104 protein-coding genes and 3 pseudogenes (1 of these 107 running past the window's edge) are annotated in these 115,343 nt (G+C 40.0%); 48 read left to right on the top strand and 59 right to left on the bottom strand.

All coding sequences use genetic code 11. The features are described 5' to 3' along the window. On the bottom strand, positions 1-208 hold a 208-nt coding region (locus PSH48_RS02420; protein WP_273610822.1), incomplete at its 3' end, for a transposase. A 51-nt stretch (positions 209-259) separates the two neighbouring features. Here PSH48_RS02420 and PSH48_RS02425 point away from each other — a divergent pair. The 3 genes and pseudogenes from PSH48_RS02425 to PSH48_RS02435 form a co-directional block, all read left to right on the top strand. Further along, a pseudogene (locus tag PSH48_RS02425) lies at positions 260-694 on the top strand (transposase); the annotation flags it as partial. Between the two features lie 464 nt (positions 695-1,158). Then, positions 1,159-1,470 carry a hypothetical protein gene (locus PSH48_RS02430; protein ID WP_273608303.1) on the top strand — a complete coding sequence of 104 codons (312 nt, stop codon included), beginning with the start codon at positions 1,159-1,161 and terminating at the stop codon, positions 1,468-1,470. Between the two features lie 95 nt (positions 1,471-1,565). After that, a complete protein-coding gene (locus PSH48_RS02435) occupies positions 1,566-1,931 on the top strand; it encodes a hypothetical protein (RefSeq protein WP_273608302.1) in 366 nt (121 codons plus the stop codon). 166 nt (positions 1,932-2,097) lie between these two features. On the opposite strand, the gene PSH48_RS02440 is transcribed toward PSH48_RS02435, so the two are convergent. Next, the gene (locus PSH48_RS02440; protein ID WP_273608301.1) at positions 2,098-3,129 is read right to left on the bottom strand and encodes a methionine synthase; all 1,032 of its coding nucleotides are present in this window, start codon (positions 3,127-3,129) and stop codon (positions 2,098-2,100) included. A 29-nt stretch (positions 3,130-3,158) separates the two neighbouring features. After that, the gene (locus PSH48_RS02445) at positions 3,159-4,133 is read right to left on the bottom strand and encodes a DUF1852 domain-containing protein (protein ID WP_273608300.1); all 975 of its coding nucleotides are present in this window, start codon (positions 4,131-4,133) and stop codon (positions 3,159-3,161) included. 555 nt (positions 4,134-4,688) lie between these two features. Here PSH48_RS02445 and PSH48_RS02450 point away from each other — a divergent pair. The 4 genes from PSH48_RS02450 to PSH48_RS02465 all read left to right on the top strand — a co-directional run bounded on the left by PSH48_RS02450 (position 4,689) and on the right by PSH48_RS02465 (position 7,465). Then, positions 4,689-5,702, top strand: coding sequence for a DUF5924 family protein (locus PSH48_RS02450; protein WP_273608299.1), 1,014 nt, complete (start codon positions 4,689-4,691; stop codon positions 5,700-5,702). Between the two features lie 71 nt (positions 5,703-5,773). Beyond that, complete coding sequence (locus tag PSH48_RS02455; RefSeq protein WP_273610823.1) at positions 5,774-6,010, top strand: hypothetical protein; 237 nt, start codon at positions 5,774-5,776, stop codon at positions 6,008-6,010. Positions 6,011-6,027: 17 nt separating this feature from the next. Next, positions 6,028-6,483, top strand: coding sequence for a hypothetical protein (locus tag PSH48_RS02460; protein ID WP_273610824.1), 456 nt, complete (start codon positions 6,028-6,030; stop codon positions 6,481-6,483). A gap of 76 nt (positions 6,484-6,559) precedes the next feature. Beyond that, the gene (locus PSH48_RS02465) at positions 6,560-7,465 is read left to right on the top strand and encodes a cation diffusion facilitator family transporter (RefSeq protein WP_029772275.1); all 906 of its coding nucleotides are present in this window, start codon (positions 6,560-6,562) and stop codon (positions 7,463-7,465) included. A 13-nt stretch (positions 7,466-7,478) separates the two neighbouring features. On the opposite strand, the gene PSH48_RS02470 is transcribed toward PSH48_RS02465, so the two are convergent. Further along, on the bottom strand, positions 7,479-8,678 hold the full coding sequence (locus PSH48_RS02470; protein WP_024032231.1) for an Nramp family divalent metal transporter: 1,200 nt from the start codon (positions 8,676-8,678) through the stop codon (positions 7,479-7,481). 429 nt (positions 8,679-9,107) lie between these two features. Here PSH48_RS02470 and PSH48_RS02475 point away from each other — a divergent pair, with 429 nt between their 5' ends. Together PSH48_RS02475 and PSH48_RS02480 are read left to right on the top strand one after the other, a co-directional pair. Further along, positions 9,108-9,908 (top strand): hypothetical protein, encoded by an 801-nt coding sequence (locus PSH48_RS02475; RefSeq protein ID WP_273610825.1) that lies wholly within the window; start codon positions 9,108-9,110, stop codon positions 9,906-9,908. A 162-nt stretch (positions 9,909-10,070) separates the two neighbouring features. Then, positions 10,071-10,730, top strand: coding sequence for an NADPH-dependent FMN reductase (locus tag PSH48_RS02480; protein ID WP_054982492.1), 660 nt, complete (start codon positions 10,071-10,073; stop codon positions 10,728-10,730). Positions 10,731-10,790: 60 nt separating this feature from the next. Here the strand turns inward: PSH48_RS02480 and PSH48_RS02485 are convergent, their stop codons facing one another. Beyond that, positions 10,791-12,806, bottom strand: coding sequence for a TonB-dependent receptor (locus PSH48_RS02485; protein WP_273610826.1), 2,016 nt, complete (start codon positions 12,804-12,806; stop codon positions 10,791-10,793). Between the two features lie 235 nt (positions 12,807-13,041). Here PSH48_RS02485 and PSH48_RS02490 point away from each other — a divergent pair, with 235 nt between their 5' ends. Next, positions 13,042-14,859 carry a protein kinase domain-containing protein gene (locus tag PSH48_RS02490; RefSeq protein WP_273610827.1) on the top strand — a complete coding sequence of 606 codons (1,818 nt, stop codon included), beginning with the start codon at positions 13,042-13,044 and terminating at the stop codon, positions 14,857-14,859. Between the two features lie 55 nt (positions 14,860-14,914). Here the strand turns inward: PSH48_RS02490 and PSH48_RS02495 are convergent, their stop codons facing one another. After that, positions 14,915-15,439, bottom strand: a complete 525-nt coding sequence (locus PSH48_RS02495) for a hypothetical protein (RefSeq protein WP_273610828.1) — start codon at positions 15,437-15,439, stop codon at positions 14,915-14,917. 23 nt (positions 15,440-15,462) lie between these two features. Further along, positions 15,463-16,455 (bottom strand): YHYH protein, encoded by a 993-nt coding sequence (locus tag PSH48_RS02500; protein WP_273610987.1) that lies wholly within the window; start codon positions 16,453-16,455, stop codon positions 15,463-15,465. 167 nt (positions 16,456-16,622) lie between these two features. Here PSH48_RS02500 and PSH48_RS02505 point away from each other — a divergent pair, with 167 nt between their 5' ends. Then, positions 16,623-17,054: a DUF3859 domain-containing protein gene (locus PSH48_RS02505; RefSeq protein ID WP_273610829.1), complete on the top strand. Its 432-nt coding sequence runs from the start codon at positions 16,623-16,625 to the stop codon at positions 17,052-17,054. 255 nt (positions 17,055-17,309) lie between these two features. Here the strand turns inward: PSH48_RS02505 and PSH48_RS02510 are convergent, their stop codons facing one another. The 3 genes from PSH48_RS02510 to acuR all read right to left on the bottom strand — a co-directional run bounded on the left by PSH48_RS02510 (position 17,310) and on the right by acuR (position 19,472). Further along, positions 17,310-17,726: a VF530 family DNA-binding protein gene (locus tag PSH48_RS02510; RefSeq protein WP_004586518.1), complete on the bottom strand. Its 417-nt coding sequence runs from the start codon at positions 17,724-17,726 to the stop codon at positions 17,310-17,312. A gap of 73 nt (positions 17,727-17,799) precedes the next feature. Next, positions 17,800-18,789, bottom strand: a complete 990-nt coding sequence (acuI, locus tag PSH48_RS02515) for an acrylyl-CoA reductase (NADPH) (RefSeq protein ID WP_273610830.1) — start codon at positions 18,787-18,789, stop codon at positions 17,800-17,802. Between the two features lie 50 nt (positions 18,790-18,839). Further along, positions 18,840-19,472, bottom strand: a complete 633-nt coding sequence (gene acuR / locus PSH48_RS02520) for an acrylate utilization transcriptional regulator AcuR (protein WP_273587245.1) — start codon at positions 19,470-19,472, stop codon at positions 18,840-18,842. 608 nt (positions 19,473-20,080) lie between these two features. Between acuR and rmf the strand changes: the two genes are divergently transcribed. Next, a complete protein-coding gene (gene rmf / locus PSH48_RS02525; protein ID WP_004586522.1) occupies positions 20,081-20,251 on the top strand; it encodes a ribosome modulation factor in 171 nt (56 codons plus the stop codon). 70 nt (positions 20,252-20,321) lie between these two features. Here rmf and fabA read toward each other — a convergent pair whose 3' ends face one another. Continuing rightward, positions 20,322-20,837 carry a bifunctional 3-hydroxydecanoyl-ACP dehydratase/trans-2-decenoyl-ACP isomerase gene (gene fabA / locus PSH48_RS02530; protein WP_004586523.1) on the bottom strand — a complete coding sequence of 172 codons (516 nt, stop codon included), beginning with the start codon at positions 20,835-20,837 and terminating at the stop codon, positions 20,322-20,324. A 204-nt stretch (positions 20,838-21,041) separates the two neighbouring features. Here fabA and PSH48_RS02535 point away from each other — a divergent pair, with 204 nt between their 5' ends. From PSH48_RS02535 to PSH48_RS02545, 3 genes are read left to right on the top strand one after another with little or no spacing between them, the layout of a single operon-like run. Further along, the gene (locus PSH48_RS02535) at positions 21,042-21,899 is read left to right on the top strand and encodes a 6-carboxytetrahydropterin synthase (RefSeq protein ID WP_273610831.1); all 858 of its coding nucleotides are present in this window, start codon (positions 21,042-21,044) and stop codon (positions 21,897-21,899) included. Then, entirely contained in the window at positions 21,892-22,710 is an 819-nt protein-coding gene (locus tag PSH48_RS02540) for a M23 family metallopeptidase (RefSeq protein WP_273610832.1), read from the top strand. Before PSH48_RS02535 ends, PSH48_RS02540 begins: the two co-directional genes overlap by 8 nt. A 5-nt stretch (positions 22,711-22,715) precedes the next feature. Next, entirely contained in the window at positions 22,716-23,150 is a 435-nt protein-coding gene (locus PSH48_RS02545; protein WP_024033640.1) for an acyl-CoA thioesterase, read from the top strand. A 208-nt stretch (positions 23,151-23,358) separates the two neighbouring features. Here the strand turns inward: PSH48_RS02545 and PSH48_RS02550 are convergent, their stop codons facing one another. The 5 genes from PSH48_RS02550 to PSH48_RS02570 are packed head-to-tail and all read right to left on the bottom strand — an operon-like array spanning position 23,359 to position 28,942. Beyond that, a complete protein-coding gene (locus PSH48_RS02550; RefSeq protein WP_273610833.1) occupies positions 23,359-24,681 on the bottom strand; it encodes a Na+/H+ antiporter family protein in 1,323 nt (440 codons plus the stop codon). Between the two features lie 8 nt (positions 24,682-24,689). Further along, the gene (locus PSH48_RS02555; RefSeq protein ID WP_273610834.1) at positions 24,690-26,651 is read right to left on the bottom strand and encodes a transglutaminase family protein; all 1,962 of its coding nucleotides are present in this window, start codon (positions 26,649-26,651) and stop codon (positions 24,690-24,692) included. Next, a complete protein-coding gene (locus PSH48_RS02560; protein ID WP_443197864.1) occupies positions 26,644-27,657 on the bottom strand; it encodes a DUF58 domain-containing protein in 1,014 nt (337 codons plus the stop codon). The genes PSH48_RS02555 and PSH48_RS02560 overlap by 8 nt, the downstream gene beginning before the upstream one ends. Then, positions 27,641-28,546, bottom strand: coding sequence for an AAA family ATPase (locus PSH48_RS02565; protein WP_248530883.1), 906 nt, complete (start codon positions 28,544-28,546; stop codon positions 27,641-27,643). Before PSH48_RS02565 ends, PSH48_RS02560 begins: the two co-directional genes overlap by 17 nt. Positions 28,547-28,558: 12 nt before the next feature. Next, positions 28,559-28,942 (bottom strand): response regulator, encoded by a 384-nt coding sequence (locus PSH48_RS02570; protein WP_029772290.1) that lies wholly within the window; start codon positions 28,940-28,942, stop codon positions 28,559-28,561. Positions 28,943-29,408: 466 nt separating this feature from the next. Between PSH48_RS02570 and PSH48_RS02575 the strand changes: the two genes are divergently transcribed. The 6 genes from PSH48_RS02575 to PSH48_RS02600 all read left to right on the top strand — a co-directional run bounded on the left by PSH48_RS02575 (position 29,409) and on the right by PSH48_RS02600 (position 36,147). Beyond that, complete coding sequence (locus PSH48_RS02575) at positions 29,409-30,731, top strand: hypothetical protein (RefSeq protein WP_029772291.1); 1,323 nt, start codon at positions 29,409-29,411, stop codon at positions 30,729-30,731. Positions 30,732-30,870: 139 nt separating this feature from the next. Beyond that, complete coding sequence (locus PSH48_RS02580) at positions 30,871-32,175, top strand: ABC transporter substrate-binding protein (RefSeq protein WP_029772292.1); 1,305 nt, start codon at positions 30,871-30,873, stop codon at positions 32,173-32,175. A 118-nt stretch (positions 32,176-32,293) separates the two neighbouring features. Continuing rightward, entirely contained in the window at positions 32,294-33,166 is an 873-nt protein-coding gene (locus PSH48_RS02585) for a carbohydrate ABC transporter permease (protein ID WP_273610836.1), read from the top strand. 2 nt (positions 33,167-33,168) lie between these two features. Beyond that, complete coding sequence (locus PSH48_RS02590; protein ID WP_004586533.1) at positions 33,169-33,999, top strand: carbohydrate ABC transporter permease; 831 nt, start codon at positions 33,169-33,171, stop codon at positions 33,997-33,999. Between the two features lie 10 nt (positions 34,000-34,009). Beyond that, positions 34,010-35,023: an ABC transporter ATP-binding protein gene (locus tag PSH48_RS02595; RefSeq protein WP_273610837.1), complete on the top strand. Its 1,014-nt coding sequence runs from the start codon at positions 34,010-34,012 to the stop codon at positions 35,021-35,023. A gap of 164 nt (positions 35,024-35,187) precedes the next feature. Beyond that, positions 35,188-36,147, top strand: a complete 960-nt coding sequence (locus PSH48_RS02600; protein WP_064385369.1) for a sugar-binding transcriptional regulator — start codon at positions 35,188-35,190, stop codon at positions 36,145-36,147. Positions 36,148-37,047: 900 nt separating this feature from the next. Here the strand turns inward: PSH48_RS02600 and PSH48_RS02605 are convergent. The 14 genes from PSH48_RS02605 to PSH48_RS02670 all read right to left on the bottom strand — a co-directional run bounded on the left by PSH48_RS02605 (position 37,048) and on the right by PSH48_RS02670 (position 52,499). Then, positions 37,048-37,824, bottom strand: coding sequence for a DNA/RNA non-specific endonuclease (locus tag PSH48_RS02605; RefSeq protein ID WP_128581553.1), 777 nt, complete (start codon positions 37,822-37,824; stop codon positions 37,048-37,050). Positions 37,825-38,292: 468 nt separating this feature from the next. Then, a complete protein-coding gene (locus tag PSH48_RS02610) occupies positions 38,293-39,117 on the bottom strand; it encodes an alpha/beta fold hydrolase (RefSeq protein WP_273606741.1) in 825 nt (274 codons plus the stop codon). A gap of 337 nt (positions 39,118-39,454) precedes the next feature. After that, positions 39,455-42,286, bottom strand: a complete 2,832-nt coding sequence (locus PSH48_RS02615) for a response regulator (protein WP_273610838.1) — start codon at positions 42,284-42,286, stop codon at positions 39,455-39,457. Further along, a complete protein-coding gene (locus PSH48_RS02620; protein ID WP_273610839.1) occupies positions 42,283-43,446 on the bottom strand; it encodes a hypothetical protein in 1,164 nt (387 codons plus the stop codon). Before PSH48_RS02620 ends, PSH48_RS02615 begins: the two co-directional genes overlap by 4 nt. A gap of 9 nt (positions 43,447-43,455) precedes the next feature. Beyond that, a complete protein-coding gene (locus PSH48_RS02625; RefSeq protein ID WP_273610840.1) occupies positions 43,456-44,271 on the bottom strand; it encodes a type II secretion system F family protein in 816 nt (271 codons plus the stop codon). Then, positions 44,268-45,143, bottom strand: coding sequence for a type II secretion system F family protein (locus tag PSH48_RS02630; RefSeq protein ID WP_273610841.1), 876 nt, complete (start codon positions 45,141-45,143; stop codon positions 44,268-44,270). Before PSH48_RS02630 ends, PSH48_RS02625 begins: the two co-directional genes overlap by 4 nt. Next, positions 45,136-46,434: a CpaF family protein gene (locus PSH48_RS02635; protein WP_273610842.1), complete on the bottom strand. Its 1,299-nt coding sequence runs from the start codon at positions 46,432-46,434 to the stop codon at positions 45,136-45,138. The genes PSH48_RS02630 and PSH48_RS02635 overlap by 8 nt, the downstream gene beginning before the upstream one ends. 6 nt (positions 46,435-46,440) lie before the next feature. Beyond that, positions 46,441-47,208: a hypothetical protein gene (locus PSH48_RS02640; RefSeq protein ID WP_273587258.1), complete on the bottom strand. Its 768-nt coding sequence runs from the start codon at positions 47,206-47,208 to the stop codon at positions 46,441-46,443. A gap of 64 nt (positions 47,209-47,272) precedes the next feature. After that, positions 47,273-47,662, bottom strand: coding sequence for a hypothetical protein (locus tag PSH48_RS02645; protein ID WP_024033620.1), 390 nt, complete (start codon positions 47,660-47,662; stop codon positions 47,273-47,275). A 396-nt stretch (positions 47,663-48,058) separates the two neighbouring features. Then, on the bottom strand, positions 48,059-48,736 hold the full coding sequence (locus PSH48_RS02650) for a tetratricopeptide repeat protein (RefSeq protein ID WP_273610843.1): 678 nt from the start codon (positions 48,734-48,736) through the stop codon (positions 48,059-48,061). Beyond that, positions 48,733-50,652, bottom strand: a complete 1,920-nt coding sequence (locus tag PSH48_RS02655) for a pilus assembly protein N-terminal domain-containing protein (RefSeq protein WP_273610844.1) — start codon at positions 50,650-50,652, stop codon at positions 48,733-48,735. The genes PSH48_RS02650 and PSH48_RS02655 overlap by 4 nt, the downstream gene beginning before the upstream one ends. A gap of 183 nt (positions 50,653-50,835) precedes the next feature. Next, a complete protein-coding gene (locus PSH48_RS02660; protein ID WP_055014789.1) occupies positions 50,836-51,408 on the bottom strand; it encodes a tRNA-(ms[2]io[6]A)-hydroxylase in 573 nt (190 codons plus the stop codon). Positions 51,409-51,483: 75 nt separating this feature from the next. After that, a complete protein-coding gene (locus tag PSH48_RS02665) occupies positions 51,484-52,113 on the bottom strand; it encodes a sulfotransferase (protein WP_273610845.1) in 630 nt (209 codons plus the stop codon). Between the two features lie 11 nt (positions 52,114-52,124). After that, positions 52,125-52,499, bottom strand: a complete 375-nt coding sequence (locus PSH48_RS02670) for an MAPEG family protein (RefSeq protein WP_248530871.1) — start codon at positions 52,497-52,499, stop codon at positions 52,125-52,127. Between the two features lie 118 nt (positions 52,500-52,617). On the opposite strand from PSH48_RS02670, the gene PSH48_RS02675 reads away from it, so the two are divergent. Then, the gene (locus PSH48_RS02675) at positions 52,618-53,961 is read left to right on the top strand and encodes a DUF2254 domain-containing protein (RefSeq protein ID WP_273610846.1); all 1,344 of its coding nucleotides are present in this window, start codon (positions 52,618-52,620) and stop codon (positions 53,959-53,961) included. 4 nt (positions 53,962-53,965) lie between these two features. Here PSH48_RS02675 and PSH48_RS02680 read toward each other — a convergent pair whose 3' ends face one another. The 3 genes from PSH48_RS02680 to ggt all read right to left on the bottom strand — a co-directional run bounded on the left by PSH48_RS02680 (position 53,966) and on the right by ggt (position 58,462). After that, positions 53,966-54,694 carry an SIMPL domain-containing protein gene (locus PSH48_RS02680; RefSeq protein WP_004586601.1) on the bottom strand — a complete coding sequence of 243 codons (729 nt, stop codon included), beginning with the start codon at positions 54,692-54,694 and terminating at the stop codon, positions 53,966-53,968. A gap of 152 nt (positions 54,695-54,846) precedes the next feature. Continuing rightward, positions 54,847-56,541, bottom strand: coding sequence for an NAD-dependent malic enzyme (locus PSH48_RS02685; protein WP_004586602.1), 1,695 nt, complete (start codon positions 56,539-56,541; stop codon positions 54,847-54,849). Between the two features lie 142 nt (positions 56,542-56,683). Next, entirely contained in the window at positions 56,684-58,462 is a 1,779-nt protein-coding gene (gene ggt / locus PSH48_RS02690) for a gamma-glutamyltransferase (protein ID WP_004586603.1), read from the bottom strand. Between the two features lie 97 nt (positions 58,463-58,559). On the opposite strand from ggt, the gene rrtA reads away from it, so the two are divergent. Beyond that, positions 58,560-59,144, top strand: coding sequence for a rhombosortase (gene rrtA, locus PSH48_RS02695; protein WP_273610847.1), 585 nt, complete (start codon positions 58,560-58,562; stop codon positions 59,142-59,144). Positions 59,145-59,222: 78 nt separating this feature from the next. Here the strand turns inward: rrtA and PSH48_RS02700 are convergent, their stop codons facing one another. From PSH48_RS02700 to PSH48_RS02720, 5 genes are all read right to left on the bottom strand, one after another. Then, positions 59,223-61,727, bottom strand: a complete 2,505-nt coding sequence (locus PSH48_RS02700) for a S9 family peptidase (RefSeq protein ID WP_273610848.1) — start codon at positions 61,725-61,727, stop codon at positions 59,223-59,225. Positions 61,728-61,831: 104 nt separating this feature from the next. Continuing rightward, a complete protein-coding gene (locus PSH48_RS02705; protein ID WP_273610849.1) occupies positions 61,832-62,995 on the bottom strand; it encodes an endonuclease/exonuclease/phosphatase family protein in 1,164 nt (387 codons plus the stop codon). A gap of 114 nt (positions 62,996-63,109) precedes the next feature. Then, on the bottom strand, positions 63,110-64,261 hold the full coding sequence (locus PSH48_RS02710) for a 5-(carboxyamino)imidazole ribonucleotide synthase (RefSeq protein ID WP_273610850.1): 1,152 nt from the start codon (positions 64,259-64,261) through the stop codon (positions 63,110-63,112). A 2-nt stretch (positions 64,262-64,263) separates the two neighbouring features. After that, the gene (gene purE / locus PSH48_RS02715; protein ID WP_024033606.1) at positions 64,264-64,746 is read right to left on the bottom strand and encodes a 5-(carboxyamino)imidazole ribonucleotide mutase; all 483 of its coding nucleotides are present in this window, start codon (positions 64,744-64,746) and stop codon (positions 64,264-64,266) included. A 150-nt stretch (positions 64,747-64,896) separates the two neighbouring features. Continuing rightward, a complete protein-coding gene (locus PSH48_RS02720) occupies positions 64,897-66,486 on the bottom strand; it encodes an ABC-F family ATPase (protein ID WP_083901794.1) in 1,590 nt (529 codons plus the stop codon). Between the two features lie 636 nt (positions 66,487-67,122). On the opposite strand from PSH48_RS02720, the pseudogene PSH48_RS02725 reads away from it, so the two are divergent. Continuing rightward, a pseudogene (locus PSH48_RS02725) lies at positions 67,123-68,334 on the top strand (porin). A gap of 204 nt (positions 68,335-68,538) precedes the next feature. Further along, the gene (locus PSH48_RS02730) at positions 68,539-69,675 is read left to right on the top strand and encodes an MFS transporter (RefSeq protein ID WP_273610851.1); all 1,137 of its coding nucleotides are present in this window, start codon (positions 68,539-68,541) and stop codon (positions 69,673-69,675) included. Between the two features lie 497 nt (positions 69,676-70,172). On the opposite strand, the gene PSH48_RS02735 is transcribed toward PSH48_RS02730, so the two are convergent. The 3 genes from PSH48_RS02735 to PSH48_RS02745 form a co-directional block, all read right to left on the bottom strand. After that, the gene (locus tag PSH48_RS02735) at positions 70,173-71,057 is read right to left on the bottom strand and encodes an alpha/beta hydrolase (RefSeq protein WP_273610852.1); all 885 of its coding nucleotides are present in this window, start codon (positions 71,055-71,057) and stop codon (positions 70,173-70,175) included. Between the two features lie 30 nt (positions 71,058-71,087). Then, positions 71,088-71,699: a MarC family protein gene (locus PSH48_RS02740; protein WP_096041735.1), complete on the bottom strand. Its 612-nt coding sequence runs from the start codon at positions 71,697-71,699 to the stop codon at positions 71,088-71,090. Positions 71,700-71,871: 172 nt separating this feature from the next. Then, positions 71,872-72,354, bottom strand: coding sequence for a GNAT family N-acetyltransferase (locus PSH48_RS02745; protein WP_055253606.1), 483 nt, complete (start codon positions 72,352-72,354; stop codon positions 71,872-71,874). Positions 72,355-72,453: 99 nt separating this feature from the next. On the opposite strand from PSH48_RS02745, the gene PSH48_RS02750 reads away from it, so the two are divergent. Beyond that, positions 72,454-72,657 carry a hypothetical protein gene (locus PSH48_RS02750; protein WP_273610853.1) on the top strand — a complete coding sequence of 68 codons (204 nt, stop codon included), beginning with the start codon at positions 72,454-72,456 and terminating at the stop codon, positions 72,655-72,657. A gap of 63 nt (positions 72,658-72,720) precedes the next feature. On the opposite strand, the gene PSH48_RS02755 is transcribed toward PSH48_RS02750, so the two are convergent. After that, positions 72,721-72,915 (bottom strand): CPXCG motif-containing cysteine-rich protein, encoded by a 195-nt coding sequence (locus PSH48_RS02755; RefSeq protein WP_004586615.1) that lies wholly within the window; start codon positions 72,913-72,915, stop codon positions 72,721-72,723. A 236-nt stretch (positions 72,916-73,151) separates the two neighbouring features. On the opposite strand from PSH48_RS02755, the gene msrA reads away from it, so the two are divergent. From msrA to PSH48_RS02770, 3 genes are all read left to right on the top strand, one after another. After that, positions 73,152-73,751: a peptide-methionine (S)-S-oxide reductase MsrA gene (msrA, locus tag PSH48_RS02760; RefSeq protein ID WP_138576380.1), complete on the top strand. Its 600-nt coding sequence runs from the start codon at positions 73,152-73,154 to the stop codon at positions 73,749-73,751. Between the two features lie 257 nt (positions 73,752-74,008). Then, the gene (locus PSH48_RS02765; protein WP_096041732.1) at positions 74,009-74,923 is read left to right on the top strand and encodes a 2OG-Fe(II) oxygenase family protein; all 915 of its coding nucleotides are present in this window, start codon (positions 74,009-74,011) and stop codon (positions 74,921-74,923) included. Positions 74,924-75,060: 137 nt separating this feature from the next. After that, positions 75,061-75,810 (top strand): substrate-binding periplasmic protein, encoded by a 750-nt coding sequence (locus tag PSH48_RS02770; RefSeq protein ID WP_273610854.1) that lies wholly within the window; start codon positions 75,061-75,063, stop codon positions 75,808-75,810. A 53-nt stretch (positions 75,811-75,863) separates the two neighbouring features. On the opposite strand, the gene PSH48_RS02775 is transcribed toward PSH48_RS02770, so the two are convergent. The 4 genes from PSH48_RS02775 to PSH48_RS02790 form a co-directional block, all read right to left on the bottom strand. Next, positions 75,864-77,972, bottom strand: coding sequence for a TonB-dependent siderophore receptor (locus tag PSH48_RS02775; protein ID WP_273610855.1), 2,109 nt, complete (start codon positions 77,970-77,972; stop codon positions 75,864-75,866). Positions 77,973-78,062: 90 nt separating this feature from the next. Continuing rightward, positions 78,063-79,325: a DUF3526 domain-containing protein gene (locus PSH48_RS02780; protein ID WP_273610856.1), complete on the bottom strand. Its 1,263-nt coding sequence runs from the start codon at positions 79,323-79,325 to the stop codon at positions 78,063-78,065. Beyond that, complete coding sequence (locus PSH48_RS02785) at positions 79,322-80,770, bottom strand: ABC transporter permease (RefSeq protein WP_273610857.1); 1,449 nt, start codon at positions 80,768-80,770, stop codon at positions 79,322-79,324. The genes PSH48_RS02780 and PSH48_RS02785 overlap by 4 nt, the downstream gene beginning before the upstream one ends. Next, positions 80,770-81,585 (bottom strand): ABC transporter ATP-binding protein, encoded by an 816-nt coding sequence (locus PSH48_RS02790; protein ID WP_273610858.1) that lies wholly within the window; start codon positions 81,583-81,585, stop codon positions 80,770-80,772. Before PSH48_RS02790 ends, PSH48_RS02785 begins: the two co-directional genes overlap by 1 nt. Positions 81,586-81,888: 303 nt before the next feature. Here PSH48_RS02790 and PSH48_RS02795 point away from each other — a divergent pair, with 303 nt between their 5' ends. Next, positions 81,889-82,590 (top strand): metal-dependent hydrolase, encoded by a 702-nt coding sequence (locus tag PSH48_RS02795; protein ID WP_024033592.1) that lies wholly within the window; start codon positions 81,889-81,891, stop codon positions 82,588-82,590. A 380-nt stretch (positions 82,591-82,970) separates the two neighbouring features. Next, on the top strand, positions 82,971-83,573 hold the full coding sequence (locus PSH48_RS02800) for a thiamine biosynthesis protein ThiC (protein ID WP_273610859.1): 603 nt from the start codon (positions 82,971-82,973) through the stop codon (positions 83,571-83,573). A gap of 210 nt (positions 83,574-83,783) precedes the next feature. Here PSH48_RS02800 and PSH48_RS02805 read toward each other — a convergent pair whose 3' ends face one another. Beyond that, positions 83,784-84,740 (bottom strand): 5'-nucleotidase, encoded by a 957-nt coding sequence (locus PSH48_RS02805; protein WP_273610860.1) that lies wholly within the window; start codon positions 84,738-84,740, stop codon positions 83,784-83,786. A 356-nt stretch (positions 84,741-85,096) separates the two neighbouring features. After that, on the bottom strand, positions 85,097-85,669 hold the full coding sequence (locus tag PSH48_RS02810) for an excalibur calcium-binding domain-containing protein (RefSeq protein ID WP_443197867.1): 573 nt from the start codon (positions 85,667-85,669) through the stop codon (positions 85,097-85,099). A 467-nt stretch (positions 85,670-86,136) separates the two neighbouring features. Here PSH48_RS02810 and PSH48_RS02815 point away from each other — a divergent pair, with 467 nt between their 5' ends. Next, on the top strand, positions 86,137-86,385 hold the full coding sequence (locus tag PSH48_RS02815; protein ID WP_443197865.1) for a trimeric intracellular cation channel family protein: 249 nt from the start codon (positions 86,137-86,139) through the stop codon (positions 86,383-86,385). A gap of 211 nt (positions 86,386-86,596) precedes the next feature. Then, a pseudogene (locus PSH48_RS02825) lies at positions 86,597-87,019 on the top strand (trimeric intracellular cation channel family protein); the annotation flags it as partial. Positions 87,020-87,089: 70 nt separating this feature from the next. Here PSH48_RS02825 and PSH48_RS02830 read toward each other — a convergent pair. Continuing rightward, on the bottom strand, positions 87,090-87,599 hold the full coding sequence (locus PSH48_RS02830; protein WP_273610863.1) for a DUF421 domain-containing protein: 510 nt from the start codon (positions 87,597-87,599) through the stop codon (positions 87,090-87,092). Positions 87,600-87,784: 185 nt separating this feature from the next. On the opposite strand from PSH48_RS02830, the gene gloA reads away from it, so the two are divergent. Then, a complete protein-coding gene (gloA, locus tag PSH48_RS02835; RefSeq protein ID WP_273610864.1) occupies positions 87,785-88,312 on the top strand; it encodes a lactoylglutathione lyase in 528 nt (175 codons plus the stop codon). 84 nt (positions 88,313-88,396) lie between these two features. On the opposite strand, the gene htpX is transcribed toward gloA, so the two are convergent. From htpX to bioB, 6 genes are all read right to left on the bottom strand, one after another. Beyond that, on the bottom strand, positions 88,397-89,260 hold the full coding sequence (gene htpX, locus PSH48_RS02840; protein WP_029773622.1) for a protease HtpX: 864 nt from the start codon (positions 89,258-89,260) through the stop codon (positions 88,397-88,399). A 229-nt stretch (positions 89,261-89,489) separates the two neighbouring features. Then, positions 89,490-91,061 (bottom strand): FAD-dependent oxidoreductase, encoded by a 1,572-nt coding sequence (locus PSH48_RS02845; protein ID WP_273610865.1) that lies wholly within the window; start codon positions 91,059-91,061, stop codon positions 89,490-89,492. Between the two features lie 145 nt (positions 91,062-91,206). Beyond that, positions 91,207-91,890 carry a dethiobiotin synthase gene (gene bioD / locus PSH48_RS02850; RefSeq protein WP_273610866.1) on the bottom strand — a complete coding sequence of 228 codons (684 nt, stop codon included), beginning with the start codon at positions 91,888-91,890 and terminating at the stop codon, positions 91,207-91,209. Positions 91,891-91,919: 29 nt separating this feature from the next. After that, positions 91,920-92,816 (bottom strand): methyltransferase domain-containing protein, encoded by an 897-nt coding sequence (locus PSH48_RS02855; RefSeq protein ID WP_273610867.1) that lies wholly within the window; start codon positions 92,814-92,816, stop codon positions 91,920-91,922. Next, positions 92,813-93,970 (bottom strand): aminotransferase class I/II-fold pyridoxal phosphate-dependent enzyme, encoded by a 1,158-nt coding sequence (locus PSH48_RS02860; RefSeq protein ID WP_273610868.1) that lies wholly within the window; start codon positions 93,968-93,970, stop codon positions 92,813-92,815. The genes PSH48_RS02855 and PSH48_RS02860 overlap by 4 nt, the downstream gene beginning before the upstream one ends. A gap of 11 nt (positions 93,971-93,981) precedes the next feature. Further along, the gene (gene bioB / locus PSH48_RS02865; protein ID WP_004586639.1) at positions 93,982-95,022 is read right to left on the bottom strand and encodes a biotin synthase BioB; all 1,041 of its coding nucleotides are present in this window, start codon (positions 95,020-95,022) and stop codon (positions 93,982-93,984) included. A gap of 92 nt (positions 95,023-95,114) precedes the next feature. On the opposite strand from bioB, the gene bioA reads away from it, so the two are divergent. The 6 genes from bioA (at position 95,115) to PSH48_RS02895 (ending at position 101,618) form a co-directional block, all read left to right on the top strand. Beyond that, positions 95,115-96,416: an adenosylmethionine--8-amino-7-oxononanoate transaminase gene (gene bioA / locus PSH48_RS02870; protein ID WP_273610869.1), complete on the top strand. Its 1,302-nt coding sequence runs from the start codon at positions 95,115-95,117 to the stop codon at positions 96,414-96,416. 163 nt (positions 96,417-96,579) lie between these two features. After that, positions 96,580-97,392, top strand: coding sequence for a hypothetical protein (locus PSH48_RS02875; RefSeq protein ID WP_273610870.1), 813 nt, complete (start codon positions 96,580-96,582; stop codon positions 97,390-97,392). Continuing rightward, on the top strand, positions 97,393-98,433 hold the full coding sequence (locus PSH48_RS02880; RefSeq protein ID WP_004586642.1) for an extracellular solute-binding protein: 1,041 nt from the start codon (positions 97,393-97,395) through the stop codon (positions 98,431-98,433). After that, positions 98,434-99,933 carry an ABC transporter permease gene (locus tag PSH48_RS02885; protein ID WP_273610871.1) on the top strand — a complete coding sequence of 500 codons (1,500 nt, stop codon included), beginning with the start codon at positions 98,434-98,436 and terminating at the stop codon, positions 99,931-99,933. Between the two features lie 14 nt (positions 99,934-99,947). Beyond that, positions 99,948-100,961: an ABC transporter ATP-binding protein gene (locus PSH48_RS02890; protein WP_273610872.1), complete on the top strand. Its 1,014-nt coding sequence runs from the start codon at positions 99,948-99,950 to the stop codon at positions 100,959-100,961. A gap of 18 nt (positions 100,962-100,979) precedes the next feature. Next, a complete protein-coding gene (locus PSH48_RS02895) occupies positions 100,980-101,618 on the top strand; it encodes a Vat family streptogramin A O-acetyltransferase (RefSeq protein ID WP_273610873.1) in 639 nt (212 codons plus the stop codon). An 18-nt stretch (positions 101,619-101,636) separates the two neighbouring features. Here PSH48_RS02895 and PSH48_RS02900 read toward each other — a convergent pair whose 3' ends face one another. Beyond that, positions 101,637-102,071, bottom strand: a complete 435-nt coding sequence (locus tag PSH48_RS02900) for an ATP-binding protein (RefSeq protein WP_004586647.1) — start codon at positions 102,069-102,071, stop codon at positions 101,637-101,639. 447 nt (positions 102,072-102,518) lie between these two features. On the opposite strand from PSH48_RS02900, the gene asnS reads away from it, so the two are divergent. Then, entirely contained in the window at positions 102,519-103,916 is a 1,398-nt protein-coding gene (gene asnS, locus PSH48_RS02905; protein ID WP_024033570.1) for an asparagine--tRNA ligase, read from the top strand. A gap of 152 nt (positions 103,917-104,068) precedes the next feature. Beyond that, positions 104,069-105,001 carry a PstS family phosphate ABC transporter substrate-binding protein gene (locus tag PSH48_RS02910; RefSeq protein WP_273609215.1) on the top strand — a complete coding sequence of 311 codons (933 nt, stop codon included), beginning with the start codon at positions 104,069-104,071 and terminating at the stop codon, positions 104,999-105,001. A 50-nt stretch (positions 105,002-105,051) separates the two neighbouring features. On the opposite strand, the gene PSH48_RS02915 is transcribed toward PSH48_RS02910, so the two are convergent. Further along, a complete protein-coding gene (locus tag PSH48_RS02915; protein ID WP_273610874.1) occupies positions 105,052-105,978 on the bottom strand; it encodes an electron transfer flavoprotein subunit alpha/FixB family protein in 927 nt (308 codons plus the stop codon). Further along, a complete protein-coding gene (locus tag PSH48_RS02920; RefSeq protein WP_054982548.1) occupies positions 105,979-106,728 on the bottom strand; it encodes an electron transfer flavoprotein subunit beta/FixA family protein in 750 nt (249 codons plus the stop codon). It lies immediately after the preceding gene. Positions 106,729-106,934: 206 nt separating this feature from the next. Between PSH48_RS02920 and PSH48_RS02925 the strand changes: the two genes are divergently transcribed. From PSH48_RS02925 to PSH48_RS02950, 6 genes are all read left to right on the top strand, one after another. Next, positions 106,935-108,581, top strand: a complete 1,647-nt coding sequence (locus tag PSH48_RS02925; protein WP_273610875.1) for an electron transfer flavoprotein-ubiquinone oxidoreductase — start codon at positions 106,935-106,937, stop codon at positions 108,579-108,581. A 133-nt stretch (positions 108,582-108,714) separates the two neighbouring features. Then, positions 108,715-109,179, top strand: a complete 465-nt coding sequence (locus PSH48_RS02930) for an acyl-CoA thioesterase (RefSeq protein WP_004586653.1) — start codon at positions 108,715-108,717, stop codon at positions 109,177-109,179. A gap of 240 nt (positions 109,180-109,419) precedes the next feature. Beyond that, complete coding sequence (locus PSH48_RS02935) at positions 109,420-109,989, top strand: outer membrane beta-barrel protein (protein WP_004586654.1); 570 nt, start codon at positions 109,420-109,422, stop codon at positions 109,987-109,989. 292 nt (positions 109,990-110,281) lie between these two features. Beyond that, positions 110,282-110,986 carry a tRNA (N6-threonylcarbamoyladenosine(37)-N6)-methyltransferase TrmO gene (tsaA, locus tag PSH48_RS02940; protein WP_029773613.1) on the top strand — a complete coding sequence of 235 codons (705 nt, stop codon included), beginning with the start codon at positions 110,282-110,284 and terminating at the stop codon, positions 110,984-110,986. A 90-nt stretch (positions 110,987-111,076) separates the two neighbouring features. Then, on the top strand, positions 111,077-112,801 hold the full coding sequence (locus PSH48_RS02945; protein WP_004586656.1) for a proline--tRNA ligase: 1,725 nt from the start codon (positions 111,077-111,079) through the stop codon (positions 112,799-112,801). A 229-nt stretch (positions 112,802-113,030) separates the two neighbouring features. Next, entirely contained in the window at positions 113,031-113,870 is an 840-nt protein-coding gene (locus PSH48_RS02950) for a UDP-2,3-diacylglucosamine diphosphatase (protein WP_029773612.1), read from the top strand. A gap of 17 nt (positions 113,871-113,887) precedes the next feature. Here the strand turns inward: PSH48_RS02950 and PSH48_RS02955 are convergent, their stop codons facing one another. Beyond that, positions 113,888-115,343, bottom strand: partial view of an ATP-binding protein gene (locus PSH48_RS02955; RefSeq protein WP_273610876.1) — the final stretch only. Its footprint extends 1,601 nt past the window's final position; 1,456 of the gene's 3,057 nt are visible here — the last part of the coding sequence; its start codon lies off the right edge, out of view; the stop codon is at positions 113,888-113,890.

A 115,343-nucleotide genomic window follows, 5' to 3' on the forward strand; every position in this document is an offset into this window, starting at 1 on the left:
CTTCAGTTGATTGCGTATTAGAAGAGGGTTTAGACGGTTGAGCTTGAGATTTCTTGACCCATGCTCTAAGTGTTTCTGGGGTACATCCCAGTTTATCTGAAATCGATACTAGCGCAGCCCAAAGAGAGGGGTATTCATGCTGTTGTGTGGTAACAAGCCTAATTGCACGTTCACGAAATTCTGATGTATAGCGATTTGATTTTTTCATAGTTCCAGTTTCTCAAGTTATTGAGTCTCTGGCAAACACGGGGCGATTCATATGGCCTATGTCGATTTAAATCCCATTAGAGCTAAAATGGCTAACAAACCAGAAGGATCAGACCATACCAGTGTACAAAATCGCTTAACATGCGCGGCAGAAGGTAAACAACCTAAGCAGTTACTACGTTTTGCAGGTATGCCACGTCAGATTATGCCTAAAGGGCTGCCGTTTGAGCTTAAATCGTACCTTGAACTCGTTGAGCTAACAGGGCGAATAATGCGAGAGGATAAGCTTGGGCATATAAATAATATGACCATTCCTTTGTTAGAAAGGCTTAATATATCGCCAGAAAACTGGTTAAAACTTACCACACAATTTACGCGCGTATTTCATGGTGCAGTAGGGAGGCCCACTTCACAAGCAAGTTACTGTGAAAATTTAAAGCGCAAACGGCGTTCAAATATTAGCAATTGCGAAAAGCTACTCGCATAAATTAAAAATTACTCAGTAAAAATTAAAACTGCAATCTTGCAGTTACTTTCATGCGTGTAATTCAGGTTTGAGAATGCCACTGACTTATTTATTGGATGAAATAAAAGTGACCAAGTAATAAAAAATTAATTCGGCACCCGAGGAGAATGTTTAGTAACATAGTTCAGTTAGCTGATTTGTAGTGGGTGTCAGATTTAATAATTAGTGGGTGTCAGATTTAATATCATCTATTATTTTTTGGGGAGATTACCCCCTTTTACCCTAAATAAAAGCCACTCAAACACTCGTAATCCCTTCAAAACGCCAATTAAAACAATATCAAACACTTCAATCTTCTGCGTAAAAACACAGTAATCAATTGAACCAAAATAGGAACTCAGCTATGGTTTGTTAATCAATAAAAACAAATTTAATAACGAGTTAATCTACAGGCTCATCATATGCCTAAAAAGGAGTTTTAAACAATGAAGCTTTTTCTAATACCATTATCAATAGTTGTTCTTTGTTCTTGCGCTACAAAATCAATTCCAGAAGCTACAAAAACGGAAATGGATAGTGATATAAAAAGATATCTAAATTATAGGAATCAGAAAGCTTATGCAGTTGCCGTGGAAATAGACGGCGCATGGGTAAGTGGCTATGGGTATGGATATCCGAATCAAGAACTCGCCAACAAAAGAGCTTTACTAGAGTGCGAAGTACAAAAACAGTCTCGTAAAATTAGTGCAGACTGTTTTGTTCTTTATGAAGATGGACGTAGAAAAAACGGCATATAACAAAACGCTAAACACGTTCACTGGGACAGTAACGCAGCGGCTCTTCGCAATTATGCAGCTACGTCACTGCTCGTTAGCTTTACAAGGAAAATTTGGTGTTTGATAGGATAAAAATAGCGATGTCAAAGGGGGTTTGGCACGCTTTGGCGTTAATCTTAGTCATGCTGTTAGCTGGGCCAGAAATAGTGGTAAGTATTGAACTTATTGCCATGGTAGAAGTGCTTGGGGCTTCAACCTTTGTATTGATGTATCTCTCAGGTATCAAGCTGTTTTTCTCAAAGGTGTGGGATAAATATAAAAATTTTGAAAAGCATTCAGTTTTCTTTTTTCCAACTTTTCCTGTTTTAAAAAAAATGCCATCACTGATAGTTCATTCTATTCCTGAGCGGACTGTGGTTATTGGAGTTCTTACGTTTATTACTGTTGCAATGATAATATTTTACATACAAATTTTAATTTAATTTAGTAAAGCTAATTAGCACCCTGAATCAACTTTGCTAAACATACGCTTGAGCTTGCAAGCCACTTAGTAGCTATTCGTATTAGTAGCTATTCGTATTAGCGCACTTAATCTTAAAAAAAGTGCGCAGGTTTTATTAATTACATAGCTAGTTTTTAAAGCAAGCTTTACTGCGTTAATAGCTCTTTTCTTACTATTTCCGCGCCTTTACTCAATGCATTAAGCTTAGCGTTCGCAACTTCGCGCGAAAGCGGGGCCATGCCGCAGTTGGTACAGGGGTAGAGTTTGTCGGCATCTACAAACTGTAGGACTTTGCGTAAAGTAGCGGCTACTTCTTCAGGTGTTTCTATTTCATTGGAGGCAACATCAATAGCGCCTACCATTACTTTTTTACCTCTGATCAGTTCAAGTAAGTCCATAGGTACGTGTGAGTTGTGACACTCAAGTGAGATAATATCAATATTTGATTGCTGTAATTTAGGAAAAGCTTCTTCGTACTGGCGCCATTCATTGCCAAGTGTTTTTTTCCAATCGGTGTTAGCTTTAATGCCGTAGCCATAACAAATATGCACAGCAGTTTCGCATTTTAACCCTTCAATTGCGCGCTCTAAACAGGCAATGCCCCAATCGTTTACTTCATCAAAAAATACATTAAACGCGGGCTCATCAAATTGGATAATATCTACGCCTGCGTCTTCTAGTTCTTTGGCCTCTTGGTTGAGTATTTTGGCAAATTCCCAGGCTAGTTTTTCGCGGCTTTTGTAGTGGTCGTCATAAAGTGTATCTATCATGGTCATTGGGCCGGGTAGTGCCCACTTTATAGGTTGGTTAGTTTGCGAGCGCAAAAACTTAGCGTCTTCTACAAATACAGGTTTTTGGCGGCTAACAGGGCCCACTACGCTTGGAACACTCGCATCGTAACGGTCGCGTATTTTTACGGTTTTTCGTTTTTCAAAATCAACACCGTTTAGGTGCTCTATAAATGTAGTTACAAAATGTTGGCGTGTTTGCTCGCCATCGCTCACTATGTCAATACCAGCGAGTTGTTGTGAGTGAAGTGCAATGCGCAGGGCGTCTTTTTTGCCTTCAATAAGTTCGTTGTTTTGAAGCTTCCACGGCGACCAAAGGGTTTCTGGCTCTGCAAGCCATAAGGGCTTTGGTAAACTGCCTGCTGTAGATGTAGGTAATAATGTTTTCATAATAAGAGTGACTCTTTATTAAAATAAGGTTAGACGTTTGCTGATGTAAATTGCTCAAGCACTGATTTATACGGTTTTATAAAATGCTCTTCAGCAAACTTGCCTTGTTCTGCGGCTAATTTACTGCGCTCATCTCTGTCGTAAATAATTTGTGTGAGTGAGTGGTCAGCATTTTTTAAATTAGGCTTAAAGGCGTTACCCGCTTTGGCATTGGCGTTATAAATTTCTGGGCGATAAATTTTTTGAAAGGTTTCCATTGTGCTAATGGTGCTTATTAGCTCAAGGTTGGTGTAATCGTTTAGTAAGTCACCAAAGAAAAACAAGGCAAAAGGTGCGGTACTATTTGCAGGCATAAAGTAACGCACCTGTAGGCCCATTTTTTTAAAGTATTGCTCTGTTAACGAAGATTCGTTTGGTTGGTATTCAATACCTAAAATAGGGTGCTGGTTGGCAGTGCGATGATAGGTTTTGTTATCTGACACACTGAGGCATATAACCGGTGGCTTTTTAAAGTGTTGCTTATAGGTGTTTGAGCTTACAAACGATTGAAATAACTTACCATGCAGCTCACCAAAATTATCGGGAATACTAAATTGTGGTTTATTTTTATTATGTTGCTGCAGTAACACGCTAAAGTCGTAGTCGCGAACGTACGATGAAAAGTTATTACCAACAATACCTTCTATGCGCTTGTTTGTTTTGGTATCAATAATATTCGTTTTTAATATTTCTATAGAAGGAAAGCTTTGGCTGTTTTCATCTAAACCAATATCTACAGAAATAATCTCAAGCTCTACACTGTAGCGCTCAGCGGTTGGGTTATCCCAATTAGCAAGAGTGTTAAAGCGGTTGTTGATCATATTTAGCGCTTTTCTTAAGTTTTGTTGGCGGTGTTCGCCTCGTGCTAAGTTTGCAAAATTAGTGGTAATACGGGTGTTTTCAGCGGGTTGGTAGTTTTCATCAAGGCGCTGACTTTTAATATTAAATGTAATGTTTTTTCTCATGGTGACTCTATCCATATTGTATATTTAAAACCTGAGCCTTTAGCGTGCTCAAAGGGTGGTTTTGTAATAAACAGGCTTAATGCTTATAAGCGCTGGCCGATGGATAATTTATACGTTGGTTGGTGCTTTAATAAAAACGGTTTAATTTCACATAAAACATGAGTTTGATTCATTTATATAAATTAAATGTGTTACTGAGAGAACATAAACCTGTATTTAGGCATGTAAAAAAATAGTGCAGCGTATAATTCGTAGGTGTTTAGACGTCTAGATGTGTTTGTTGTGGTAAATTCACGTTAAGCATTAATAAAATTCAGGCACGGCTGTAACCCTTATTTTAATTAACGCTTAAAGTTACAGTTTTAAAAATTACTGTAGTTTTACGGCGAGTTATAGGCACTTATTAATTAAAAAAGCGGTTAAAAGGGAGTGGTTTTTAATGCAACAACTAAAATAATACCTGCAGGCATCTATGTGTTGTTCATCTAGGCTTAGTTACACTGATTTAACTAACTTGATAATAATAAAGTACATTATGTACGGACACTAAAATAAATGAACAAACTAAAAAATCTCATTACTCAATTTATAGTGGCAATGCAAAAGCGACCAGGGCTATTGGCTGTATTGGCGTTTTGCTCAGGTGTTGCAAGCTATGTAATGGTCGATAGAAAAGAGTCGTTCTCGCAGGTTATTGCCATTGTTTTACTGGTGAGCTGGTTTTGGTTGATCATCGACAATTGGCTACGCGATAAAGTACAAGAGCGCTTTGGGGTCGCCGTATCTCCTAATGTAATGCGCTTTGCACTGCAAATGGTGCAACAAGAAAGCCTATTTTTTGCGTTACCGTTTTTTTTAGCGGTTACCCAGTGGGATCACCCACAAGCACTCTTTACATCGCTGATTATTATATGTGCCTTTATATCGGTAATAGATCCATTTTACTATAAAAAGTTAGCTAAAAACCGCACACTGTTTACAGTATTTCATAACTTTGCATTATTTGTGGTTTTGCTTGTTACGCTACCTATTTTATTAAACCTAACTACGAGCCAAAGTTTAGCAATTGCGCTTGTAACCTCAGTGCTTATTACTTTACCTAGCTTAACAAACTTAATGCCTGATGCGCGCTGGTGGCGTTTTCCTATTTTAGTTTTAATTTTATGCGTAATAAGCGCCGGGGTTTGGCAGCTTCGCAGCTTTGTACCGCCAGCAGCCCTGCGTTTAACCGATATTACCTTGGCACATAAAGTAGATGTTGAGCATAAAAAACCGCTAGGTAGCATTGATACTCTTGATTTATATACACTTCATTATGAAGGGTTATACACATGGACCGCAGTAAAAGCGCCAAGAGGTCTAAACGAAAAAATATTTCATGTATGGATACACAATAAAAAAGAGGTCGACAGAATTACGCTCAATATTAATGGCGGGCGAAAACAAGGCTACAGAGCATGGACTCATAAAGTAAATTTTCCGCATGATGCTAAAGGTAAGTGGCAAGTAAAAGTGATAACTGAGTCGGGACAATTAATAGGACTTACGAAATTTATTGTTACACCTTAACACTATAAATACGCTGATAATCAACTATAGATTTGATACGCTGTTTTTACATTACTTAATGGATGAGTGTTATGAGCATTGCTTTAGATATTGTTATGTGGCTAATGATAGAAACCATTTTAGGGTTTATTTTGTACTCTACCGGCTGTGCAATTTTAAACGTATTCACCTTTGGTACGTTTAAAGCTGACATTAAAGATTACATGAGCTTTAAGGCAAATAAAGCTAAAAACGTTTACCTAATATGTTTGCTTGGCTTTAGCTTTTACGCAGCGTTAATTGGTTTTGTTGCTTACCTAAGCCAATAACTTAGGTTTATAAGTATATGAAGTTTAATAAGCTATTGGTTATAGCAGGGGTTTTAAGTTTTATAGCGTCACTTTTACATATTGCCTGTATTTTTGGCGGCCCTGATTGGTATCGCTTTTTTGGTGCTGGCGAACACATGGCGCAGTTGGCTGAGCAGGGAAGTACGTATCCTACCTTTGTTACTTTAATTATATCAGCCATACTGGCTATATGGGGCATGTATGCGCTCTCTGGCGCGGGCGTTATTTTAAAGCTGCCTTTATTAAAAACGGCTTTAGTATTAATAACAGGCGTTTATATACTAAGGGGGATAGCAGGATTAATAGCTCCTTTTGTAACAACCAGTCAGTTAATTCATTACAACTCCATTGTATTTTGGATTGTAAGCTCAATTGTATGCAGTATTTATGGGCTGTTTTATTTATTAGGTACGCTTAAACTTTTCCGAACACATACCTCATTAACTGTATAAATTAAACACAGCGAGCGCTAAAAATAGATTTTTCACAGCTCAGGTTAATCAAGTTATTTACTATGTAAGGAGCAACATGAGTCACGATCATAGCCATCATATTAGTCACTATAATCGCGCGTTTGCTATAGGCGTTTTACTCAATCTTATATTTGTCGTGATAGAAGCAGGGTACGGTTTTTTTGCCAACTCCCTCGCGCTTTTAGCCGACGCAGGGCATAACCTAAGCGACGTGGTTAGTTTATTACTTGCGTGGGGGGCAAATGTTTTGGCAAGTAAAGCAGCTACCGACAAGCGCACCTTTGGCTATAAAAAATCAACGGTGTTAGCGTCTTTAATGAGCTCTGTTTTACTTATGGCTGCCCTTGCTAGCATAGCTTGGCATGCCATAGAACGTTTTGAAAATCCTCAGCCGGTTACAGGCATGACGGTTATAGTGGTTTCGCTTATAGGTGTGGTAATTAACACATTAACTGCGTTGTTGTTTGTGCAAGGGCAAAAGCACGATTTAAATATTAGAGGTGCTTTTTTACATATGGCGGCCGATGCAGCGGTGTCTTTAGGTGTGGTAATTGCCGGCATTGTTATTTTATTTAAAAACTGGCAATGGGTAGACCCTGTTGTAAGTTTGAGTATTGTCGTGATTGTGTTTATTGGCACATGGGGATTATTTAAAGACTCGCTTAATTACGCCACAGACGCCGTACCCAAAAATATTAGTATAGAAAAACTAAAGCAGTATTTTTTAAGCATTGAGCATGTAACAGGTGTGCATGGGTTACATGTGTGGCCACTAAGTACCACAGAGTCTGCGCTTATTGTTCACTTAGTAACTGACAACAACGCATTAAATAACGACTTTTTAATTGAAGTACAGCACCATTTACATGACCACTTTGACATTGAACACGCCACCATTCAAGTTGAAAGCAGCCAAGGCAGCGCAGGTTGTATGTTTAACCATGGGCATGCTCATGGTTAAACGTTAATTGGTTTTAAAAAATTAACCCAGATAGCTTGTAACAACTTAACGAAAAAATGAGTAGTAGCACGGGTAATATAACCACATTTAAAAGTGTTGAGTTGGTGTATTTTCCCATGACTGATTTTTGATTCACTAACCACACCAAGTACGCGGTAATGATGGGCAGTAGTAATCCATTTGCAGCTTGTGCAAATATAATTACTGCAACAGGGTCAAGCCCCAGTGAGGCCACAAATGCACCAAAAGCTAAAATAGTAATGGCGACTGTTTTAAAACGGGTGTTACTCATTTCGCTTGACCAACCAAGCATTCCACATACCGCATACGCGCCTGCTAATGGGGCGGTTATTGCGCTGGTTAATCCTGCGGCAAATAAGCCAATAGCAAAAAAGTAATGCGCTGCTTCGCCAAGTAATGGCTCAAGTTGCACGGCCATATTTGCTGCACTAATTTTACCGGCATCGGTGCCATAAAAGGCAACAGACGCGGTTGATAAAATGGCAAGGGTGATTACCCCACCGAGCGTAATTGATAAACCTGTATCTAAGTTAGTTTGTTTAATAACAGTGTCTTTATCACTTTTAGAATGATCTTGCGCTGCCAAAACACCAGAGTGCAAAAATAAGTTATACGGTACAATGGTTGTGCCAATGAGGGCTAATACCGTTGTAATTGAACCACTTGGCATTGTAGGTATAAACCCAGCGAGTACTTTAGCCATTGGTGGCGCAGCCATAATTAGGGTAGATATAAATACCAGGCTCATAAGGATCACCAGCAGTATCAATGCATTTTCTACCACTTTGTGCTTACCACTGTATAAAAGAATAGCGCTACATACGGCAATTAACGGCGTCCATATTTGTGCACTTACCCCTGGGAAAATACCAACCAACCCCATACTTGCACCACTGAGGTTTCCGGCTTCATATGCAGCGCTACCTACACCAATAGCACTTATTACTAAAAAACTAGCAAGCGCTTTAAGATAAGGGGTTTTAATGTGTGCACGTAACGCTTGTGCTAAATCTTGCCCTGTTGCTACTCCTAATCGAGCAGCCATAGACTGCAACAAAATAGTGGCAATAACCGAAAAAAGTAATGTCCAAATTAATGCAAACCCAAAGTTTGCACCGGCAACACTTGCCGTTGTGATTGTTCCGGGGCCAATAAATGCGGCTGTTACAAGTAATCCTGGGCCAAATCGCATACTGTTACCTTAATATTTGCTTTTAAATTTAGAACAACGTTTTATTACGTTGAACCTAGATTGCTGCCACTTTACGTGCCATGCAGCGAGAGCCCCACCTTGGCTAATTAACCTTACACTCTGGGTAATTATTTTAATATGATTATCAAAAAGCCGCGTAGGATACCAACTTATATATAGATTTAAAGAGCCAAACGCTTACCTGCTTGTTAATTGAACAATATGCGCGAGTTATATTTATAAATCAGCCATGTGCGTTGTTGGTTTCTCATTTTTATCCTACCTTATAGATTGTAAAATGAGCAAGTTACTTAGTTTTTTAATGATGTGAGCCATTTTTTAAATAAATTGTTTAAAAAGGCATCTTTTTATTGCTGAGCTTCGTTAAATAGCACTATTATGCGCAACTTTTTGGTTTTGGACCTTTTAATGAAAACTAATTTAAAAATCTCTCACTTAATCTGCATTATTTCGCTGGCTTTAGGTACGAGTAAAAGCGCTGCGAATGAATCGCTACAAGAGCTTGAGGTAGGTGTAGGCGGGAATATAAAAAGCGTTGCACACCCTGACCACGCAAATGAAAAATTAAATATTCATATTCATCCTTTATGGGAAAGCCATTATGTGACAGAAGGGCGCGATAACTTGCCTGGTAGCGCCTTAGCGTCTATTGCGGGCGAAATAAATTACAATGACTTTACGTTTATTCCCTGGTTAGCAACAGGCACTGATAATGACTACGATGAGCTAAATTTAAATGCGATTTATTCGACTGAGCTTGCAGAGCACCTAACTTTGTATGCAGGTTACAACCATATAAAAGCACGCGAGGAAGGAGTAAATTCCCATGATAATGAGCTTAGCCTCGATATAAGCTATGCATATGATTGGGATATACATGCAATGGCGAGTATTTACCACTCGTTATCGCTCAGTGGTTCTTTTATAGAGCTGGCAATTACAAAAGAGTATGCATTTAGTGATTTAATGCGATTGGAGCTGCAAACTGCGGCGGGTTTTAATAGTGGTTATGTAAGCGATGGCCACAATGGCCTTAATAACGTAAAACTTGCTGCTAATTTATCTTATCAACTATTAAATAATGTCATGCTATCTGGCTATGCCAGTTACAGCGTTGCAATAAACAAAGATGCTGCACACTATAGCGATGATGAACATTTACGCTCCTTATTTTGGGCAGGGTTTGGTGTTAGTTATCAATTTAATTGAGGGTAGGCTAGGCGTTAGCATTAAAGCGTAAGTGATGGGTGCCACCCTTATTAATTTTTGTTTAGAGTGCTAAAAATTGTGCAAACAAATAAAAGTCTTGCATTTTTAATATGTTTTAGGTTTAAGGTATAGTGGGTACAACACTCAATTAAGGAGGCTTTTATGAAATTTTTAGTTTTTTTAGGCACCGTTAGAGATAGCACACCCCCTAAGCCAGCACGATTAGGAGAGCGAGTAGCTGAGTCATGCCTCAAATGTTTAAACCAGCGCTACAGCGAGCACGAGTTTGAGCTTATAGACGCGCTCGACTTTCCTTCAGAGGATGTATTTAAACCTCATTTTGCCTATGCAAAAAGCCAAGCTCCAGCACATTTAACAGCCTTAGCAGATAAAATTACCCAAGCAGATGGCTATATAATGGTAAGCCCAGAGTACAATCATAGTATGAGCCCGGCATTAGCTGATTTGCTAAACCATTTTGGCAGCTCGTTGTTCTCGTACAAGCCAAGCGCTATTGTCACCTATTCGGCAGGGCAATGGGGAGGATTACGTGCGGCAATTAGTTTACGTACCTTTTTATCTGAACTTGGGTGTTTACCTGTCTCTGCAATGGTTCATGTACCAAAGGCGCAAGAGGTGCTAAATAGCGATGGTTCAATGCAAGAGGGTGAAGAAGAAAAATCGTGGTTTAATTATTATTCGCGTACTTTTAGCCAACTGATGTGGTGGGCACAGGCGAGCAGCCAACATAGTAAAAACGTAGATCCCCACGCTATGTTAAAAAGTTTTAAAACAGCGCCATCTCAGCGAAATGCACCTTAAAAAATGTATTAAGGTGCGCTTTTATATGTATGCTGTTTTTATATACAGTGTTTTTCTCGGTTAAAACAATAAGCTAATTGATAAGCGGGCTGTGCGAGGCTCAATAGGATGAAAGTGGTTATCTTCTACACCTTGTGCAGGCTCGCCCGGTAAGCGCGAAGCGTAGTAGTATTCTATATCGTGATCGGTACTATCAAATAAATTCAGTAGTTCAAAATCGACTTTCCAGTGAGTTTGTTTATAGCTAATAGCACTATTAACTACCGTTAATGGTTCAGATCGAATATCACCAGAGTCAGAAAGCGTACGTTTACCTATGTGGCGAACTCTAAATGATGATTGCCACATTTGACTTATATGCCAATTTAAACCTGCACTTGCAACAACAGGTACTGCGCCTTCTATATAGTTCTTGTCAGAGTTTATATTTAATCTTGAACGAGTAAACGAGGCTTCCATGTCTAGGCTAAAGCGTTCATTAATCCAGTAATACGCGCTTAGCTCTAGACCATAACGTTTTGATGCATCACTGGGCTCTGTATTACCCGCATCACCTACAAATAAAAGCTCTGAGTCGAGTGTAAGCCACCATAAAGCGGCGGATAAATTAACGTTTTGATCATCGGCAAAACGCAGGCCGAGTTCAGCACCTTCACTTTTTACCAGTAAATCTACTTTTTCGGCATTATGTTGGCTAACAGGGTCAATATTAATGGTAGTGCCGCGGGCATCGTTTGAATGAAACGACTGCCCCCAGTTTGCATAAGCGACTAACAAATCAGTAAGTTTATAATTTAAACTGCCTTTAAAGCTTACTAAGTCATCGTTTGCTTTGCCCGAATTTACCTGTGTGATACTGCTTACATCGGTATCAAAATAGTCGTACCGCACGCCTGCTGTTGCCTCTAATTTAGGTGTGAAAAGTATTTTTGTTTGCCAATAACTCGAATAGCTTGTTTGTTTTATGGCATCTTGTCTTATTGTATTGAGTCTCTCTCGCGCTTTAGTGTTATAAAGTCCTACCTTGTCTATATCGTCATGGCGAACCTCAAGCCCAGCAGTGTGCTGCATATTTAAACCAGCAGTAAGGGAGTCAAATTGATAACTTAGCTCACCACCATAAATAGTGCGGCTATCTTGTTGGTTAAACTGATCGCCATTTATAGGGTCGTTTAAAAAATAGCTAAAGTTAGAAAACAGTGTTAAATCGTAATTTATGGCATAAATACTGGTTTTTATATGCTTGCCTTGCCAAACACTTGATAGGCTATAGCGACTCGAACTCCCCCCAAGGGTGGTATCAAGCGACCCTAAGGGTGACGTTATATTTTGTGACACTGCGCGCTGTGGAATTTGATCGGCTGATTGCCATGTGTTGTCGTAGGCCATTGCTGTAATAGATAAATCTCCATTTAAAGCTTTGCCAACATAACGAAGTAGGGCATTTTTTTTATTTACGTTTTCGTTTATATCATCCCATGGGCCATCGTAGCCTTGCCACTCAGCTGCTGCTATTAACTTGGCATTAGATACATCAACTGCACTAAGCACTACTGCACGTTTATAGTTATCTTCACCAATGCTTATCTCTATTTGCTTGTGCTTTAAGTTATTAGCTAAATTAAATTGCGCACTACCAGCACTTGAAAAGTCCCCTTGTGTAGCGCTGTATGATCCTTTTTGGTAATTTATAGTTGAAATAGCTTCTGGAATAATAAAATTAAGATCGGTATAACCTTGCCCGTGTCCATGGCTTCGCATATTTATGGGCATGCCCTCAATGCTGGTGGCAAAGTCGGTGCCATGATCTAAATTAAAGCCTCTAATAAAGTATTGATTAGCCTTACCCGAGCCACTGTGTTGTGTAACCGCCATGCCTGGAATAAGCTCTAACATTTCGGCGCTTCTGAGCATGGGACGCTGCTGTATTTCTCCTTGACCAATAATACCGCTTGAGGCACTGATAGACTCGCCAATTAAACCATCTCTATGTCCATAAACAGTAAGGGTCTCTATATTAGCGAAGCTGCTAATGCTATATAACGTGCTCAGTGTAAGTAAGGCTAATCTATTCATCGCTAAAATCCCTATGTATTTACTATCTAAAATAAGCAGATAATTTAAATACGGCTTAGCTAATCGATTGGATGCAACATTTGTTAGCAAGGTGTAATACTGCATGTTTAGCACTAAGCTAGTTAGCTTTTTAGGTATGAGTAAAAACTAACTGGTGAGTATTGTAATCTGGCTATATAACACTAATAATCATGTGGCTAACTCACTATTTAACCTATAAAACAAAGAGCCTGTATTGAAAGCCAAAGAAATTCGCAATTTTTATATTAACGAAGAGCAATCTGTTTATTTGCTGTCACATAGAGATGCCAAAAAACACCGTCAATGGCTTAATATTTGTATTAAACAACTGAGTGCGCTTGGGTATAAAAATGTAGAGATGATTGGCTCTGGTGCGTTTGGCTTTGTGTTTGCTGGCAATGACGAAAATGCCTTACCTTGGGTGTTTAAGTTCTCGCGTATTACGCTTGCCCAAAGCGTACGCGACCGCCTAGAAGACGAAGCGTATATGCTCTCGCAAATTAATAACCCGCTAGTGCCCACCTTTTATGCTTTTGAGCGTATAAAAAAGCAAGGTATTTTAATGATGGCCCGTGCCATTGGAGAAGACCTTGAAAAAGTATCGCTAAAAAAAGGGCGTTTTAGTGCCGCCCATATTATGCAATTAGCGGTGCGGCTGCGTAATGTATTAATAGATTTGCGTAATCATAAAAATGGTTTAACCCCTCAACCTATAGTCCACGGCGATATTAAACCTTCTAACTTAGTATGGGATGAGCAAAGCGATGCGCTGTCTTTAGTTGATTGGGGAAGCTCTGTTTACGCACAGGTTGATAGTAAGGGTGAGCCTATAGCCAGTAATTTTATGGATTTAATGTCGGGAGATTTAAGCACTACTAATGCCAGAATGGGCGATGTGTATTTTATAGGTGATGCGCAAATGTCGGGTGAGCAGTCATCGCCACGCTTTGATGAACAAGGTGTGGCTTCTACCTTATATGCACTTGCCTCCGCTCAGTCGTGTCGTTTTGGCGCGCAAGCCATTCCTGCAAGCTCACTTGGCTTACCCAAAGAGCTTGCAAATGTAATTGATGGCATGCTGTCTAAAAATAAAACCATACGCGATGGCGCAGGCGATTACTTTATGCGTAACATTACTAAAATGGCTAAGGCGTATTTACCTGAGCTTAAAAAAGCGGAGCCTCGTCCTGCTATTCCGTATTGGTTTGGCAAAGGCGATAAGCCCGACACCGTAGTATATAGCTCGCGCAAACAGTTTTTACGACAAGCCGATCATAATCAGCAATTGCTTGATGTAAACGATGCTCAATTAGATCGCTACTACAAAGAGTTTTTGTTTGATACCGGCGATACCGAAAAAGCCTTTTTGGCTTCAATTAGCCGCCTAGCTAAATACCCGGTAGTGGGTGGATTGAGCTTTCATTGGAAAGATGAATCGTTGTTTGTTGAGTCATCGCTTATTATGCATGATGAAAGTTTAAAAACAGCCTTTACCGATGCCATTAATAATACGGTGATGCTTGCTCAAGCGATAAGTCAAAAAGGTTTATTTAAGTGTTGCTTATTTGATGCGCGTAAAACCATTCAGTTAGAGCGAGATGGCACCGGGGCGTTTAAGTTTGATAACCTCCCTGAGCTTGATTATGAAGTTGTTAGCATGAAGGCAAACGAAATTGCACGTCCACATTCTTACTTTGAAGACGGTAAAGACCCAGATGAGCAGCTGCAACTTCCTAAAAAAGTGATTAGATGCGTGTTTGAGCTAAACCAAATTCATCATACTGGCTGTATTATATTTGAAGCTCTGCCAGATAGAATGAAAATACACCATTACTATCGCTTACTCGATGAAAGCAAAGAAGTAGAGTTTAAACGGTTACTTAATAAATTAATGCAGTATGCAGTTAACATTACTGATGTAGGGGTAGCAGGATTTATGAAGCTTCCTTATAAAAACACTCGCGAATTTTCGCTTTGCGAAAAACAACCAGAGAATTTCTTTCCTAAAAATCCAAAATTATTAGCGCAGTAAAAATAAAAAAGGGCAGCTTAATATTAAGTCTGCCCTTGGCTACTTAATTGTTAGTTTAAAACACTGTGCTAAAAGGCGTACGCGGTGTTAAGGCAAACTGATGAGTCATTTTTTGCTGTTTGTTAGTGGCGGTAATGTGGTACTTATTTAAATCAGAGTTTTGACTAAATAACCTAACGTTTAATTTTAGCTGTGCGCTTATATCGGGCACTGTATATCGGCCCGTAATCGTTATGTACTCAATGTTATTAGTATCAGTATGCGACACTTCAGGGTTTAGTAATAAGCCCTCTAAAGAAAACTTATAATGATGATCGTTTAAATAAACCCCTCGCATTATGGTTTTGCTGATTTGCTCTTTATGGGCGTTAAATTCATCCATAGATACTTTTTTATTTAAATCATCATCAAGGTTATTAAATGCAGAAATAGGCAGCGAGAGCACAATAAAGGCATGGTTATCTATCACGTTTAATGTTCCGTGTTGAGCCACCATTAAATGTGCATAAACAACCGGTGCTATAACAATGTTGGCCACTAAAATAAGTGCAACCAGTGCTTTTTTATGTATTTTCTTCATACTCACTCTGCCTATAAGTAAATTTATAGTTCGCCTTTAACACAGCGTTGAAAAAACGGATAAGTATCGGTTGCATAGTAATGGTATATGCCTTGTGGGAATTCAGGGGTCACACCAAAGCGCCCGTTACACTCATCTAAATCGCCAGAGCCAGCTACATACTCCCAATCTTGTGCAAAAGTTCCCAGTGGATAAATATCGGTAGAAGGGCGGTTATCGCTTACAGTACTAATATGTTGGTAGCTACCTGTCATCACTTTAAGTGACGAACTTGCATCATCCGCGGTGCTATAGCCATAGCGCGCATAAATAGGAAACCCATCAGCCGCCCATGCAATTAGAGTCATTGTTGAGCTGTTGCAGCCTCTAAGGGAGATAAACCCCTCAGGCATGCCATGATAATGATATGTGCCATCGGGCTGTACGTGTGCGTTGTTATCGTCAGTACCAAAACTAAAGGTATCTTGGCTTAGTGCTTCAATACTCCAGTTGCCACTGTTATCGGCAAGCGAGCAATTATCGCCAGAGTCATCACAACTGCCGCCGGTACCGGCATCAATTTTAACGCCATTTAGTACTATGCCTAACACGCCTCGAGGGCCGCCCATTAAGGTTGCGGTATCGCTTTGTATAGGCGTTAACGTAAAGCTCTCACTCACTGTTTGCTCAGAAATGGTGTTTGGATTATCGGGGTTAGGAAACGTGCCCACATCATGATCGGGAATGCCATTAGCGACTACATCGCGTGTTGTACCTGTGCATGCCCAATCAGCAGAGCTGGTGGTTTGCACTGATGTTGAGTCGTTGTATTCATTGTAACTGTATTCACATAGCACTTGCTCGGTTGAGCTGGTGCCACTTATTGCTGTTGTACTTTCACTGCTTGAACTTGTACTTTCATCAGTGGCGGTTGTTAGGTTTTGCTCATCACTGCCACATGCAACAAGAGAAGAAATTGCTGCGCTTAATAACGAAATTTTTAATAGTTTAACTTTATTACATAGAGTGTGATTCATCATACACTGCCAATTAAGTACTAATTGACGCTATTTTTGATCTTAAATGTGCAAGCAATGTGCAAAAATAAATCAACATTGAGTATGTTTGTTAATCAGGTGATTTTACTTAAGCTGCATGTATTATAAAATCAGTGCATTAACAGCCTAAAGTAAAGAATGGTGTAATGGCAAAATCAAAACCTGAGGTGTCGATTCAAAGTTGTGGGATTTATTCTACTTGGGATAGCAAAAGTAAAGCATTGCCACAAATTGAGCAGTTTACTACCAATGTAATTGCCAAGCTTGATGTTGAATTTGGTTTAATAATTAATGTTAAAAAAGCAAAAGGCGAAAAACTTCACTTTTGCATCTATCACCCCGATATACCAGACAGTAATGGCGAAATAATGCCGCCCTTTGAAGGCGTTGAATACATTAAAGAGAACGACTGGCAGTTTTATTTAGGTGATACGCTGTGGGAGCCTATTGAAAATAAATTAGGTGATTGGCGAATGACACTCACCCTTAATAATAAAATTATTGCCGATAAAACATTTAACGTTGCACTTGAAGAGCAAGGCTCTGTTAATGATTTTTGGCGTAAACGAGGTTACTAAGTCCTAAAATTGCAGGGCTAAAAAAAGCCAATATACATTGGCTTTAAAAATATAACTTAACCTGAACTCTGGTTAAGAGATAGACCAACATAATTTATCATGATGATCTTTAAGCTTAATTCTCTAGCCAGCGGTTTTCGGTGAAAACAAGGCGAATTAACGCCTCAATAGCTAGCCTATTGCAAGTAAATTCAACGCTGTTAGCGCTGAAAATAGCTGCTAGAGATAGATTTATTATTCAGAGTTGAGGTTAACTTAGTTACCCCACGGGTTAGTTGCATTTGAGCGTTGTTTTCGTGCCCTGGCGCGTTGTTTAGTGGCCTTTTTTTCCATAATTCGCTTTGCATCACTAAAACTTAATTCGCACGGCTCCCCCGGTTTATGATCAGCAGGAATAACTCTATCTCGTGGCGGTAATTCGTATTGTACATCGTCGGGTTTAGGTAAGTTTTTAAGGCGGTATAGGTAAAAGTTATCTACCTTTTCTTGTGCCCATTGTGTTTTACGTAAAAACTTAACCGCCGATTTTACATCAGGGTTGTTTTTAAAACAGTTTAATTGCAAATAAGCGTGTAGTAGCTCCCACCCATATTGCTCAACCAGTTCTTCAACCACTTGCTCTAATTTTACGCCTTGCAGTGGGTTATTACTGTAAAGATCTTGGTTGCTCATAGGTGTTGCCTCATTAATAAAAATACAAATGCCATTATAAATTTAATAACGAGGCTTTAATAGATAAAATTGCTTAACTTTGGCAATTAACAACTACGCGGCCGCGAATTTTACCTTCCATAAGTTGCTCGGCATTTTCGATTACTTGTTCAAGTGTAATTTCGGTTGAAATTTTATCAAGGTAATCGGCTTTAACTAAGCTTGCTAGTCTGTCCCATGCTTCTACTCTGTCTTTTTTAGGGCGCATAACGCTGTCTATACCAATTAAAGATACACCACGTAAAATAAAGGGCGCTACTGATGCGGGTAAATCCATGCCTTGGGCTAAACCACACGCAGTAACCACACCACCGTATTTAAGCGATGCACAAATATTAGCAAGCGTGTGGCTCCCTACCGAATCTATAGCACCCGCAAAGCGTTCTTTTTGAAGTGGCTTACCTGGGTTTGAAAGCTCATCGCGGCTAATAATTTGTGACGCACCTAGTTCTTTTAAGTAATCGCTTTGCTCCATTCTTCCTGTTGCAGCGGTTACGTTATAGCCCAGCTGAGTTAATAAATAAATGGCAAAGCTACCAACACCGCCGTTTGCACCGGTCACTAATATTTCGCCATCACTTGGAGTGATGCCTTGTTTTTCAAGGGCAATAACACTCAGCATTGCAGTGTAGCCCGCGGTGCCAATTTGCATTGCTTGTTTTGGCGAAAGCGCTGCAGGGAGGGGGATTAACCAATCACTATTAAGCGATGCCTTTTGTGCAAGGCCCCCCCAGTGTTTTTCGCCCACACCAAAGCCATTTAAAATTACATTATCGCCAACAGTAAATTCATCCGTACTTGTTGCACTTACTGTGCCCACTAAATCGATGCCTGGCACCATAGGAAAACTGCGCACAACTGGGCCTTTACCAGTTATGGCTAGCCCATCTTTGTAATTGAGTGTGCTGTAAAGTACATCAAGTTGCACGTTTTGATCTGGTAGGTCACTTTGCTGCACTTCACTAAGCGCCGCAGCGTAGTTTTCGTCTTTGGTAATTACAATAGCTTTAACTGAGTTACTCATAACATATCCTTTTAGACCGATCGGTTTTTAATGGTTAAATAAAATGCGCATTAGGTAAGTAATGCGCGTAAAAACATTTCTGTATACAACGTAAGGGGTTTACTTGATTGGGTAAGTTTAGCGCGCATAACGGCGCCTTCCCAGCCAATCCAAAAATATTCACTCATAAGCTGCGTATCAACAGTTTTAGCAATCGTGCCTTGTTGCTGTGCTTCATTTAAACACTGCTCCACTTGCTGCTGCCATGCTACGTAGCTTTGTAGGAGGCGGATTTTAAATTCATCACTTAAATGATTTAGCTCTTGATTTAAATTGCCGACCAAACAACCGCGTTTGTACTGGTATTTTTGCATGCCCATAATGGCGCTTTGCGTAAAGTGAATTAAGCGCTCCAGGGGCGGTGTATTGCTATCGGTTAAATATTTTTTGAGCTTAGTAATAAAGTAGTCATCGTAGGCATTTACTAAGGCAATACCAAACGCTTCTTTACTTTTAAAGTAATGATAAAATGAGCCTTTAGGCACGCCGGCTTTTTTTAAAATGGTATCAAGGCCAGTTGCGCTAAAACCAAATTCAGTTAAGGTTTCTAGGCCAACCCTAATAAGGTGCGCCTTGGTATCGGCGTTTTCGCGAGGTATTTTAGGGGGTCTTCCGCGCCGTGCAGGTGCCTGAGCAGTGTTCATTATAAGTAACCCCTAATAGCCTTTTTAAAGTTAACCCATATTAGACCGATCGACTTTAATTAATCAAGCATAAATACCAATTGTTTAAAAATAAATCGTTAAAGCTGTTTTTTAAACAAAAGGGCAAATTGCAATAAAATCGTCATGATTACATTTTTGTTTGGAACTTAGCCAAAAAAGGTGTGTCGGATAAATAGGTCGTGTTGATTTTTGCTGGTTAAATTTGCAGTGGTGTTTGGGATTTATACAAGGCGATAGTGCCGCATAAATACGAACCATATGCTGCCCATTAGGTGCTTTCATTAAATAGTTATTTAAGTGCTTCAATGGAGATATTTAAATCAGCTAAGTAGAACACGCCTTAGCACATAAGTGCATTTAAGCGGTTAGATAGCCGTATTGTAAATTAAAGAAGCAGTAAGAAATGAAGTGGTGCGACCACTGTGTTTTTATTAGTGTTAAATTATTTTTGCATCAGCATGTTAGTTAATGTCAAACAAATTAATTAATTTTGCTATTTGAATTTAACATTTTTATTAACTATTCATTAAATGTAGATTTCACTAATGCTACAAAATTTATAATTAAAAAAGGTGAGGATATTACCGATGAAGAGACAAAAAAGAGATCGTTTAGAAAGAGCTCATTCTCAAGGTTTTAAAGCAGGTCTAGCCGGGCGCTCAAAAGAGCTATGCCCTTATCAGCAAATCGATCCTAAGTCAGAATGGTTAGGCGGTTGGCGTGAAGCAATTGAAAACCGAAACATGTATAAAACCTAATTCATCAGATAAGAATTAACGTAAAAAGGCCTCCAACTGGAGGCCTTTTTGCATACATTCATTACTAATTTTAGAATGCGCTTGTGTCTTGAAATAAGCCCACTTTTAAATCTTTTGCTTCGTAAATTACGCGGCCATCTACTTCAACTGTGCCATCAGCCATACCCATAAATAGTTTACGCTTAATTACACGTTTCATATCAAGGCGGTACGTTACTTTTTTAGCGGTAGGTAAAATTTGACCGGTAAATTTAACTTCACCCACACCTAAAGCACGGCCTAAACCAGGGCCACCAGACCAGCCTAAGAAAAAGCCAACGAGTTGCCACATAGCATCTAGCCCTAAACAACCTGGCATAACTGGGTCGCCTTTAAAATGGCAATCGAAAAACCATAGGCTTGGGTCAATATCAAGCTCAGCTACAATTTGGCCTTTACCGTGCTCGCCGCCATCAGCAGTGATTGAAGTAATACGGTCCATCATTAACATGTTGTCGCTTGGTAAACGGCAGTTACCTTCACCAAACATTTCACCTTGACCACATAGGATCAAATCTTCTTTTGTATAGCTATTTTTAGGTTCCATAACACTTATCTTCGCTTAGAAATTGCCAAGTACTTTAGCGTACACTTGTACGCTAAACAACTCGGAGCAGTTGAAAAAAACACTTTTTTGCGTGATTTATCGCCAATCAGTAGTGGCGATTGCTTTTTGCACTATAAAACCGCGCAATTACAATCAGAAATCATTATAATTACCCCTGACTTATAACCAGTTTAAAGGAAGTTTATGATCCTTTTTGTTAACTCACTAACAGTGATTGATTTTTCTTACTTATGTAACAAACGCGGCGCCGTTGGCGAGAGCTGGATTGTTGACTTAACGTTGCATGGCAAGCTAAATGAAGAGTCTATGGTGTTAGACTTTGGCTTAGTTAAAAAGCAAATTAAAGGGATAATTGACGACTGTTTAGATCACAAATTAGCAATTGCTAAAGGTTTAAATGGCACAGTACAAGAATTTGATTCGCACAAAACGCTCGATTGCATATTTGGTGATAACCACCATTTAGCCATGAGTGCTCCGCATCAAGCTTATTGCATGATAGACGCGCCAGAAATTAGCGTTGAATCAGTGACTGAATTTTTAATCGACACTATTTTACCAAAACTGCCAGGAAACATTGAAAAAATTGAGTTGTCGCTTAAACCAGAGCACAGCCAAAGTTTTTATTATCATTACAGCCATGGCCTTAAAAAGCACGATGGTAACTGTCAGCGTATTATTCATGGCCATCGCTCGCAAATTGGTATTAGTTTAGATGGTATGTCTATGCCACGCTTACAAAAGCAATGGGCAGAAAAATGGCAAGATATTTACTTAGCCACGCGTGAAGACCAAATCGCTGCAAGCGAATTAAAACACATAAGCGCTAAAAACGATGATGTGTGTTTTGCTTACACCGCTGCACAAGGTTACTTTGAAATGGCGATCAGCGAGTCACGCTGTGACATTTTACCAGTTGATACAACGGTAGAATGTATTGCTCAACATCTTGCTGAGCAAGTCAAGGCAGAATACCCAGACAAAGACGTAAAAATTACCGCATATGAAGGCGTAGGAAAGGGATCGATTAGTTATGCTTAAAACTCTTTTAGCCACAGCGCTTGTAACCACCACTAGCTTTAGTGCATTAGCGCTTGAGCTAAAAGGGCACCTAACCCAGGGCGGCTTAGTGACTGGCAAGCTTGAAAATGTAAAGTCGGTATCGCTAGATGGTAAAACATTAAAGTTATCAGACTCTGGCGATTTTGTGTTTGGCTTTGGTCGCGACGCGAAAGCAAAACACGCCCTTACGTGGGTAGATAATAACGGTAAAACACACACGCAAGATTTAATGATCACTAAACGTGATTATAAAATTGATAAAATTACCGGTGTGGCAAAAAAGTATGTGTCGCCCCCTAAAGAAGTAAGCGCACGTATTAGCCGTGAGGCACAAGCAATACGTAAAGCGCGCGCAGTTAACTCTGATTTACAGTACTTTTTAGACCCGGTATTAAAGCCTGCACAAGGGCGTATATCGGGTGTTTATGGTAGCCAACGTTATTTTAACGGTGAACCGCGACGCCCTCATTTTGGTTTAGATATTGCCAATAAAACCGGCTCGCCTGTTTATGCACCGATTAGTGGCACCGTGGTGTTTGCTGATCCCGATTTATACTACTCTGGCGGTACGCTTATTATTGACCACGGCCATGGCGTTACCTCTACATATATTCATTTAAGCAAATTAGATGTAAAAGTAGGCGATACAATAAGGCAAGGCGACAAAGTTGCCGAAATAGGTGCGACAGGGCGTGTAACAGGCCCACACCTTGATTGGCGTTTTAACTGGGAAGGCGAGCGCCTAGACCCAGCATTATTGATGCAAGATAAGCTTGCTAATAAAAAGTAGATACTATGACAGACATTAACCGCGATGCAATTATTGCAAAGCGTATTGAAGACTCAACGACCTCGGTTACTAAAACCGTGTTTCCTGGGCGCACTAACCATCACAACACATTATTTGGTGGCGATGCGTTAGCATGGATGGACGAGGTTGCTTTTATTGCCGCCACTCGTTTTTGCCGAAAGCCGTTAGTGACTATTTCATCTGATAGAGTTGATTTTAAAGAGGCTATTCCAGCGGGTACTTTTGCTGAGCTAATTGCTAAAGTTGTGCATGTGGGCAATACATCACTTAAAGTGGATGTGGATATTTGTTTAGAAACCATGCATAAAGATGATAAGCACTCGGCTATTTCAGGCAGCTTTACCTTTGTAGCTGTAGATGATGACCACAGACCGACACCGGTTGTGTGCGATAAAATGATTTACGGTTTTGATAAGTAAATATTAAGGCAAGCGGCCTTTAAATAAGCATCTTTATTAGGTGCTTATTTAATTATATAAAAAGAACACATCATACTGAGTTGTTGTAAAAGCAATCTTAACATCTATAAAAAAATATAGATTAGGTCAACAAAATATGGAGGTATAAAAAAGGCATGGAATACATGCCTTAAAAATAATGAATTATACACACTATAGTGCAGAGGTGTTAAAGCACCATAGCCGCAATCCAACCAAATATAAGTAATGGAATATTAAAATGTATAAAGGTGGGGATCACCGAATCTCGTATATGGTCATGTTGACCATCGGCATTTAAACCCGAGGTTGGCCCAAGTGTAGAGTCAGAGGCAGGAGAGCCCGCATCACCTAATGCACCCGCAGTACCCACTAAAGCCGCAGTTGCCATAACCGAGAAACCTAAATCTAAACATAAAGGAACAAATAAGGTAGCTATAATTGGCACTGTAGAAAACGAACTACCAATACCCATTGTTATCAATAATCCCACCAATAAAATAGAGGCCGCAGCGAGGGGCTTATTGCCATCAAATAACGCCGCGCCACTGTGAACTAAACTTGCTACATCACCGGTTGCTTTCATTACTGAGGCAAATCCTTGAGCCGAAATCATAATAAAGCCAATCATCGCCATCATGGCCACGCCTTTACTAAATACGTCGCCGTTTTCTTCCCACTTAACAACACCAAATACACTAAATATCATTACGCCAACAAGGCCGCCTAATATCATAGAGCCACTTAGGTTTTGAGCGACCAAGGATGAAAGCACAGCAAACAAACCCACGATCATCACTTTTTTTGGTTTCTCAATGTCGCTAGCTTTGCTTTGTGTTGTTAACGGTTGCGCTTGGTAGTCACGGCGCTTTGCGTAACTTATAAACACCGCAATAATTAACCCAACCAACATACCGCAGGCTGGAATAATCATTGCCATAGGCACTTGGGTGTTCACTATGTCTAGGCCGTTATCAACTAAGTTTTTATGCAAAATAGAGTATAAGTAAATGCCACCAAATCCATAAGGCAATACCATGTAAGAGGTAGCTAAACCAAACGTTAATATACAGGCAATGGCACGGCGGTCTAAACGTAGTTGATTAAACACAACGAGCAAAGGGGGGATTAAAATAGGTATAAAGGCTATGTGCACAGGCACTAAATTTTGAGAAGAAATAGCGAAGCCTAATATAATTAATAAAATAAAATAGCTTAAAAAGGTTTCGCTGCCTGCACCTTGTGCATTCACTTTGTTTAATAGCTTTTCGGCGAGGATACGGGTTAATCCCGATTTTGAAATAGCCACTGCAAAGGCACCTAACATTGCGTAACTTAGTGCAATTTCAGCGCCGGCCGACAAGCCAGAATTAAATGCATCAACACTTTCTTTTATCCCTAAACCCGCTGTTAAACCAGCTACAAGTGCACTAATTATCATAGCTACAATGACATTTACCCGGGCTAAGGAGAGCCCAAGCATTAAAATAACGCCTATAACAACCGCATTCATAGTTTTCTCTATTTTGAAGATTTAATTAATTTTATCAGATCTTTAGCCTGATTTTTACGTTCTTTAGTAAAAGGTTTTTTAGCGTAGCGCACTTGGTTAAATAAATAGCTAAATTCGCTTAATGGTTCCGCAGCATCAGGGCTTTGCTCAGCAAAGTATATTAACTGCTGATTAGGTGAATAGTGACTAGGCGCCGCTATGTCGTTTTTATCTGCCCAGTGCTTAATTACCTCAAATTCTGAAACTAACGGCGGGCGTTTACTTTTATTGCGTGGCCAATTTAAATAAATAAAGTAAGCAGCAAAGCTAAAAGCAAGTCCTAAAATAACCGCTAAAGGGACCAGCCAAAGATGTTTACTACCAAAAAGTGATTTTAAAAAGTTGCTTTGCTTTTCTTCGTCAAAGCCAAGTACCCAGCTGGTCCATTGGTAATCAAGGGTTTCTAGTTTGAGCCTTAACCAATTAACGGCTGCAAAGTTACTTAAGCTCACTAAGCCAAAATCGAGATTACTTTTAAATTCATCATTGAGTTCTTCGTTTTGCGAAAGTGAACCATTTAAACGCTCAGGGGCGACCACCGCAGTGGCATCAAAAATTTGCCACTGATTATTAATATACACTTCAACCCAAGCGTGGGCATCGTATTGACGAACCGATAAGTAGTTATTTGTTTGGTTTTTTTCGCCACCTAAATAACCGCTGGCCAAGCGCGCGGGAATACCGGCGCTTCTAAAAATATACGCTGCTGCACTGGCGTAATGGCCGCAAAAGCCGCGCTTTTTATCAAATAAAAATTGATCAATAGTGCTGTCACCGGTCATAGGCTCGGGGGTTAACGTGTAGCTAAATTCTTGTTTAGCAAAGTAGCTAAGCAATGCATTATAAAAGTCGCTTTGCGAGGTGGTTGATTGTTTAAGTTTGGCAGCAAGCTTGGCTGCTTGTTGGTTTGTTTGGTTATTTAAGCGTGTGTAATAAGCGGTTTGCCAATCTGAAAGTTGCTCTGTACTCAGTGCTGTACTTGATACCTGATACTGCAAGCTTTTAGCTTGATATTGTTTTTTTCGAAGTAACCCTAGCGCATTACTTTCAACATTTTTATTGTTACTGGTTGCGTAATCAAGCCCATATAACCATTTTTGATTAGCAGGCTCGGCAATAATAGTGTAGGTGTGTTGTATCGTAATTTGTTTATTGGGATCAGCGCTTTGATTATTATATTTTAATAAATCAGATGTTTTCCACGCTTTACCATCAAAGGTATCGTGCACAAGTGCTCGCCAATAATAAGGCGAGACGGGCGTGTCGTTATCAAAACGTGCTCTAAAAACCAGTTCATCAGAATTAGACAGCTTTGCAATATCAAAAGGGTCTACCTGTTCAGAGAGCCCTGTTTTAGCAAGCTTTGGCCCAGGTAACTGCCAAAAAGCGGGCATTTTAGGTAAAAACAACAGCAAAAATATTGCTAAAGGCAAAGCAATAAATAACAGCTTAGCACTTTGTTTAGAGGCTAATTTTAAACTATGCGAAGATTCAATTAAGCTCAATACAGCAAAGTTGAGTAAAAATAGGGCGCTCATGGTTAAGGTGGTTATTATGCTTTGGTTAAACAAATACGCCGATGAAATAGAAAAAAACGTGAGTGTGACAATAATATGGTAATGTTTTTTTGTTTTAGCCTGCAGTAATTTAAAAATACTAGAGAGCAATAACATAGCAACAAACAATATGACTGTATCGCCTATACCTATGGTGTAAATCATTAATATTAAAGCTAGTCCAGCCAAAATATTTGCAAGCCACGCGTTAGGTTTAGGGTTGTTAGTCAGTGTTAAGTACACGTTCCAAAGACATAAAAGCGATAAAACCCCAATAAACAGTATGGGCATATGCGATAAATAAAACGCGAATAAGCAGGCGTATATAAAGCTCATTGATAAATTAATTGCCCGGTAATTTAATAGCTCAGCCATTATTTGCTCCGCCGTATTCGCTCAGAAGTGCTAAACACTGTGATTTATCGTGCGTGTCGTTAGTTGCTTTGTAACTTGCTGAGGGCAAAATTAGTGTAAACGGCGTGTTGTTTTCGCATGCATTACACACTAAAAAGCAAAGCTGACTCAAGCGTTGCTCGGTGTTACCCGTTAGCAGGTTAAAATCAAAAACAATATCGGACTTTTTATAATCTATAAATTCTTTTACTAGCAACTGCTGTGATTTAGCGTAATGTTTCCATGAAATTCGCTGCAGCCCCATTTCTGGTAAATGCGTAATTAGCTCATCAAACTCTTCGCTGCCGGGCTCTTTAATACTGCCTGTTTGCGTTGTGTGTTCAAACGTAATGTTGTAAGTGTCGTTTAATACATGCTCTGGCGCAGGGTAAACGTAAACAGAGTCATTTGGTTGTATATAACTCCACACGCTTACCAGCCCAAATGGGTAATTACTGTGTATTTTAAATCGTTCAAGGGTATATTTACCGCGGGCATTATAAGGTAGGTTAATACTTAAAGCGCTGTCTTTGGGTGTAACTTGCGCTAAGTGCTTTGCATATTCTGGATCACTCGAGTAGCTAAGCGATACTGATTGCGTAAGTGTAGGAGCTTTTAAAATAAATTTAACCGAGCCTTTATTTGGTGAGAAGCTGGCAAAGCTTTTTATATATTCAACTTTTAGCCCTTTGGCATTTGTATAACCAAGCAGTACGGCAATAATCATCACCACAAACATTAAATAAGCCATCACCAAAATTAAGTTATTTTGATAATTAATGCCCATAACAAAATTTAAAATAGCCACAATAATAAAGTAAAAGCCGAGCTGCGAGGGCACTACATAAATATTGTTATGAGCCAGCGTAATGGATTGCTTTGAATGCTTGTTTTTAAGTAGTTTATTAAGTATACGCTTTTTTAATGCGCCTAATATACTGACCTTTTTGGCTTTTTTTTTAAATAACACGTTAAACTGGCACAGCAACGGTTTTTAAGATTTCATTTACTTGCGCTTCGCCTGACTCGTTATGCAGTCCTAATCGGTGTTGGCACACACTGGCAAATACAGCTTGTACATCGTCAGGGGTTACAAACTCTCGCCCTTCAATAAATGCCCACGACTTAGCCGCTTTGGCCAGCGCCATACTTGCCCGAGGAGAGAGCGAGCCTGCAAATGCTGCGCTTTGACGAGTATGTGTTACTAATTCAATAATATAATCGATTACAGGGCTACTTATCACAATTTGGTTAATTAAGGTTTGAATTTGCTGTAGCTGCTTAGCGTCTATTCTTTGTGGTAATTGGCTGTAGTCTCGCGGTTTAATGTTTAAAATAAGTTGTTTTTCAGCCTCTTTAGGAGGAAAACCTAAACTTATACGCATTAAAAATCGATCTAACTGCGATTCTGGAAGTGGGTAAGTACCCGACTGATAAAGCGGGTTTTGCGTGGCAATTACAAAAAAAGGATTTGGTAACATGTACTTAGTACCATCTACTGTAACTTGCTGCTCTTCCATTGCCTCAAGCAATGCACTTTGCGTTTTAGGGCCCGCGCGGTTTATTTCATCTGCTAATACAACTTGGCTAAAAATCGGCCCTTTATGAAATGTAAACGTGTGCTCATTAGCGTTAAATACATTGGTTCCTAAAATATCGGCAGGTAAAAGATCGCTTGTAAATTGTATACGCTGATACGACAGCCCTAGCACAGCAGCAAGTGCATGTGAGAGCGTAGTTTTGCCCATACCGGGTAAATCTTCTATCAGTAAATGTCCTTCACTGAATAAGCAGGTGAGTGCTAGTTTTATTTGTTGTTTTTTGCCAAAAATAACACTCGATAAATCGTCGATAATTGCCGTAACAGTGCTTTGCATACTGACCTTATTTTATTCGCTTAGTTCGAGGCGCTTCATAACAGAATTAACTTTTTTAGCGTTAAAAGGTTTTTCTATAAAGCCTTTAGCGCCTAATTCCCAGGTGTTTTGCACGTTTTCAAGGGTGTTATGACCCGAGCACATAACAACGTGAGCGTGAGGGTAGCTATCATTAATATGTTCTAGAATATCAGAGCTTTCAGAATCAGGTAAGTCCACATCCAAAAATATGACATTGGGTGATTTTTTATCAAGAAGGGGTTTTGCAGAAAGGTAATCGTTGCTTTCTAAAATATCTTCAAAGCCTAGCTCCGTTAATATTTGGTTTAGGTAGTCACGTATTTCCTTAACGTCATCAATAATAAGTATAGGCTCAAGCGGGCGCACAAATTCCATATGTTAATTACTTCTATTTTTTATACATCTAAAGTAATTTAATTTTATGCTAAGCACTGTATAAGCTCAAGAAAGTAAATCAAAAAACAACCAATTAGCGCTTTTACGCGCCTAAACCTGCCGTATTAATTAAACGCCCACACCATTTAATTGGTTAATAAATGTTAAATAACGCTCTTCAATAGCCCTCTACAGAACATTTTAAATAAGACTTTAGTCATAACTGGCAATTTTATTTTGGAATTCAAAACTATTAAACCCTTGTTTATAAATGTAAATTTTTATAAACACGATTTCATGTAAATGTTTTGTAATAAAAGATGTTGACGTTACATTATTCATTTGTGATTATGCTCATTAGCTGAGCCAATGCCCATTACGAAGTTTAAAAACACATTTAAATAAAATGCCCATTTGCTTTAGCTGCACACTGAAAATACACAACACACTAAATAGAGAGTTCATTATGTTAAATAATAAGAAAGCTAAATTTGCGCTAACTTTAGTAGCAGCAGCGTTGGCGGCGCCTGCACAAGCAGAAATGTCAGATTACTTTGACCGCCTTGACGTTAACTTTCTAGCAATGCAAAACTTTCAGTCTATACAAGCTAAAGACGGTGCATTTCGTCCTGGAGATGAAGAGCAGTCATCAGGTTTTGGGCGTATTAGAGCTAACTTAATGCTTAAGTTTCATATAAATGAATACATTACTGCCGACATTGATATAGCCGAAGAGCCAAACGATTTTGGCGGCGGCGACCGTGATTTTTCGTTCCATAACGACTTTGCAGGTATTGAATTTGATTTACTTGGCTTATACGGGACACCAAACGAAAACGAAAATTTAACGCTTCGTTTAGGTAATATTGGCGCGTCTCCATTTCAGTTCAAAGGTTTTCAAGACGGCGCTGATAACCAAGGTAATGCCTTAATTGGTAACGGCATTAACGACTACGCAACCGCAGAAAACGGTGCACAATTAAGCTACACAGAAACTTTTGACAGTGGTGTGCTTCGTTCTTATAACGTGGCAGGTCACATTACTACATCAAGCTTTGGCGAAGCATTTCAAGAAGATAGAGGCTTTAATTACCGCTTACAAGGTACATTAGAGTTTGAAGGTGGCTTTAAAGTTGGCTTAAATTACTTACAAGCTAACCAAGGCGACCAACTTCGTTTTGAAAATGGCGTAGCGAGCTTAGATGGACTCACAACAACAAATTACCGTTTTGGTGATGGCGAAAACTATAACTTTTCGGCTTCTCCTTCAAGCGAACGTGATACTCACGTAGGTGTTATGCCAGGGCTTGATCAGTCTATCATTCAATTAAATTTAGCGTATCAGCCATCAGATCAAACCAGCATCATTTTAATGTTGGGTAAATCGTCTGACGATTACACCTTTGCAGACTCTGCAGGTAACGCAGTGGCAGGTATTACCTACTTTGGTACAGATGGCGTGGCAGACGAAAACGGTACTACGTTTGATTCTAACAGTGTAATTAAAGGCGAAAGCTCAGTAGAATATTACGCCGTTGAAGCACAGCAATATATCATTCCTGAAAAACTTTACGTAGCCGCACGCTATGCAGAGTCAGAAAACACTTCCGATTTAATCAGCCAAAACGATAACACAGTTGAGCGCTTACAAGTAGCCGCAGGTTACTGGTTTACAGATTCTACACTTTTAAAAGTTGAGTATGTAAACCAAGAAGAAGGCGCAAACTCAGGCGGCCAAATTGGTCGTGGTTTTGACGGTTTCACCTCAGAAATCTCAGTTAAATTTTAAATAGCTTACTAACTTACTGTTTGGTTTAAAGGTAATTTCAGCGCTGTAAATACGTTGAAATTACTCACCGCTTTATTTACTAAGGCGCTTTACAGTTATTTTTTAAGCGTCATTTAACATATTTATGAGGGTTAACCCGATGAAAACTAAATTATTAATGCTCGCGTGTTCAGTTATGGCTATTAACGTAGCCGCTAAAGAAACCATAACCATTGCCACTGTTAATAATGGTGACATGATCACCATGAAAGAGCTTAGCAATCATTTTGAAGAACAAAACCCAGATATTTCATTAAAATGGGTAACACTAGAAGAAAATATTTTACGTCAACGTGTAACAACCGATGTTGCCACAAAAGGCGGCCAATACGATGTAATGACAATTGGCACATATGAAGTGCCAATTTGGGGTAAACAAAACTGGCTAACTGAGCTTGATAACCTAGGTGAAAATTACGACGTTGATGACTTACTACCGGCTATTCGCAGTGGCTTAACGATAGATAACAAATTATACGCGGCCCCATTTTATGGCGAAAGCTCTATGGTTATGTACCGTACAGACCTAATGGAAAAAGCCGGCCTAGAAATGCCAAACGCGCCTACGTGGAGCTTTATTCAAAAAGCTGCAAAAGCGATGACCAATAAAGATGAAGGTGTTTATGGCCTTTGCTTACGCGGTAAAGCGGGTTGGGGCGAAAATGTTGCTTTAATTACTTCAATGGCAAATTCGTTTGGCGCTCGCTGGTTTGATGAAAATTGGAAACCACAATTTAACACCCCAGAGTGGAAAGCCACACTCCAGTACTATGTAGATGTTATGAAAGAGTCTGGACCTGCGGGTTCGTCAGCGAATGGGTTTAACGAAAACCTAGCGTTATTTCAAACGGGTAAATGTGGTATCTGGATTGATGCAACGGTTGCTGGCGCATTTGTAACCAATAAAAAAGATTCTGAAGTCGCTGATAAAGTAGGCTTTGCACTTGCACCAGATAATGGCCTAGGTAAACGTGGTAATTGGCTATGGTCATGGACACTTGCAATTCCTTCTAGTAGTAAAAAATCTGATGCTGCAATGAAATTTATTAGCTGGGCTACATCAAAAGAGTACAGCCAATTAGTTGCCGATAACAAAGGCTGGGCAAAAGTACCGCCGGGTACTCGCGCATCACTTTATGAAAACGAGCAATACATGAATGCAGCACCGTTTGCACAAATAACGCTTGATTCTATTAATTCGGCCGACCCGAAAAACCCTACTGTTAAACCCGTGCCTTATGTTGGCATTCAGTTTGTTGCTATCCCTGAATTTCAAGGAATTGGCACTGCTGTTGGGCAGCAGTTTTCCGCTGCACTTACTGGGCAAATGACTGTTGAGCAAGCGCTTAACACATCACAACGCCTAGTTGAGCGCACAATGCGTAAAGCACGCTACCCAAAATAAATAAGTAGGCGGGTAAGTTTAACGCTTACCTCGTATTTTTCGTCAGCATTAGCATGTTATCTAGTAGCCGTTTGTCGTTGTTGCTAAGGATAATGCTGACTTTTTGAAGGTCACTGATATGGCAACTACACAGTCTCGTACGCTTGCACGCACAATGCTATTTCCTAGTGTAATTTTATTACTAGGATGGATGATAGTGCCGCTGTGCATGACACTCTATTTCTCGTTTGTAGATTACAACTTACTTATTCCTGGTGAACGTGAATTTGTAGGCTTTTTAAACTACGAGTTTTTTTTAACAGATCCCGCATTTGTTGAATCCTTTTTTAATACCCTTTATTTAGTAACGGGTGTATTAGCTATCACAATTTGTGGTGGTATCGGTTTAGCTGTTCTCCTCGACCAAGCAATATGGGGGCGAAACTATGTTCGTATTATGGTTCTCGCCCCATTTTTTGTTATGCCAACCGTATCGGCTTTGGTGTGGAAAAACATGTTTATGAACCCTGTAAACGGATTATTTGCACACTTTGCAATTTGGCTCGGGTTTGAACCTATCGACTTTTTTGCGCAAATGCCTTTGTTTTCAATCATTATTATTGTTTCTTGGCAGTGGTTACCGTTTGCAGCGTTGATATTACTCACGGCAATTCAATCCCTTGACCGCGAACAACTCGAAGCTGCCGATTTAGATGGTGCAGGGCCTTTTAGTAAGTTTTTTTACATCGTGCTGCCGCATTTATCTCGCGCTGTTACCGCTGTTATTTTAATTGAAACTATATTTTTATTGTCTATTTTTGCAGAAATTTTAGTGACAACCAGTGGCGGGCCTGGGTATGCATCAACCAATATTACTTACTTAATTTACACCCAATCGTTATTACAATTTGATGTAGGCGGGGGCTCAGCAGGGGGCATAGTTGCAGTAATTATTGCCAATATTGTAGCCATATTTTTAATGCGCCTTATTGGTAAAAACTTAGAGGGTTAATCATGGCTAGTGCAGCAAATAAAAAATCAAAACTAATTTATACCCTGGCAGCATGGACCATCAGTGGGATGATATTTTTCCCAATTTTATGGACATTAATCACCAGTTTTAAAACCGAAGCAGAAGCAATATCAGCCACACCAGCGTTATTTGCTTTTGATTGGACACTGGAAAACTATCAAGATGTGTTAGCCCGCTCGCCGTATTTTGATCACTTTTGGAACTCGGTGGTTATATCACTCGGCTCAAGTTTATTGGGCTTATTAATAGCCGTACCAGCCGCGTGGTCAATGGCGTTTGTGCAAACTAAAAAAACTAAAAACCTACTTATGTGGATGCTTTCTACAAAAATGCTCCCGCCGGTAGGGGTGTTAATTCCTATTTATTTACTCTTTAGAGACTTTGCCTTATTAGATACAAAACTGGGCTTAGTTATTGTTATGACCTTAATAAACTTACCGATTATGGTATGGATGTTATACACCTACTTTAGAGAAATTCCGGGTGAAATTTTAGAGGCGTCACGAATGGATGGTGCAACTATTGGCGAGGAAATATTTCATGTATTACTGCCAATCGCATTACCCGGCATAGCCTCAACATTACTGTTAAACGTAATTTTGGCATGGAACGAAGCATTTTGGACACTCATTCTAACCGCTGCGAATGCCGCACCACTAACGGCATTTATTGCCAGTTACTCAAGCCCAGAAGGGTTATTTTACGCCAAGTTGTCGGCAGCATCTGCCATGGCCATTGTGCCAATATTAATTCTTGGTTGGTTTAGTCAAAAACAATTAGTGCGCGGCTTAAGCTTTGGCGCAGTAAAGTAGGAGAACACACATGGGCAGCATCACACTAAAAAAAGTAACTAAAAGTTTTGATGAAGTTAACGTAATTAAACCGCTTGATTTAGAGATAAAAGACGGTGAATTTATTGTATTTGTAGGGCCATCGGGCTGTGGTAAATCAACATTACTACGTATGATTGCCGGATTGGAAGACACAACCAGCGGCACAATTGAGATTGATGGCCAAGATGCAACACAGACGCCACCGGCAAAACGTGGTTTAGCTATGGTCTTTCAGTCGTACGCTTTGTACCCGCACATGAGTGTACGCAATAATATTGCGTTTCCACTAAAACGTGCAAAAGTAAGCCCTGCTGAAATTGAAAGTAAAATAGCAAATGCTGCTAAAATACTTAATTTAACTGATTACCTAGACCGTAAACCAGGGCAATTATCTGGCGGGCAACGCCAACGTGTAGCAATAGGGCGCGCAATTGTTAGGCAACCGTCGGCTTTTTTGTTTGACGAACCGCTTTCAAATTTAGATGCATCACTGCGTGTAAATATGCGCTTAGAGATTTCTGAACTACACAAAAGCTTAGCTACAACAATGATTTATGTAACACATGACCAAGTTGAAGCGATGACTATGGCAGACAGAATTGCGGTATTTAATGGGGGGATTATTGAGCAAGTTGGTACGCCACTTGAGCTGTATCAGCACCCGGTAAATAAATTTGTGGCAGGCTTTATTGGTTCACCAAAAATGAACTTTATTGAAGTAGATAACGATAGCCATGCACAAACGCATAGTTTAGGTGTGCGTCCTGAGCACTTTGAAATTTCAACTGAGTCAGGAACTTGGCAAGGTACTGTAGGCGTAATCGAGCATTTAGGTTCTGAAAGCTTTTTACATGTAACTATTAACGATGGCAGTACGGTTACGGTAAAAGCAGATGGCGATTGCCCACTACAATATGGTGATACAATTTATTTAAGTGCGCCTGAGCACAAGGTACATAGATTTGATAAAAATGGTTTAACGATTAAAAAACCAACAGTTTAATCCGCCGTTTTAGGCCAATACTTTAGGAATAGCAAATTTACCCAAAGTATTGGTTATTAAATTAATGTGACACTTCGGCATTTTATAAATGAATGATATATTTGCAAATATTATAAAATGATTTATCGCTAAAACTAAGCGGCTTATCAAAATAAGAGGTTTATGTGGCAAAGCTATCAAATACAGAAATACGTAAGCTCGATGATGCAGCTAGAGCAGGGTGGCTCTATTATGTTGCGGGTAAAACACAAGACGAAATTGCCAAGAAGCTCAATGTATCTCGTCAATCGGCTCAACGTATGGTGGCATTATCTGTAAGCCAAGGGCTTATTAAAGTAAGGCTCGATCATCCTATTGCTAAATGTATGGATTTAGCAGAAAAAATTAAAAGCCGTTTTGGCTTAGACTCTTGTGAAGTAGTGCCTAGCGATGGCTCAGATCCAAACTCTACAGTGGGTTTAGCGCAAGCCGGTGCTGCTGAAATACAACGCCATTTAAAATCAGAAACACCGAAAATTTTAGCTATGGGGACCGGGCGCGTACTACGTGCATGCGTTGATGAACTGCCAACGCTAGATTGTAGCCAACACAAAGTAGTGGCTATGCTTGGTAACATGGCACTTGACGGGTCGGCTTCACCTTATGATGTAGTTGTTAGAATGGCCGAGCATATAAATGCAAAGCATTACCCAATGCCGCTTCCTGTATTACCAAGAAGTGTTGAAGAAAAACAGCAATTGCATTCACAACATAATATTACCAGTAACTTAAAATTGGCCACCCAAGCCGACGTAACGTTTGTGGGTGTAGGTAGCCTAGGCGAAAAATCGCCATTGCATATTGATGGCTTTGTTGATGAGCAAGAGCTAAAAGAGCTACAAAGTTTAGGGGCTGTGGGCGAAATGATCAGCTGGGTTTACGACAAACGCGGCCAATTAATTGACTGCACTGTAAACCAACGTGTTGCCAGTACGCCATTAAAAATTGAAGGTAATAAACAAATTTACGCTATAGCCGCCGGTGAAGATAAAGTACTTGCGATACTTGGTGCAGTTAGATCGAATATGATCAGCGGTTTAATTACTAACGAATACACAGCAGAACGTATTTTAAGTATGGATTAGCTAAGGTTGTTTAGCTAGCTTTTTAAAATCTACGGATAATAACTGACTTAATGAGCCTTTATTTTTCAAATAAAGAAAATTAACAGGCTCATTTAAAATACCAATAAAGTTTTAATAAATTTAGCCTTTTCATAAAACGTTTTAAATAGCGCTTTAATAAAAGAGCGCCGAACTGAAAGAACGTTGATGAAAATAGCAAAGCAAAAACTGCTGTGGTAAAAATTTTAAAGTAGCCAATGCTTAAAGTTCTTTGTAAGTAATATAGTTAGTAAAGTTTTAAGTGTAATGGATAATAAAAGCGTAATGACCAGGAATAAACTAAAAGTACACAGCAAAGTAAGACTAGGTATAGCTTGGTAAAAACAACCTTAATGTCCGATACCGTCTAGTATTGGACATAGTAGGAGTGTAGTGCGCACTCCTTATTATAATATAGATAACTACCTATAATTTATATTATGTTAAATAAGCTGAATTAATACATAATCAAAGTTAAGTAGCTTCTATTATTTAGGTATAAACCCCTATTTCTGGTGTTTTGTAATAGTCTTTTAAAGTTGGTCTTTCAGTTAACCGTTCAAATTGTTATTCACAGTCAATTTTAACAACAACTTACGCACTACATTTTACACCTATATTTTCGCTAATATTTATGTAGTATTTCAATCTTATAAAGCTTAGCAATTACAAATTCCATATTGCAGCCTCTATACTCCTTTTATATTGCCTTTATTAATTACCTTTTTTAAACAGGCTCAAATTTTGTAACCGTCGTTTCTATCATTTTATTTAAAGCTAACTTATTGCTACAAGAACTTATTACGCCTTATATCAGGTTTGATTTAAAGCCTTAGGTTTAAGTTCTTCAAAACCTAAGGCTTTACGCAAAAGTAATATGACTTAGTTACAACCTAGCTCAGACCTTAAACCATACACTGATGATTCAATTGTTTGTGCACTGTTATACGATAAGTTTGGCATTACATTTATACCCGAGCGCGATTCAACTTCATCAATACTTACTTCGGTATTACAAAAGTTATCACTACGACTTGCTGTTTGCTCCATAATAAAAGCCGATGCTTTAATTGTGCTACCAGTTTGCTGCATAACAATTTTAAAATAGCCGCTTGGAATGGTATGCGCTTCGTTAGCTTGTGGTAACTCTGCAAAATAATATTCGTATAATGGACCTGTTACTACATATAAATCATTTCCATTTCCTACATGATTTCGCACTGCAGATTCAAGCCTAACCCATGGGCCTTGATTTAATGCGGATGATTGCGGCGTAATATTAGAAAGTAAGTTTGTTAGTTTCCAATCATCCGTATTACTGAAAGATGCTAATGGAACTTGATGGCCTCTATCGGTATTTATTGTTGCGTATGCATCAGTATAATCATTAGGCTCTAACGTGTAATGTGAGTATAAATCCGGATCGGCTTTCCAACTTCTGCTTCTCGATGGTCCACTCATAGTGCTAGTCGTAACATGGTAAGCCACCCAATCTGCAAACTTTGTATAACGATTATTTTTTAAAGTATAAATACTTCGCTCAATTGTATTGCCATTATCTAAACCTGTTGGGCAACCTTGTAAACAATTGTCAGCACTTGCACTGTGCGCAAAACATAAACCTGTAAGTACTATTGATGCCTTTATTATTGTCTTCATTGTTTTATCCTCAATTAAATGAGGGTAAAAATTAGCAGTACATTATTACAGCAATATGTATCTAACTAATTGTTTATAAATACAATAATATCGTCTTAGGCTTTTGGTATTACTAATAAAAGTCGCGAGTATACAGCTACCCTCGCCTTATATTTAACGCAGTAACGTCACTTGTAGACCTAGCGAATAAAGGGGTTTTTATATACCTACATGTATTATGTTAAATTGAGTTCCTTGTGGTTTTCTATGCGTAATCACCCTAATATAAAGCGTTTACGCATACTTTTAATGTATGAATATTGAGCTATTAATAGCGGTTTATACTTAAATGGTTTAATACTAAAAAATAGATGAAAACAAAAAGCCGTTTGAGTAACTAATTATATAAAAATTAATACAGCTCAAACGGCATGGTTTTATATACATGTTAGCCAAAGTGGCTAACTAGGCCTTTAAAACTAAGGTGTTTTAAAACTTTTTATCAGCCAAAAATTCACCCATTAACGAAGTTACTCGTTCTGGTTTTTCATCTATAACCCAGTGCCCTGCTTTTTCTATCCAAGTTAGTGTTGCATTTGGTAAGGTTTGAGCTAACTGAGGTGCATATTTAGGTTTTTGAAAGTTATCTTCATCACCCCATAAAATGAGGGTTTCATGCTTTAAGCTTTTAAGCTCACCGGCAATTGCTTGTGTGTACTCTTTATTAAGTCGGCGCATATTATTAAATAACGCTGCTTTACCTTGCTCATTACTCCATTGCTTTAAATACTGTTTTTTAAGTTCGTCGGTCATTATGCTTTTATCGTATACACCTTTTGGCATAAATTCATTTAGCGTATCAACAAACTCATCAACCGATGTTTCTTGCTCTACACCAGGCTCAAGCAAAGGTTCAAACTCGGGTATTGGCCAAGAATCAAAGCAAACACTATCAATTAATATTAAGCTGTTTACTTTTTCTGGGTAATTTACCGCCATGAGTTGTGCTATTCCGCCACCTATATCATGAGAGGCAACGTTTGCTTTAGCAATACCTAGCTCATCCATAAATTGACTGATTATTTTGCATTGGGCATTAATTGATACATCGGTATTTTTTGGCATATCCGATTCGCCGTAATTGAGTAAATCAGGTGCAATAACACGATGTTGCTCACTCAGTGTTGGCATAACATTTCGCCATAACGATTTGTTAGTCGGAATACCATGTAATAATAGTAGCGGTGTGCCCTCGCCCATTTCTTGATACGCAATTTTGTGGCCTTCAACGGTAATGGTTTGTGTTTTACTCATACTTAATATCCTCATCAATATTTAAAATTTAGTCTAAACCTGTGTATGTATAGTGATGAGCAATTATCATCCCAGCTTGTTTTTTAAATAATTTTTTTGAGGTTTTAATAATTATAAAAACCTGAGAGGGCTTTAAAACGCGGTCTGTGGCTATTAATAGTAAGTAGGATTTATTTTGAGTTAAGCGAAAAGAATAAAAATAAAGAGTTATAAAATAACCTTAATTTTTAAAATTATGAAATAAAGTAGCAGCTACATGAAATAATTACTGCCAGTTTGGGCCTATTCAAAATAATAGGCCCTGTGTATTTTACAGTTTTAAATTGTTTAATTTAGACTAGCTTAGCAAATGCTTAATTTTATTAATTAATACTTGCTGCTTTACTGGTTTTTCAAGCATGTCGTCAAACCCAAGTTCAACATACTTTGCATTACTATTTGTGTCAGAATCTGAAGTGTGGGCAATAATTTTGGTTTGCTTGTCTGCGTTATGTTTTTTTATTTTAAGCATCGCGTCAGTGCCCGAGAGTTCTGGCATAACAATATCCATTAAAATAATATCGTAATTATTTTGCGACACCATCAACATAGCTTCTATTGCATTACTTGCATAATCTATTGCTACGTTTTCATCTTTCAGCATGGCTTTAATAACCATTTCTACGAGCGGTTCATCATCAACTAATAACAACGATTTGGTGTTGTTAAATTCTGTATGCGTTGTAGTTACAGTAATGGGTTCTTGCTTGTTTGCACTTACGGGTAACAATTCTACCGTGTTAACTAATAACGATAAATTAATAGATGTTGTTTTACCGCGCTCGTGCACAGTAATATTTTTACCGCCGAGCATTTTAAAAATTGAGAGAAAAAAGCGCAGCTCTAATGTAGCATCAAAATTAATATCACTTTCAATAGAGCGTTGTTTGCATACCATTTGTAACTGACTATAAAAACTCCCCTGATTTGCTAAGTTATTTATAGAAAAATCCAGCGACAAATAATGTTTACCTTGCTCGTTAATTAGCTCAGAATTTAACGACAATTTGCCTTGATGTGTGCTTTCTATAAGCTCACTAGCAAGCTGAATAATTAATTGCATAATCAGTTTTTCATCACTGCTTATGCCTTTATCTATGGGCATATTGTTACTAATGATTATATTTTTATCATCAGAGTCTTTATTAAGAATATCGGCCGTATTTTTAAGTAAGTCAGCTAAATTAATAGCGCTCATTTTAAGCTTTAATTTACCGGTATCGGTTTTATTTATATTAACTAATTGCTGCACAACACAACTTAACTGTGTGCATGCATTTTCTAACTCATTGTTAAAATTGCCTTTACTGTTTTTATAATTAAGCTCTACTATAGATTGCAGTGAACTAAGTGGTGCTTTTAATTGCATTGCTAAGCGTGCTACAAATTTATCTTTTAGCTGGTTAGCTTGCTTAGATTTTTCTACTACTTGGGCAAGTAATAACTCTTTTTGATGCGCTTGTGTTTCATCTCTAAAGTAACAAACAAAGCCACCAAAGTCGGTATGCCTTTGCACAACGGTGATCCAGCGGCCATCGCTAAATCCTATATCTATTAATTGGCTATGTTCATTAGCTAATTTATTATGTTCTTGATAATGGGTAATAATATTATTTTGTTGAGAAATACTCATTATTTGGCTGTAACTTAATTGCTTATTGTTTTGAATAACATGAGAAAACAATTCGTTAAATGCCTGATTAGTTATTACCGGAAATTCGTTACTATTAAAAATGGCAAAGCCATGCGGCAGTGCATCAAGCGAGCTTGAAAACAGCGATTCTCTATTAAGTATAAGGGTGTTTTTTTGTTTAATTTCGTCATGTAAGCGCCTTGGTAAACGTAAAAAATAATAAACAAATGCAAATATAGCTAAGCTAATTAATGCCAGTTTAAATAAGTCGAACCTAGATACATTAGCAGGCGTTATCGGTTTAATGGGTTGCACATGCAAGCGCCACGTAGCAGGAAAACGACTACTTGCTGCGCTTATGCTGTTAGGGATAGTTTTAACATTTAGCTCCCCCCTACTTCCTAATATAAACTGAGGGGTTGATATAAATAAATTATAATTTTGCGTATTTAGCTTACCAATTATGGCATTTAAAAACTTACTTAAATCAAAGGCTGTGAGTGTATAAATAGCGCTATTACCCATGTTTATTTCTGAAATTAAAAACGCTGTATCGGCTACAGTAAATACCTCTACTGATTGTTTATTTGCTCGCATTGAAAATGCGTTTAGCCAATTAGTAAAGCCATAAGCTGCTAAATCAAAGTTGTTTTTAGACCATATGGCAAGTTGTTTATAGTCATTATCAAATACAACAAAACCTTTATACGTTAAACTGCTTGATACCTGCGTTTTTACTAAATCACTTAATTGTTGCTGAGTATAACTTTGTTGGCTTTTTAAAAAGCCTGCGACAATTTTATCTTTTTGAGTAATGTAAAGTGCTTGGTTGTCAAAGCGCTCTAATGCATCAAACAGCGTTTGCCTTAACTGCTGAGTTTGTATGGCATAGGCACTTTTTTTATCTTTTTTATCTAACGTATATAAAAGCAAAGCCGAGAACGAGCAAATAACCAGCGCAATTAAAAAGGCCACCGGCGCTAAGCTAAATAAGTGAACAAATCTATTCAGTGATTTTGTCTCACTCGGTTTAATTGTCTTAGTTGGGGTAAAATGCTTATTGAGCTGGGTTTGCAGTAATTGCGCAAAAGATACAAATTGCTCTTTTTGAGAGCCAATAAGTGTTTTAGGTGAAATATCGGCAATGATCAGTACCCCAATTAAGCTGTTATCTAAATTATAAATGGGATATTGAGAGTAAAAGCGTACCTGTTGGCAGCGCCCTTTTGTTAGTGGGTCAAATAAGGTGTCTTCAATTATGTAGAGTTTTTCTTGTGTGCACGTTTGTGCCAAGCTATTTAATTCACTGTCGGCTTTGTATGGGTCATCGCAGCTAATAATTTGTTGCGTATACAAGGCATTATAATCAACGAATTTAACGATAGAAACATCATAAAACTGCTTCATTAGGGTCAGTGTTTCGGTTATTTCTTGTTTAATTTCATCTATTTGTGTGTTGTTAAATTCATTTATATTATTTGCATATAAGCTGTTCATGGGCGCACTCCTTCACCTTTCGGCGGTGTAGAAATCCAACGCGTGCTGTTAGCACTTGTATGTGATGGAAGTTTTACTCTAAATGGCGGAAGTAAGTTATTTAAAGCAGGTTCGCCTTGTGCATTTAACACCGGCTCTGCCGAGGTTAAATTGAGCGAAGCCTCGCAGTAAGTTACGCCAGGCTCTATGCCAATAAGGGCCAGCGTTTGAATAATTATGTCGTTATTTATTAAATCGATACCTAGCAGCTCAAAAGTTGTTTCTAAAATAGTAAATACCAGTGTTTCTACTATATTTTCATCTTCTTCTAGTTGCGTACCTTGTGGGCAGCAAATACTGCCTAGCTCTACATCTACACTGCTTGCTACACCTATGAGCGACAGTGCATCAAGCGAGCTTCCTAATAACACTTCAACTTGTGGCAAATATAAATCAAGAATATCGCCTTGCGGCTCATACCCTGTTTGGCAACTATTGCACGACTGCGATAATTGCTGACTGTCTATGCCTAGTAACGGATTACCAAGTGCAGTTACACCAACCAAGCAACTACTATCGGCTTGTTGTTTAGCAATTGCAAAGCTTTCGCATGGGTTACCAGTAACTACCTTTTGAGACATATAGCGCGATACAATCTCGTCACCTGTTGCGGGGCACGCTAATGCTGTACTTTTTAGTAATTGCCCCATTACGGAGTTACTTAATTGGCCAATGGCATAATTAGGGCCTTGTTGTAGCGCATTTATATAACTTACATTGCCACTATTCGCGGTGTTACTAACTCCTAAACTATCTGAAAACTCATCACTTAAACTTTTTATACACGGGTTGCCTTGGCAATTAGGCGCATCGTAATAAATGGCTTCTCGTGAGGTGAACCTGTCATCGCGTATCCCAATTAAAGCGCGATATGTTGCATTTGCTTGGCGGTCTGTGTAAAAAATTAAAGGCGCTTGGTGCTCATCAAACCCAATGGCGATTCCCAAAGGGGTGTTATTAGCATCAACCACTGTTATTTGGTTATCTACTTTTGTGTAATAGCGCTTAATAAGTGCATCGCGCACTAAAATAACACCCCCAATTGAGCCAATAATTAAAATGGTAATAATTAAAATCAGCTCAATAGTGAGTATGTAGCCCTGTTGGTATTGTTTATTCATAAAGCGCTCCTATAGCACTTCAACCAGCATTTTTAGTACATTCATTACCTGCAGCGCCGCAGGAAAAAACACCAGTACTAAAAACATAGGAAAACAAATTAAGATAATGGGAAAGGTGGTATGCAATGCTTTTTTATTTACTTTTTTAGCTAATAAAATATTTTTTTTAAGCGCAAAGCTTTCTAATTGTGACTCAACCGCCTGTATTAATGGGGTGCCAAGCTTAAAGCCAATAAGCATTAAATTAGCTAATTTTTTTAAACTCGAAACCCCTGTTCTGTCATATAACGAATTAAAGGCTGTTTCGCGGTCTTTACCGGCACTGAGCTCAAACAAAAATAGTTTAAGCTCTTTATATAAAGGGTGTTTTTTACTTAAACCATGATCAACCGCTAAAGCGAATGCGCGCTCTAGCGAAAAGCCAGCGCGCATATACACTAACAGCACACTTAAAAAAAACTCTAAGCTATTGTTTATTTGTACTTTACGCTGGCCTTTTTTAAATAAAAACCACATATCAGGCGCAAAAAAGCTAATAAAACAGATAATGGCTACAAGCGGTGTACTTAATACATAACCAGTGATCTCTATGGCAGTATAAGCACAAAATGTGGCGGCCATTTTAAAGCAGTACATGCTCAATAAAATTTTATTTAACTGGTACCCTGCCTGTCTAAATTGGCTTTTTGAAATAACAATTAATGGATACCAATTTATATTGGTTTTGATAGGTTGCTGAACCTCAGCCTTTAATGACTGCTTTTGAATATGGATAAATGCACCCATACTCACCAATAAGCCAACAAATAAAAATAGGTCTATCATAGCGTTACCCTCAAGCTTAGGCGAAGCCATAAAAAGCCAAATAACTGGCAAAGCACAGCAACGGTAAGAAAGGCCATGCCATTGGGGTTATTTAATAGCGGATCGAACCAGGTTGGATCGGTGTAATTAAATAAAGGCACTAAAGCGTAGGGTAAAACGCCACTAAACAGCGCAGCGTATTTAGTACCAGAAAGCTTAGCTTTGAGCTGCTGGCGATCTAGCGTTCTTAACGACATCATTTTGCATACACTTTTAAGCATGTCAGTTAAATCGCACTGGCTTTGTGTATGAGTAATTATGCTATGTGCAAATAACCGCACGGTTTCACAGTTGTAGCGTTTAATTAAAGGGGCAAACGAGCTTTGTATATCACTGCCCATATTTAAGCGCTGCAGTAATAAATGACTTTGCGGTTTAATGTATTTATCGGCGTGTTCGTCGGCAAATTGCATAGCCTGAACAAGTGAAAGCCCAGTACTTAAACACGATTGTACGGTTTCTATGTACTCTAAAAATAAGTGCTCAAACTTGGCTAATTTATAGTGCGCTAAATCAATAATCACAATAAAGCAGGTTATAAATACAACCAAAGAAACGATTAATGCACTCGTAGTTGCTTGAGGATAAAAGTACTGTGCAACATACCAAGTACTGGTGGCAAGCGAGCAAGCAACGCTTATAAATAAAGCATTACTGATGTTAATCCCAAGTACCCGCAGTGACACTGTGATAATGTCTTTTTCTTCGAGTACATCGACCTCGTGCTTAGTATTTGTAGCGTGTGTTTTTACTTTAAGTGTTATAAAAACACTCAGTGCTAAGGTAAATGACATAACACTTGCTATGGCCAGTAAGTAATCAAGCTTATTCATAATTACGCTCCCTGGCCGGTTGCAGTAATGCACTTATTTCGTTTGTATTGGCACCTTGGCTTTGCATAAAGCTCACCACGCTTGAGGTACTAATTGCCTCTTCATTTACTTGCTCAGTATCACTTACGCTATACAGCGCAGAGTATTGCGCACGTGCGTCTACTCGCTTTATTTCGCCAATACTTTTTAGGGTTCTTACACCGTTTGTATTTCTAGAAACATGTACAATTAACTGAATGCTTGATGCAATTAATGCGCTGGTGTGGGTGTCGCTTAGCTGCGCGTTATGTAATTGCACTAGCGTTGATAATCGGGTTACCGCATCGCTTGCACTATTAGCATGTACGGTGGTCATTGAGCCTTGGTGGCCGCAATTCATGGCTTGCAGCATGTCTATTACTTCCCCTGCGCGTACTTCGCCTACAAGTATTCTATCGGCGCGCATTCTTAGTGCCGCTTTTACTAAATCACGCAGGGTAACGGCGCCTTTGCCATCGCTGTTGGTGTCATGCGCCTCTAATTGCACCACATGATTATGGTGCAAATTTAGCTCTGCACTTTCTTCTATAGTTACTACCCGCTCGTTAGTATTTATTGAATTAGCCAGTACATTTAATAAGGTGGTTTTGCCTGCGCCGGCATTTCCACATACTAAAATATTAACCCCTAAGGCCACCGCGGTTTTTAAAAAAGTGAGGCAGTTTTTGCTTAAAAACTTATTGTCGATTAAAAAATCATCGTTAATTTTTTTGTGGTTAAATTTTCTAATCGAAACAATAGCAGCACTGGTGCATGCCGGTGGCACTACAATATGTACCCTGCTGCCATCTTTTAGTTTGCCATCTACAATGGGAGTCAGAGCGTTAACTTGTCGAGCGCAACTATCAAGTAATCTATCAACAAAACGACGTAAGTGACGTTCATCGTCAAACTTACTGGCTGTACATAGCAATTTACCTTGCTTATCTATCCAAATATTTTGCGTATCGTTAATTAAAATATCGCTTACTTGGTCATCCAGCATAAATTGCGCTATTGGTCCTAAACCTTGTATTTCGTCGTAAACGGCTTGTACTACTTGAGCTTGTTGATGGCTGTTAAATGATGATTGTGCAAATTCGTCAATATCGCTGCAAAGGGCAGATATTTTTTCAAGCAGCGCATCATTCAGTAAAGCACTTGGGTCTTGCTCGTACTCTTCAATTACCGCATCGTGGAGAATTTTTTTAAGTGATTCAAAGGTATTTAAATTGGTTTCTACAGACTCTGGTTTACTTGATAAATTAAACATAGCGCCTCACTTAGCTACATAAACAGCTTGGTTTTTAACGCCTTTAACCACTTGAATTGTTCGGCTAGTTTGTAATTGGGAGAAATTTTGTAAGCGACCTTGTTCAATGTCATAAGCGCTGTGCACAATTATCGATACCTTATCTTGGGTATCAATTGCGGCTAACGAATACACATCTTTAGGAAGTACAGCCAACACTAATGACACACCCGCGCTGGTTGCCGGCTCTTTTTTTGCTAGGCTGTCCATCACGCCATTTTTTCGCGCTTTACTGCCAGGACTCTTTGAAATACCAATAAGCTGCACATCGCGCGCAACGGTTCTTACAAGCCGGTTTGTTTTAGCAACAATATCTAAGCGGTCGCCTTTGTGCACCCGCGATAATGGAATATCTAAAGTGGTTAATTTTAATGTATAAAGTACTCTGCCTGCGGGGATCGCCTCTGATAAATTTTGGCTTTTAACCTGCATAAAATCTGTTTCAAATAGTGGTTGTTCACCCATTTTATTAGTGGCTAATTGCTTACCAATAAAAGCGCGGGGATTTTGTATACTTAGCGCCATATTTGCATAGTTACTGGGATTTACATCTTTTTGGGCAATGTCGTGCACACTCACTACTTGCCCCGCCGACATATTTTTATTTACCACCCAGGCAGTAACTAAGTCTTGTTCGTTTACTTGTCTGATGCCAAGCGCTGAGGCCAACATGCCAGAGGTGATAAGTAAGGTGAGTGCAGCGGTAGTCGCCCCTTTATTATTTTTACTTTTCATAATTTCCTCCTGACAAATTTCACTGCCACACGGTTGTGGCAGTGTGATTTAGGTAGTTATAATTTTAATTACCTTGTGAACCACCTGCTGCTGTACGTGTTGCAGCATCGCCACTTGGCGTTGCATTAATAAGTGCAGCACTTTCACTAAAGTCAGAGGCAACAAAAGTAAACGAGCTACCATCGCCTGCGTAAACATCTACGGCATCAACATAGCCAGAGCCTGAAATTTCTGCAGTGCCTTCGGCGTTGATCATGCCATCAAATACATAGCTTTGATCTAACGAGCCAATTGCTTCTGCTACATCTTCAAGCTCGCTGGTTACAGAGTCTCGTAATGTTGATAAACCAATTACCAGTGCTGCCACCATAGAAGTTGAAAGAATAATTAGCTCAGAAGTAAGTACAAAGCCTTGTTGTTTTTTACCGTTTAAGTTGCTTTTCATAGTTTTCATAATGATCACCTTAAATGTGTTAGAGCTTATGCCCACTTTATATATAGCGAGGACCGTGCCATTAATTAAATCATTAAAAATCAATGATTTAATTTTATTATTTAAAATAAGCTTTGCTTATCCTTGTTATGATTCGCATTTTGCAAATCATTATTAAAGTGCGTTAAAACGCAAGCAGAGATTAATTAAAAGGCAAGGTGTTAACTCATTTATGGCAAGCTTTTAAAAGTAAGAGAGACGAGCAATTATTTGGGGATTATTCACAAAGCGAGATAGGTTTAAACAACGACGAGTAAGGGTATTTTAATTGTTTAGGTAGGTACGTTGCTTATACTTTTTATGAGCGGGTTTAACTAAGGAGTGCGTAGTTTAATAAAATAAAAAGGCCTTGCGGCCTTAACTTTTACAATTACCAAGTACAGAAAGTTTCGCGTAGCGCGCTGTGGCTTGGCTGTGCTGCGCATCAAAACCTATTGCCTCATTATAATAATGACACGCCAATGCGTTATCAGGTGTCGCCTCAGCTATTAGCCCTTTGTGATAGTAATAATGGCTTTTATGCGTGCCAAATTTATAGGCAAGCTCTAAATAGTTAGCTGCAATAACGTAATGCCCTTGCGCATAATAAATAGACGCCATTTGTAAATACGGTGAAGCCTCAGTACCAAATTCATCAATAGCGTATTGGGCAATTTGTTTTGCTTTGGCTAAATTACCTTGCTCAATAGCCAAGTTAATACCTAAAGATAGCGCGTTTAAAGGCGGATTAGGTAAATTAAGAAGCTTGTTTATTACCGATTGCGCCTGATTAGCACGTCCGCTTTTATACAGCGCATAAGCTGATACAGATAAAATAACCTTATTGTTTGGGTGCTCAAGCATTAACTGATTAAGCTCATGCACTAAGGTTAAACAATTAACCGCGCTTGCCCCTTCACAAGTTAAATCACTGCTGTTTAGTGCATACTTAGTAACAATATCACTTAGTGCAGTATGTGGGTTTACACTGGGCGCATAATCTATATGTGCGCAGCCCGATATACTCAGTAAAATAACGATATACATTATTTTCATAACCCTTGCTCCTTTATAAAACTGGCCATTTGGCTATCTAAATCAACTGTTTGCCACACACGTAAATTATTAACTGGCTCGCGGACTAAATTAGGGGTAACCACAATAATCAACTCGCGGTTGTTTTCGCTTTTACTGGTTGTTTCGCTTAATTTACCAAACAGGCTCTCGCCGTTTACATCGGGTACAAAGTCGTGACTAGCGTTGTTATCTGTACTAATTAAGCCACCAATAATTAAAGGTTGCCCATCTTGTAAACGGGTAGATGTTTGCATGCTGCGCGTATTAAATGCACTGCTGTTTAAACTGCTGCCGGTGCTTTGTGCTATTTCTGCTGTGAGTGTGGTGTCTGGCAATGAAATAACCGGATTTAAATCAAGGGTTATGCGGTCTTTGTCATCCACTAAAGCACGAACATTGAGCTCAACGCCGAACGATTTAAACTCAGTACCACTAAACACTGAACCGCTGTTACCTTGTTGCCCGCTGGTAACGCCAGATGGGCTGTAGCTTGTAGGTACTGGCACTTCGCCGCCGACTTTAAATACCGCGCTTTCGCCTGCAAGTACGGTAAGTGTAGGTCGCGAAAGCGTTCTTGAAATTCCCTCTTGCTCTAGCAAAGAAAACAACATATCAATGGCAAATTGCGAGGTTGATAACTGCAAGTTATTTGTTAATTGTCCGCCAATTAATTGCAGTGCGTTTTCTATTGATGCTGAGCCTGACTCACGGGCATTCATGCCTTCTAGGCCAAATAAACCTTGCTCGTTGTTATACCCATTCGAAAGCACACTAATATCTGGACGCCATTGCTTTAAGCGGCGCTGATTAACTTCATAAAGCTGCACCGACACCCTCACTTGAGGTAAGTCTTCTACTTCAATGCTTGATAGCACTTTACCTTTAGCCACCGAAAGCAAAGTTGCCCGCGCTACGTTTGAATTTACATTGCTTAAAGTCAGGCCTGAATCGCCATTTAATAACCCGCCAGACTCATTTGCGAGTACTTCAATAGCGCTTGTTTCGTTTTGCGTTGCACTACTGATAAGCCCGTTTGGATCTAGTGCCGAAGTGGGTGCTTGGCTTGCTTGCTCTGGTTCAAATAATTTATTGATGGTATTTAACAAACGCACCAGTTCAATTTGATTTTTAACTGTGCCGCTGAGCATAAACACATCGTTATCATCGTTTGATAACTCATCAACCGAAATACGTTTTACAGTTACTTTGTCAGCCCCCATCGATTTTAACACCTGCGCTATGCGCGCTTCCTTAGGCTTTGGCGCTTGCGTAACTTTAATAAGGTTAATAATCGCTACTTTACTTGAGCTTTGTGCTAAGCCATTGTTTAAATTACCCATGCCCTGTAAACGCTGCGCTAAAGAATTAAACATTCCTTGGTTAGGCGCAGAGGTAATAACAGGTTGCGCCGATTGCGAGCTACTTGCATATAAATAGTTTTTTGCCGCTTCGTGGGCTGCATGGCGATAATTAAGCGTAGGTACTTCGCCGCGTAGTACTACCGCGTGTCTATCAGGTGCGATGGTGAGCGCTAAGTTAGGGTGAATATCGTTAAGGGCATTTTCAAGTACACTGTAGTCTTCGGTCACGCCTAGTAAAAATGTTTCTGATGTGTTGTCGTCATACCACACCATCATAGAGGTGCGGCCCAACTTTTTAGCTAAAATTAACAGCTCGCGTCCGTTTACTACGTTTACATCGAGTGTGGTTTCGTGGCCTAGCGCAACACGTGCTATATCGCGGTTAAATACAAAGCGAGTATGAGTCCACTTAACTAAGTGAGATACTTTTTTTACTCTATCGCCATTGGCGTTTTCTATGTAATTTAAACTGCTTTGCTTGGCGTATACACAGCACGGTAAAAAAAGTATTACAAAAATAATGGCTTTAAACATATGCGCGTCCTCAAGTATGCGTTGGTTTAACAGAGCAAGTTTAAGACCAGCAAATATTTAGCTTTAAATTCAATAAATTAAAATGATTGGAGATATGAGCACAGGCGGCTTTAGTATTTTGATTTGCAAAATGCAAATGAAGTTAGGAGAGAAGGCACAAAGCAGTGCTTTGTGCCAAAAGTATTAATGCAGTGCGGCAGTAAAAGGAATGCTTTTACAAATTTCAGCTTCAGCGACTAGTAGCTCTTCTAAACGAACATCAACTTCTTCTTTATCAAAGTATTCGTACGCTAACTCTACAAATAAGTTTTTATGTTTTTCTTCTGATTTAGCAATCGCCACATAAAAGTCTTTTTCTTTACCCTCTGGTAATGCTTGAGCAACCAATGAAAAGCGCTCGTGGCCGCGGGCTTCAATAACGCCGCCAACCAGTAATCTATCCATTAAAAATCCATCACGGCCATGTCTAAATAAAGCGCGTATTTGTTTTATGTATGGATCTTTTTTGTCATCACCTAAATTAGTATCGCGTTCAATAAGCAGTTTAAGCACTTGTTTAAAGTGGATTAACTCCTCAAGCGCTAAATCGGTCATGGCTTTTACCAGTTTACGTTTGTCTGGGTAATGAGACAGCATAGAAATAGCCATGCCCGATGCCTTTTTCTCAGCAGCAGCGTGGTCTTGTAAAAACGTATTAAAGTCGGCTAAAACCGCTTCGGTCCATTCAAAGGGGGTGTTGTATTTTAATTCAAACATTTTTTGTACTACTTAAAAAATAATGCGGGGATTTTAGCGTATTTAATAGTAAAAATCTTGCCGCGCAGGGCAAAATTAACGCATATAAGGTAAATGCTTATCTATGCGCCCTTTTGCTGTTGAGTCAATTTTTAATGGGTGTTTAATATCGTTCCATGCGGTCACTTTGCCGCCTATGTTCATTTTTTCAAAGTCGGTGCGCTCGCTTTTAATGCCTAAAAACGCAGTAAGCAGGGCAAAACTTTGTGGCTTTGCTATATCAATTTCTAAGTAGTCGTTACTGCGATGCTTAAAATACTCACGCGCGTTTGCTAAATGTGTGTTGTAGCACTTTGCTAAATAATCATCTTGGTTAATATTATCAATCGATAAGTCAGTAAAGGTCGTTAAGTAACAGCGCTTTATATGAATATTAAAACCACCGTCTGGGCGCGTTAAATTAGTATGCATTCGCAGCAGCAATTGCCTAATTGAGGCAATCCAGGGTGTTTTTTCGCGCGCTAAATATATAAATTTAGCGCCGGGGTAATGGCTATCTAATGCTGGGTAGTCATTAAAAACAGGGGTATCGGCTATGGCTGTGGCGTTTTCAAAACAATGCGAGGTGTACGCAGTGTGCGCCGTGGCAATGCCAAACTCTAAAAAAGCGTGGCATACACTAGTGGTGCCTGTACGCGGAAGCCCTATTATAAATATTTTACTCATAACAGCTATTACTAACTATTGCGTGTTACAAGCAACAAAAAGGCACTAATAACCATCACTAAAAAGGTGGCAATGGTACCAATTTGGCGATACTTAAGGTTGTTTTCAACAATGCCTAAATTGTGAAAAACGCGGCCTATTAATAATGCGCCACCTAAAATATTACAATAATGGCTGGCAAGGCCTTGGTATTCGGCTAAAAAAAGCAAAATAATCGCAAAGGGTACGTATTCCATAAAATTAGCATGGGAACGCACAGCACGTTGTAATTTAGGGTTGCCGTTATCGCCAAGCGACACTTGCTCGCTGCGGCGCACTTTGATCACATTAAAACTCAAGTAAATATAATAAAACGCTAAAAGCGCAGCATACGTAGAAACTATCACGGTGTTGTCCTGTTTTATTTTTGGCAATAATAACATAGTTTTGCACAATCATAAGTTTACTTAGTAACTATGCTACAGTGTGTATTAGTTGAATTTTATAACGCAATGAAAGGAATTTATGTTTGTCCCTCGCAAAGTAGCCGACCGCTATCGTGAAATGATCAACAGCATTGGCTTTTACCCTTCTGTACTTTCGGTTGGTTTTTTACTTTTTGCTGTAATTACCATGTCGCTTGAATACATAGCGCCTGTAGAGCAGCTCAAGGCGTTTATATCTGTTGTGCTGGTAGATAGCGCCGAAAATGCCCGCACCATTTTAAGCACGCTAGCAGGCAGTATTATATCGCTTACGGTGTTTAGTTTTTCTATGGTGATGGTGGTTTTAAATTCGGCCAGCGCCAGTTTATCTCCGCGGGTTGTACCTGGGCTTATTACCCGTAAGTCGCATCAAATGGTATTGGGCTTTTATTTAGGCAGCATAATTTACTCAATTATTATGCTCATTAATATTAATAAACTTGAAGGTGGCGATACCGCTATTCCATCGCTTGGGGTGCTGCTGTCATTGGTGTTTGGCTTAGTATCACTTGGCTTGTTTGTATTTTTTATACATTCAATATCTAAAGCCATTCAAGTAGATAATGTACTTAACGGTTTATTTAGCCAAACTAAACGCGAAATTAAAGCCATTGTTGATAGGCAATCAGAAAAACCATTCACTGACTTTCCAGATTTTACACAGTGGCACTCAGTTAATAGCACCACCGAGGGTTATTACAAAGGGGTGCATACAGATAAGTTATGCGCCATATTAGCCGAGGAAAATATTCGGGTGTATATCTCGGTAAACCAAGGTTACTTTACCGTTAAAGGCTATCCGTTTTTAAAATGCGATAAAGACATTTCTAACAACGAAGAACTTATTGCAAAAATTTTAGACTGCTTTATTTTTTATATAGAAGAGTACATTAGCGATCATTACCGTTATGGATTAACGCAAATTTCAGAAATTGCCGTTAAAGCAATGAGCCCAGGTATTAACGACCCCGGTACAGCGGTTAAATCGATAGATATGCTGAGTATTTTATTAATTGAGCGCCTGTCGCTTAACGATACAAATTATTCGTTTAAACACAGCGACAAAGTCCCGTTACTCTTTATACACGAAACCAGTTTTGATGAGTTACTGCACGATAACTTTACGCCACTGCGTAATTACGCAAAAGGCGATGCGTATGTAATGACGAACGTTTTAGAGGCATTTAAAAATATATTGTTTGTAGCGCATGGCAATGATGCAGCCCGAAACAGCCTATTTAATTACTTAAATGCCATTGTAGATGACATAAACGAGCATGTAAGTAACGAATACGACAGACAAGAAATTACCAACATGCTTAACGCGATTGCACGTATTAGCAAGCCACAAGGGGGTAAACTAGTGGCTCGTTTTACCTGCTAACATACTAGTCAATAAAGTAAACCGCATAGCTAGACGCTGTTACTTTAATTTCTCCAGCATGATACGCATCAGGAACAAAATTACCGGGTGCGCTATCTGCCACCATCATGGTTTTTTCTGAGCGAGCATAAGGCTGCGCAGGTACGTTCATTGGGCTTAGCGACGCCGTATATAACCCTTTAAGCTCAACGCCGTAATCGGCACTTAATTCTTTGGCGGCTTTACGGGCATCTTGAATGGCCAGTTTTTGCGCCTGTTTGTGTAGCTCTTCATAGTTGCTCGCTAAAAATTGCGTTTGGTTTATTTGGTTAATGCCGTTATTTACTAGGTTTTGTAACAGCTGAGGGTATTTTTCGATTTGCGAGAGTTTAACGCTTAAAGTGCGCGACACTCTAAAGCCTTTAAACTCTTGCTCGCCAGAGCTTCTGTTGTATTGGCTTTCGCGATTTATAGAAATATGCCCTGCATTAATATTACCGTCTTTAATGCCAAGCTCTTTTACTAATTTGATCGCTTTGGCCATGGTTTTATCGGCCTTGTTTTTAGCATCAATTAGGTCTTTATCTATTTCTACAATGCCTACGCTTAATTGTACGTAGTCAGGCATAGTGGTTACGGTTGCTTCACCTTTAACATAAATATGAGGAGCGTTAGGTGTTGAGTTTGCATGCGCATCAACACTTAAGGTACTTAAGGCAATTGCGCTACTTAGTAAAAGAATGTGTGTTTTCATTGCATTATCCATTGTATTTTTGTTGTCACCATTAAAGAGCCTACGTGGTTAACAATAAATGAACAAGCACAAAAAAACAGGCAATTGCCTGTTTTTTGTAACTAGCTGTAACGCAACGTACAGCCTTATTTACTTTACGTTACTCAGCGTAATTAAATGCTGCAACGTTTGTAGTTACGGTATTTAGGTAACCAGTAATTTCTATCAATAGCAGCCCACAGTGCATCATCGCTAATCTCAAGAGCTACGCCCTCTTCAATTGCTTTTTTAGCCACTGCAAATGCAATACGCTTACTTAACGTTTCAATTTCAGTCAGTGCAGGTAATAAGCTGCCTTTACCGGTGTTTGCACGTGGTGATGACTCTGCAAGCATTTCGCTCGACATACTCAGCATTGCATCGGTAATGCGTGTTGCTTTTGCTGCAATTACACCTAGGCCAATACCTGGGAAAATATAACTGTTGTTACATTGTGGAATTGGGAACACTTCACCATTAAATTCTACTGGCTCAAATGGGCTACCCGTTGCTACAAGTGCTTTACCTTCAGTCCATTTAATAACATCAGCTGGGTGTGCTTCAACCTGCTTAGATGGATTACTTAATGGGAAAATAATCGGTTGTTCACAGCCTGAGTGCATAGCGCGGATAACTTGCTCGGTAAATAAGCCCGGTTGACCCGATACACCAATTAAAATATCAGGTGCTGCACAGTGCATTACATCTAATAATGAAGCGTATTCGCCGCTGTAAGTCCACTCGCTTAATGCAGCTTGTGGTTGCGCTAGAGCTTGTTGGAAATCGCGTAAGCCTTCCATGCCTTCAGTGAGTAGGCCAAAACGGTCAACCATAAATACTTGGCTGCGCGCTTGTGCTTCGCTAATGCCTTCAAACACCATTTGGCTAATAATTTGCTCGGCAATACCACAACCGGCTGAGCCTGCGCCAACAAATACCACTTTTTGCTCGCTAAGGGTTGAGCCTTTAACACGACACGCAGCTAATAAAGAGCCTACAGTTACTGCTGCAGTACCTTGAATGTCATCATTAAAGCTACAAATTTCGTTACGGTAGCGTTTAAGTAATGGCATAGCGTTTGGCTGTGCAAAATCTTCAAACTGCAGTAATACATTTGGCCAGCGACGTTTAACCGCTTTAATGAACAAGTCTAAAAACTCATCGTACTCATCTTGCGCAATACGCTTATGACGCGCGCCCATGTACATAGGGTCATTAAGAAGTTTTTCGTTGTTAGTACCTACATCAAGCATTACAGGTAATGTGTACGCTGGGCTAATACCACCACACGCTGTGTAAAGTGATAACTTACCAATAGGAATACCCATGCCACCAATCCCCTGATCGCCTAGGCCTAAAATACGTTCGCCATCGGTAACCACAATTACTTTTACTTTGCCTTTGGTGGCGTTACGTAGAATGTCGTCAATTTGATAGCGATCTTCGTAAGAAATAAATAAGCCACGTGCACTGCGGTAAATATCTGAGAATTTTTCACAGGCATCACCAACTGTTGGCGTGTAAATAATTGGCATCATTTCTTCAAGATGATCACGCACTAAACGGTAGTAAAGTGTTTCGTTGTTATCTTGAATGGCACGCAAGTAAATATGCTTGTTTAAGTTATCGTTAAAGCTTGAATACTGCTGATAACAACGCTCAACCTGCTCTTCAATTGTTTCAAAACGTGGAGGAAGCAAACCCGCAAGGTTAAAGTTTTCGCGTTCTTTTTTACTAAACGCGCTTCCTTTGTTTAAAAGCGGAGTTTCAATTAGGCCAGGGCCAGAGTAAGGAATATAAAGGTAGTTAGGATCAGTATTAGTTGTCATATTTCCAGGCTTTAACGGAGTCTTAAGTTATGATCTGCCATTATCATTGTAAAAGGTTAAATTGCAATGACAATTAAGCTTGTCAGACCATTGAGAGAAAACACATGCAGGCTTCACTGCCTGCATGGCTATTATACATAAATTAAAATTTGATAGTGGCGTTTTTGTCAGTTAAATCCGACAAAGCAACCCCTTCACGGCGCGGATCAGCACCGCCATACAATTTATTGTTTTTAACCTCTACGGCATGTAAGCCAGAGTTTAAATCAAGTACGCGTACAGCATGGCCGCGTTTAGTTAATTGTGGGGCTATGGCTTCAAGTGCGGTGCCTTTTTCAAGGCTCGTGTAATCGTTACGATTGGTGGTTCTTGGCAGGTTAATCGCCTCTTGCGCCGATAAGTTCCAATCCAGTACACCAATAACCACTTGCGCTACGTAATCAATGATACGGCTGCCACCTGGCGAGCCAACCACTAAGCGTAAGCTGCCGTCGTTGTTAAACACCATTACCGGCGACATAGAGCTGCGTGGGCGTTTGCCCGCCTCAACGCGGTTAGCTACTAATTTGCCGTCAATGCGTGGCGAAAGCGCAAAATCGGTTAATTGGTTATTTAAAATAAAGCCATTAACCATCACAGTTGAGCCAAATGCCATTTCAATTGAACTGGTCATTGATACGGCATTACCAAAGCTATCTACAATGGATACATGCGATGTTGATGGCAACTCAAAAGAATCATCTTTTGCGTAGCTTAAGTAGCCTACCGGATTACCTGCAACTGCTTTTGTGTCTTGCTCAGTAATAAGCTTGGCGCGCGATGCAATGTACTTTTTATTTAACAGCTCTTTGGTAGGCACTTGTGTAAAATCAGGGTCGCCCATGTACATATTACGATCGGCAAATGCTATGCGTGAGGCTTGGCTAAAGTAATGAATTGCCTCTTCGCTATTAGGTTTAAGCGCGCTCATGTCTTTGTGTTCAAGCAAGCCTAAAATTTGTAATACCGCTACACCACCACTGCTCGGTGGTGCCATAGAGCACACATTATAAGCACGGTATTTAATACATACCGCGTCGCGTTGCTTGCTTTTGTAATTAGCCAGGTCTGATTCGCTTAATGTACCCGGTGCAATTTTTGAATTTTGCACTGCGTTTACCATTTGCTTAGCGTTATCGCCTTTATAAAATGCATCAATGCCTTGTTTAGCAATGTCTTTGTATAAATTAGCTAAGGGCTGATTTTTTTTAATCGTACCGGCTTTAATTAATTCGCCATTAGGGTAAAAGTACTCGTTAATCACCGGCATACTCATTACACCTGGGTTTAATTGGCGTGCCAATAAACCGTGTAAACGTGGCGACACCTCAAAGCCCTGCTCGGCAAGTTTAATAGCGGGTTTAAATAACTCGCTCCACGCAAGTTTACCGTATTGTTGATGTGCACTTGCAAAGGCATGCAAAATACCTGGCACACCCACAGAGCGACCGCCAACAACTGCTTCAATCCACTTAACGGCTTTACCGTGTTTATCTAAAAACAGGTTTTCGTCTGCATTTTGTGGCGCGGTTTCACGGCCATCAAAGCTTGTAAGTAGGTTATCGGCTTTGTTGTAGTACATCATAAATGTACCACCACCAATGCCCGATGATTGTGGCTCAACTAAGGTAAGCACTAATTGCGTTGCAATTGCCGCATCTACCGCGCTTCCGCCTTTAGCTAAAATCTGTTGTCCGGCTTGTGAGGCATACGGGTTGGCCGCGGCCACCATGTATTGATCACCAGTTACTAATTGTTTTTGTACAATTGAGGTGGTGGCTTCTGGCTCACGAATTTCTAATTTTGCAGGTTCTTTTGCTATTGTTGGCAGCGTTACTGCAAACAAACCAATAGTAAATAATGACTTAAGTTTAAAATGCATAAAAATACTAAAAACACTTAATTACGTAGTTGTATTTGGCATCTTAAAGTTAAACGGGCACAATATGCAAAAATTTTGACTAAAAAAACATAATAAAATGCTTAATTTACCGCTACAACCTCGTTATTTACTTCCGCCATTATTTTTGATGCTTTTTAGTATTGTTTTTGCTGCATTTGATTTAAATAATTTACTTGAATTTAACCGAGCGCTCATTGAAAACGGTGAAGTTTGGCGAGTGTTTACCAGTCAATTTGTACATGCTAACTGGGCGCATTTAGGATTAAACGCATTAGGCGTATTTTTAATTTGGTTACTGCATGGCGAATACGCATCACCTGCACGTTATGCCTTTAATGTGTGTTTTTTAGCACTGTGGTGTGGACTCGGCGTATTATGGTTTTGCCCTGCTATATCTATATACACGGGGTTAAGCGCCCTATTGCATGGTGTCATTATTTGGGGAGCGGTGAAAGACATTACCCAGTCGCTTAAATCGGGTTATTTATTATTTATAGGTGTGTGGATAAAAATAATAATGGAGCAAGTAAACGGCCCCGATGCCAGTATTGGCCAATTAATTGATTCAACCGTTGCCATTGATGCGCACTTAATTGGCGCGGTGGGTGGCACATTGCTTAGCATACCTTTAGCAATTAAATACTTAAAAAATAGCGATTAAGCTTTCCAATATTAATAAAAACGCCGCGTTAGTTAACGCGGCGTTTTTGTTTTTATACTTTAATTTTTAAATTTAAGATTAAAGTGTTTCTTTAAATAATTTATGAATACGGCGGTATTCATCTAACCAGCTTGACGGCTGTACAAAGCCATGTGGCTCTACCGGGAAGATAGCCGTTTCAAAGTTTTGTTTTTCAAGTTCAATTAATCGCTGTACTAAACGTACTGAGTCTTGAAAAAACACGTTATCGTCAACCATAGGGGCGTTAATTAATAAGCGCTTGTTTAAGCCCTCTGCGTAATAAATTGGCGAGCTTCGCTCATACGCAACGGGATCTACATCTGGGTGATTTAAAATATTAGCCGTGTAAGCGGTGTTGTAATGCGCCCAATCGGTTACTGGACGAAGTGCTGCCCCAGATTGAAATAGCTCAGGGGCAGTAAATAGCGCCATAAAGGTCATAAACCCGCCGTATGAGCCACCGTATGTGCCTACTGCGTTAGTATCAACATTTGCGTTTTGCGCCATCCATTTAACGCCATCTGCTAAATCTTGCGTTTCAGGTGTACCCATTTGGCGATAAATCGCAGTACGCCAATCGCGGCCATAACCTTTAGAAGCGCGGTAATCCATATCCATCACTATGTAACCTTCATCGGCAAGTAATGAATGAAACATAAACTCACGAAAATACACAGACCAACCCATGTGTGAGTTTTGTAAGTACCCTGCTCCGTGGTTAAAAATAACCGCTTTACGGGTTTTGCCTGTTTCACCTTCTACATAGTCACTTGGGTAATACACCTTGGCATAAATAGGTTGCTCTGTGTGGCTAGATGGCACGGCAACAATTTTAGGTGCGGTGAGCTTTTTAGCTAAAAATTCATCCGACACCGTATGGGTGAGCTGTGTCGCTGTGGTGTTAGCTTTAGCATCGGCAACAAAAAGCTCTGTTGGCATTGTTATTTTAGAGTGCTTAAGCAGTAATTTACTTTCGTCTGGGCTTAACGTGTAGTCGGTCATACCGTTAAGGTCAGTCACTTGCTCGTTTTTACCTGTTTGTGGATTAACACGGTAAATTTCGTAAAGGCCTGGGAGCTCTACGTTTGCCTTGTAATAAATAGCGCTATTATCATGAGTTAACGTAATGTCCGATACTTCAAACTGGCCACTAGTTAAAGCGGTTGCTTTGCCGTTAAGCGGTTTTTTGTAAAGCTGACTATAGCCCGACTCTTCTGATAAGTAATACAGGGTGTTTGAATTATGTAACCAGCCAAAATTGTTAAACGCGTAGGCTATCCAAGCATCATCATGTAGGCGGTGCTGCGACACAAGCTCGTTTTTATCAAAGTCGATTGTGGCTATCCAGCGGTCTTTGTTATCCCACGCCTCTAGCATAATGGCAACTTGCGTGCCGTCATCGTTCCACACTATGGGAGCTTGGTTTAAACCCCAATTAGTAATTAAGTTAATACCGCGTGGCGCTTTTTTAGATTTATACGTTTTACCATTACGCGCGTAGTTTTCTTTTTTAACCTCGGCTAAAACATCTTCATCAAAGCCCGGTAGTGTATCAAAGCTCAGTGGCGTTTGTGTTTTATCTACAAGGTTAATGTGTATCACAGATGATGTTTGCTCTTTTGCATCAGCCACACGACGACGCACTTTTTTAGGCTCAATAGTGGCATCATCGGTGATGTAATTAGGCATAATATCGCCTTTATCACGCCAAGATTGCTGCTTTTGCAGCACAACAATTAAAGCATCACCGTTTGGCGATAATTGCGCTTCTTTAATTACATTGCCATCACCTAAATAAAAAGCGGTGTTAGCAATGGAGCTATTTTGCGTGTTTATTTGCTCATTGCGTGTTTGCGTATCCTGTTTGTTTTTATGCTGCAGCGCCACAAACTCAATCAGTTTGTGCTGCTCTTTTGCTATGTAACTAGTAGGCTCTTGTATCCCTTTTGGCTCATCGGCCAATTTTAAGTTAGCAAGCTCTGTACTTAGCCCTGTTTTTAAATCAACTTTAAAAAACACATTTCCTTGGCGGTAAACTAAATCGCCATTGTTTAAAAACTGTGGTTTAGACTCATTAGCTGAGGTAGCAGTTATTTGTTTAAGTTCACCCGTTGTTAGGTTTTTAACAAATACATTGCCTTTAAAGGTATAAGCTTGAAGTGTTCTATCTGATGAATAAACCGCTTTAGAAGCACCTACAGTATGCAGTTTATCAAGTGATACTTGCATCGCTTTTTTGCTGTTAATTGGCTGGCTATAAATATCGTTTAGGTTACTGCCTTGCTGCTTTTGAGCATAAATAATGGTGGCTGAATCACTTGCCCAGTACGCATTTTTAGGCTGGTTGCCTATCCAATCAGGGTTTGCCATGGCTTGTTCTAGCGTAATATTTTGCGAGCCGGCATCAGCAGGTGTGTTTACAACCGCAGCAACGGGAGTTGCTGGTAAAGCGCTTTGCTGTGATGAAGAGGTATTGGCGGTAGCACTACAACCTGCAAGCATAATGCTAGAGGTTACAGCAAGCGCTACTAATGTTTTTGATGACGATAGGTTAAAAATCATAGTGCTTCTATACGGTTATTATAATTGAGCCGTATTTAAGCAGAAGCACTTGAGTTATTGCAATTTTTTAAGATAAATAACACATTTTCACGGTAAAGCTGAGTTTACTCTATTAGCAAATCGAGCCACACCAATCGGTGATCGCTCGATGCGTTTCTATCTTTTATTAATCTATATTGCTCGCTGTTTTTAGTAGGCCAAAACACCCCGCCATCGTGTATTTTAAACCCATAGGTAGAGGGTAAAACATAATCTACACGCGCTTGCCAGTTAGCGGTAAAGTGCTTTGCGTATGACTGCGGGTATTGCTCTTTAGCACCGGCGCTTTGCGGTATAAATTGCGAATTTATAAGTGGGTTATTTAAAATTTGATTGGTGGTTTCAACCCGTGCTTTATCCCCTTCAGGCGCGGCGTTTAAGTCACCTAAAATAACAAACCGAGAGTTTGCTTTTAATCCGCCTTTTTGGCCGTTATCGTCGTAAATATAGGCTTTATTAGCAACATAATCGGCAATTAACCTAACTTCGTCATGATTACGTTTGCCGTTTCTGTCTTCGTCGCCATCAAACACCGGCGGTGTTGGGTGCGAGGCTAGTACATGCACTGTTTTATTATTTACTACAACAGGTACATCCCAAAACGATTTAGAGCTAAGCCTAAGCGCTTGCCATTCTTGCGTGTTATACCAATTCTCTTTTGTTTTTGGGTCTATTGGCATTTGCGCATTAGGCATATCTTTATATTTAAACGTTTGAAGCGTGCGCAGTTTCTCAAGGTTAATGGGGTATTTAGATAAAATAGCCATTGCGTAATGCCCTTCAAAAAAACCAAAACCTTGCGCATCGCCCATTACAGCGGTTTTTTTACCGTTGTTATCAAGGTCAAACTCAGTAGCAAGGCCTGTATTTACAGGGGCAATAAAACTGTATGGGTAATCAATGGGGTCTTGTTTATTTTGGCTTACATTTAAAAACTGGCGTTTAAAATAATCTATACCTTGCGCTTTTGGTACGTAGTCAAACTCGTTTAATAAAATAATGTCAGGGCGAACACGCTGAATTATTTCGGCTATATTTTTTATTTGCTGGTGGTTTGATTTTAGAGCATTAACTAGCGCATCGGGGTTAACTTGCTCGCCTTTTGGCGTGTGATTAGTTGCATCCATACTCACATTAAAAGTGGCAATACGAAGGCTTTGGCTGGCTGTAGCATTTAAACTAAATGAAGCGGCAATGGCTAATGCGCCATAAAGTATGTTTAGTTTCATTTTTTTACTTCAAAAAATTAAAAAATAGACTTTACCAGTATTACACAATTAATACCTATTTTTATGACAAAAAATACCGGCTTAAGCCGGTATTTAATTAGTTAATTGCAGCCTTTACTCACTTAGCATAAGTGCAGTAGCAGCTTTTAAAATGCCGGGGTACGCTTGCTCAGGTAGGTAATCGGTAAGTTGCCCAAGCTTAACGGCAAGGTTATTAATGTTATCTGCAGATACATTAATATGCCCCATTTTACGCCCAGGTTTTGCCGTTTTTCCGTACCAGTGGCTGGTTACATCACTGACTGTTAAAACCTCGGTAGGAATAAAACCTTGGCCCAGCACATTAATCATGGCGGTAAAATGCTTAAGCTCTGTATTACCTAGCGGTAAACCCGCTACAGCTCGCATGTGGTTTTCGAACTGCGAACAATGGCAGCCTTGCTGTGTCCAGTGCCCTGAGTTATGAACTCGCGGCGCAATTTCGTTCACCAGTAAAGTACCGTTTACATCAAAAAACTCAATGGCAAGTACGCCAACATAATTAAGCTCGTTGGCAATTTTTGTAAATGCACTATGGGCCTGCTGCTCAACCAGCGTGTTATTTTTACCTGCAATTGACAAAGTAAGCACGCCGTTGGTGTGCTCGTTTTCAGTAATTGGGTAAATAGCCACATTACCTTGCTTATCGCGTGCACCAATAATAGAGACTTCACGATCAAACGGGATCATTTTTTCAGCAATAATACTGTGTGGTGCATCCTGTGTGCCAGAGGCAATAAAATCAGCCATTTCTGACCAAATTTGCTCTATTTGATCATCTGATTTTAAACGCCACTGCCCTTTACCATCGTACCCTGCTTGGCACGTTTTAATAACCAGCGGTTTGCCTAGGGTTTTAACCGCTAATTCTAAATGCGCTTTTTCTGTGATCAGTTGATACGGCGCACACGCTACGTTTGTTTTATCTAGTAGCGCTTTTTCTAATGCGCGGTCGCCACCGGTTTTAATGGCAGCTTTACCTGGGTAAAATTTATTACTGTTGCAGCACAGTGTAAGTACATCATCGGGGATATGCTCAAACTCTGCGGTAATCGCATCAGCGTCACTAATTGCCTGCTCAAGTGTGGTTGTGTAAATTTCACCGGTTAGCGGATGCATAATTTTTTGGCTGCCTACATCGTAAGCAACCACATTTAAATTAAGGGGGGCGCCTGCTAGGCTCATCATTCGTGCAAGTTGGCCGGCACCTAAAATTAAAATTTTCATTTTTACTCTGCAGGATTAGGGTTAGCTAAAATAGTCTCGGTTTGTTCTTTACGAAATGCTTCAATTTTTGCAAAAATTTCTGGGTTTTGGCACCCTAAAATTTGTGCAGCAAGTAAACCTGCGTTAGCAGCGCCTGGCTCACCAATAGCCAGTGTACCCACGGCTACGCCTTTTGGCATTTGGCAAATAGATAACAATGAATCTACACCGTTTAAGGCTTTAGATTTAACTGGAACACCAAGCACAGGAAGCGATGTAAATGCCGCTGCCATACCCGGTAAATGCGCAGCACCACCGGCGCCAGCAATAATCACTTTTATGCCTCGATCTGCGGCTGAATTTGCATAATCTGCAAGAAGTTGAGGAGTGCGGTGCGCAGAGACCACTTTTGTTTCGTACTCAATACCAAATTTTTCGAGCATGAGCGCTGCGTGTTCCATGGTTGGCCAATCTGATTTAGAACCCATAATAATGCCAACAGTCATAAATACTCCTCAGTAATGTATTTTAAAAATAGCGGACTTATGTCCGGTTTTAGGCGGGTATTATACCCAAACCAAGTTTAATTGCGACTCACAAAAACAAAAAAAGCCACGTTTAAACATGGCTTTTAAAGGGTTGCAGTTACAAAGTGCTTATACTTCTTTGCTTGCTAGGTATTCGCTGTAGTTGCCTCTAAAGTCAATCACCTGGCCGTCTTTTATCTCCCAAATGCGGGTAGCAACCGATGATACAAACTGGCGATCGTGCGATACAAACAATAATGTGCCTTCGTACGCTTCTAATGCAAGGTTTAACGCCTCGATAGACTCCATATCCATGTGGTTTGTTGGCTCATCCATTAACAGTATATTTGGTTTATGCATCATAATTTTACCAAATAACATACGGCCTTGTTCACCACCCGAAATAACCTTTACAGACTTTTTAATATCGTTTTGCGAAAACAACATGCGCCCTAAAAAGCCACGAACCACTTGCTCGTCGTCGCCTTCTTGTTGCCATTGCTCCATCCACTCAAACAAGTTCATGTCTTTTTCAAACTCGTCAGCATGATCTTGCGCGTAGTAACCAATATTGGCATTTTCAGACCACTTAAACTCGCCCGACTTAGGTGCTAAACGCCCAGCAAGCGTATTAAGTAATGTTGTTTTACCTACACCGTTTTCACCGATAATAGCAATGCGCTCGCCTACTTCTACTAAGCCTTCTAAATTTGAAAACAACGTATTGTCTTCAAAACCTTGGCTTAGGTTAGTCATTTCTAGTGCGTTACGAAATAGCTGTTTTTCTTGCTCAAAGCGAATAAACGGCGATTGGCGAGAAGAGGCTTTTACTTCTTCTAGCTGAATTTTATCAATACGTTTTGCACGCGACGTTGCTTGTTTAGCCTTTGACGCGTTTGCAGAAAAGCGCGATACAAACTGTTGTAGTTCAGCAATTTGGCTTTTCTTTTTCGCGTTTTCACTTAATAGGCGCTCACGTGCTTGTGTTGCTGCAAACATGTACTCATCGTAGTTACCTGGGTAAATACGAAGCTCGCCGTAATCAATATCAGCCATGTGCGTACATACTGAGTTTAAAAAGTGACGGTCATGCGAGATGATGATCATGGTGCAGTCGCGTTGATTAAGCACATCTTCTAACCATTTAATGGTGTAAATGTCCAAGTTATTGGTTGGCTCATCAAGTAGCATAATATCAGGGTCAGAAAACAGTACTTGCGCAAGTAACACACGTAGTTTAAAACCGGGTGCTATTTCAGACATTGGGCCGTAATGCTGCTCTGTCGAAATACCTACCCCTAATAAAAGCTCACCCGCTTTAGACTCAGCTGAATAGCCGTCCATTTCGGCAAATTCAGTTTCTAAATCGGCTACTTTCATGCCGTCTTCTTCACTCATCTCTGGTAATGAGTAAATGCGATCGCGCTCTTGTTTAATATCCCATAATTCTTTATGGCCCATGATCACAGTATCAATTACAGAGTATTCTTCGTAAGCAAACTGGTCTTGGTTTAGTTTAGCCACACGTTCATTTGGATCTGTACTTACGTTACCTGCAGAGGGCTCTAGTTCGCCACTTAGGATTTTCATAAATGTAGATTTACCACAGCCGTTTGCACCAATTAAACCGTAACGGTTTCCTTCGCCAAACTTTGCAGATATGTTTTCAAATAACGGTTTAGCACCAAATTGCATGGTGATGTTAGCTGTACTAATAATAGCGCTACCCTCCAAGGGGACATGATGTATTTAAATTGCGCGCAGTTTAAACTAAATACAGCTTTTTTTCTATGAAAGTTTAAGGTTGAAAGCGCATGAACTATGCCCTATTCCACTCATTAAAGGCGTAAATTAATGCCTAACAAATAGTGCCTAAAACGCGATTAAGCCAGTGAATGCTTATTCAACTAAAAAAATGCGCTTAGCTAAAAATAATAGCGCGATTTGTGCGCCATATCAGGGTTTAAATTTTAATTAATAAACCCGTTTAACTTAATAAGTCGATTGTTTATCGCAAAGCATTTTAAAAAACAGATAGCTGGGTATATATTTATGATATAAAATGCTTTTTAGAGTTTTTGCACTAGCGTTTTATTTTTATCCAACATGAAAAAAACTCAATTTAAAACCCACTTACTTGCGCTATTTTCAGCACTATTTACGTAGTTTTTAATCAAAAAAAACCTATCCCTTAACAGATAAAAAACACCATTAACCTCCAGTGAATATTTATTCATTTTTGGCGCTAATTTCATTGATTATTTTTCACTTTTGAGCCCATAAGGGCTTTGTTAGTCTTCATGCCTTCTAAATTTAATGTCACTTTTTAAAGTTAATACACACAAGGCATCACAAATGATTAAAAACTTTGTAACCCTACTATTAGGAACAAGCATAGTAGTCGCGCCAGCTGCTTCAGCAGTAGAGCTCTATAAGGATGAAAAGAACACTATTAAAGTAGGTGGTTACCTTGATGTGCGCGTTATTAATACGCAAAACCAAACCGAAGTGGTAAATGGTACATCGCGTATAAACTTTGGCTTTACTCGCTAACTTAAAAAAGACTGGTCGGCACTGGCGCTAGTTGAATGGGGTGTAAACCCTGTTGGTAGTAGCGATATTATTTACAATAACCGCTTTGAATCTATTCAAGATGAGTTTTTATATAACCGTTTAGGTTATGCTGGCCTTTCGCACGAAAAGTACGGGCAAATTACCATTGGTAAACAATGGGGTGCGTGGTACGACGTAGTTTATGGCACAAATAACAGCTTTGTATGGGATGGTAATGCTGCGGGGGTTTACACATACAATAAAGACGACGGTGCAGTAAATGGTACTGGCCGTGGTGATAAACTAATTCAATACCGAAATAGCTACAACGACTTTAGCTTTGCAGTTCAAGCGCAACTTAAAAACAGCGAATTTTATACCTGTGATGTTAATGACATTTCGGAAGAAGCGTGTGAAGCCCTGTGGAATACTGGCGACAGCGCAGCTCAAGAAGTAGAATTTAACTACACCTTTGGTGGTTCTGTAACTTATAACGCAACCGACATGCTAACGTTAACAGCAGGCGTAAACCGTGGTGAATTTGATGTAACGTATGGCGATGGCACAACACAAACTGTTGAAGACTTAATTTTTGGTGCGGGTGTAATGTGGGGCAGCATTGAAAAACCAGGTTTATACGTTGCCGCTAACATAAATAAAAGCGAAAACCACGATACCGATAATCTAGGGCGCTTAATTAAAGACTCTATTGGTGTAGAAACCTTTATGTCGTACCGTTTTGATAACGATGTGCGCCCTTTTGTGGCTTATAACATTTTAGATGCCGGTGACGATTACGTTATTCAACCTAACTTTAATACCGATCCTAATGATGTATTCAAACGTCAATTTGCTGTGATTGGTGTTCATTACTTAATTGACGAAAACACCATTGCCTACGCTGAAGCCCGGAAAGACTTTAGCGACTTTGAAAGTGATGACAAAGACCAGCAATCACAAATGAAAGCGTCAGAAGACGACGGGATTGCATTTGGTTTTAGATACAAGTTTTAATTTCCCACCATAACAACACACAAAGCCCAGCTATATGCTGGGCTTTTTTATTTTAAACATTAAATGATGAAAAAAATTAAATGTTTGAATGCGTTAACAATCGCTATTATTTGTTATAACACTTTATAAAAGCTGTGTGCGCTGCGTATTATTAATTCCTTGTAAGCATGCTTACAAATTCACCCGAAAATTAATGGAGAGAAAATGAGTTCACTCAAAACCGCCGGTAATTTTACTCTACTATGTATTGCCAGCTTAACCATAATGGTTGGTACCCTGTTAGCGCCGGGTTTAGTTACCATTGCTGATGGCTTAGGCATACAAAGCAACAGCGTATTATTAATTACTTTACCTTCTTTAGGTGCGGTGGTGTTTGCCCCCCTAGCCGGAAGATTAATAGACAAGTACGGCGCATACCCTTTACTTATAATAGGTTTATTTTTATACGGATTAGTGGGTGCATGTGCTTACTTTTTACATGGCCCAACCTTAGTATTTATTAATCGTTTTGCATTGGGTGGTATTACAGCAATAGTGATGGCAAGTTGCACCGTTTTAATTTCAACGTGGTACAGCGGCGAAGCCCGACTGAATATGATTGCCAAACAAGGCATGGCGATAGAGCTAGGTGGCGTTATATTTTTATTTTTAGGCGGTGTTTTAGCGTCAATGTATTGGGGATTACCCCTTGCTTTATATTTAATTGCTTGGGTATTTTTAGCTATGTTGCTCATGTTTGTCCCCCGTAAGCAGCAATTGAACGCCCAAAACACAGAGCAAACTCAACAAATAAAAAAGAGCCATTCAAACGCATTAACGCTTAAAGGGGTGTATATAGTATCAACCCTAGCTATGACCATATTTTTTACCTCAACCGTGCTTTTACCTATTACCTTGCACGCACTAAATTTTAATGAATCAGAAATAGGCCAACTATTGGCTTTTATATCGTTAGTTGCGGTATTTACAGCGGGATTTATGCCTAAAGCAACTAAACGCCTTAGTGAGAAAAATGTATTAGCAATCGCATTTTTTGCCTTTGGTTTATCATACCTTTGCTTTATACAATCAAGTACATTGATATTAGTATTAGGCGCGCTATTAATTGGTATTGGCTTTGGTTTTAGCATTCCTCTTTTAAACCACATGACCGTAGAGCTAAGCCCAGAAAATGTTCGTGGACGTAACTTATCGTATTTTACAATGGCTGTGTTCTCCGGTCAGTTTTTTACCTCGTTTATGGAGTACATACCTGGCGGTGAACATAACGTATTTATAATATGCAGTATTTTAAGCGCCGTTGTAGCTATCGCCCTTTTTGTAAAACCTAAAGCGCACTAAGCAGCAATCAATAACCGGTAAAATTATTAAATTAAGTAGCCAAGTATCCTCTATTTATTGGCTACTTTTATTCTTCTTAACTCTTTAGCTAAGTTTACCACTTAACGATAATTTAGTATGATGTGTTCTTTTACCATAAAGCCACCAGCTAATTTATATTAATTGCATTAAGAGTTTATAAAGATGGTGAAAATATACTTAAATGGCAAAGTACTTGTACAGATTATCGCTAATCACAAATGCGTAAGGCTGGTTAAAAGCAATAACAATGAGTTTGGTATATGGACATATGTCCATATGGCATTCTAACTTAAGAGTAAAATACTGTATATAAATACAGTTAAATTTATTTTTTGTGCAAAAATAAATTGAAACAACTTCCCTCTGTAACTCGTTAATAACATTAAACTAAGTGAAGTGCTATCCAGCTAATTCGTTATCATAAATAGATAAAAAACCGATAGCTGTATATGCATACAGCTATCGTTTGAGCCTATCTACCTATTTTTAATAAACGTATTATAACCAGCTAACCCCTTTGATACACTCAGTGTTGGATTATCTGAATGTTCAGCACCTTCGTTTATAGCGCTTTGCCACACAAGGTTGTTATTAGGGTTTGCTATTAAAGCAGACTCTAAATTATCAAACGCTTTTAACATTAACGGATGTTCTGCTCCACCCACAGAAAGGTATAAATAAGTAGGCGACTTAATTTTATTTGCTTGAGTAGTTAAAAATGCTTCTACATTATTAACCACTGTCATATCGTCATACCAAGCCGCTGGGCTAAATGCAAAGTAGCCATTAAACAGTTCAGGTTTTGTATGCAGTGTATAAAGCACAAAGCTGCCACCTGCCGAAAAACCACTTAATACACGGTTATTACTAAACTTATATTTTACCGATAAATAAGGAAGTAACTCAGTTTCAATAAACGCTAAAAACTTGTCAGCTTCTCCATTTGGCTCTATAAGTGTTTCATTTTCTGGGCGCGCTTGTGTATTTACATCTTGGCGAGCATAAGGAGGCACTAAATCGCGATTACGTGTATCTGTAAAAAACAAATTAGGAATAGACACCAATATAGCCTTATCCCCTTTTTCGCTCTTAGCTTGTTTTGTAAGTGCTTTATCCCATGTATCTAAATTAAAGTTACCATCGGTTTTAATAATTAACGGATACGCTCTTTTAGGATCGTAATTAACGGGTAATCTTATAAACACTTTGCGCGACTCATTAAGCACGCTTGAGTTAATTGTTACGTCGGTATAGTGCGATACATAATGGTTGTAATAGCGTATGGCTAAAATACCAATAGCAAAAATGACTACGGCTAAACTTAAATTAATAAAATAATGTTTTGTTATTTTTATTGCCATGCGTCATTCCTTTAAATGTTTAGGAGTTATTTAATCGAGCTTAACCCACTGCTTAACTTCAAGTGCAGTCATAATCAGCTCTACAGAAAAAGCGGCCAGTATCATCCCCATCACGCGGGTTAAAATAGACGCACCGCCAATACCAATTAGCTTTATAATTTTGCCCGACAGCAACAACAAAATTAGGGTTACACCCAACACTGCCAGTGTAATTAACGCTGTTCCTATTTGGGTTGTAATTGGGTGAATGTGATTATCGGTAAGTAATATAACGGCTAAAATAGCCCCTGGTGTGGCAGTAGCAGGTATAGCAAGCGGAAACACTGCAATATCGTGCCCTGGGTCTTGTTTAGCTTTATTTGAATCATTGCCAAATATCATTTGTAAGCCAAACAAAAATAAAATTATCCCGCCTCCTAACTGAAACGATACCAGCCGTATACCCATCGCATTTAAAATAAGCTGCCCTATTAAAATAGAGCCAAGTAACACAGCGCCTGCATATAGCACAGTTTTAAACGCAGTTTTACGACGTTGTTGATCAGTTAAATGAGAAGTGAGCGCAGCAAAAAGCGCCATAGTCCCTATTGGGTCAATAGTAGCCCAAATAACGAGGGCATCTTGAGATAGTTTTTCTAGCATATAAAATCCTTGTTAAGCGAACACGTTTTAAAAACTCGGGTAACAAATTCATTTGCTTACGCTTAACTATAAGCCAAATTGGCTATTTTTTATATTGCATTTGTTCCTCTTATGATGAAATTTACTAACGTGTATAATGTAAATGCAGTACTAATACATGACTAATGCAGTACTAAACATGTTTATACCAAATAGAATGCTCACCCAAGCTAAAGCCTAATTTAACTAGTAAGTTATGCGAACGCGCATTATGTGCACTTACCTGCGCCGCTAAGTAATTAAGCGGTATAGCCTGTTTAAGTGTTTTAACAAAGCCGGTTATTACCTCAAACATAATGCCCTTATCCCAATACATAGGATCAAGCTCAAACCCAATAAACGCTCTACTTTTACAAGGCGATAAATTATAAAGGCCGCAGGTGCCCATAAGTTTGCCATTTATATTATGTTCAATAGCCACTCTTATTACTTCGCCTTCGTAATAGGCGGTAATATCGTCTTGTATTAATTGCTTAATTTGGCATTTACTTAATGGGGTTTTATAGTCGTTAAATTCGCTCACTTGCGGGTGATTCAAAATAGAAAATAACTGTGGGGCATGCTTATGGGTAATTAAACGCAATGTAACGCGTTCAAGCTGAGTTGTTTTAAACATTTTATACAGGAGTTAAAATAGCGCTTTATGGTTAAGCATTATTAACTTACCATAGCGTATTCACAAGCATTATCTTTATAGCCAATATTGAGAGCAATAATGAGCGACGATTTTAAAGCAATTCAACCTACCACAACCGTATACTGTCCTAAACGTGGTGAGGGCTGGACCCTAACAGGCATTACTAATATAAACGAGTTTACCTCGGTAATGTTTGACGGCATACGTTATACACTCCCCGCACGCGAAATAGTAGAAGAGCTGTTACCAAACCAACTAGCCCGAGAGCAAAATAATAGCTAGCACCCGTGTATAAACGGAAGTGGCTGCCACTGTGCAGCCACCTATATAAAGAGTAACGAAGGATTAAAATGTATCGTCTTCACTGTATACATTTACTTTTAACTCGTCTTCATCTTCAAAAACAACAAACGAAATAGGCTTACAGCATACTTGGCAGTCTTCTATGTATTGCTCGCCAATATCTGCCGCGTCTAATAATACTTCTATGCTTTCGCCGCAATACGGGCAACTTATCGATTTTTCGGTTAACTGGTTCATTTAACACCTGCTACTTTTATCTCAATGCTTTCAATTTAATAAACACACTCTGATAATACTACATTGTGCTACAGAGGTTGCCCAATGTACGTATGGTCTTAATTAAAAACCATTACGTATATTACTTTTTCCGCTATTGGCGTTAGCCTACTAAAAACAATGAAATAGGTTTTACAGTTAAAGGGTCTAACTATTAAGAATATGTATTTAAACTCATACTAGAGGTAGATTATTATATGAAAAAATCACTTACGCTTGCATTAACATCTGCCGCAATGTTGTTTAGCACCTTTTCACATGCAGCCAAAACCGAAAAAGCAGTTTTAGCCGGTGGATGTTTTTGGTGTATGGAAAGCGACTTTGAAAAGCTCAAAGGCGTAAAAGATGTTATATCGGGTTTTACCGGCGGTAAAATTAAAAACCCGACCTACAATGGTAACCATCAAGGCCATTATGAAGCAGTACAAATTACTTACGACCCTGATGTAGTAAGCTACAAAGGCATACTTGATCATTTTTGGGTAAATATTGATCCCTTTGATGCCAAAGGCCAATTTTGCGATAAAGGCCCAAGTTATTTAAGCGCCATATTTGTAGCTAACGAGCAAGAGCGCAAAATAGCAGAGCAAACCAAACAAGCCGTAATAGCAGAGTTCCCAAATCAAACAGTGGTCACGCCAATACTTAATGCCAGCACTTTTTACCCAATTAAAGGTAAAGAAAGCTACCATCAGGATTATTATAAAAATAACCCCATACGCTACAACACCTACCGCTGGCGCTGCGGACGCGATAATCGCCTAGAAGAAATTTGGGGCGATAGAGTCACACATTAAAAATCTATAGTTAAACGCTTGATGGGTTTACACAAACCCATCCCCATTACAGCTAACAGCTAACAGCTAACAGCTAACAGCTAACAGCTAACAGCTAACAGCTAACAGCTAACAGCTAATTCTATTCATTCCGCCCCTAATTATAAACATTATTTTGATACTGTTTCCTAAAACAGCTTATTTATCTAACTTTATAAATATAATAAATTGCACTCCTAAATTGATAAAACCTAATTCAACCACTGGAGTTACACATTATGTCTGCCACCCAATTACAACTTGCTCGTGCTCTAGCGTTACCTTCAAGAGAGGCCATGTTAAATCGTGAGCACTCTGTACAGCATTTTTGGTACAACAATGACCAACTACTTACACAAGCCTGGAAAGAGTGGGAAGAAACCGAAGTAGATACAACCACCTTTACCTTGGACGATTCATTACTAGATAAAAACTTACGTGAAGCCGTTAATGCAGCATGGCAAGATCCATCAAAAGAGCATTTAGTAAAATCACTACTAGAAGAAGTAGCAACTGATGTGTATCAGTTTCAATTTTTTGATCCTGAGCGCCTAGCAGTTTTACGTGGTTACCTAGAAAAAGTATGGAATGCTAACATTCCTATGCGTCCACCATACGGTATTGTATTAAACCGCCGCGGAGCCATGCTCGACAAACGCTCAGAGGGCTATTTAGCTGCTCCTAGTTTTCAGGCATTTTATAACCAAGTATTAAATACATACATGCGCCCTATTTCACGTTTATTGTTTCCTGAAATCATAGGTTACGATACGCAAACGTTTGGTTTTTCTATTTATTACGACCCAAGTACAGATGCGTCTATTCGTCCGCATACCGATGCATCATCAGTAACATTAAATATTAATTTAAACTTACCTGGGGAAGAATTTAGCGGATCAGAACTTGATTTTTACGACCAAGTAAACGCAAAAGTTGTGCAACTTAGCTTTAAACCAGGCACCGCCATGATCCACAAAGGCAATGTACCACACGCGGCAAAACCTATAACCAGTGGCGACAGAACAAACCTGGTGTTATGGCTTTTTGGCGATAATGGCCGTATACCAGCCCCGGGTTCAAAACGTACAGATATTGATGCAAAAGAGCGTTGGACTACGCCAAAAACAACGCCAGACGGCTACGCACCTTTTTAAACGGTGCCAAGTTTAACCTTTTGTGCCTAATACTTGCCCATTAAAGGTATTTAATCATACTTTAATGGGCTATTTACTTGTTACATAACCACTTAGTTACTATCTTTTTAGTATGCCAAGTTAATTTAAACAGCCTAATGAAGTTAAACTTTTTTATAATAACTACACTGCTTGTATCCTCTTTTGCCTGTGCATCGCCTACTAAACAAAAATTAGTTGTAGGTTTAGGCGAAACCCTACCGCCTTTTGTAATGTCACATACCAACAGCGGGCTAACCCTTGATATTATTAAAGCCGCATTAACCCCTTTAGGTTATCAAATAGAGCCACGCTATTACCCCTATACGCGCCGCGCTAAAAGGTATGCAAAAGGCAGAATAGATATTTTAGCCGACATAAACTTAAACACCGCTAACGGAAACCAACTCAAAGGGTATATTTCTGATGAGGCCTATGTATACGAAAACGTAGCGATAACCCTAAAAAGCAAACAGTTTAACTTTACTAAAATTGCAGATTTAACACATTACAGCTTAATTTCGTGGCCCAGCGCCGCCATACACTTAGGCGAAGAATATGCAAAAATGACAAAAGCCAATACGCAATATTACGAAGTTCACGACCAATCTCTTCAAGTTAAAATGCTTTTTTCAAACAAGGTAGATGTAATTCAAATGGATAAACAAAGTTTTGATTACTATCGCTCAACCCTTAAAGATATTGATACAACGCAATCTGTAGATCGCTTTGCCCTGTTTGGCAAAAGCCCAAATGGCTATTTATTTAAATCAAAAAGACTACGTGATGGCTTTAATATTCAGCTACAAAAACTTAAAAATTCAGGTCAGTACAACAAAATTTTTGAAAAATACAAACACGTCAAATAAAAAAGGTCGCTTTAACTAAGCGACCTTTTTAAGTTTACAGCGCAAAATACCAATTAAAACTTATAAGAGGCAGAAAATTTAACGTTACGCGGTGTACCAGGTTGTACCCATGCATCGGCAAACGAGTTTGTGTAATGCGTTTCATCAAACAGGTTATTTACCTCAGCCGTAACACCAATCGCGTCTGTTACATCGTAATTTACAAATACACGCGCGGTTGTATAACTGGGTAGTTTAAAGTCGGTACCAAAATAGCCATTGCGTTCGTCTACAAATAATAGCCCGCCACCAAATTTAATTGCATTGCCATATAACTCGCCCGATTTAACAAGCTGCAAGCTAAGTTGATGCTCTGGTACATTTAAAAGTGACTCGCCGGCCTCTACTGTGTAGCCAAAGTTAGCATCAAAAAATGAGTTTTCTATTTGGGCATCTACATACGCATACGACGCCCAAATTTCTAAACTATCGCTAAGCTCACCTGTTAGGTCTATTTCTATTCCATTACTTTGCGCTTCACCAATGGCGGCATAAGTAAACGCTGTTGGGTCGTCTACTACTAGCATGTTGTCTTGATTTACTTTAAATACGGCAACGGTACCAAATAACACGCCATCGTTAAGGGTAAATTTTACACCTAGCTCAGCAGAGGTAGATTGGTTTGGCTCAAAACCATCGCCATTGGTATCAGTGCCCGACAGCGGGCGAAAGTTTTCGCCATAGGCTGCATAAACAGATACATAATCACTGGCTTCATACACCACACCAAACTGCGGGCTCACGCGTGACTGCGTTTGTTTAGTATTAGTGCCTGCTAAACGGTTATTTAAACGCTGCTCGTAATCATCAAAACGGGCACCAATACGAATATCTAACTTATCGGTTACGCTTATTTGGTCTTGAATAAATACCCCTACCGACTCTTGAATCTCTACGCGGTCGGTATTAGATGTAGGCGTTGGTAATTCATACGCGCCGTATACAGGGTTAAATACATTAATGTATTGATCGCCCCGTACACGTAAAATAAATTGATCGTTTTCAAATTTATCAGCGTCAACACCCATAATTAAACGGTGCTCAAAACCGCCAAGCTCAAGGCTGCCGCTTAGCTCTGCACGCAATACATGGTATTGAGCATCAAAATCGCGGTAGCGCCTAAAGCGGTTTACTTCGCCATCAACTACGCCGCCAAAACCGGTTTCGGTTGCAAAGCCTTCCATAGAGGTATCACGGTAGTTTGCACCAAATAAAATGCTCCAGTTATCATCAAAGTCATGAATGTACTCTAACTGATGCCCTAGTACATCGGCTTCAATTGGGCCATCGCCCGGCTCACCTAAAAAACGGCTTTCTGGAATAAGCCCAAGTTCGCCATCTATGGCTAATACGCCTCTATCAAACGGCACTTCTTGGTCGCTGTATTCAAGCTCGTAAACAAGTTGGCTGCTGTCGTTAATATTCCACACTATTGACGGGCTAAAGCCGTGTTTAGTGGTTTCTATGGTGTCTCTAAAGCTCTCGGCGTCTTCGTAAAAACCAACCAGTCTAATTGCAACGTCATCGTTAAGCGCTGTGGTGTAATCAACATCGGCGCGGTAAGTATCAAAACTCCCTACCGAGAGCTTAATTTCACCTTGCGTATCAAACGTTGGGCGTTTAGTAACTAGGTTGACTGTACCACCTGGCTCACCACGGCCAAATAAAGCCGCACGCGGGCCTTTTAAAACCTCAACCGACTCAATACCCGACAAATCACGCGAGCCACCAAAACCGCGCCCAGCATTAAAACCATTTACTAAGTAGTTACTCGGTAGATTTTCATCGCCTACAAAGCCACGTAACGAAAAACTATTCCAAAGCCCACCAAAGTTGTTTTGGCGTGCAACAGAGGCCGATAAATCAAGCGCTTGGTCAAGGCTTACTGCACCTGCATTTTCAAGGGCTTCTAAATCAATTTTAAGCTCTGATTGTGGAGTTTCTAGTTGGCTAAAGTTACCTTGGTAAGCTTGGCGCGTAGCAACCACAGAAAGCCTTTCAATGTTTGTGTTAGCACTGTGTGTTTGCTGGTTTTGCTCAGTAGCTAAAGCCTGGCTGCTAAATAAGCTTACTAGGCACGCACTTAAATAGGTGAGCTTAAGCCCTGTTGTGTTGGTTTTCATTGTGAACCTTGTTAGTAATATAAGTATTTTATAATTATGGTGTTGTTACTAGGTGCGCTAAACAACGGCGTTTAGCGCACCTAATAAGGATTACTTTGCTATAGCCTCAAAGCGTGGCATGTTATTGAGAACTGATTTAGGCGGATTACCCTTATAAAATAACCAAGGGTAATAAAACTCACGTAATTGCTGATGATAATCACGAATTTGCTGCTCGTATGCATACGCTGCTACTGAGTCGGTTTGGGCGGCTCGTGTTAAACTGCGCTGCAATAACAGCGGTGGCGAAAACCACGACACCACGCCTGCTAAGTCATATTTTTTAGCGGCTGCGTCTCGGTATGCTTTTGAAAGCGGCGCTGCTTTTAAATCGCCCATTTGCTGAAATGCGTAATACCATTTCCACTCAAACTCACTGCTCATAGCAATGTAGGGCGCAAGTGCTGGGTACTCTTTAATAAAAGGCTGCATAGTGGCAGATTTAGGTAAATCCCAGGCATCATTTACCGCCTCACGCTGAGTAAGCATAATGTCGCCGCCCTTAGGCGAATGCACCGACTTGTTTATAGCAAGGTCGCCTAAAATAGGAATAATAAAAGCAAATAATACCCATAAACCAATTAGGCCAGAGGCAACGCGCGGAGCACTAGTCGCGTTTTTGCCCCACCACACACTCAGCGCAGTCCAAAATGCAAGGTATGCAATACAAAGTAGCGATACATACGCAATTTCAAACGCGCTTGCCCCAGCTATAAATGCACCTATAAAAAATGGCAGCATTAAACACACTATTACTGCTAAAAACCTTACCGTTATACGTGCGCCCCACAAAGCAAAGTACGATTTAGCCGTAGTAACCAGTAAGTCGTGCCTGCCGCTAGTGCGCTCATTTGCAAATAAGTCATGAAACAGCAAAATAATAACCAGTGGTGCTAAGGCGCTAATTACAAATACAAAATCAATTTTACCGGCCTGTGCCAGCTCGGCATTTTGCGCATCGCTTTCGTAAATTTGCCCCTCTATGGCCAATAAATTAATACGGTGTTTCCACGGGAATATATCGCGCTCACCTAATGCAGCAAATGCAAGGTTAGATGGCTGAGAATACGTTAAATGAAAACTGTAATAAGCCAACATGCCCGGATCGTCTTGCTTTTGCTGCACTTTAGCGCGATCGCTTTGATCTGCAGCTTTTAAACGCTCTATTGTTTGCTGCTGCGCGCTTACTTCGCTAAGCCCGCTGTATATTGCAAAGCCCGATAAAACAAAGCTACATAACAGCAATACCACAAGGTATTTTTGACGCAGTAAAAAGCCCCACTCTCGTGTAAGTTGTGTAATTAAATAACTCATATCAAACGTTTTCCTACCAATTTAATACCGCCTACAAGTACTACAATCCACAGTATTAACTGTAAAAAAGCAGGTACACTTCTTTGCGCGCGAACATCTGCGCTATCTACATCAAAGGTAAAGTTTTGCAGTATTTGCCAGTTCTCTGATCCTACGCGTGCTTTTTTAGTAGCCTCGGTATTGGCGTTTCGGTTCATATCAACTTGGTAATCAAGCTTTTCAATGTGTACTTTGTTAAGCCCTTGCACAAAATCAAAGCGCAGCTGTTCGGTTTCACGTAAAAAGCGATGATGGGTTTCTATGCTGGTACCCACTACAATCATCGACAGCGAGCGAATAGCCACCATAGGCGATACCCAACCAAAGTAACGCGATACCTGCGTTTGTTTAAGCTCACTTTGCATGCGCTGCTCGGCAAACTGGTTTAATACCTTAGTTTGTTTTGCCTCTGATTCACTGGCCACTAACCCTCTAAAGTTTACTGGTAGCTCATCAATGCTGCTTACGTTGTATTTTTTTAGCAGAGATTGTTTAAATTGCTTAAAGGCGGGGTCGTTGGTGTTATGGCCATCACCTAGCTTTCTAAGCTCAGCTTTTACTGCAAAGTCGGTTTCTATTTTACCGGCCGATGGCACAGCCGTAGAGGCACTGGTACTTGCTACGCGCGGCATAACAATGCACAGTAAAATCCACACAAACGCAAGCGCTGTAAAGCTGCCACTATTTTTACTAAACACGCTCGATGCTAATAAAACAACTAACACCCACACGCTTAAATACAATGCATAGCCCACAATAAAACTAACAACTGCTAAAAGGCTCTCACCCGCGCTAAGCGTAAATAACGCCGACACCGCTAATGGCGCAATAATTAACCCAACAACACACAAAAGGGCCAGCCCTTTACCCGCAATCAGCGTGCTGCCTTTGGTGCCTTGCGCCAATAAATACGACAGCGTTTGCGATTCGCGCTCACGGCTAATAGAGCTGTAACCAATTAAAATAAGCAGTAACGGCGCTAATGTTTGCACTATAAAAGCTGGCGTTAAGCTGCCAAGTTTTGTTAAAGCTGTGCCTTGGCGCTGCTCGGCAAACATTGCACTATTTTGCCTATGCCCTTCTAAAAATATTGAGTTACCTGTGTAAGCATCTATACCTGGGTCGAGTGTGCTCAGTGGGGTTGGTGTTCTAAAAGCGTAATGCCCGTAATGCACCATTCTGTGTGGGTGGCGATCGGGTTGCTCAGCAAAGCTTTGCTCGGCATTACTTTGTAATTCATTACGAGTGTGGCTAAGTTCGTGCATTGTAATGGCAGTAACCACCACCGATGAAAGCGTAAGTAATAAACCTATGGCTAAAACGGTCATCGCCAGTTTTGAGCGAAGCCAATAGCGCCACTCATCTTTGGCAACTATCACCATCTTTGAAAAATTATTTTTGTTCATTACGCGCCTCTTTGTGCAAACGCAGCATGAACTTGCTCGGTATCAATTCGGCCGTTTTCTGGCGCGTCAAATTCGCCCACCAGCTCACCCGCTCTTAATAAACCAATTCGGTTTGCAACTTGGCATGCGCCGTATACATCGTGCGTTACCATTAAAATAGTAGCGCCGGTTAATGCAAGCTCACGCACTAACTGGTTAAACTCATCAATAGCAACAGGGTCAAGGCCCGATGTAGGCTCATCGAGTAAAAATATGGGGGCTTGGCGTAAAATAGCCAGTGCAATCGCCGTTTTTTGCCTCATGCCTTTAGAATACGTTTGCATAGGACGCTCCCATGCAGCTTGTTGCAGCGCTACACGGTTAAACGCAGCATTAATTTGTTCATCGGTTTTTTTAATATCAGCAAGCGATAAAAAATACGCCACGTTTTCGCGGGCAGTTAAATGCGGATATAACGTTGCTGACTCTGGCAAATATGCTGTTTTGCCGCGTACAAAATCTAGTGCGTGTGTTACCTCTTTGCCCGCTACTTTTACAGAGCCTTGAGTGGGTTTATTAAACCCAAGCAAAGTTTTTAACGTGGTTGATTTACCCGCGCCGTTACCGCCAAGTAACGCGTAAATTTCGCCCGAGCCTACGCTAAAGTTTAAGTTTTTTAAAATGGCGTTGTTTTTAATGCTAAAACTTAACGAATCGACTTCAATAATGGCTTCGCTTTTAACTGCTTGAGTTGTATTTAGGGCTTCATTACGTGTTTGTTCCACACGTGGAGATTCTTTCGGTGATGTTTGATTAACAGCTGTAGGTGTACTCACATTCAAACTCTATTAAGGGAAATTAGAATGCAGTGAATGTTATACCATATCAAATACATATTGCAACACTATAACATATTAATAATTAACAAATGATGCAGAGGTTTTAATAGTGTTACCCAATTTGATTTATTCAACGGGTTTTGCCTATTACAAAATCCATAACCATTTAGGCTAAAATCATTTCAAACGCAGCGTTTAAAATTAAGTACTTAAGTTATTTACGCCTTACCTTTAAAGTAAATTGAACAATGAACTTTTCAATTGCTAGAATGCCCACCTATTTTTCTATCAAGAGATACAATGGCAAATTTTAATACTCATCTTAATACTGCAGTCATCATCACAGGTTTAGGCTCGGCCACTTTATTAACTGCAGGCCATATTGATTTAAACGGCGCACTTTGGTTATGGTTTTTAGGCTCAATTGGCGGCTTATTACCCGACATAGACTCAGATAACTCAACCTCGCTCAATACTATTTTTAACTTATTCGCACTGAGCGCTGTATTACTGGTGCTGCATTACATAACCACCGAGCTAATAATCGAAATTAGTTTTATTGAGCTAATCGTAGTGCCGTTATTAGTGTACGGGTTTATGAAATACATTATTAGGCCCATTTTTGAATGGATCACCGTGCACAGAGGCAGCTGCCACTCATTATTATTTTTAGTGCTATGCGCGCTGTTAACAACGCAAGTAACGTGGCAACTAAACGAGCAAACAACCACACAAGCAGCCACCTTTGCCTGGTTAACAGGTGGGTTTATTTTAATCGGCGGGTTAATTCATTTATTACTCGATGAAATTTACAGTGTAGATTTAAGCAATGTCACCATTAAACGCTCCTTTGGCACCGCGTTAAAAATAGCCGACTTCGACAATAAATTAATTACCTTGGCATCAATAATTGCCATTGCAGGTTTAATCTATGTAGCCCCGCCTACAGAGCAAACTATTACCGCATTAAGTGATTGGTCGCATTTTAGGCTTTTATCTTAATAAATAATATTTATAAAAATACCCATAAATATTGTTTATGGGTATAAATGTTTTTATTAAGCGATTGTTTTAATCACCTCTCGAATAAACAGCCGCATTAGTTAGACGAAGTAACCCCAGCATTTAATTTAAAAGTTAATTCACAAAAGGATTAGATGCGCTGCGCTTTTAGAGGCTCAACTCAATGCGGCTTTGCCAATTTAAGTTCATTAAAAGCGCAAGTTTTAGCCTATTTGATATTAATTATTATTTTTATTGGTTTTAGTGAAATAATTACCCCGCTTTAGCTGTCTTATAGCAGCAATACTTTCATTTGTTTGATGTATGCAAAGAGACTGCAACTTTTAAAGCGTCAAATATAAAATTATAAGAGGTACATAATGGAATTTACACATAAGCGCACCACCCTAATTACAGCATCGTTATTGTTGGCGTTGGCGATAACCCAGGCTATTTTTACTGCCCTTTACAGTGCTGAAATTAGCTTTTCAAGACAGTATGCATGGGGACTAGAAGCCGTGCTGTTTACTGTGCTTGTGGCCTTTGCAAGTACCACTATGGTGCAAGCTAAAAACGCTCAACTAGGTTGGTCGGCTATCACATTTAGCGCAATACTTAACATAGTACAGGTAAGCATTGGCCTAACGTTGTTTTCAACATTTGGCAAAGTAGCGGGCGCAGTAGAAGGCGCACAACCTTTAATTGGTGGTGTGGTGTCTTTATCATTCATGATTTACTACGCAGCTAAATTATTATTAGGCTTAGCAGCCCTTGTATTTGGCCTATCTTTTATTGCTAAAGGTGGCAAAGCCATTGGCGGCCTTACAGCCCTAGCAGGCGCAGTTGCAATGCTTGCCAATGCAGTATTAATTATTGCTGGGCGTGATGAGTTTTTACCATCAGGCGTTGCTGGTGCATCAGGCATGATTGCAACGTTACTTCTAGCAATCTGCTTATTTAGCCTTAACCGTAAGCAAGACTAAGGTTTAGTGCCTTTTTAGTTAGGTCGTTACTTAAATAAGTTATAAACATCGGCGTGTATTAGGGTTCTAATTCGCCGATGTTTTATGTTTTGAGTCATAGAAATTAAAGTGCCAGCAACCTTAATTATTTATAGCTAGTTCACAAAGAGGTTATGAGGCGCTGCGCTTTAGAGGGCTAATAAAACGTTGGTAATCACCCTAAACACTTTGTTAAAATTCTTTTTCCGCACTATCTTCAGTATTTTTAACACCGAATGGTATATGAACTGACGGAGCAACTGAGCTTGTCGAGCTTAAATGACCAGACTGGTCGTCAAAGAATATATGAGGCTTGAGTACCCCTAATATAAGACCTTTATCAACACCACCTAAAAAGAATGCATCATTTGTCATTACGCCCCACTCATTTAGTGTATTTAAAGCCCTCTCATGTGAAGGCGCATTCCTTGCCGTAACAATTGAAACTCTTAGACGATTACGATAATAAGGTTCTGATTGCTTCTTCTTCTCTTCAATTTTTTGAATTGCTGAGACTTTAACCAAGAACTCTTTTAACGGACCGGGATTATGAGGTTGCAATACATTCTTAGTTTCATGTTCATGAAACTGGCTAAGATCGTTAGTGTTGTGCATAACAGATTCTGATTCATCATCAGCAAGAACACCGTCAAAGTCGAAAGCGATTCGTAAGTCGTCATCATCTTCATCGATAATCGTCGATTGCATTACATGACCTGCCGGATAACCTAACCTTATCGCCTCTTTCACATCAGACGAATTACCTGATAGAAACAAAGAAATACTTAAAGCTGGAATATAGTCATATGGAGATTTACCTTGCATAAAAATCGCACGCGAAATAGGCAAGCCATGATGCTCAATTGATTTCATAACACGAAGCCCTGTATCTGGGTCATTTCGCGACAACAATACAACTTCTACCAGCGGATCTATGTCCGGCTTATCACTCAAATCATTTAGAGAAAGTAGACGTTTAACAAACGAAAATGACACCCCTTTTTCTAAAGGATTATCAATGTTATCAGACTGATATTTACGATATTCCTCTTCACCTTTAGTACGAAAAACATTATCAGACTCAGTTAAATCGAACATTGCACTTGATGCAACGCCAATTACTAACCTTTTACCCAAATCATAGGGCATATATACACTCCAAAATATTAATGATGAACTAATGAGAACTCTAACGCTTTGCTTTGGCTTTGAATCCTTTTACGTCACACTACCCTACTATATTGATTTTATATGTTAACAGCTTATTGAATACCACTTTGGTGGCTTTTAACACCCCAAAACGGCGTATATTATGTTGTTCGATAATTACACCAAACAACTCGTTTATAATCAGACAATAACAATTTCTACTCAGTAGCCTTTGTTATTTAACCCCAAACGCTTTTTAATAATGTTATGGGACAAATTGCAAACTATTGTATTTATATACAGCATACAGTGAAATCTATCTTAAATTTAACTTTTTAACTAATCGGTTTCTAAAATTACCACTCATCTTGGAACCGTGAATCCCTCTCACAGGGGTAACCATCTCTATCGCCATCCATTTTAGTATTCGGGCAGTTATTTATAAAAAACACCGCCTCTGCACGTGAAGTCATTTGGCTGCAGTGCTGCCTGCCATCGCAGGTAAAATTTTGCGTGCTTTTTGGAATAACGCTTTTTGGAATCACGGCTTTTGGGTATTGCTCATCAAAGGTGGCTAAATCGGCGTTGGTAATAACGGGAGTGTGGTTATTAAACTGCTCACTACTTTGATAATGGCTGTATTTATTTACTGCGATAAAGCCAAGTACGGCGATAATGCTAATTGAGGCGACTTTGCCTAAAAAGCTATCGGTAAAATTAGATTTAGCAACACGATGATGGTTTGATTTTTTAGGCGTGACTTTAATTGCAGCTACGCCTTCAATCCGGCAATTAACGGCTTTGGTTTTACCATCGGGCTGTGTAGCGACTTCAAAATAAATGGTGTCGCCCACTTTAGGCTTGCGGCTCATGTGTTTGAGCGCTGAAATGTGTATAGAGGTGTCGTGCTCTAGGGTGTCTGATTTAATAAAACCAAAGCCCTTTTCGTCATTTCACGCTTTTAACAATCCTTTGTTCATGTATTTACCTGTGCTGATTAAGCTGCGATTACGCAAATTCCATTTAAGTTAAGAGTGGTTAGTATACGTTCCTAAATTGCTACCACGCAACCAAATATTCATATTAGGTTAATTTAAACACGCCAATTAGTTGGCAAAACACTTAACCGTATAGGGAAAATACCGAGCTTTGAGCTTTAAAATGCAGCAATAAAATAGCCTGTTTTATTTTATAAATTACGGCCATTTGTCCTTTATTCTACTACTGCTAACTTTTGCGAAGCTATTAGCTTAACAGCTTGTTTACACTCGGTTTTGTTATTAGTTATTTCTATCTGAATTAAGCGTTTTTAGTGTGATTTTTCATTCGTTATTTACATAATTTATCTATACAATCCACACCTTATTTTTACGCACAGATTTCAAGTGATTATCGCATGCTATTAACCGTTGTTTATATTGTTGGTATTACCGCAGAAGCCATGACCGGCGCACTTAGCGCTGGGCGAGTGAAAATTGATTGGTTTGGCGTTCTACTGGTTGCCAGTGCAACGGCAATTGGTGGTGGCAGCGTGCGTGATATTTTACTAGGCAATTACCCACTTACCTGGGTTCAGCACCCAGAGTATCTATCAGGGCGTGCTGACTTTTGTGGGTTGAGATTTGTTCAATCTAAGGGCGATTAAATCGCGGCGCGAGGTTTGTAACCTAGTGGGCTAAGTAAAAACCGAGCAACAATGAGTTAATCGCCCTTAGGAAGAATCCAAAGGGGAGCGCATGTTTGGTCTTTTTGCTGCGTTATCGTCTATTTATGGGGAACAACCACACTGCATAGACTCTGCCTTGCCTAAAACCAAACATTCTGCTGCAAATCCAACCACCAAAGGTCAACACGCCCTAACCTGTATAGCGGGCATTGTTACTACGTGGCTTGCTAAATGGGTGGTTTAATTTTAAGGCATATTTATGCGCTTAGACGCACTGGGGCTTGCGGCGTTTAGTATTATTGGCTGCCAAGTGGGGCTAAATATGGGCCTGCATTACGGTATTTGTGTAGTGGCTGCGGTTATAACCGGTGTATTTGGTGGCTTACTGCGCGATTTAATATGTCGCCAAGCACCTTTAGTACTACATAACGAGCTATACGCGAGTGTATCGTTACTGGTTGCCTGCTTATTCTTGGCACTGCACCATTACAATATTGATGACAACATCAGCATTATTGTAAGCCTTGTTGCAGGCTACTTAATACGTATGGCATCAATTCGCTTTAAGTGGCGTTTACCTACCTTTAGTTTGTTAGAGCAGCACGCTAAATAAATTAGGCTTTAATACAAATTAAGGCAGGTATTAAACCTGCCTTAATTAATATAAGTACTAGCGGCTTACTTTATTGCTCGCTAACATCACTCAGCGCGGTTTTTAACCCACTGTTATTTTGCTTTAGTACACTAAAACTGCCATCGGTTTCTAGCACTACAGCGGCTACATCTTCTATGGCTAATATACCCGCACCACGAATGGCAACGCGAATTTCTGATTTTGTTACCCGCTGCGATTTAAGTGCCGCCGTGCAGTATTCTCCATTACTCAGCAATAGCGTAGGCTCTGCTTTTATTAGCGAAGCAAATTTAGATAAGCGCACACTTAGCCACGTAATAAAATATTGCAGCCCTATTAACACAATAAACGCGAGCATGCCCTCTAGCAGCGCAACGCTTTTTGTAATGATCACCGAGGCTAAAATAGAGCCCAGCGCAATAGTGACAATAAAATCAAACACGTTCCATTTAGAAAGCGTACGCTTACCCGATATACGCAGCCAAAACACCAGCGCTACATAACCCAGCACGCCAATAATAAGTACGCGTATTAAGCCCTGCATATCATCAAAAAACATAGTTACTCCCTGTAGTTAAAATTACGTATAGCCTTTAGTTAAACCGTACATGCTTACAAATTAAAACTGTATGAATAAGATAGGCAATAGTAATTTAAAGCAGTTTAAATTTAGACGATGGTTGATTATGATAACTTAAGCATTATATCTAAGTTTTCGCTTCTTAATTTATACAAAGGATTACCATGTCTAGCTATAACGAATCGCCAGAGCAAATTGAACAGGCCACTAAAGGCTATGTGATGCAGCAAACTATGTTGCGTATTAAAGATCCCAAACCGTCGCTCGAATTTTATCAAAATGTATTAGGTATGAAGCTGTTAGGTAAGTATGACTTTCCTGAAATGAAGTTTACCCTGTACTTTTTAGGCTACGAGCCAGAGCAGCCGCAAGGTGATGATAAAACCAAAGCTAAATGGGTATTTGGTCGCCCTGCGCTAATTGAGCTTACCCATAACTGGGGTACAGAAGATGACGATAGCTTTGAGGGCTACCACAGCGGTAACCAAGAGCCTAAAGGCTTTGGCCATATTGGTATTAGCGTACCCGATGTATACGTAGCCAGTGAGCGCTTTGCAAAGTACGATGTAGAATTAGTTAAAAAGCCAGATGATGGTTCAATGAAGGGCTTAGCATTTATAAAAGACCCTGACGGCTACTGGATAGAAATACTCTCACCTGAGGGCATTACCGATATTATTTTTGGTAAATAACTTTAACCCTTGATAAAAACCGGTTACTACATACTAAAAAGCCAGCTAATTAGCTGGCTTTTGTGTTTTTAAATAAGGGTTAGCTTATTTACGCAGGGCGTCTATTCGCGCATCAAGCGGAGGGTGAGATGAAAACAGTTCAGCCATCCCTTTACCACTTGCTATACCAAAGGCCATCATTGAGCCTTGTAATTGCGATGGGTGATTTTGCTTTAATCGCTCAAGTGCTGAACGCATTTTGTCTGCACCTACTAATTTAGCTGCGCCGCTGTCGGCTGCAAATTCACGCTTACGGCTGTAACTTGCTACCACTATGCTTGCAAGCACACCAAATACAACTTGGAATAACATGTCGAATAAAAAGTAAGACCAGCTACTACCGCCCTCTTCTTCATCGCCATTTAAAAAGTTATCAACTATGCCTGCCAGTACTTTTGCGGCAAATATTACAAAGGTATTTACCACGCCTTGTATTAGCGTAAGCGTTACCATGTCGCCATTAGCAACGTGCGATACTTCGTGGGCAAGTACGGCCTCGGCTTGGTCTTGATTCATGTTATGTAATAAACCTGTGCTAACCGCCACCAGCGAGTTGTTTTTACTTGGGCCGGTTGCAAAGGCGTTCATTTCTGGGCTATCGTAAATTGCTACTTCAGGCATTTTTATACCTGCTTTTTGCGCTTGTGCTGATACAGTTTGTACAAGCCAGTGCTCGGTTTCGGTGCGTGGTTGAGTAATTACCTGTGCGCCTGTTGATTTTTTAGCAATCCACTTAGACATAAATAACGAAATAAACGAGCCACCAAAGCCAAATACAGAGGCTATAAGTAATATTCCGCCAAGGCTACGATGGCTTAAACCCAGCGCGCTCATTATTATTGAAAGCACTACACCTAATACCAACATAACCGCTAGGTTAGTTAATAAAAACAAAAATATACGTTTCATATTGTCCTCACAAAAATAGGTTTGATCACCGAACATAAAATAAAATTAGGTTAAAGCAATCATTACGCTATGACACACTATGTCATGGCGTTGAGGCTATTCTGTGACAAACTATGTCATAACGCAAGGGTTATTTGCAGGTTTATTAATAAATTTTTTGAGGAGTTTAAAAAGGGAGTAAAGTGTGGCGTAACACAATTATTAAACCTCGTTACGCCAATAAAAACAATTAGTTGCTGGTTATTCCGCTACTTGTAATGCAATTATTAATCGTTGCCATATCTGTAGGAAAACCGCGCTCTTTTGCAAGCAATTGTGCCACCTTGGTTATATCTGCATGATTGTGTTGTTGAAGATACGTCCACTGGTGATGTGTACGATGCTCATTTATGTGCGCATCGTCGCTTATTAGGCCAAGTTTAGTAAATTCAGCCACTATTTCATCGGCAGCGATTAAGGTAGATGACGCTTTGACGTTTTCTGCACGTGCGTAGCTAATATGCGAATATAAGCTAACATCGGCGACGCGCAAGGTGTCGTCTTCTCCTGGGATTTGCTGGCCACCAAACAAGGCATTGTTTTGCGTGTTGGCGTTTTTAAATGCCGGAACAAACTCGGCTACATAATCAATGGCTTTTTGACTACGTGCTTTTAGTACTTGCTGATCCCACCCATTGTTTATGTAATTTAAGTATTTAGCTGGCAATTGCGGCTGTGCACTTTGCTCGTTGGTATCGGCTAGGCCATCGTTAAACAAGGTAATTGAGTTGGTCATACCATGAATTTGATAATAGCCATTAGGATAAGGCGTTAGCTGTGCCATGCCCTCTGGCGTGCCACGGTTACCATAAATAATAATTTCTGGAATTTGCCCGCCAGCACCTTGCCAATGCGTAATGTAAGAGGCTTTAAATTCGACCATACGTTTGGCCTCTACACCTACCATGTCATCTACAATACCGGTTTGAAAGCCGCAGGCATTAATAAGGTAGTCTACCTCTAGTGTTTGCGTAGTGTCACTTTGGTTGTTTTGGTATTCAATTTTCCAGGTTGGCGATTGGTTATTGGCACTGGTTTGCTCAACTTGGCTAACTTGCTTTACCTCTGTGCTGGTAAGTACATTAGCGTGTTCGTACTGGGCAAGCGCAAGTTGGGCGCTGGCCGATAACCTAAAAATATTCCACCCGTATTCTTGAGCAACAATTAGCGGGTATTTTACTTTGTTTAAGTTTAGGTGCTTAGCAACGGGGATCATCCACTCATCTAGCGTTTTAGGCTCACTAACCTGCTCTTTTTTACTCAGCGCTATCATTTGTTCATGGCTATACAGCTGGTAGTAATTGTCGGGCTCGCCAAGTACTTTGTTGTTAGGATCTTGCTCAACTAACTCTTTATACGCGTTGGTGATTTTATTTAATCGTGGTAGTAAATCATCGGGTGAGTCGTCATCGCGCGTTGGCACTGCAAACACGGTTGGGCGTACATCTATGGTGTAGGGGTATAGGCGTAAAATATCGATACATTGCTTGAGTAAATCTATGCAGTCTTCGTCTGGTATTTCACGGTATAAATTACCACCAGCGTGTAAATGGCACATAGGTGGGCCATCTATAAGTGACTTTTTTTTCTCAAAAATAGTGGTATGAATCCCTAGCGCTGCTAATCGAATAGCTATTGTTGCCCCTGCTGTGCCGCCACCTAAAATGCCCACACGGGTTTTAGGCTGAGCACTTGGCTTTACCTCGGGTTCCCCCGTTACCTGTGTGTTTTGAGCGAAGCGTTTAATATATGGGTGCGTCATGTAGCGGTTTATTTCCTTAGTAACAATAGCTTTAACTTGTAATATGTGTACTAAAGGGGGTAATTTCAAGGCGTAAATACAATTAATAAGCTCATGTATTTAATATAAAAACTGCTTTGCATTTAAAAAGGCAAAGCAGCCACAATTAGCTTTGTATATTGAGGGTATTAAGTAAGGTTTTGTATATTTGCAGTTTAGGGGTCTGCTCGCTGTATGGGCTTATAGCCAAAATAGGAAATGGCAAGCGTGCTTTTAACGAATCAAGGTTAGCTTGGTATTCGTCCATATTTGGGTCTACTTGGTTGGCAATCCAGCCTACACAGTTAATACCTAAACTTTGCATATGGGCAGCGGTAAGTAAAGCATGGTTTAAACAGCCTAGTTTCATGCCTACTACTAAAATTACGGGTAGTTGCTCGGCCTTAACCCAATCATATAAATAATCGGTGTTATTAATTGGTAGTGCCCAGCCACCAGCGCCTTCGGTTAGGTGGTAATCGGCACCTTGTTGTTTGAGTGTTGAGTACGCTGCGCTTAGTTTATCGAGCGTAATGGTTACCCCTACTTGCTCTGCGGCTATGTGCGGCGCAATGGGCGGCGCAAAGGCAAAGGGGTTTATTACATCGTATTTGGCACTGACCGTGGCGCTTTCCATTAGCATTAGTGCATCGGCATTAACTAGCTGATCAAACGCCATTTCGCAGCCTGCGGCAAGTGGCTTAAAGCCAATTGCGTTTTTTTTATGTTGGGCAAGTAGCTTTAATAGCAAACTAGTCACGTGGGTTTTTCCGGCGTCGGTGTCGGTACCGGTGATAAAAAATTCTTTCATTTTACTGCCTTGATTAATTTTAGTATTAGCTACTCATGGCTTTTTTGTAATGATAACAATACCACATGGTAAGATACACACGCTTGATTGTTTAAAAGCGGATACGCATTGCATACCCGTTGTAGCGCCGACTTAGTTAATAACCCTTGGCGTGAATTAGCATGATTTTGCGTTGTAGCACCAATGGCTTTAATAGATTTAATGGCTTTTAACGGGCTTGAATAACAATCGGTATAAATTACTTTTTGCGAGCTATTAATACTAAACCCCGCATTTTGGACCGACTGATTTATATAAGCGTGTGTATTAAAGGTATTTATATGGCTGCGGTTATCAAGCGCTGCAAACGCTGTTTTAATTTCGTTAAGCGAGCCCGCCACTACGGTACTTATATAAGCATGTCCACCAGGCTTTAAGCTTTTATAAAGCGCCTGCATTAATTTTTCAAAATTAGCCGACCACTGCACTGCAAAATTACTAAATATGGCGTCAATACTGTTGGCTTGTAGCGGCAGGTTATCCATATCGGCGCAAATTTTTGGGTTAGTTAATGCAGCGCTTTTAAGCATGTTTAAGCTTAAATCTATCGCGATTACTTGGCCGTATTGTTTGCTCAGCTGCGAGGTATTAACCAGTGGGCCAGCTCCTAAATCTACACAGCGCTTATTTTGGTTGTATGACTGGGAGTTTATTAATTTAAATAAATCGCTTGCTGCCTGTTTTTGTACATTGGCATGGCTGTTGTACTGCTCAGCTGCTTTAGAAAACTTATCATTCGCCCCCTTTTTAAGCGCTGTATGAGGGCGTACTTGCTCAGCACTTTGTATTTGCGCACAGTTTTTTGATGCCCCATTTATAGGTAAAAGCGCGGGCTTTTTATTTAAAGCTTGTTTGCTGTGGGTATGAGCTAAAGCCTGCGCAATCATGCTATGGCGCCTTTTAAGTGCTCAACAAGTGCTGTTATATCTGAATGGGTATGCGCCGATGTTAAGGTTACACGTAACCGCGCGGTATTGTGCGCAACCGTAGGTGGGCGAATAGCAGTTAGCCAAATACCCTGCTGTTTAAGCCTTTGTGCTGCGTGTAACGTTTGCTCGGCGCAGCCAAGTACAATGGGCTGAATAGCAGTGTTTGACTCCATTACCGCAATGGCGTGTTGTTTACAAAGCTGCTTAAAAAAAGCAATGTTACTACTGAGCTGCTCGCGTTTAACATCTGCACATTTAATGGATTGCAAGCGCGTAAGCGTAAGTGATGCCATAAGCGGCGACATAGCGGTTGAATACGTGTAGTCGCGGTTAAACTGCAGCATGTAATTAATAAATTCATTATTTGCTAATACACAGGCCCCGCTGCTTGCTACTGCTTTTCCAAAGGTAATAACCAGTATATCGGGAAGTGCTAAGCCTTCATCTAATAATGCCTCACAGCTACCTAAACCGGTTTTACCTAGTGCGCCAAAACCATGTGCATCGTCAATCATAAGCCAGGCATTGTGCTCTTTAGCTAAAGCAAGCAGCTCTTTTATGGGGGCGGTGTCGCCATCCATCGAAAACACCCCTTCGCTAATAATTAGCTTATTGTGTGCTTTTGATTTTTCGAGCCGCGAACGTAAATGCTTTAAATCATTATGGTTAAAGCGGATCAATGCGGCATTTGAGTGCATTGCGCCGTCAATCAAACTGGCGTGGTTGAGTTTATCTTGAAAAATTGCACTGTTTTGCGCCGCACTTTTATCGTTAAACAGCGCTTTAATTACACTGCTATTTGCACTAAAGCCCGAGTTAAACAACATGCCAGCTTCGTAGCCAAGTGCACTACATAAGTGTTGCTCAAGCTGTTGTTGCTGCGCCTGATACCCAGTTACTAAGGGTGAGCTGTGGCTACCGAGTACGTTGTTCTGCTCAAGGTTAATACTGCAATCACCAAAGCCTAGGTAATCATTACTGGCAAAATTAAGGTACGTTGCGTTATTTACCGTAATAGTACGTGCTGTAGCGCGCTGCACCACATGGCGTTTACGTAATAGCGCATGTTGCTGTTGTTGCTGCAAATGCGTATTTAAAAATTCAAATGGCATAAAGGGTAAGCTTAGGCTTCGTAAAATAAGGCTGAGGTTGCTTTATCGGCCACTTGCGATGACAGTGATGCGGCAACGGCTTCGTCTGAGTAGTCTTGGTGTTTTTCTGGGTTCATGCCTAATTTTTTAATTAGCTTCATGTCGGCATCGGCCTCTGGGTTTTCGGTGGTGAGTAGCTTATCACCATAAAATATTGAGTTAGCGCCTGCAAAAAAGCACATTGATTGCATTTGCTCGTTCATGGCGCTGCGACCTGCCGATAAACGCACATAGCTGTGTGGCATCATAATACGGGCAGTTGCTATAGTACGTATAAATTCAAAATGATCTAAATCGTCTACGTTTTCAAGCGGTGTGCCTTTTACTTTTACCAGCATATTAATAGGTACGCTTTCTGGTTGTTGTGGTAAATTTGCCAGCTGCATTAATAAACCGTAACGATCGCTTGCTTGCTCGCCCATACCAACAATACCGCCTGAGCATACTTTCATGCCGGCATCACGTACGTGATCTATGGTATTTAATCTGTCTTCAAAGGTACGCGTAGATATAATTTGCTCGTAATATTCAGGCGAAGTGTCAAGGTTATGATTGTAGTAATCAAGCCCTGCACTACTTAGTTCATGTGCTTTTTCGTTGGTAAGTTTACCAAGTGTCATACAGGTTTCTAGGCCAAGTTCTTTTACTTCTTTTACCATTTTAGAAATATACGGCATGTCTCTGTCTTTTGGATCTGACCATGCTGCGCCCATACAAAAACGGGTTGCGCCTTTTTGTTTAGCTAGGCGTGCTTGCTCTACCACTTTTTCTACTTCTAGTAGGCGCTCGCGCTCTAAATCGGTTTTATAATGCCCCGATTGCGGACAGTATTTACAATCCTCTGGGCAAGCCCCTGTTTTAATAGATAATAAAGTAGATATTTGTACTTCGTTAGGATTAAAGTTAGCGCGATGAACCGATGCCGCCTTAAATAATAAATCGTTAAATGGCATTTCAAATAATGCCTTTACTTGGGCGTGGGTCCAATCGTGGCGAACAGGTGCAAGTTCCATAGTAGTCTCTTATTTTTCTCAGTGGTGATGTTGGATTAGTCTACGTCTTGAAGTACCATTGTCAACGAAACCCACCACGTTAAAGTTTACATATGAATAAAAAACAAACGATTGACCTTGATTTTGATCGTGACCATATTTGGCACCCTTACACATCAATGACACAGCCTATTCCGGTTTACCCTGTTACTCATGCAAATCATAATTTAATTTACCTAGAAACCGGCGAGCAACTCATTGATGGCATGGCCTCATGGTGGAGCGCAATTCATGGCTATAATCATCCGGTATTAAATAACGCCATGGTTGAACAAATTAATAGTATGAGCCATGTAATGTTTGGCGGCATTACCCATAACAGCGCGGTAGAGCTGTGTAAAAGGCTTATTACAATTACCCCAAAAAGTTTAACTAAGGTGTTTTTAGCCGATAGCGGATCGGTAAGTGTAGAAGTAGCGATTAAAATGGCGCTGCAATATTGGTTAAGCCAAGGGTTTACACACAAGCAAAAATTAATGACGCCGTATAAGGGTTATCATGGTGATACATTTGCCGCTATGAGCGTGTGCGATCCAGTTAATTCTATGCACAGTTTATATAAAGGTTTTTTACCAGAGCATGTGTTTGTACCCGCTCCTGTGAGTAAATTTGATGGCGAGTTTAACCAAGCAGAAGCCAAAACGCTTGAACAATACTTTAAAACGCACCACCACGAGGTTGCCGCCTTTATTATTGAGCCCATAGTACAAAACGCCGGCGGCATGAACTTTTATCACCCCGCGTATTTAGCCTGCGTTCGTAAATTATGCACACAATATAATGTATTACTGATTTGTGATGAAATAGCCACAGGGTTTGGCCGCACAGGTAAATTATTTGCTGTAGAACACGCTAATATAGAGCCCGATATTTTATGTATTGGTAAAGCCCTTACCGGTGGCTCAATGACCCTTTCAGCTACATTAACCAGTGATAAAATAGCCATAGGCATTAGTGAAGGCGAAGCCGGCGTTTTGATGCACGGACCTACATTTATGGGCAACCCGCTTGCCTGTGCGGTTGCGTGCGCCAGTATAGATTTACTTTTAGCGCAGGATTGGCAACAACGCATTAGCGATATAAACACTCAACTACAACAGCTTAAAAAGTGCAATGAATTAGATGCTGTTGCCAATGTGCGTACCTTAGGCGCAATAGGTGTTGTAGAGCTAACTGATGCTGCTGGCAATGTAGATGTTGCTAAAATTCAAGCCTTTTTTGTAGAACAAGGCGTATGGATTAGACCCTTTGGTAAACTTATTTACCTAATGCCCCCGTATATAAGTGACTCAGCCAGTATAAACACCTTATGTGATGCCATTTACACTGCAATTGCAGGTAAGCATTACTGCTAAGCGTTAAATTATACCTAAGAGGCATAGTCATTATTTGCCTGTTAGGTATTAATTTTGCTCAGGTTTTGAGCTTTGCATTGACGTATTTGTTATATTGATTTTAGTAAATATTACGGATATGATAATGTCTATCATTTACAATTACCTTTTCGGACTCTTTACTATGAAACACCTTTCTAAATCTGTAAAAACATTAGGTGCAAGCTTATTGTTAGCTTCTGCTTTTGTAACGCAACCGGCGCTAGCTAACGGCCCAATTGGTGAGCACGTAAACCATTTACAAGAAAACATTAAAGACTATTCAGAAGAAGTTGAATGGATTGTTGGTAAAGTAGACACCATGGTAACTGACTACAGCAAAAGCGGTGCTAAGGCTGTAAACAGCGACGATTTTATTGAATATTGGGAGTCGGTTAAGTTTCACAGCGCCATTGAAACTAACTTTGTGCCTGTATATGCCTCAATTTGGCAAGGTATTTATGGTGTAAAAATGGCCATTGATAACAACAAGCCTGCCCAAGAAGTGCGCAATCAGCAAAAAGCCATGAACATAGCCTTGTGGCAAGGTCTTGGTGCTGTTAAGCTTGCGGCAAAATTCCAGCAAAAAGGCTTACTTGATACAGTTAAAGCCACTGCTACAGAAGGCATGACCCAAAGTGCCACCATTGACGAAATCAAGCACAAGCTTGACCGTGTTGTTGCTAAATTTGCAGAGCGCTTAAACGAAGAAGCCACTGAAATTGTTCACGATACGTATTTACACCTTTTTGAAGGCGTAGAAGGTACGCTTATCGAACAAGATGCAAAACTAGTAGAAGTGCTGGAAAAAGATTTTAACGTAACACTACCGCAAACAATTAAAAGCGCTAAAAGCGTTGATGAAGTACGTGACGTGGTAAGTGATATGCACACTAAATTAGACCGCGCTAAAACGCTAATAGAAAAAGCGGAGAAGTCGCGTAAGGATGTTTTTTAAGTGAAGCGTAGGACCTTTATACAAGGCCTAGCTGCGTTAGGGGTTGTTGGCGCTTTGCCACTGCCCCTTTCTCGCGCACTAGCTGCCGATATAGCAAACCCAGTTTCTGTTGATAATTTACCAAAGCTTAAAGGTGATTTAACCTTATACCTAGGCCGTGGTGAAGGTGGTTTGTATGAAAATGTATTACAAGCGATTCAGAAAAAAAATCCTGACTTTAACTTAGCTATTCGCCGCGGTCCGACTGCTGCACTTGCCAATACTATTGTGGCAGAGGCAAAGGCAGGTGTACGCCGTGCCGATTTATTTTGGGCGGTTGACTCAGGCGCTATTGGCCTAGTTACCGATGCAGGCCTTGCAAAGCCCCTACCGAGTGATTTATCTGCACAGTTACAACCACAATTTAGATACGATCAATGGGCGCCGGTTACCGGTCGGATCAGAACCTTACCGTATAACACATCGCGTTTAACTAAAGATCAAATTCCAACAAGCATAATGGACATTGCAGATAGCGATTTATCAATTGGTTGGGCCCCTGCTTATGCATCGTTTCAATCGTTTGTTACCGCTATGCGTATTTTAGAAGGCGATGATAAAACTGCTAAATGGCTTAAAAAAGTTAAAAAGCGCGCTAAAACATACGCCGGTGAACTCGGTGTTGTAATGGCAGTAGAACGTGGTGAAGTAGATATTGGTTTTGCTAATCACTACTACACGCTGCGTCTTAAATCGGGTAAACCAGATGCTAAATTAGACTTAGCCTTTACCGAACAAGATGCAGGTTGTTTAGTCAATGCCTCGGGTATTTTAACGCTAAACGATGACCCACTTGCTACTAATTTTATGCGTTACTTATTAAGCGAAGAAGTACAAGGTTATTTAGCCCGAGAAGCGTATGAAATACCGCTTGTTAATGGCATTACTCAACCGGCAGGCTTACCGTCGCTGAGTGACATATCTCCACCAAAGGTTGATTTAACTCAACTTGCGGATTTACGCCCCACCATCAACTTGATGCGCAACAACGGCGTTTTATAAATGCGAATACCTGCTTCTTACCCAATGGCGCTGCTTGCAGCGCTCATTACGATTACCCCTGTTTATATTTTAATTACCCTTGCTAGCGACTCCAGTACCCTTTTTGACAGTCATAATTTAAAAATACTGGGCAATACGTTATCGCTAATGGGCTTAACCGTATTAGGCTCAATTCTGATTGGGGTACCACTGGCTTTTATAAGTGCTTATGTGCATTTGCCTTTTAAAAAAATATGGCTGGTGATTTTTGCCGCACCCTTGGCTATTCCAAGTTATATTGGCGCATTTACTTTGTACGCTGCGTTTGGCCCAGGGGGTGAAATAAATAACCTACTTGGCTTTAAAACCCCACCCATGTACGGGTTAAGCGGTGCAGCCATTGTAATGACCTTGTATACCTTCCCTTTTGTAATGATGACCACACGCTCATCATTGCTCAGTTTAGATGCCAGCATGGTAAATGCAGCGCGCACCTTGGGTATGTCGATGACACAAAGTGTGTTTAAAGTAATTTTACCCCGTGTAGTTAACGGTATTGCAGCGGGCTCATTATTAGTGGCGCTGTATACACTTTCAGACTTTGGTACACCCGCAATGATGCGCCTAGATACCTTTACCCGGGTAATTTATGTAGAATACAATGCGTTTGCATTAGGGCGCGCCGCGATGTTGTCGCTGCAATTAATGGTTATTGTTGGCTTTTTACTTTTAATAGAATCACAAATAAAAACCGCCTCTGAACGACACGGTCGCCCACTGGTTTTATTTCCAACTAAATGGCAAATAACCGCAATGATTGCTGCGTTTGGCCCTATTTTATTGTTAGCTATTGGGTTACCGCTGGCGATATTTTTTGTTTGGCTAGCACGCGATGGTTACAACAATTTTGACTTTAGCATAGCGTGGAACTCAGCGTATGCCTCAGCCATTGCTGCCATAGTGGCGGTTATTGTGGCTATTCCTGTTGCTCATGCCGCATTAAGCGGAAAAGCCGGCAGAATAATGGAGCGTGTTACTTATTTTGGTTTTGGTATTCCTGGCATTGTGATGGGCACCGCGCTGGTATATGGCGGCTTGCAACTCCCGTTTTTATATCAAACATTAGCGCTTCTAATTATTGCTTACATGCTACGATTTTTACCGCTTGCCGTTGGCTCTATTCGCACCAGTACAGAGCATTTAGATCAAAGCTTAATAAAGTCGGCGCGCGTATTAGGCGCAAGCCCGCGTGAAGCCTTTACTCGCATTACCCTGCCGCTAACAATGCGTGGTATTATTGCCGGTGCTGCATTGGTATTTTTAGAATCAATGCGCGAGCTTGAAGCAACGCTATTGCTAGGCCCGACCGGGTTCGAAACCCTTTCAACCTATTTATGGCGTGTGTACGAAGCCGGTTACTTTGGCCGTGCTGCCATTCCCGGATTATTGTTAGTGGTGATTTCTGCCTGTGGCTTAGCTATTATGATGTCTGGCGAAAAACGTAACCAACTCGAACATTGAGGATTTAAAAACAAATGCTATCTGTAAGCCAGTTGTCTATAGATTACGGCAGTAACCGTGTAGTAAGCGATTTAAATATATCGTTAGGTGAAAATGAAATTCTCATGCTAGTAGGCCCTACGGGCTGCGGTAAAAGTACAATATTGCAAGCACTTGCAGGGCTTATCCCCATTAGCGAGGGCGAAATAAACGTAGGCAAATGGCGCGCAACGCCAAAACGTAATGTGCCCCCTGAAAAACGCAGTGTTGGTATGGTGTTTCAAGATTTTGCATTGTTTCCACATTTAACGGTTGAGCAAAACATTTGTTTTAGATTAAAAGACACCGCCATTGCCGATCATTGGGTTAAACTACTTGGTCTAAATGATTTTAGAGCAAAAAAGCCAGCCACCCTCTCTGGTGGTCAAAAACAGCGTGTAGCACTTGCGCGTACACTTGCTCACCAGCCAGATTTTGTGTTACTTGATGAACCACTTTCTAACCTTGATGCCGCATTAAAAGATATGCTGCGCTGGGATATAAGAAACGCCTTAAAAGAAGCGGGAGTGCCTGCCGTGTGGGTTACTCACGACCAAGAAGAAGCGCTTTCGGTAGGTGACCGTGTAGGTGTATTACAAAACGGTAAAATACAACAACTCGATAGCCCTGAACAATGCTTTAGCATGCCAAACAACCGCTTTGTAGCACGCTTTTTAGGTGAGGCAAGCTTTATTGCTGGGCAGTTTGAAAATGGCCAAGCAACCACCAGTATTGGCGTAGCACCAGGCCAAGGTATAGACTGCGACAGTGGCGATGTAGATGTGTTGCTTCGCCCTGACGATGTACAGCTTATTCAAAACTTAAATCAACCTAACGGTGAAGTTGTTTGGGTACGCTTTGAAGGTGGCAGCCGTTTATGTGCGGTTAAATTAAGCTGTAATACGCTCGTTACTAGCCGTGTAAGCCACGAGGTTGTGGTTAATCCGGGTGACAGCGTTCATGTATCTATTGTTACTACTCACCCGCTGGCTGTGTATAAAAAACAATAATTAAACTATGAGGTAGCTATGTCTAAACAGGGCCCTAATCCAAATAACCCAGCCCCTGTTGAGGGCTTTCCTCAGGTTGGCTTTTTAAAAAACTTTATTACCTCGCCTAATATAGTGGTGGGTGATTATACCTATTACGACGATCCTGACGGCCCTGAAAACTTCGAAAAAAATGTCCTTTACCATTTCGATTTTATTGGGGATCGTCTCATTATTGGGAAGTTTTGCGCCATAGCTAAAAATGTGACCTTTATAATGAACGGCGCTAATCATCAAACAGCGGGGTTTTCTACCTATCCATTTTTTATATTTGGCAACGGCTGGGAAAAATCGGCCCCGCAGGCTGGCGAGTTACCCTTTAAAGGCAATACGGTTATCGGTCACGATGTATGGATTGGTTATGACGCAACCATAATGCCAGGGGTAAATATTGGCAGTGGCTCTATCATTGCAAGTAAATCGGTGGTTACCTTCGATGTAGCCCCTTATAGCGTGGTAGGTGGTAATCCGGCAAAAGTAATTAAGCCCAGGTTTGATAGCAACACAATAAGTACGTTATTAGATATAGCTTGGTGGGATTGGAGCAATGAAAAAATCACTGCTCATCTAGATGCCATTACTCAATGTGATTTAAGCGCTTTAATAAAGCTTAAATAAGCCATAAGTAACACTCACCTACCACTCAAACATGTACGCCATTTTACTAATGGTTTTTAAAGGCACGTTATGCGTGTTGCGCTTAGCGTATAAATGCTGCATAGACTTGTCTTTTACTTCACCAACAATAACTTCTTTAACTTGATAACCAAGTGCATGTGCTGCTTGAGAGTACGCAATAAACTCCCATTTTTTTATATTGGTGTTATCAACAATTACAAGCGGAATATTTTGCGCTAAAGCATTTATAAAGCGCGCTAAATTTAAATTATGATATTGCGGTAGTTTAAATTTATCAAAGTGATACTCGCCTTGTTCATTGACAAAGTAGTCATCGGTTGAACAAATTAAATACTGGCTTGTATCTACTCCACCAAGCTCATCGGCTAGGGTTTGTGCATAGTAAGACTTACCACTTCCTGGTAGCCCTCTTAAAATAAAAACTTGTTTCATAGCATCCATTTCTGGGTAATGGTAAATATTAAATAGTTAAAATTATGATGTGCTGATTTACCGGCTTAATTGTTACTTATTATTTCATCATTGTAAGCCATTAGAATAACGCTGAAGCAGTTAGCGCGCCCACTAGCTTACAAATTTTGCTCGGTGATTAAATAGCCTCAAGGTTGGCTAATTTCAATCCGTAGAGTCAACACGCAGTAATAATGCCACAAAATCACTAAATTTCAGAGCACCAAATAACAATAGTGGTAATTTAAAGCAAAAAACGCTTTAAAAGTAACCCACTTGCATAAAAACTTTTAAAGAGTTGCTCACAATAGTTTTTTTATTTTATTTAACTAGGTAAGATACACGGTTCAAGTTCAACGCAGTAAATTTAACCGCTGCGTTGAGTAGTTAATATTATACAGTTAGGCAACTTATATCATTGGAGTGAAGATGAGCCATTTAGCGATTTCAGAGCTATTAAAAGGCAATGTTGCGGTAGACAGCCAAGTAACAGTAAAAGGCTGGATCCGTACACGCCGCGATTCAAAAGCAGGAATATCATTTTTAGCCGTTCATGACGGTTCGTGTTTTGATCCTATTCAAGCGGTAGTTCCTAATTCACTAAATAATTATGATGAAGTTACTAGCTTAACAGCCGGTTGTTCTGTGTCGGTTACTGGTGTGTTAGTGCAATCTGCAGGTAAAGGTCAGTCATTTGAAATTCAAGCTAATTCTGTCACAGTTTTAGGTTGGGTAGAAAACCCAGATTCATACCCTATGGCCGCTAAGCGCCACAGCATTGAGTATTTACGTGAGCACGCTCACCTTCGCCCACGTACAAACATGATAGGTGCAGTAACACGTGTGCGTAACTGTTTAGCACAAGCTATTCACCGTTTTTACCACGAGCAAGGCTTTTACTGGATCAGCACCCCAATCATCACAGCCAGTGACTGTGAAGGCGCAGGTGAAATGTTCCGCGTATCAACACTTGATATGCAAAACTTGCCACGCACTGATAAAGGCGACGTTGATTACAGCGAAGACTTTTTTGGTAAAGAAGCCTTTTTAACGGTATCTGGCCAGTTAAATGGTGAAACATACGCATCGGCTATGTCAAAAATTTACACCTTTGGCCCAACATTCCGTGCAGAAAACTCAAACACGTCTCGTCACTTGGCTGAGTTTTGGATGGTTGAACCTGAAGTAGCATTTGCTGATTTAGAAGATATTGCAAAACTTGCTGAAAACATGCTTAAGTACGTATTTAAAGCGGTACTTGAAGAGCGCCGTGACGATATGGAATTTTTTGCACAACGTATCGAAAAAACAGCGATTAGCCGTTTAGAAGAGTTTGTAGAAAAAGACTTCGCCCAAGTTGATTACACTGACGCCGTAGAAATACTTAAATCATGTGGTAAAAAGTTTGAGTACGCCGTTGAATGGGGTGTAGATTTACAATCTGAGCACGAGCGCTACTTAGCTGAAGAGCACTTTAAAGCACCGGTTGTTATAAAAAACTACCCGCGCGATATTAAAGCGTTTTACATGCGCCAAAACGAAGACGGTAAAACCGTTGCCGCTATGGACGTTGTAGCACCAGGCATTGGTGAAATTATTGGTGGTTCACAACGTGAAGAGCGCCTTGATGTGCTTGATGCGCGTTTAGATGAAATGGGCTTAAACAAAGAAGATTACAGCTGGTACCGCGATTTACGTAAATACGGTAGCGTGCCACACTCTGGCTTTGGTTTAGGTTTTGAACGCCTAGTTGCTTATGTTACAGGTATGGGCAACGTACGTGATGTGATTGCCTTCCCTCGTACTAAAGGCAGCGCAACCTACTAATCAAATTAATTGATTTTAAAAGCCAGCTTTTTTGCTGGCTTTTTAATGCCTGTTGTTTTTTAATTATGGCTTTGTAAAATACTGTTTATAAATTAGAGATTTATAAATTTTGAACTATAGTTTTATAACGAATTCGTTATTTGGCTAATAGCATGATAAAAAACCTTATTTTGGCAGCCACCGTACTGCTTTCTTCCTCTAACATTGCAACATCAGTTTCTGATATTGCCCCCGATCACAAGCCTTTACTTATAGGCGGCTCTTCTTCGGTCTCGCACCTATTGCATTTATTAAAGCCCAACTATGAAGAGCAAACTAATACAGCCATGCAAATCCGCTCTATGGGCAGTACTAAAGGCATTAAAGCCATAGCACAAAACATTATTGATATTGGTACAGCATCACGCTATTTAACCAATGCAGAGCAAGAGCAATACCCTCATGTACGTCAAATTGTTATTGCGCAAGATGCGCTGGTATTTTTTACTAATAAAAAAAATAACATTGATTCGCTAAGCGTAGAGCAACTCAGCGACATTTATTCGGGCAAATATAAGACGTGGCAAGAAATTAACCCAGATTATAAACCAGAGACACAAAGAGATAATAAAATTCTTCTGTTTAGTAAGGCCTATAACCATGGCACATTTGATATTTTATTAGAGTTTTTAAACCTATCTTTTATGCGGGTTCCAAATGGTAATACAATTAAACTAAAGCAGGCTGGTAACCGAGGGTTATTTCCTAAAATGGAAGTGCAAATGTATGACGAATTTAACCAAGCCCTTGGCATAGTACAACGCATGCCCAATGCCATTGCTTTTGACTCTTACGGTGCAGTCTCGCAGCTGCAGGGCTCTAAAAAAATAAATAAAATAAATTTACTCGGTATCAATGGCGTTAACGTTTCAGATGAAACTATTAAAAATGGTGAATATACGTTTGTTCGCCCACTAATTTTATTGGTAAATAGCCAATCGAGCCGCTCTGTAGAACAAACAGAGCTGCTGCTCAATTTATTAAAAGATAAGCGTGTTTTAGATACTTTGTCAGCGCATCATTATTCTTTGGTTGAGGCTGAATAAAAAAAGCCGCAGGAACCTAAGTTCACCGCGGCTTTACAACCAGAATATGTTTATAGCGCGTTTTCAAGCTGCGGTAATACCTCAAATAAATCAGCAACCAGGCCGTAATCTGCCACCTGAAATATAGGTGCGTCTGGGTCTTTATTAATCGCTACAATAACTTTTGAGTCTTTCATACCTGCTAAATGTTGAATAGCACCACTTATGCCCACGGCAATATACAGATTAGGCGCCACGATTTTACCCGTTTGCCCTACTTGCATATCGTTAGGTACAAAGCCTGCATCAACGGCAGCACGAGACGCACCAATTGCAGCGCCTAACTTGTCAGCAATACCGTTTAATAAAGCAAAGTTTTCACCATTTTGCATGCCACGACCACCTGATATAACCACCTCAGCTGCAGTTAGCTCAGGACGCTCTGACTCGGTTTGTTCAACACTTACAAAGTCACTTAATTGATTATCACTTAGCGTATCTAATGCATTTATGATGGCAGGTGATTGTTGGCTTTGTAAGTCAAAACTACTCGCTCGTACGGTGATCACTTTTTTACTATCAAGCGATTTAACCGTGGCAATTGCATTACCGGCGTAAATGGGGCGTTTAAATGTACCGCTATCTATTACTTCTATTATTTCTGACACTTGCGCAACATCTAAAAGCGCTGCAACGCGAGGCATAAAGTTTTTACCTGTGGTGGTTGCACTGGCAACAATATGCGTATAATTATCGGCAATAGTTAAAACAAGCTCGGCCATATTTTCAGCTAACTGATGCTGATAAAGTGCATTATCGGCAGTGAGTACAATTGTTACACCTTCAATACTGGCAACCTGTTCGCTCATTGCGCCTATATTTAAGCCCGCAATAAGTACATCTATATCAAAGCCTAATTTACTTGCCGCATTGATTGTTTTTGAGGTTTCTGGTTTTAGTGCACCGTTATCGTGCTCTGCAATTACAAGTGTTTTCATTTAAATCACCTTTGCCTCTGTTTTAAGTTTCTCTACCAGCTGGGCTACATCTTCAACAATAATACCGCCACTACGCTTAGCCGGCTCTTCTACTTTCATTAACTGTACGCGGGGTGTTAAATCTACACCTAACGAATCTGCTGCTATTACATCAAGTGGTTTACGCTTTGCTTTCATTATATTTGGCAGCGATGCATAGCGAGGCTCGTTTAAGCGTAAATCGGTAGTTACAATAGCGGGCAGTTTAAGTGCAACAGTTTGCAAGCCACCATCTACCTCACGAGTTACATTCACTGTGTTACCGTTTATATCCACCTTAGAGGCAAACGTACCTTGGCCGCGCTTAGTTAAAGCCGCAAGCATTTGGCCTGTTTGGTTGTTGTCTGAGTCAATAGATTGCTTGCCTAAAATAACTAGTTCTGGGGCTTCTTGCTCAACTAATTTTGCTAATAATTTAGCAATGTGCAGCGATTCTAGTTTTTCATCGGTTTCGATGTGAATGGCTTTATCTGCACCTAATGCAAGTGCGGTGCGTAGCTGCTCTTGCGCTGCTTTTGCACCAATTGTTACCGCTATAACCTCTGTTGCTGTGCCCGCTTCTTTTAATCGAATGGCCTCTTCTATCGCAATTTCACAAAATGGGTTCATTGCCATTTTTACATTTGCTAAGTCAACGTCGCTGTTATCAGCCTTTACGCGTGCTTTAACGTTGTAATCGATCACTCTTTTTATTGGAACGAGAACTTTCATAGGAACTCCATCTATATTTAAACCTACAAGCTAACGTTTACGTCAACCTATTTATTTTATGAATTCAGACTACTTCCTGTTGACGTAAACGTCAACCTAAAATAACCTTAAAGTATTCACAGCCTGTAACATTTAATGTGCAAGTATTAAAAAGGCTGCATTGCTTATCTAATTTAGCTAAGCCCGTCATTGATTAAGAGGTTATTATGGTCGAACGTGAAACCATGGAATTTGATGTAGTTATTGTAGGTGCGGGCCCAGCGGGCCTTGCCAGTGCTATTAAGCTCGCACAGCTAGCGCAAGAAAAACAACAAGAACAAACTATCTGTGTGGTAGAAAAAGGCTCCGAGGTAGGCGCGCATATTCTTTCAGGTGCTGTATTTGAAACCAAAGCCTTAGATGAGCTTTTGCCTAACTGGCAAGAGCTTGGCGCTCCCGTCACTACACAAGTGACACAGGATGAAATTTATTGGTTTAATAACAGCGAAAAAGCCACTACTCTCCCTCGCTTTGCGACCCCTAAAACATTTCATAATGAAGGTAATTACATTGTTTCTATGGGCAATGTGTGCCGATGGCTTGCCGAGCAAGCTGAAAATTTAGGCGTTGAAATATTCCCAGGCTTTAGCGCTCACTCTTTAATTATTGAGCAAGACACCGTTAAAGGCATTATTACAGGCGATATGGGCGTTGATAAAGACGGCAATGAAAAAGATGGTTATATGCCAGGTATGGAACTTCGCGCTAAATACACTGTATTTGCTGAGGGGTGTCGCGGCCATTTAGGTAAGCAGCTTATCAACGAGTTTGCGCTTGATAAAGATGTGTCACCACAGCACTATGGCTTAGGCTTTAAAGAGATTTGGCAAATAGATGCCAGTAAGCACCAGCAAGGTAAAGTAGTGCATGGTACGGGCTGGCCGCTAAGTGGCGATACCAATGGCGGCTCTTTTATGTATCACTGCGATAACAATCAAGTGGTTGTAGGGTTAATTGTTGATTTAAATTATTCTAACCCGCATTTAAGCCCGTTTGATGAGTTTCAACGAATGAAACACCACCCTGTTTTTAAGCAAACCCTTGAAGGGGGTGAACGCATTGCCTATGGCGCCCGTGCAATTGCAAAAGGCGGCCTTCACTCGCTGCCAAAAATGCATTTTGCTGGTGGCTTATTAATAGGTTGCGATGCCGGTACACTCAATTTTGCCAAAATTAAAGGTAACCATACCGCAATGAAATCAGGCATGGTGGCGGCAGACGTTATTTTTAAAGCACTCCAAAATGGCCAAGCTAATACTGATTTAGCTGATTATAACAACGCGTTTGAAAATTCTTGGGCTTATAAAGAGCTTTACCAATCGCGTAATTTTGGCCCCGCTATGCATACCTTAGGTAAGTTTGCTGGGGGTGCGTATAATACCCTTGATCAAAACATCTTCAACGGTGCACTGCCCTTTACCTTTAAAGACAACACGCCCGATTACGACACGCTAAAAGATGCAGCTAACAGCCCTCACATTGACTACCCTAAGCCTGATGGCCTACTTAGCTTTGATAAGCTCTCTAGCGTGTTTTTATCTAATACTAACCATGAAGAGTCGCAGCCTTGCCATTTAAAGCTTAAAGATCCCGCCATTCCTATTGCGGTTAATTTAGTAAAGTTTGACGAGCCCGCACAGCGCTATTGCCCTGCAGGGGTATACGAAGTGCAACAAATTGAAGGTGAAGATCAGTTTGTGATTAATGCTCAAAACTGTGTGCATTGTAAAACTTGCGACATAAAAGACCCAAGCCAAAACATTACGTGGGTAACACCCGAAGGTGCTGGCGGGCCAAACTACCCTAATATGTAACTATTTTATGCACAAAGGTGCATTAAAAACCTATCTTTTACATATAAATTATAAACCTATCCTAAATTGCAGGGGCTTCGGCCCCTTTTTTACGGTATGCTCATAGGTAAGTTTCATAAAGTGAGTATTTAATATGCCGTCGTCAAATGTTGTATTTCGTTTTTTAGCAGAGCCTACCGATGTAAATTTTGGTGGGAAGGTTCATGGTGGTGTGGTCATGAAATGGATTGACCAAGCGGGTTATGCCTGCGCTGCAGGTTGGAGCGGCCATTATTGTGTTACTGTTTCTGTTGCTGGGGTTAAATTTAGACGCCCTATTTTGGTTGGGCAAATTGTCGAAGTTGAAGCAAAAATTGCGCATACAGGGTCAACAAGTATGCAGATATTTATTCAGGTACGGTGTGGCGATCCTAAAACTCAAAACATGGTAGAAACAAACCACTGTGTTATTAGCTTTGTAGCAATGGACGAAACAGGTTACCCGGTAGAGGTTCCTGCTTTTAAAGCACAAACAGAAGAAGATATTAAATTGGAAAACTACGCTATTAAAATGAAACAAATTGCAATTGAGACAGAAAATTTGCTTCATAAAGTATAAAAGTACAATGTAAAATTCACATAGACCATGTAAAAGGTACAACCTTTACTTAGAAAACAAAAAACTAAAAAAGTTCACCCTGCTTATAAAAAATACAAAATAGCCGTAAAAATGCCGTATAAGTCGTTTTTACGGCTATTTTGTAACCACAGCCTATTGTTGGCATGCTCACTGCAAATAACTAATTGTCGTTTGATAAGTTAAATCAAACATTTATTATTTTTTTAAAGGAGCTATACAATGATTAAAACACTTTCTCTTTCTGCAATTGCTTTAGCAACACTGGGTTTTAACTCTGCAGCACACGCTGACATTACGGATTTTGATTCTCCTCGTATTTATACAGGTGTTGGTTATGGCCAATACTCATTTGAATTTGAAGACAGCGAAAACGACACTGAATTTGATGACGATGCACAAATGCTAAAAGGTTACATTGGTACACAATTTAACGAACACTTTAGTGTTGAGTTAGCTTATCAAAACTTTGATGAAGTGAGCGACATCGACAGCAAAGCAGAAGTTGATGGTGTGTCATTAGCAGCTATTTTAGCGGCTCCGCTTTCTGAAAGCTTTTCAGTATATGCTAAAGGTGGTTGGTTTGAATGGGATGCAGATGTAGAGCAAGAGCTTCCTGTTGGTAGCATTTCAGCATCACAAGACGGCGGCGATGTGTTTTACGGCGCAGGTATTCAATACGCATTTTCTAACAATGTTCAAATGCGCTTAGAGTACGAACGCTACGAACTAGATGATGAAATTGACCCTGAAATGGATGTTGCATCAGTATCAATACAATACATGTTTTAATTAGCATTTAAAACACTTAAGGGTGAGCCATGTGCTCACCTTTTTGTTGTTTATACATAATATCCATCCGCAATAATAGTTAATAATTTTGCGGCGCTAAACGTGTCGCTCCAGCCTCAAAATAGCTCCACTTAATTTAGCAAATTGGAATAAACACTAATCGCTATATTTTAAACCGCTTAGTCTAATACCCAATTAAACCAGCTAGTCTAAAATATAACGCATTAACTGTACTGCTATAAATACTAAATAGAGGTAGAATAGCGCCCTATTTTTTAGTTAACTGAGCATTATGAGCGATTATAGCATTTCGGCTGTTGGCCACATTCAATCCCCTTATAAACAAAAGTTTGCAATACCTAGGCAGCCACGTTTAGTGCCTCAAGCTAAAGCCAAACTTATTTTTACTGCTGAGTTTAATCGTGAAGAATTTGTCCGTGGTATTGAAGAGTTTAGCCATATTTGGCTGTTGTTTAGGTTTCATGAAACCGCCGATAAAGGCTATTCAGCTATGGTGCGCCCACCACGTTTAGGCGGTAATGAGCGCAAAGGCGTTTTTGCAACGCGCGCCACATTTAGACCCAATGCCATTGGGATGAGCGCTGTAAAACTTGAAGGTGTTGAGTATAAAAACGGCCAACTTAGTTTACTGCTTGCTGGTATAGATTTACTCGATGGCACGCCTATTGTCGATATAAAGCCTTACTTACCGTATTCAGATGCAATGCATGACGCCAGTGCCGGTTTTGCCGATACCCGACCAGAAACACAAATGAGTGTCGCGTTTTCACCCGAGGCTATTGATTTTATTGCCAAGCAAACACACTATCCTGAGCTTGAAGATTTTATTGCTAATGTACTAAAACAAGACCCACGCCCTGCCTATAAAAAACAAAAACAAGGCGAGCAAAGTTATGGTATGACTCTGTATAATTATAATATACGCTGGCAGGTTAACGGCGAGCATAACTTAGTAACAAGTATAGAAAATAACTAAAAAGTGCAGTTAGCGCTTTAGTGTAAAAGCAAGCGCTGGTAAACTTAGCGCCCTATTAAAAAGAACATATTACTTAATTTCGGAAAAATCATGCGTACCAGTCAATATATACTCGCAACACTTAAAGAAACGCCATCAGATGCTGAAATTGTTTCGCATCAATTAATGCTTAGAGCCGGTATGATCCGTCGCGTCGCTTCGGGTTTATATACATGGTTACCCTCTGGTTTACGCGTGCTTCGTAAAGTAGAAAATATTGTTCGTGAAGAAATGGATAAAGCAGGCGCAATAGAAATGTTGATGCCGGTTATTCAGCCTGCTGATTTATGGCAAGAGTCTGGCCGTTGGGAGCAATTTGGTCCTGAACTTGTGCGCTTTAACGACCGCCATAACCGTGAGTTTGCGCTAGGTCCTACGCATGAAGAAGTAATTACAGATTTTGTTCGCAAAGAGATTAGCAGCTATAAACAACTGCCTGTTACTTTGTACCAAGTACAAACTAAAGTGCGCGATGAAAGACGCCCACGCTTTGGTGTAATGCGTGCACGTGAATTTACGATGAAAGATGCGTATTCATTTCATTTAAGTGAAGCGTGTTTAGATGCCACATATAAAGTAATGCACAAAGCGTACTGTAATATTTTTGAACGCTTAAACTTAGAATACCGCCCAGTACTTGCTGATACGGGCTCTATTGGTGGTAGCTTATCACATGAGTTTCATGTACTTGCTGAATCAGGTGAAGACGCGATTGCCTTTAGTGATGCAAGCGATTATGCAGCTAACATCGAAAAAGCAGAAGCGTTAGCTCCAACTCAAAGTCGTCCTGAGCCATCTAAAGAGCTTAAAGCGTTTCCTACACCAGATGCTAAAACCATTAGCGAGCTTAAAAAGCACTACGGCGTTAAACCACACCGCGGTGTTAAAACATTAATTGTTTACGGTACGCCAGATGAAAACGAACAACGTGGTTTAGTTGCGCTTGTACTACGTGGCGATCACGAGTTAAACGAATTAAAGGCTGAAAAGCACCCTCTTGTAGACTCTCCACTTGAAATGGCCACTGAGGCTGACATTGTTGCGGCTATTGGTGCAAAGCCAGGCTCACTTGGCCCGGTGGGTTTATCAATGCCAATTATTGTAGACAGAACTGCTAATGTAATGGCAGATTTTGTTGCCGGTGCTAATAAAGATGACGAGCACTTTAGTGGAATTAACTGGGATCGCGATGTTAAAGAATATCAAGTTGCTGATATTCGTAACATTGTTGAAGGCGATCCGAGCCCGTGTGGACAAGGCACTTTACAAATTAAACGCGGTATTGAAGTTGGTCATATTTTCCAACTTGGTACTAAGTACTCAGAAGCCATGAAAGCAGGCGTACTGAGCGAGTCGGGTAAAAACCAAGTAATGACTATGGGTTGTTACGGTATTGGTGTTTCGCGCATTGTGGCAGCGGCTATTGAGCAAAATAATGATGATTACGGTATTATTTGGCCACAATCTATTGCCCCATTTGATTTAGCTATTGTGCCAATGAACATGCATAAGTCTCATCGTATTCCTGATATTGCTAATAATCTATACCAAGGTTTAAAAGATGCAGGCCTAGATGTTTTATTTGATGATCGTAAAGAGCGCCCTGGCGTTATGTTTAACGACATGGAATTAATGGGTGTACCTTATACTTTAGTGATTGGTGAGCGTAACCTTGATGAAAATAAGGTTGAGCTTAAAAATCGCCGCACAGGTGAAAAGTTAATGGTTGATTTAGACACCGCAATAGAGACTATTAAAGCGGCTGTTAAAGGTTAATAACACCTACGCTTAAAACAAACTATAAGGCCGCATTTAAACATGCGGCCTTTATTATGCGCGTTTAATGGTAATATATATAAAAGCTAGTCACCTAATCTCCTTTCCATAACAATAAACTTTAATTAGCTGGTTTGATATAAATTGTCATGGAGGCTTCGCTAAAGTGTCTCATAAGTGTCATTAGATTTATCTACAGTGTTTAATTATTACACTATGGATGACGGGCATGACAAACAATCAACAGCGTAAAAAACAACATTATCCAGCCGTTTGGATATCGGATGTACATTTAGGGTATAAAGACTGTAGAGCCGACTATTTATTAGATTTTTTAAATTCAATTGAATGCGATACGCTTTATTTAGTGGGTGATATTGTTGATTTGTGGTCGATGAAGCGCAGTTTTTATTGGCACCCATCTCATTACCAAGTGCTTAGTTGTATACAACAAAAAGCACTTGATGGCACCCGTGTAATATACATACCTGGTAACCACGACGAGACCTTTCGCCACTACATAAATCAAACTTTATTTGGTGTAGAGGTCCACCAGCAGTTTATTCATACCACAAAAGCCAATAAACGCTTTTTACTGATCCACGGTGATGACTTTGACTCGGCAACCCGCTACAACAAGCTCATTAGTATTGCAGGCGATGCAGGTTACGACTTACTGCTGTTTTTAAATCGTTGGACTAACCGAGTTCGTAAAGTGTTTGGCGGTAACTACTATTCGCTTGCTGCATGGATAAAAGCACGCGTTCATAAAGCCCGTGAAGCCATTGCAGCTTTTGAAGATGCCGCTATACATGAGGCAAAAAAACAAAAAGTCGATGGAATCATTTGCGGACACATCCATCACCCTAAAATTAAAGTCGTAGATGGTATAGTGTATTGTAATGATGGTGATTGGATTGAAAGCTGTACCGCATTAGTTGAGCAACCAAACGGTAAAATAGAGCTGTTGCATTGGTCTGATACGCAAAAAGTACTTGATACAGCCGATGTAACCAGCTTAGTTAAACCTATTCAAACTGATACCAAACCAAGTAAGTCAGCAGCTTAACTGCTGACTTAGCTCATTTAGTTTAACCAGGTTAGCAGCCTATTTTTAAGCGTTTTAGGCTTTATTGGCTTGGTAATATAATCATTCATGCCAGCGGTAATGCAACGCTCTCTATCGCCTTCCATTGCACTTGCGGTCATGGCAATAATTGGAATGCTAATATACTCAACCCCAGCTTTAGCATTTCTTATCTCGCTGGTGGTATCGTAGCCATCTAGGTTAGGCATTTGGCAATCCATTAAAATTAAGTCAAACGGTTGCTCTTGATTAAATTTAAGGGCCGAGAGTGCTTCTATACCATCACTTGCACAGGTAATTTTTATCCCTGTGCGTTTTAAAATAGCCTTCGCTACCTCAATGTTAATCATGTTGTCGTCTACCAATAATACATGATATTTAGACAACTCAGGCTCTGGCTCTACGTCGTTTGCTTGTTTAGGCGCGGTTAAAACAAACTCATTATTAGCGCCAAAAATACTGCCTAGCTTATAGGTAAATTGATCTTGCGTAAGTGGTTTGTGCAAAATGTGGCTATGCTCAGGAAACACCTTTTTAGATTGCTTATTAACCACCATGTCTCGCAATATAAGCACATATTTTTTATCTGCCTTTTCGCAGTAGCTTATTAGCGCATTAACTTGCGGGTGTTCGTCATCAATAATCAGTAAATCGGCATCAAATTCGCTGTGTTCACTAAAGTAGTCGAGCCTTGTAATATGGCTCGGCTGAATTTTACAGGTTTGAGTTAATAATCCGCATACATTTTTAAATACGTTATCGCGCGCAATAAGCGCCGCTACACTGACCTCTTTAGAAAGCTCAATGCCGGTATTAAGTTTTTGCTGTTGCGCCACATGTAACTCTACCGTGGCAATAAAGGTGCTGCCTACGCCCTTTTCACTGCTAACGGTGATATTACCGCCCATTAATTGCGCCAATTTTTTACATATAGATAACCCTAAACCGGTGCCACCAAAATGGCGCGTAGTGCTTGAATCTTCTTGGGTAAACACATCGAACAGTTTATCGATGTTTTCAGGGGCAATACCAATACCGGTGTCTTTAATTATAAAGCTCATTAAAATTTTACTGTCGGTAATGTATTTAGAGTTTAAGGTTAAACTTACTTCGCCTTTATGCGTAAACTTAAACGCATTATTTATTAAATTAATTAAAATTTGCTTAAGGCGATGGCTATCACCAATAACCATTCTATCAACCACGTTTTGGGTATTTAAAAAGACCTCTAACCCTTTACGTTGGCCCTGCAGCGCAATTGAATTGATCATATCGCTACAGACAGAGATAACATCAAACGAGTGATTATCAATATCTAGTTTGCCCGCTTCAATTTTAGAAAAATCTAAAATATCGTTAATTAAACTCATTAACGAATGTGCACTGCTATTGGCTAATTTTAAATAGTGTTGCTGTTGCTCATTGAGGCTGTCTTCTTTAAGCATTTCAAGCATG

It is taken from the genome of Pseudoalteromonas sp. Angola-4 (genome assembly GCF_028599265.1).
Classification (GTDB): Bacteria; Pseudomonadota; Gammaproteobacteria; order Enterobacterales; family Alteromonadaceae; genus Pseudoalteromonas; species Pseudoalteromonas atlantica.

Coding starts and splice junctions, on each gene's coding strand:
- PSH48_RS02815 (WP_443197865.1), top strand. CDS start 86,137: ATGCTATTAACCGTTGTTTATATTGTTGGTATTACCGCAGAAGCCATG.
- PSH48_RS02745 (WP_055253606.1), bottom strand. CDS start 72,354: ATGTTTAAAACAACTCAGCTTGAACGCGTTACATTGCGTTTAATTACC.
- PSH48_RS02805 (WP_273610860.1), bottom strand. CDS start 84,740: ATGCCCTATGATTTGGGTAAAAGGTTAGTAATTGGCGTTGCATCAAGT.
- htpX (WP_029773622.1), bottom strand. CDS start 89,260: ATGAAACGTATATTTTTGTTTTTATTAACTAACCTAGCGGTTATGTTG.
- PSH48_RS02735 (WP_273610852.1), bottom strand. CDS start 71,057: ATGGCAATAAAAATAACAAAACATTATTTTATTAATTTAAGTTTAGCC.
- PSH48_RS02505 (WP_273610829.1), top strand. CDS start 16,623: ATGGCAAAATCAAAACCTGAGGTGTCGATTCAAAGTTGTGGGATTTAT.
- PSH48_RS02875 (WP_273610870.1), top strand. CDS start 96,580: ATGAAACACCTTTCTAAATCTGTAAAAACATTAGGTGCAAGCTTATTG.
- PSH48_RS02460 (WP_273610824.1), top strand. CDS start 6,028: ATGAAGTTTAATAAGCTATTGGTTATAGCAGGGGTTTTAAGTTTTATA.
- PSH48_RS02570 (WP_029772290.1), bottom strand. CDS start 28,942: ATGGAATTTGTGCGCCCGCTTGAGCCTATACTTATTATTGATGACGTT.
- PSH48_RS02785 (WP_273610857.1), bottom strand. CDS start 80,770: ATGAACAAAAATAATTTTTCAAAGATGGTGATAGTTGCCAAAGATGAG.
- PSH48_RS02495 (WP_273610828.1), bottom strand. CDS start 15,439: ATGAAGAAAATACATAAAAAAGCACTGGTTGCACTTATTTTAGTGGCC.
- PSH48_RS02485 (WP_273610826.1), bottom strand. CDS start 12,806: ATGAATAGATTAGCCTTACTTACACTGAGCACGTTATATAGCATTAGC.
- PSH48_RS02740 (WP_096041735.1), bottom strand. CDS start 71,699: ATGCTAGAAAAACTATCTCAAGATGCCCTCGTTATTTGGGCTACTATT.
- msrA (WP_138576380.1), top strand. CDS start 73,152: ATGAAAAAATCACTTACGCTTGCATTAACATCTGCCGCAATGTTGTTT.
- PSH48_RS02630 (WP_273610841.1), bottom strand. CDS start 45,143: ATGAATAAGCTTGATTACTTACTGGCCATAGCAAGTGTTATGTCATTT.
- PSH48_RS02565 (WP_248530883.1), bottom strand. CDS start 28,546: ATGCAAAGCACTGTTACGGCAATTATCGACGATTTATCGAGTGTTATT.
- PSH48_RS02650 (WP_273610843.1), bottom strand. CDS start 48,736: ATGAAAATAATGTATATCGTTATTTTACTGAGTATATCGGGCTGCGCA.
- PSH48_RS02430 (WP_273608303.1), top strand. CDS start 1,159: ATGAAGCTTTTTCTAATACCATTATCAATAGTTGTTCTTTGTTCTTGC.
- PSH48_RS02910 (WP_273609215.1), top strand. CDS start 104,069: ATGATAAAAAACCTTATTTTGGCAGCCACCGTACTGCTTTCTTCCTCT.
- PSH48_RS02765 (WP_096041732.1), top strand. CDS start 74,009: ATGTCTGCCACCCAATTACAACTTGCTCGTGCTCTAGCGTTACCTTCA.
- PSH48_RS02640 (WP_273587258.1), bottom strand. CDS start 47,208: ATGAAAAGTAAAAATAATAAAGGGGCGACTACCGCTGCACTCACCTTA.
- PSH48_RS02455 (WP_273610823.1), top strand. CDS start 5,774: ATGAGCATTGCTTTAGATATTGTTATGTGGCTAATGATAGAAACCATT.
- PSH48_RS02935 (WP_004586654.1), top strand. CDS start 109,420: ATGATTAAAACACTTTCTCTTTCTGCAATTGCTTTAGCAACACTGGGT.
- PSH48_RS02730 (WP_273610851.1), top strand. CDS start 68,539: ATGAGTTCACTCAAAACCGCCGGTAATTTTACTCTACTATGTATTGCC.
- bioA (WP_273610869.1), top strand. CDS start 95,115: ATGAATAAAAAACAAACGATTGACCTTGATTTTGATCGTGACCATATT.
- PSH48_RS02920 (WP_054982548.1), bottom strand. CDS start 106,728: ATGAAAGTTCTCGTTCCAATAAAAAGAGTGATCGATTACAACGTTAAA.
- PSH48_RS02595 (WP_273610837.1), top strand. CDS start 34,010: ATGGGCAGCATCACACTAAAAAAAGTAACTAAAAGTTTTGATGAAGTT.
- PSH48_RS02890 (WP_273610872.1), top strand. CDS start 99,948: ATGCTATCTGTAAGCCAGTTGTCTATAGATTACGGCAGTAACCGTGTA.
- purE (WP_024033606.1), bottom strand. CDS start 64,746: ATGACTGTTGGCATTATTATGGGTTCTAAATCAGATTGGCCAACCATG.
- PSH48_RS02635 (WP_273610842.1), bottom strand. CDS start 46,434: ATGTTTAATTTATCAAGTAAACCAGAGTCTGTAGAAACCAATTTAAAT.
- PSH48_RS02535 (WP_273610831.1), top strand. CDS start 21,042: ATGATCCTTTTTGTTAACTCACTAACAGTGATTGATTTTTCTTACTTA.
- PSH48_RS02705 (WP_273610849.1), bottom strand. CDS start 62,995: ATGAAACTAAACATACTTTATGGCGCATTAGCCATTGCCGCTTCATTT.
- PSH48_RS02545 (WP_024033640.1), top strand. CDS start 22,716: ATGACAGACATTAACCGCGATGCAATTATTGCAAAGCGTATTGAAGAC.
- rrtA (WP_273610847.1), top strand. CDS start 58,560: ATGCTTAATTTACCGCTACAACCTCGTTATTTACTTCCGCCATTATTT.
- PSH48_RS02945 (WP_004586656.1), top strand. CDS start 111,077: ATGCGTACCAGTCAATATATACTCGCAACACTTAAAGAAACGCCATCA.
- PSH48_RS02780 (WP_273610856.1), bottom strand. CDS start 79,325: ATGAGTTATTTAATTACACAACTTACACGAGAGTGGGGCTTTTTACTG.
- PSH48_RS02610 (WP_273606741.1), bottom strand. CDS start 39,117: ATGAGTAAAACACAAACCATTACCGTTGAAGGCCACAAAATTGCGTAT.
- PSH48_RS02895 (WP_273610873.1), top strand. CDS start 100,980: ATGTCTAAACAGGGCCCTAATCCAAATAACCCAGCCCCTGTTGAGGGC.
- PSH48_RS02585 (WP_273610836.1), top strand. CDS start 32,294: ATGGCAACTACACAGTCTCGTACGCTTGCACGCACAATGCTATTTCCT.
- PSH48_RS02700 (WP_273610848.1), bottom strand. CDS start 61,727: ATGATTTTTAACCTATCGTCATCAAAAACATTAGTAGCGCTTGCTGTA.
- PSH48_RS02660 (WP_055014789.1), bottom strand. CDS start 51,408: ATGTTTGAATTAAAATACAACACCCCCTTTGAATGGACCGAAGCGGTT.
- PSH48_RS02470 (WP_024032231.1), bottom strand. CDS start 8,678: ATGCGATTTGGCCCAGGATTACTTGTAACAGCCGCATTTATTGGCCCC.
- PSH48_RS02465 (WP_029772275.1), top strand. CDS start 6,560: ATGAGTCACGATCATAGCCATCATATTAGTCACTATAATCGCGCGTTT.
- PSH48_RS02900 (WP_004586647.1), bottom strand. CDS start 102,071: ATGAAACAAGTTTTTATTTTAAGAGGGCTACCAGGAAGTGGTAAGTCT.
- PSH48_RS02680 (WP_004586601.1), bottom strand. CDS start 54,694: ATGAAAACACACATTCTTTTACTAAGTAGCGCAATTGCCTTAAGTACC.
- asnS (WP_024033570.1), top strand. CDS start 102,519: ATGAGCCATTTAGCGATTTCAGAGCTATTAAAAGGCAATGTTGCGGTA.
- PSH48_RS02645 (WP_024033620.1), bottom strand. CDS start 47,662: ATGAAAACTATGAAAAGCAACTTAAACGGTAAAAAACAACAAGGCTTT.
- PSH48_RS02575 (WP_029772291.1), top strand. CDS start 29,409: ATGTTAAATAATAAGAAAGCTAAATTTGCGCTAACTTTAGTAGCAGCA.
- PSH48_RS02475 (WP_273610825.1), top strand. CDS start 9,108: ATGAAAACTAATTTAAAAATCTCTCACTTAATCTGCATTATTTCGCTG.
- bioB (WP_004586639.1), bottom strand. CDS start 95,022: ATGGAACTTGCACCTGTTCGCCACGATTGGACCCACGCCCAAGTAAAG.
- PSH48_RS02675 (WP_273610846.1), top strand. CDS start 52,618: ATGTTTGTCCCTCGCAAAGTAGCCGACCGCTATCGTGAAATGATCAAC.
- gloA (WP_273610864.1), top strand. CDS start 87,785: ATGTCTAGCTATAACGAATCGCCAGAGCAAATTGAACAGGCCACTAAA.
- PSH48_RS02555 (WP_273610834.1), bottom strand. CDS start 26,651: ATGGCTGAGCTATTAAATTACCGGGCAATTAATTTATCAATGAGCTTT.
- acuR (WP_273587245.1), bottom strand. CDS start 19,472: ATGAACACTGCTCAGGCACCTGCACGGCGCGGAAGACCCCCTAAAATA.
- PSH48_RS02885 (WP_273610871.1), top strand. CDS start 98,434: ATGCGAATACCTGCTTCTTACCCAATGGCGCTGCTTGCAGCGCTCATT.
- PSH48_RS02755 (WP_004586615.1), bottom strand. CDS start 72,915: ATGAACCAGTTAACCGAAAAATCGATAAGTTGCCCGTATTGCGGCGAA.
- PSH48_RS02855 (WP_273610867.1), bottom strand. CDS start 92,816: ATGATTGCGCAGGCTTTAGCTCATACCCACAGCAAACAAGCTTTAAAT.
- PSH48_RS02845 (WP_273610865.1), bottom strand. CDS start 91,061: ATGACGCACCCATATATTAAACGCTTCGCTCAAAACACACAGGTAACG.
- bioD (WP_273610866.1), bottom strand. CDS start 91,890: ATGAAAGAATTTTTTATCACCGGTACCGACACCGACGCCGGAAAAACC.
- PSH48_RS02625 (WP_273610840.1), bottom strand. CDS start 44,271: ATGATAGACCTATTTTTATTTGTTGGCTTATTGGTGAGTATGGGTGCA.
- PSH48_RS02590 (WP_004586533.1), top strand. CDS start 33,169: ATGGCTAGTGCAGCAAATAAAAAATCAAAACTAATTTATACCCTGGCA.
- PSH48_RS02750 (WP_273610853.1), top strand. CDS start 72,454: ATGAGCGACGATTTTAAAGCAATTCAACCTACCACAACCGTATACTGT.
- PSH48_RS02950 (WP_029773612.1), top strand. CDS start 113,031: ATGACAAACAATCAACAGCGTAAAAAACAACATTATCCAGCCGTTTGG.
- PSH48_RS02800 (WP_273610859.1), top strand. CDS start 82,971: ATGGAATTTACACATAAGCGCACCACCCTAATTACAGCATCGTTATTG.
- PSH48_RS02710 (WP_273610850.1), bottom strand. CDS start 64,261: ATGAAAATTTTAATTTTAGGTGCCGGCCAACTTGCACGAATGATGAGC.
- PSH48_RS02540 (WP_273610832.1), top strand. CDS start 21,892: ATGCTTAAAACTCTTTTAGCCACAGCGCTTGTAACCACCACTAGCTTT.
- tsaA (WP_029773613.1), top strand. CDS start 110,282: ATGAGCGATTATAGCATTTCGGCTGTTGGCCACATTCAATCCCCTTAT.
- PSH48_RS02795 (WP_024033592.1), top strand. CDS start 81,889: ATGGCAAATTTTAATACTCATCTTAATACTGCAGTCATCATCACAGGT.
- PSH48_RS02830 (WP_273610863.1), bottom strand. CDS start 87,599: ATGTTTTTTGATGATATGCAGGGCTTAATACGCGTACTTATTATTGGC.
- PSH48_RS02440 (WP_273608301.1), bottom strand. CDS start 3,129: ATGAAAACATTATTACCTACATCTACAGCAGGCAGTTTACCAAAGCCC.
- PSH48_RS02605 (WP_128581553.1), bottom strand. CDS start 37,824: ATGAAGACAATAATAAAGGCATCAATAGTACTTACAGGTTTATGTTTT.
- PSH48_RS02580 (WP_029772292.1), top strand. CDS start 30,871: ATGAAAACTAAATTATTAATGCTCGCGTGTTCAGTTATGGCTATTAAC.
- PSH48_RS02615 (WP_273610838.1), bottom strand. CDS start 42,286: ATGAACAGCTTATATGCAAATAATATAAATGAATTTAACAACACACAA.
- PSH48_RS02930 (WP_004586653.1), top strand. CDS start 108,715: ATGCCGTCGTCAAATGTTGTATTTCGTTTTTTAGCAGAGCCTACCGAT.
- PSH48_RS02620 (WP_273610839.1), bottom strand. CDS start 43,446: ATGAATAAACAATACCAACAGGGCTACATACTCACTATTGAGCTGATT.
- PSH48_RS02685 (WP_004586602.1), bottom strand. CDS start 56,541: ATGACAACTAATACTGATCCTAACTACCTTTATATTCCTTACTCTGGC.
- PSH48_RS02770 (WP_273610854.1), top strand. CDS start 75,061: ATGAAGTTAAACTTTTTTATAATAACTACACTGCTTGTATCCTCTTTT.
- PSH48_RS02655 (WP_273610844.1), bottom strand. CDS start 50,652: ATGTTTAAAGCCATTATTTTTGTAATACTTTTTTTACCGTGCTGTGTA.
- fabA (WP_004586523.1), bottom strand. CDS start 20,837: ATGGAACCTAAAAATAGCTATACAAAAGAAGATTTGATCCTATGTGGT.
- PSH48_RS02445 (WP_273608300.1), bottom strand. CDS start 4,133: ATGAGAAAAAACATTACATTTAATATTAAAAGTCAGCGCCTTGATGAA.
- PSH48_RS02665 (WP_273610845.1), bottom strand. CDS start 52,113: ATGAGTAAAATATTTATAATAGGGCTTCCGCGTACAGGCACCACTAGT.
- PSH48_RS02500 (WP_273610987.1), bottom strand. CDS start 16,455: ATGAATCACACTCTATGTAATAAAGTTAAACTATTAAAAATTTCGTTA.
- PSH48_RS02915 (WP_273610874.1), bottom strand. CDS start 105,978: ATGAAAACACTTGTAATTGCAGAGCACGATAACGGTGCACTAAAACCA.
- PSH48_RS02450 (WP_273608299.1), top strand. CDS start 4,689: ATGAACAAACTAAAAAATCTCATTACTCAATTTATAGTGGCAATGCAA.
- rmf (WP_004586522.1), top strand. CDS start 20,081: ATGAAGAGACAAAAAAGAGATCGTTTAGAAAGAGCTCATTCTCAAGGT.
- PSH48_RS02775 (WP_273610855.1), bottom strand. CDS start 77,972: ATGAAAACCAACACAACAGGGCTTAAGCTCACCTATTTAAGTGCGTGC.
- PSH48_RS02860 (WP_273610868.1), bottom strand. CDS start 93,970: ATGCCATTTGAATTTTTAAATACGCATTTGCAGCAACAACAGCAACAT.
- ggt (WP_004586603.1), bottom strand. CDS start 58,462: ATGCATTTTAAACTTAAGTCATTATTTACTATTGGTTTGTTTGCAGTA.
- PSH48_RS02510 (WP_004586518.1), bottom strand. CDS start 17,726: ATGAGCAACCAAGATCTTTACAGTAATAACCCACTGCAAGGCGTAAAA.
- acuI (WP_273610830.1), bottom strand. CDS start 18,789: ATGAGTAACTCAGTTAAAGCTATTGTAATTACCAAAGACGAAAACTAC.
- PSH48_RS02925 (WP_273610875.1), top strand. CDS start 106,935: ATGGTCGAACGTGAAACCATGGAATTTGATGTAGTTATTGTAGGTGCG.
- PSH48_RS02550 (WP_273610833.1), bottom strand. CDS start 24,681: ATGAATGCGGTTGTTATAGGCGTTATTTTAATGCTTGGGCTCTCCTTA.
- PSH48_RS02480 (WP_054982492.1), top strand. CDS start 10,071: ATGAAATTTTTAGTTTTTTTAGGCACCGTTAGAGATAGCACACCCCCT.